At 56.1% G+C, this 112,799-nt stretch carries 120 protein-coding genes, 2 pseudogenes and 1 riboswitch (2 of these 123 running past the window's edge); of the genes and pseudogenes, 86 read left to right on the top strand and 36 right to left on the bottom strand.

The window, feature by feature from the left end; all coding sequences use genetic code 11:
* The 10 genes from folD to FFV09_RS01180 form a co-directional block, all read left to right on the top strand.
* On the top strand, nt 1-196 hold the 3' end of the coding sequence (folD, locus tag FFV09_RS01225) for a bifunctional methylenetetrahydrofolate dehydrogenase/methenyltetrahydrofolate cyclohydrolase FolD (RefSeq protein WP_141445987.1). Its footprint begins 665 nt before the window's first position; 196 of the gene's 861 nt are visible here — the last part of the coding sequence; the start codon falls outside the window, past its left edge; it ends in the stop codon at nt 194-196.
* Nucleotides 197-211: 15 nt separating this feature from the next.
* Nucleotides 212-1,573 carry an exodeoxyribonuclease VII large subunit gene (xseA, locus tag FFV09_RS01220; protein ID WP_141445986.1) on the top strand — a complete coding sequence of 454 codons (1,362 nt, stop codon included), beginning with the start codon at nt 212-214 and terminating at the stop codon, nt 1,571-1,573.
* Complete coding sequence (gene xseB / locus FFV09_RS01215; protein WP_281288465.1) at nt 1,563-1,859, top strand: exodeoxyribonuclease VII small subunit; 297 nt, start codon at nt 1,563-1,565, stop codon at nt 1,857-1,859. Before xseA ends, xseB begins: the two co-directional genes overlap by 11 nt.
* Nucleotides 1,860-1,885: 26 nt before the next feature.
* Entirely contained in the window at nt 1,886-2,761 is an 876-nt protein-coding gene (locus FFV09_RS01210; RefSeq protein ID WP_141450263.1) for a polyprenyl synthetase family protein, read from the top strand.
* A gap of 241 nt (nt 2,762-3,002) precedes the next feature.
* The gene (gene dxs, locus FFV09_RS01205) at nt 3,003-4,907 is read left to right on the top strand and encodes a 1-deoxy-D-xylulose-5-phosphate synthase (RefSeq protein WP_141445984.1); all 1,905 of its coding nucleotides are present in this window, start codon (nt 3,003-3,005) and stop codon (nt 4,905-4,907) included.
* Between the two features lie 54 nt (nt 4,908-4,961).
* Nucleotides 4,962-5,825 (top strand): TlyA family RNA methyltransferase, encoded by an 864-nt coding sequence (locus tag FFV09_RS01200; protein WP_141445983.1) that lies wholly within the window; start codon nt 4,962-4,964, stop codon nt 5,823-5,825.
* Nucleotides 5,826-5,880: 55 nt separating this feature from the next.
* Nucleotides 5,881-6,330, top strand: coding sequence for a transcriptional regulator AhrC/ArgR (ahrC, locus tag FFV09_RS01195; protein WP_141445982.1), 450 nt, complete (start codon nt 5,881-5,883; stop codon nt 6,328-6,330).
* Nucleotides 6,331-6,349: 19 nt separating this feature from the next.
* Complete coding sequence (recN, locus tag FFV09_RS01190) at nt 6,350-8,077, top strand: DNA repair protein RecN (RefSeq protein WP_141445981.1); 1,728 nt, start codon at nt 6,350-6,352, stop codon at nt 8,075-8,077.
* A gap of 354 nt (nt 8,078-8,431) precedes the next feature.
* Nucleotides 8,432-9,238, top strand: a complete 807-nt coding sequence (gene spo0A / locus FFV09_RS01185) for a sporulation transcription factor Spo0A (protein WP_141445980.1) — start codon at nt 8,432-8,434, stop codon at nt 9,236-9,238.
* A 404-nt stretch (nt 9,239-9,642) separates the two neighbouring features.
* Nucleotides 9,643-10,125 carry a hypothetical protein gene (locus tag FFV09_RS01180; protein ID WP_141445979.1) on the top strand — a complete coding sequence of 161 codons (483 nt, stop codon included), beginning with the start codon at nt 9,643-9,645 and terminating at the stop codon, nt 10,123-10,125.
* 174 nt (nt 10,126-10,299) lie between these two features.
* On the opposite strand, the gene FFV09_RS01175 is transcribed toward FFV09_RS01180, so the two are convergent.
* Together FFV09_RS01175 and FFV09_RS01170 are read right to left on the bottom strand one after the other, a co-directional pair.
* Nucleotides 10,300-10,863 (bottom strand): glutathione peroxidase, encoded by a 564-nt coding sequence (locus tag FFV09_RS01175; RefSeq protein WP_141445978.1) that lies wholly within the window; start codon nt 10,861-10,863, stop codon nt 10,300-10,302.
* A 169-nt stretch (nt 10,864-11,032) separates the two neighbouring features.
* Entirely contained in the window at nt 11,033-12,022 is a 990-nt protein-coding gene (locus FFV09_RS01170) for a copper amine oxidase N-terminal domain-containing protein (protein ID WP_141445977.1), read from the bottom strand.
* 256 nt (nt 12,023-12,278) lie between these two features.
* On the opposite strand from FFV09_RS01170, the gene FFV09_RS01165 reads away from it, so the two are divergent.
* The 4 genes from FFV09_RS01165 to FFV09_RS01150 all read left to right on the top strand — a co-directional run bounded on the left by FFV09_RS01165 (nt 12,279) and on the right by FFV09_RS01150 (nt 15,229).
* Nucleotides 12,279-12,527, top strand: a complete 249-nt coding sequence (locus FFV09_RS01165; protein WP_141445976.1) for a hypothetical protein — start codon at nt 12,279-12,281, stop codon at nt 12,525-12,527.
* A gap of 92 nt (nt 12,528-12,619) precedes the next feature.
* Complete coding sequence (locus FFV09_RS01160) at nt 12,620-13,261, top strand: SDR family oxidoreductase (protein ID WP_141445975.1); 642 nt, start codon at nt 12,620-12,622, stop codon at nt 13,259-13,261.
* A gap of 103 nt (nt 13,262-13,364) precedes the next feature.
* Complete coding sequence (locus FFV09_RS01155) at nt 13,365-14,441, top strand: GTP-binding protein (protein ID WP_141445974.1); 1,077 nt, start codon at nt 13,365-13,367, stop codon at nt 14,439-14,441.
* A 173-nt stretch (nt 14,442-14,614) separates the two neighbouring features.
* The gene (locus tag FFV09_RS01150; protein ID WP_141445973.1) at nt 14,615-15,229 is read left to right on the top strand and encodes a GNAT family N-acetyltransferase; all 615 of its coding nucleotides are present in this window, start codon (nt 14,615-14,617) and stop codon (nt 15,227-15,229) included.
* A 174-nt stretch (nt 15,230-15,403) separates the two neighbouring features.
* Here the strand turns inward: FFV09_RS01150 and FFV09_RS01145 are convergent, their stop codons facing one another.
* On the bottom strand, nt 15,404-17,374 hold the full coding sequence (locus FFV09_RS01145) for a copper amine oxidase N-terminal domain-containing protein (RefSeq protein ID WP_141445972.1): 1,971 nt from the start codon (nt 17,372-17,374) through the stop codon (nt 15,404-15,406).
* A 341-nt stretch (nt 17,375-17,715) separates the two neighbouring features.
* Between FFV09_RS01145 and FFV09_RS01140 the strand changes: the two genes are divergently transcribed.
* Together FFV09_RS01140 and FFV09_RS23615 are read left to right on the top strand one after the other, a co-directional pair.
* Nucleotides 17,716-18,636, top strand: coding sequence for a hypothetical protein (locus tag FFV09_RS01140; protein ID WP_141445971.1), 921 nt, complete (start codon nt 17,716-17,718; stop codon nt 18,634-18,636).
* A 176-nt stretch (nt 18,637-18,812) separates the two neighbouring features.
* On the top strand, nt 18,813-18,956 hold the full coding sequence (locus tag FFV09_RS23615) for a hypothetical protein (RefSeq protein ID WP_170314893.1): 144 nt from the start codon (nt 18,813-18,815) through the stop codon (nt 18,954-18,956).
* Nucleotides 18,957-19,148: 192 nt separating this feature from the next.
* On the opposite strand, the gene FFV09_RS01135 is transcribed toward FFV09_RS23615, so the two are convergent.
* The 10 genes from FFV09_RS01135 to FFV09_RS01090 all read right to left on the bottom strand — a co-directional run bounded on the left by FFV09_RS01135 (nt 19,149) and on the right by FFV09_RS01090 (nt 29,675).
* Entirely contained in the window at nt 19,149-20,735 is a 1,587-nt protein-coding gene (locus tag FFV09_RS01135) for a methyl-accepting chemotaxis protein (RefSeq protein ID WP_141445970.1), read from the bottom strand.
* Nucleotides 20,736-20,851: 116 nt separating this feature from the next.
* The gene (locus tag FFV09_RS01130) at nt 20,852-21,994 is read right to left on the bottom strand and encodes a DNA alkylation repair protein (RefSeq protein ID WP_141445969.1); all 1,143 of its coding nucleotides are present in this window, start codon (nt 21,992-21,994) and stop codon (nt 20,852-20,854) included.
* A gap of 107 nt (nt 21,995-22,101) precedes the next feature.
* Entirely contained in the window at nt 22,102-22,683 is a 582-nt protein-coding gene (cysC, locus tag FFV09_RS01125) for an adenylyl-sulfate kinase (RefSeq protein ID WP_342782079.1), read from the bottom strand.
* Entirely contained in the window at nt 22,680-23,570 is an 891-nt protein-coding gene (locus FFV09_RS01120; protein ID WP_141445968.1) for an STM4011 family radical SAM protein, read from the bottom strand. The genes cysC and FFV09_RS01120 overlap by 4 nt, the downstream gene beginning before the upstream one ends.
* On the bottom strand, nt 23,567-24,931 hold the full coding sequence (locus FFV09_RS01115) for an STM4012 family radical SAM protein (protein ID WP_141445967.1): 1,365 nt from the start codon (nt 24,929-24,931) through the stop codon (nt 23,567-23,569). The genes FFV09_RS01120 and FFV09_RS01115 overlap by 4 nt, the downstream gene beginning before the upstream one ends.
* 41 nt (nt 24,932-24,972) lie before the next feature.
* Nucleotides 24,973-25,749: an STM4013/SEN3800 family hydrolase gene (locus FFV09_RS01110; RefSeq protein WP_246098535.1), complete on the bottom strand. Its 777-nt coding sequence runs from the start codon at nt 25,747-25,749 to the stop codon at nt 24,973-24,975.
* A gap of 62 nt (nt 25,750-25,811) precedes the next feature.
* Nucleotides 25,812-27,146: an STM4014 family protein gene (locus tag FFV09_RS01105; protein WP_141445965.1), complete on the bottom strand. Its 1,335-nt coding sequence runs from the start codon at nt 27,144-27,146 to the stop codon at nt 25,812-25,814.
* Complete coding sequence (locus tag FFV09_RS01100; RefSeq protein WP_141445964.1) at nt 27,143-27,994, bottom strand: STM4015 family protein; 852 nt, start codon at nt 27,992-27,994, stop codon at nt 27,143-27,145. Before FFV09_RS01100 ends, FFV09_RS01105 begins: the two co-directional genes overlap by 4 nt.
* Before the next feature lie 176 nt (nt 27,995-28,170).
* The gene (locus FFV09_RS01095; protein WP_141445963.1) at nt 28,171-29,271 is read right to left on the bottom strand and encodes a DUF1648 domain-containing protein; all 1,101 of its coding nucleotides are present in this window, start codon (nt 29,269-29,271) and stop codon (nt 28,171-28,173) included.
* Nucleotides 29,268-29,675 (bottom strand): GntR family transcriptional regulator, encoded by a 408-nt coding sequence (locus tag FFV09_RS01090; RefSeq protein ID WP_141445962.1) that lies wholly within the window; start codon nt 29,673-29,675, stop codon nt 29,268-29,270. Before FFV09_RS01090 ends, FFV09_RS01095 begins: the two co-directional genes overlap by 4 nt.
* Before the next feature lie 187 nt (nt 29,676-29,862).
* On the opposite strand from FFV09_RS01090, the gene FFV09_RS01085 reads away from it, so the two are divergent.
* From FFV09_RS01085 to FFV09_RS01065, 5 genes are all read left to right on the top strand, one after another.
* The gene (locus FFV09_RS01085) at nt 29,863-30,075 is read left to right on the top strand and encodes a hypothetical protein (RefSeq protein WP_141445961.1); all 213 of its coding nucleotides are present in this window, start codon (nt 29,863-29,865) and stop codon (nt 30,073-30,075) included.
* A 76-nt stretch (nt 30,076-30,151) separates the two neighbouring features.
* The gene (gene lpdA / locus FFV09_RS01080; RefSeq protein ID WP_141445960.1) at nt 30,152-31,573 is read left to right on the top strand and encodes a dihydrolipoyl dehydrogenase; all 1,422 of its coding nucleotides are present in this window, start codon (nt 30,152-30,154) and stop codon (nt 31,571-31,573) included.
* 392 nt (nt 31,574-31,965) lie between these two features.
* Nucleotides 31,966-32,997, top strand: coding sequence for a thiamine pyrophosphate-dependent dehydrogenase E1 component subunit alpha (locus tag FFV09_RS01075; RefSeq protein WP_141445959.1), 1,032 nt, complete (start codon nt 31,966-31,968; stop codon nt 32,995-32,997).
* Nucleotide 32,998: 1 nt separating this feature from the next.
* Nucleotides 32,999-33,982 carry an alpha-ketoacid dehydrogenase subunit beta gene (locus FFV09_RS01070; protein ID WP_141445958.1) on the top strand — a complete coding sequence of 328 codons (984 nt, stop codon included), beginning with the start codon at nt 32,999-33,001 and terminating at the stop codon, nt 33,980-33,982.
* A gap of 27 nt (nt 33,983-34,009) precedes the next feature.
* Entirely contained in the window at nt 34,010-35,413 is a 1,404-nt protein-coding gene (locus tag FFV09_RS01065) for a dihydrolipoamide acetyltransferase family protein (RefSeq protein WP_141445957.1), read from the top strand.
* Nucleotides 35,414-35,646: 233 nt separating this feature from the next.
* Here FFV09_RS01065 and prli42 read toward each other — a convergent pair whose 3' ends face one another.
* Complete coding sequence (prli42, locus tag FFV09_RS01060) at nt 35,647-35,742, bottom strand: stressosome-associated protein Prli42 (RefSeq protein WP_141445956.1); 96 nt, start codon at nt 35,740-35,742, stop codon at nt 35,647-35,649.
* 202 nt (nt 35,743-35,944) lie between these two features.
* Here prli42 and FFV09_RS01055 point away from each other — a divergent pair, with 202 nt between their 5' ends.
* The 8 genes from FFV09_RS01055 to FFV09_RS01020 all read left to right on the top strand — a co-directional run bounded on the left by FFV09_RS01055 (nt 35,945) and on the right by FFV09_RS01020 (nt 43,682).
* Nucleotides 35,945-37,072 carry a M20/M25/M40 family metallo-hydrolase gene (locus FFV09_RS01055; protein ID WP_141445955.1) on the top strand — a complete coding sequence of 376 codons (1,128 nt, stop codon included), beginning with the start codon at nt 35,945-35,947 and terminating at the stop codon, nt 37,070-37,072.
* Between the two features lie 48 nt (nt 37,073-37,120).
* The gene (locus FFV09_RS01050) at nt 37,121-37,684 is read left to right on the top strand and encodes an NUDIX domain-containing protein (RefSeq protein WP_141445954.1); all 564 of its coding nucleotides are present in this window, start codon (nt 37,121-37,123) and stop codon (nt 37,682-37,684) included.
* 109 nt (nt 37,685-37,793) lie between these two features.
* Nucleotides 37,794-38,249 carry a ferric iron uptake transcriptional regulator gene (fur, locus tag FFV09_RS01045; RefSeq protein WP_141445953.1) on the top strand — a complete coding sequence of 152 codons (456 nt, stop codon included), beginning with the start codon at nt 37,794-37,796 and terminating at the stop codon, nt 38,247-38,249.
* Nucleotides 38,250-38,510: 261 nt separating this feature from the next.
* Nucleotides 38,511-39,395, top strand: a complete 885-nt coding sequence (gene xerD / locus FFV09_RS01040; protein WP_141445952.1) for a site-specific tyrosine recombinase XerD — start codon at nt 38,511-38,513, stop codon at nt 39,393-39,395.
* An 86-nt stretch (nt 39,396-39,481) separates the two neighbouring features.
* Nucleotides 39,482-40,312 (top strand): purine-nucleoside phosphorylase, encoded by an 831-nt coding sequence (locus FFV09_RS01035; protein WP_141445951.1) that lies wholly within the window; start codon nt 39,482-39,484, stop codon nt 40,310-40,312.
* Nucleotides 40,313-40,465: 153 nt separating this feature from the next.
* On the top strand, nt 40,466-41,800 hold the full coding sequence (gene lysA, locus FFV09_RS01030) for a diaminopimelate decarboxylase (RefSeq protein ID WP_141445950.1): 1,335 nt from the start codon (nt 40,466-40,468) through the stop codon (nt 41,798-41,800).
* 394 nt (nt 41,801-42,194) lie between these two features.
* A complete protein-coding gene (locus FFV09_RS01025) occupies nt 42,195-42,629 on the top strand; it encodes a peptidylprolyl isomerase (RefSeq protein WP_141450258.1) in 435 nt (144 codons plus the stop codon).
* A 135-nt stretch (nt 42,630-42,764) separates the two neighbouring features.
* Nucleotides 42,765-43,682 carry a hypothetical protein gene (locus FFV09_RS01020; protein ID WP_141445949.1) on the top strand — a complete coding sequence of 306 codons (918 nt, stop codon included), beginning with the start codon at nt 42,765-42,767 and terminating at the stop codon, nt 43,680-43,682.
* 42 nt (nt 43,683-43,724) lie between these two features.
* Here the strand turns inward: FFV09_RS01020 and FFV09_RS01015 are convergent, their stop codons facing one another.
* Complete coding sequence (locus FFV09_RS01015) at nt 43,725-44,117, bottom strand: hypothetical protein (RefSeq protein ID WP_141445948.1); 393 nt, start codon at nt 44,115-44,117, stop codon at nt 43,725-43,727.
* Nucleotides 44,118-44,395: 278 nt separating this feature from the next.
* On the opposite strand from FFV09_RS01015, the gene FFV09_RS01010 reads away from it, so the two are divergent.
* Nucleotides 44,396-45,052 carry a hypothetical protein gene (locus FFV09_RS01010; RefSeq protein ID WP_141445947.1) on the top strand — a complete coding sequence of 219 codons (657 nt, stop codon included), beginning with the start codon at nt 44,396-44,398 and terminating at the stop codon, nt 45,050-45,052.
* Nucleotides 45,039-46,178, top strand: a complete 1,140-nt coding sequence (locus FFV09_RS01005; RefSeq protein ID WP_141445946.1) for a helix-turn-helix domain-containing protein — start codon at nt 45,039-45,041, stop codon at nt 46,176-46,178. Before FFV09_RS01010 ends, FFV09_RS01005 begins: the two co-directional genes overlap by 14 nt.
* 108 nt (nt 46,179-46,286) lie before the next feature.
* Here FFV09_RS01005 and FFV09_RS01000 read toward each other — a convergent pair whose 3' ends face one another.
* From FFV09_RS01000 to FFV09_RS00940, 14 genes are all read right to left on the bottom strand, one after another.
* Complete coding sequence (locus tag FFV09_RS01000) at nt 46,287-46,565, bottom strand: hypothetical protein (protein WP_141445945.1); 279 nt, start codon at nt 46,563-46,565, stop codon at nt 46,287-46,289.
* Between the two features lie 35 nt (nt 46,566-46,600).
* Nucleotides 46,601-47,251 (bottom strand): peptidoglycan recognition protein family protein, encoded by a 651-nt coding sequence (locus FFV09_RS00995; protein WP_170314892.1) that lies wholly within the window; start codon nt 47,249-47,251, stop codon nt 46,601-46,603.
* A 63-nt stretch (nt 47,252-47,314) separates the two neighbouring features.
* Nucleotides 47,315-47,827, bottom strand: a complete 513-nt coding sequence (locus tag FFV09_RS00990) for a phage holin family protein (RefSeq protein ID WP_141445943.1) — start codon at nt 47,825-47,827, stop codon at nt 47,315-47,317.
* Nucleotides 47,828-47,848: 21 nt separating this feature from the next.
* Nucleotides 47,849-48,985, bottom strand: coding sequence for a S8 family peptidase (locus tag FFV09_RS00985; protein WP_141445942.1), 1,137 nt, complete (start codon nt 48,983-48,985; stop codon nt 47,849-47,851).
* A gap of 121 nt (nt 48,986-49,106) precedes the next feature.
* Nucleotides 49,107-49,247: an XkdX family protein gene (locus FFV09_RS00980; RefSeq protein ID WP_141445941.1), complete on the bottom strand. Its 141-nt coding sequence runs from the start codon at nt 49,245-49,247 to the stop codon at nt 49,107-49,109.
* Nucleotides 49,240-49,812, bottom strand: coding sequence for a hypothetical protein (locus FFV09_RS00975; protein WP_141445940.1), 573 nt, complete (start codon nt 49,810-49,812; stop codon nt 49,240-49,242). Before FFV09_RS00975 ends, FFV09_RS00980 begins: the two co-directional genes overlap by 8 nt.
* Nucleotides 49,813-49,829: 17 nt before the next feature.
* Nucleotides 49,830-50,921 (bottom strand): hypothetical protein, encoded by a 1,092-nt coding sequence (locus FFV09_RS00970; protein ID WP_141445939.1) that lies wholly within the window; start codon nt 50,919-50,921, stop codon nt 49,830-49,832.
* 723 nt (nt 50,922-51,644) lie between these two features.
* Nucleotides 51,645-52,331, bottom strand: a complete 687-nt coding sequence (locus FFV09_RS00965; RefSeq protein WP_141445938.1) for a hypothetical protein — start codon at nt 52,329-52,331, stop codon at nt 51,645-51,647.
* 432 nt (nt 52,332-52,763) lie between these two features.
* Complete coding sequence (locus FFV09_RS00960; RefSeq protein WP_141445937.1) at nt 52,764-53,183, bottom strand: hypothetical protein; 420 nt, start codon at nt 53,181-53,183, stop codon at nt 52,764-52,766.
* 120 nt (nt 53,184-53,303) lie between these two features.
* Entirely contained in the window at nt 53,304-53,855 is a 552-nt protein-coding gene (locus tag FFV09_RS00955) for a GNAT family N-acetyltransferase (RefSeq protein WP_141445936.1), read from the bottom strand.
* 5 nt (nt 53,856-53,860) lie between these two features.
* Nucleotides 53,861-54,013 carry a hypothetical protein gene (locus FFV09_RS23610; RefSeq protein WP_170314891.1) on the bottom strand — a complete coding sequence of 51 codons (153 nt, stop codon included), beginning with the start codon at nt 54,011-54,013 and terminating at the stop codon, nt 53,861-53,863.
* A 355-nt stretch (nt 54,014-54,368) separates the two neighbouring features.
* Nucleotides 54,369-55,136 (bottom strand): SIR2 family NAD-dependent protein deacylase, encoded by a 768-nt coding sequence (locus tag FFV09_RS00950; protein ID WP_141445935.1) that lies wholly within the window; start codon nt 55,134-55,136, stop codon nt 54,369-54,371.
* 323 nt (nt 55,137-55,459) lie between these two features.
* On the bottom strand, nt 55,460-55,831 hold the full coding sequence (locus FFV09_RS00945) for a hypothetical protein (RefSeq protein WP_141445934.1): 372 nt from the start codon (nt 55,829-55,831) through the stop codon (nt 55,460-55,462).
* The gene (locus tag FFV09_RS00940; RefSeq protein ID WP_141445933.1) at nt 55,800-56,153 is read right to left on the bottom strand and encodes a hypothetical protein; all 354 of its coding nucleotides are present in this window, start codon (nt 56,151-56,153) and stop codon (nt 55,800-55,802) included. Before FFV09_RS00940 ends, FFV09_RS00945 begins: the two co-directional genes overlap by 32 nt.
* A 275-nt stretch (nt 56,154-56,428) precedes the next feature.
* Between FFV09_RS00940 and FFV09_RS00935 the strand changes: the two genes are divergently transcribed.
* Nucleotides 56,429-57,205, top strand: coding sequence for a stalk domain-containing protein (locus tag FFV09_RS00935; protein WP_141445932.1), 777 nt, complete (start codon nt 56,429-56,431; stop codon nt 57,203-57,205).
* 494 nt (nt 57,206-57,699) lie between these two features.
* On the opposite strand, the gene FFV09_RS00930 is transcribed toward FFV09_RS00935, so the two are convergent.
* The 5 genes from FFV09_RS00930 to FFV09_RS24500 form a co-directional block, all read right to left on the bottom strand.
* Nucleotides 57,700-58,965: a phage tail spike protein gene (locus FFV09_RS00930; RefSeq protein WP_141445931.1), complete on the bottom strand. Its 1,266-nt coding sequence runs from the start codon at nt 58,963-58,965 to the stop codon at nt 57,700-57,702.
* A 79-nt stretch (nt 58,966-59,044) separates the two neighbouring features.
* Nucleotides 59,045-59,941, bottom strand: a complete 897-nt coding sequence (locus FFV09_RS00925; protein WP_141445930.1) for a phage tail spike protein — start codon at nt 59,939-59,941, stop codon at nt 59,045-59,047.
* A gap of 257 nt (nt 59,942-60,198) precedes the next feature.
* On the bottom strand, nt 60,199-61,209 hold the full coding sequence (locus FFV09_RS00920; RefSeq protein WP_141445929.1) for a type II TA system antitoxin MqsA family protein: 1,011 nt from the start codon (nt 61,207-61,209) through the stop codon (nt 60,199-60,201).
* Between the two features lie 80 nt (nt 61,210-61,289).
* Entirely contained in the window at nt 61,290-61,616 is a 327-nt protein-coding gene (locus tag FFV09_RS00915) for a type II toxin-antitoxin system MqsR family toxin (RefSeq protein WP_141445928.1), read from the bottom strand.
* Between the two features lie 135 nt (nt 61,617-61,751).
* Nucleotides 61,752-62,033, bottom strand: a complete 282-nt coding sequence (locus FFV09_RS24500) for a hypothetical protein (RefSeq protein ID WP_425472249.1) — start codon at nt 62,031-62,033, stop codon at nt 61,752-61,754.
* Between the two features lies 1 nt (nt 62,034).
* Between FFV09_RS24500 and FFV09_RS24035 the strand changes: the two are divergent.
* From FFV09_RS24035 to glpK, 13 genes and pseudogenes are all read left to right on the top strand, one after another.
* A pseudogene (locus tag FFV09_RS24035) lies at nt 62,035-62,394 on the top strand (recombinase zinc beta ribbon domain-containing protein); the annotation flags it as partial.
* A gap of 604 nt (nt 62,395-62,998) precedes the next feature.
* Nucleotides 62,999-63,262: pseudogene (locus tag FFV09_RS00905) on the top strand (peptidylprolyl isomerase); the annotation flags it as partial.
* Between the two features lie 197 nt (nt 63,263-63,459).
* Entirely contained in the window at nt 63,460-64,566 is a 1,107-nt protein-coding gene (locus FFV09_RS00900; protein WP_141445926.1) for a hypothetical protein, read from the top strand.
* A gap of 170 nt (nt 64,567-64,736) precedes the next feature.
* The gene (locus FFV09_RS00895) at nt 64,737-65,000 is read left to right on the top strand and encodes a hypothetical protein (protein WP_141445925.1); all 264 of its coding nucleotides are present in this window, start codon (nt 64,737-64,739) and stop codon (nt 64,998-65,000) included.
* A gap of 153 nt (nt 65,001-65,153) precedes the next feature.
* A riboswitch (FMN riboswitch) is annotated at nt 65,154-65,321 on the top strand.
* A 437-nt stretch (nt 65,322-65,758) separates the two neighbouring features.
* The gene (gene ribE, locus FFV09_RS00890; protein ID WP_141445924.1) at nt 65,759-66,424 is read left to right on the top strand and encodes a riboflavin synthase; all 666 of its coding nucleotides are present in this window, start codon (nt 65,759-65,761) and stop codon (nt 66,422-66,424) included.
* Nucleotides 66,425-66,473: 49 nt separating this feature from the next.
* Complete coding sequence (locus tag FFV09_RS00885) at nt 66,474-67,778, top strand: bifunctional 3,4-dihydroxy-2-butanone-4-phosphate synthase/GTP cyclohydrolase II (RefSeq protein ID WP_141445923.1); 1,305 nt, start codon at nt 66,474-66,476, stop codon at nt 67,776-67,778.
* A gap of 145 nt (nt 67,779-67,923) precedes the next feature.
* The gene (gene ribH / locus FFV09_RS00880) at nt 67,924-68,394 is read left to right on the top strand and encodes a 6,7-dimethyl-8-ribityllumazine synthase (protein ID WP_141445922.1); all 471 of its coding nucleotides are present in this window, start codon (nt 67,924-67,926) and stop codon (nt 68,392-68,394) included.
* A 31-nt stretch (nt 68,395-68,425) separates the two neighbouring features.
* Nucleotides 68,426-69,217, top strand: coding sequence for a segregation and condensation protein A (locus FFV09_RS00875; protein WP_141445921.1), 792 nt, complete (start codon nt 68,426-68,428; stop codon nt 69,215-69,217).
* A complete protein-coding gene (gene scpB / locus FFV09_RS00870) occupies nt 69,186-69,845 on the top strand; it encodes an SMC-Scp complex subunit ScpB (RefSeq protein ID WP_246098440.1) in 660 nt (219 codons plus the stop codon). Before FFV09_RS00875 ends, scpB begins: the two co-directional genes overlap by 32 nt.
* A 207-nt stretch (nt 69,846-70,052) precedes the next feature.
* On the top strand, nt 70,053-70,802 hold the full coding sequence (locus FFV09_RS00865; RefSeq protein ID WP_141445920.1) for a pseudouridine synthase: 750 nt from the start codon (nt 70,053-70,055) through the stop codon (nt 70,800-70,802).
* 39 nt (nt 70,803-70,841) lie between these two features.
* Nucleotides 70,842-71,558, top strand: a complete 717-nt coding sequence (locus FFV09_RS00860; RefSeq protein ID WP_141445919.1) for a response regulator transcription factor — start codon at nt 70,842-70,844, stop codon at nt 71,556-71,558.
* Nucleotide 71,559: 1 nt separating this feature from the next.
* Nucleotides 71,560-73,017, top strand: a complete 1,458-nt coding sequence (locus tag FFV09_RS00855; protein WP_141445918.1) for a HAMP domain-containing sensor histidine kinase — start codon at nt 71,560-71,562, stop codon at nt 73,015-73,017.
* A 110-nt stretch (nt 73,018-73,127) separates the two neighbouring features.
* The gene (glpK, locus tag FFV09_RS00850; RefSeq protein ID WP_141445917.1) at nt 73,128-74,630 is read left to right on the top strand and encodes a glycerol kinase GlpK; all 1,503 of its coding nucleotides are present in this window, start codon (nt 73,128-73,130) and stop codon (nt 74,628-74,630) included.
* 186 nt (nt 74,631-74,816) lie between these two features.
* On the opposite strand, the gene serA is transcribed toward glpK, so the two are convergent.
* Nucleotides 74,817-76,403: a phosphoglycerate dehydrogenase gene (gene serA, locus FFV09_RS00845; protein WP_141445916.1), complete on the bottom strand. Its 1,587-nt coding sequence runs from the start codon at nt 76,401-76,403 to the stop codon at nt 74,817-74,819.
* Nucleotides 76,404-77,232: 829 nt separating this feature from the next.
* Between serA and FFV09_RS00840 the strand changes: the two genes are divergently transcribed.
* From FFV09_RS00840 to FFV09_RS00835, 3 genes are read left to right on the top strand one after another with little or no spacing between them, the layout of a single operon-like run.
* Nucleotides 77,233-77,823, top strand: a complete 591-nt coding sequence (locus tag FFV09_RS00840) for a CPBP family intramembrane glutamic endopeptidase (RefSeq protein ID WP_141445915.1) — start codon at nt 77,233-77,235, stop codon at nt 77,821-77,823.
* Complete coding sequence (locus FFV09_RS23605) at nt 77,820-78,269, top strand: hypothetical protein (RefSeq protein WP_170314889.1); 450 nt, start codon at nt 77,820-77,822, stop codon at nt 78,267-78,269. The genes FFV09_RS00840 and FFV09_RS23605 overlap by 4 nt, the downstream gene beginning before the upstream one ends.
* The gene (locus tag FFV09_RS00835; protein ID WP_170314888.1) at nt 78,260-79,096 is read left to right on the top strand and encodes a metallophosphoesterase; all 837 of its coding nucleotides are present in this window, start codon (nt 78,260-78,262) and stop codon (nt 79,094-79,096) included. The genes FFV09_RS23605 and FFV09_RS00835 overlap by 10 nt, the downstream gene beginning before the upstream one ends.
* A 167-nt stretch (nt 79,097-79,263) precedes the next feature.
* Here the strand turns inward: FFV09_RS00835 and FFV09_RS00830 are convergent, their stop codons facing one another.
* Nucleotides 79,264-80,280 carry a polysaccharide deacetylase family protein gene (locus FFV09_RS00830; RefSeq protein WP_141445913.1) on the bottom strand — a complete coding sequence of 339 codons (1,017 nt, stop codon included), beginning with the start codon at nt 80,278-80,280 and terminating at the stop codon, nt 79,264-79,266.
* A gap of 456 nt (nt 80,281-80,736) precedes the next feature.
* On the opposite strand from FFV09_RS00830, the gene FFV09_RS00825 reads away from it, so the two are divergent.
* The 38 genes from FFV09_RS00825 to FFV09_RS00640 all read left to right on the top strand — a co-directional run.
* The gene (locus FFV09_RS00825) at nt 80,737-81,348 is read left to right on the top strand and encodes a genetic competence negative regulator (RefSeq protein WP_141445912.1); all 612 of its coding nucleotides are present in this window, start codon (nt 80,737-80,739) and stop codon (nt 81,346-81,348) included.
* 118 nt (nt 81,349-81,466) lie between these two features.
* Nucleotides 81,467-82,216: a glutamic-type intramembrane protease PrsW gene (gene prsW / locus FFV09_RS00820; protein ID WP_141445911.1), complete on the top strand. Its 750-nt coding sequence runs from the start codon at nt 81,467-81,469 to the stop codon at nt 82,214-82,216.
* A gap of 214 nt (nt 82,217-82,430) precedes the next feature.
* Nucleotides 82,431-83,108 carry a flagellar brake protein gene (locus tag FFV09_RS00815; protein ID WP_246098439.1) on the top strand — a complete coding sequence of 226 codons (678 nt, stop codon included), beginning with the start codon at nt 82,431-82,433 and terminating at the stop codon, nt 83,106-83,108.
* A 186-nt stretch (nt 83,109-83,294) separates the two neighbouring features.
* The gene (cmk, locus tag FFV09_RS00810; protein WP_150229714.1) at nt 83,295-83,999 is read left to right on the top strand and encodes a (d)CMP kinase; all 705 of its coding nucleotides are present in this window, start codon (nt 83,295-83,297) and stop codon (nt 83,997-83,999) included.
* Between the two features lie 86 nt (nt 84,000-84,085).
* Nucleotides 84,086-85,375 (top strand): 30S ribosomal protein S1, encoded by a 1,290-nt coding sequence (gene rpsA, locus FFV09_RS00805; protein WP_141445909.1) that lies wholly within the window; start codon nt 84,086-84,088, stop codon nt 85,373-85,375.
* A gap of 219 nt (nt 85,376-85,594) precedes the next feature.
* Nucleotides 85,595-86,917: a ribosome biogenesis GTPase Der gene (der, locus tag FFV09_RS00800; RefSeq protein WP_141445908.1), complete on the top strand. Its 1,323-nt coding sequence runs from the start codon at nt 85,595-85,597 to the stop codon at nt 86,915-86,917.
* A gap of 50 nt (nt 86,918-86,967) precedes the next feature.
* On the top strand, nt 86,968-87,606 hold the full coding sequence (plsY, locus tag FFV09_RS00795) for a glycerol-3-phosphate 1-O-acyltransferase PlsY (RefSeq protein ID WP_141445907.1): 639 nt from the start codon (nt 86,968-86,970) through the stop codon (nt 87,604-87,606).
* Nucleotides 87,599-88,639 (top strand): NAD(P)H-dependent glycerol-3-phosphate dehydrogenase, encoded by a 1,041-nt coding sequence (locus FFV09_RS00790; RefSeq protein ID WP_141445906.1) that lies wholly within the window; start codon nt 87,599-87,601, stop codon nt 88,637-88,639. The genes plsY and FFV09_RS00790 overlap by 8 nt, the downstream gene beginning before the upstream one ends.
* 76 nt (nt 88,640-88,715) lie before the next feature.
* The gene (locus FFV09_RS00785; protein ID WP_141445905.1) at nt 88,716-89,078 is read left to right on the top strand and encodes a 2Fe-2S iron-sulfur cluster-binding protein; all 363 of its coding nucleotides are present in this window, start codon (nt 88,716-88,718) and stop codon (nt 89,076-89,078) included.
* A gap of 237 nt (nt 89,079-89,315) precedes the next feature.
* A complete protein-coding gene (locus tag FFV09_RS00780) occupies nt 89,316-89,588 on the top strand; it encodes an HU family DNA-binding protein (protein WP_141445904.1) in 273 nt (90 codons plus the stop codon).
* A gap of 235 nt (nt 89,589-89,823) precedes the next feature.
* Nucleotides 89,824-90,066, top strand: coding sequence for a trp RNA-binding attenuation protein MtrB (gene mtrB, locus FFV09_RS00775; protein ID WP_141445903.1), 243 nt, complete (start codon nt 89,824-89,826; stop codon nt 90,064-90,066).
* Between the two features lie 95 nt (nt 90,067-90,161).
* Nucleotides 90,162-90,935: a heptaprenyl diphosphate synthase component 1 gene (locus tag FFV09_RS00770; RefSeq protein ID WP_141445902.1), complete on the top strand. Its 774-nt coding sequence runs from the start codon at nt 90,162-90,164 to the stop codon at nt 90,933-90,935.
* Nucleotides 90,935-91,651: a demethylmenaquinone methyltransferase gene (locus FFV09_RS00765; protein ID WP_170314887.1), complete on the top strand. Its 717-nt coding sequence runs from the start codon at nt 90,935-90,937 to the stop codon at nt 91,649-91,651. Before FFV09_RS00770 ends, FFV09_RS00765 begins: the two co-directional genes overlap by 1 nt.
* A gap of 1 nt (nt 91,652) precedes the next feature.
* Nucleotides 91,653-92,525, top strand: coding sequence for a UbiA-like polyprenyltransferase (locus FFV09_RS00760; RefSeq protein ID WP_141445901.1), 873 nt, complete (start codon nt 91,653-91,655; stop codon nt 92,523-92,525).
* Nucleotides 92,519-93,136 (top strand): UbiX family flavin prenyltransferase, encoded by a 618-nt coding sequence (locus FFV09_RS00755; RefSeq protein ID WP_141445900.1) that lies wholly within the window; start codon nt 92,519-92,521, stop codon nt 93,134-93,136. The genes FFV09_RS00760 and FFV09_RS00755 overlap by 7 nt, the downstream gene beginning before the upstream one ends.
* An 11-nt stretch (nt 93,137-93,147) precedes the next feature.
* Entirely contained in the window at nt 93,148-93,993 is an 846-nt protein-coding gene (locus FFV09_RS00750; RefSeq protein ID WP_425472337.1) for a menaquinone biosynthetic enzyme MqnA/MqnD family protein, read from the top strand.
* A complete protein-coding gene (locus tag FFV09_RS00745) occupies nt 93,990-94,964 on the top strand; it encodes a polyprenyl synthetase family protein (RefSeq protein WP_141445898.1) in 975 nt (324 codons plus the stop codon). Before FFV09_RS00750 ends, FFV09_RS00745 begins: the two co-directional genes overlap by 4 nt.
* 152 nt (nt 94,965-95,116) lie before the next feature.
* On the top strand, nt 95,117-95,560 hold the full coding sequence (gene ndk / locus FFV09_RS00740; protein WP_141445897.1) for a nucleoside-diphosphate kinase: 444 nt from the start codon (nt 95,117-95,119) through the stop codon (nt 95,558-95,560).
* Nucleotides 95,551-96,378, top strand: a complete 828-nt coding sequence (locus tag FFV09_RS00735) for a CheR family methyltransferase (RefSeq protein ID WP_141445896.1) — start codon at nt 95,551-95,553, stop codon at nt 96,376-96,378. The genes ndk and FFV09_RS00735 overlap by 10 nt, the downstream gene beginning before the upstream one ends.
* 204 nt (nt 96,379-96,582) lie before the next feature.
* On the top strand, nt 96,583-97,752 hold the full coding sequence (gene aroC, locus FFV09_RS00730; RefSeq protein ID WP_141445895.1) for a chorismate synthase: 1,170 nt from the start codon (nt 96,583-96,585) through the stop codon (nt 97,750-97,752).
* A 1-nt stretch (nt 97,753) separates the two neighbouring features.
* Complete coding sequence (gene aroB, locus FFV09_RS00725; protein WP_141445894.1) at nt 97,754-98,866, top strand: 3-dehydroquinate synthase; 1,113 nt, start codon at nt 97,754-97,756, stop codon at nt 98,864-98,866.
* Nucleotides 98,866-99,237, top strand: coding sequence for a chorismate mutase (aroH, locus tag FFV09_RS00720; protein WP_141450252.1), 372 nt, complete (start codon nt 98,866-98,868; stop codon nt 99,235-99,237). Before aroB ends, aroH begins: the two co-directional genes overlap by 1 nt.
* Nucleotides 99,238-99,729: 492 nt before the next feature.
* Nucleotides 99,730-100,815, top strand: coding sequence for an anthranilate phosphoribosyltransferase (gene trpD, locus FFV09_RS00715; protein ID WP_141445893.1), 1,086 nt, complete (start codon nt 99,730-99,732; stop codon nt 100,813-100,815).
* A complete protein-coding gene (gene trpC, locus FFV09_RS00710) occupies nt 100,805-101,671 on the top strand; it encodes an indole-3-glycerol phosphate synthase TrpC (RefSeq protein WP_141445892.1) in 867 nt (288 codons plus the stop codon). The genes trpD and trpC overlap by 11 nt, the downstream gene beginning before the upstream one ends.
* 80 nt (nt 101,672-101,751) lie before the next feature.
* Nucleotides 101,752-102,498 (top strand): phosphoribosylanthranilate isomerase, encoded by a 747-nt coding sequence (locus tag FFV09_RS00705; protein ID WP_141450250.1) that lies wholly within the window; start codon nt 101,752-101,754, stop codon nt 102,496-102,498.
* A complete protein-coding gene (gene trpB / locus FFV09_RS00700) occupies nt 102,498-103,706 on the top strand; it encodes a tryptophan synthase subunit beta (protein WP_141450248.1) in 1,209 nt (402 codons plus the stop codon). The genes FFV09_RS00705 and trpB overlap by 1 nt, the downstream gene beginning before the upstream one ends.
* Nucleotides 103,703-104,620, top strand: a complete 918-nt coding sequence (gene trpA / locus FFV09_RS00695) for a tryptophan synthase subunit alpha (protein WP_246098438.1) — start codon at nt 103,703-103,705, stop codon at nt 104,618-104,620. Before trpB ends, trpA begins: the two co-directional genes overlap by 4 nt.
* A gap of 163 nt (nt 104,621-104,783) precedes the next feature.
* Nucleotides 104,784-105,881, top strand: a complete 1,098-nt coding sequence (gene hisC / locus FFV09_RS00690; RefSeq protein WP_141445891.1) for a histidinol-phosphate transaminase — start codon at nt 104,784-104,786, stop codon at nt 105,879-105,881.
* A gap of 71 nt (nt 105,882-105,952) precedes the next feature.
* Nucleotides 105,953-107,041 carry a prephenate dehydrogenase gene (locus FFV09_RS00685; RefSeq protein ID WP_246098437.1) on the top strand — a complete coding sequence of 363 codons (1,089 nt, stop codon included), beginning with the start codon at nt 105,953-105,955 and terminating at the stop codon, nt 107,039-107,041.
* Between the two features lie 303 nt (nt 107,042-107,344).
* Nucleotides 107,345-107,692 carry a hypothetical protein gene (locus tag FFV09_RS00680; protein WP_141445889.1) on the top strand — a complete coding sequence of 116 codons (348 nt, stop codon included), beginning with the start codon at nt 107,345-107,347 and terminating at the stop codon, nt 107,690-107,692.
* Between the two features lie 233 nt (nt 107,693-107,925).
* Nucleotides 107,926-108,651 carry a DUF4274 domain-containing protein gene (locus FFV09_RS00675; RefSeq protein ID WP_141445888.1) on the top strand — a complete coding sequence of 242 codons (726 nt, stop codon included), beginning with the start codon at nt 107,926-107,928 and terminating at the stop codon, nt 108,649-108,651.
* The gene (locus FFV09_RS00670) at nt 108,648-109,100 is read left to right on the top strand and encodes a hypothetical protein (RefSeq protein ID WP_141445887.1); all 453 of its coding nucleotides are present in this window, start codon (nt 108,648-108,650) and stop codon (nt 109,098-109,100) included. Before FFV09_RS00675 ends, FFV09_RS00670 begins: the two co-directional genes overlap by 4 nt.
* A gap of 19 nt (nt 109,101-109,119) precedes the next feature.
* On the top strand, nt 109,120-109,743 hold the full coding sequence (locus tag FFV09_RS00665) for an immunity protein Imm33 domain-containing protein (RefSeq protein ID WP_141445886.1): 624 nt from the start codon (nt 109,120-109,122) through the stop codon (nt 109,741-109,743).
* A 175-nt stretch (nt 109,744-109,918) separates the two neighbouring features.
* On the top strand, nt 109,919-110,524 hold the full coding sequence (locus FFV09_RS00660) for an RNA polymerase sigma factor (RefSeq protein ID WP_141445885.1): 606 nt from the start codon (nt 109,919-109,921) through the stop codon (nt 110,522-110,524).
* On the top strand, nt 110,514-111,146 hold the full coding sequence (locus FFV09_RS00655; protein WP_141445884.1) for a hypothetical protein: 633 nt from the start codon (nt 110,514-110,516) through the stop codon (nt 111,144-111,146). Before FFV09_RS00660 ends, FFV09_RS00655 begins: the two co-directional genes overlap by 11 nt.
* A 51-nt stretch (nt 111,147-111,197) precedes the next feature.
* A complete protein-coding gene (locus FFV09_RS00650; protein WP_141445883.1) occupies nt 111,198-111,803 on the top strand; it encodes a histidine phosphatase family protein in 606 nt (201 codons plus the stop codon).
* A gap of 370 nt (nt 111,804-112,173) precedes the next feature.
* A complete protein-coding gene (locus FFV09_RS00645) occupies nt 112,174-112,392 on the top strand; it encodes an IDEAL domain-containing protein (RefSeq protein ID WP_141445882.1) in 219 nt (72 codons plus the stop codon).
* Between the two features lie 128 nt (nt 112,393-112,520).
* A protein-coding gene (locus FFV09_RS00640; protein WP_141445881.1) for a DUF1405 domain-containing protein crosses the window boundary here: on the top strand, nt 112,521-112,799 show its start. Its footprint extends 384 nt past the window's final position; the window shows 279 of its 663 coding nt (coding positions 1-279); it begins with the start codon at nt 112,521-112,523; its stop codon lies off the right edge, out of view.

Below are 112,799 nucleotides of genomic sequence, written 5' to 3'. Positions count from 1 at the left end.
GCCGGGCGCCGTCGTGATCGACGTGGGCATCAACCGTCTGGAGACCGGCAAGCTGGCCGGCGACGTGGACTTCGAATCGGCAAGTTCCGTATCGGGCCCGATTACGCCGGTACCGGGCGGGGTCGGTCCGATGACGATCACGATGCTGATGAAAAATACGCTGCTTGCCGCCAAGCGCGCGCACGGCTTGTCGTAAGCGGGAGGTTCCGGCATGGAGCAGCGCATACTGTCGATCCAGGAGCTGAACCGGTATATCCGCCAGAAGTTCGAAGCGGACCCGCTGCTGCCTGAAGTGTGGGTGCGCGGCGAGATTTCGAATTTTACGCATCATTCGAGCGGACATATGTATTTTACGCTAAAAGACGCCGGCAGCCGTGTGCGGGCGATCATGTTCGCTTCGCACAACAAGCGGCTGCCGTTTATTCCGCGCGAAGGCACGCGCGTCATCGCGCAGGGCAGCGTCTCGGTGTTCGAGCGCGACGGCCAATACCAGCTGTATCTGACCCAGATGCAGCCGGACGGCGTCGGCAGCCTCTATCTGGCCTACGAGCAGCTCAAGCAGAAGCTGGAGACCGAAGGACTGTTCGACGACAGCGGCAAGCGCCAAATTCCGGCGCTGCCCAAAGCGATCGGCGTCATCACCTCGCCGACGGGCGCGGCCGTGCGGGACATCCTGACGACGCTCGGCCGCCGGTTCCCCGGCGTGCCCGTCATGCTGTATCCGGCGCTGGTGCAGGGCAAGGAAGCCGCCGCGTCGATCGTGCGCGGGATCCGCATCCTGAACCGGCTCGGCGAAGCCGAAGTGCTGATCGTCGGCCGCGGCGGCGGATCGCTCGAAGAACTGTGGGCTTTTAACGAAGAGATCGTCGCCCGGGCGATCTACGATTCGGCCATTCCGGTCATCTCGGCCGTCGGGCACGAGACCGACTTCACGATCGCCGACTTTGTCGCCGATCTGCGGGCGGCGACGCCGACCGCCGCCGCGGAACTCGCGGTGCCGGATCGGCGCGCGCTGCAGCATCGCGTCGCCCAGCAGCAGGAGCGGCTGCGCGGCGCCCTGCTGCGCCGGGCCGCGCAGGAGCGCGAGCGTCTGGCGCGCCTGCAGCGCTCCGCCGTGCTGCGGCAGCCGCAGCGCGCCCTTCAGCCGCATGCGCAGCGGCTGGACGGGCTGACGCGGCGCCTCACGGCGCGGACCGAAGCCCGCTTCGCCTCGGGCCGGGACAAGCACGCGCGCCTGCACGGCAGGCTGTCGCGCTTCTATCCGGGCGCTCAGCTGCAGCTCGCTTCGCGCCAGCTCGGCGGGCTGGACGGCCGCCTGAACGCGGCCATGACCGCCGCCGTCAAGGACGGGCGCCAGCGGCTGCTGGGCAGCCTGCGCCAGCTCGACGCCCTGAGCCCGCTCAAGGTGATGGCGCGCGGCTACAGCCTCGTCTACGACGAAGCCGGGCAGAAGCTGATCAAATCGGTACGCGAGGTAGCCGAGGGCGACGGGATCGTCGTCCGGGTGAACGACGGAAGCCTCGAATGCCGGGTTATTCAAACGACGGAGGAGGACAATCGAAGTGGAGCCTAATGCCGAACATCACAATCCTGCGGGAGCGTCCGACGCAGCGACGGGCGCCGAACTGAATTTCGAACAAGCGATGGACCAGCTAGAGCGGATCGTCGCCGAGCTTGAACAGGGCGACGTACCGCTGGAGAAAGCGATCGACCTGTTTCAGCGGGGCATGCAGCTGTCGCAGCTGTGCGGCCAGAAGCTGGAGCAGGTGGAACGCAAAATCGAAACGATCGTGGAAGAAGACGGACAGCTTCGACGCCGGAACTTTGCGGGCGAAGCGGAAAGCGGGGACAACTTTTGAACAGCGTATTCGCGCTTGAACCGTATATGAGAGACGTGTCGTCCGAGCTGGAGAGCTATTTTGCCGAAGCGTTTCCGGCCGACTGGGACATGCCGCCCGCGCTGCTGGAATCGATGCGGTATTCGCTCGATGCCGGCGGCAAACGGCTGCGTCCCCTGCTCGTGGTAGCGGCGTGTGAAAGTCTCGGCGGCAGCCGGGCGGCGGCGATCCGCGTCGCGGCCGCCGTCGAGATGGTGCACACGTATTCGCTCGTGCACGACGACCTGCCGGCGATGGACGACGACGACCTGCGCCGCGGCAAGCCGACGAACCACAAAGTGTTCGGCGAAGCGATGGCGATCCTCGCCGGCGACGGCCTGCTGACGCATGCTTTTTATGTGGTGTCTTCGCTGGCCAGAGACGGCCTGCTGCCGGCCGAGGCGGCGATCGGGATCGTGTCCGATCTGGCGGAATACGCCGGACCGCGCGGCATGGTGGGCGGCCAGGTGGCCGACATGGAAGGCGAGCAGGGCACGACGGACCTTGCGCGGCTGGAGTATATCCATCTGCACAAGACGAGCGACCTGATCATGTTCTCGCTGCTTGCGGGCGGGCGCACGGCCGGAGCGACGCCGCTTCAACTCGACGCGCTGCGTACGTTCGGCCGCGGCATCGGGCTGGCGTTCCAGATTCAGGACGATATTCTGGATCTGGTCGGCGACGAGAGCAAGCTGGGCAAAAAAACGCAAAGCGACGTCAAAATGGAAAAAGTGACGTATCCGTTTTTCCTCGGCATCGACAAGTCGCGCGAAGAAGTGCGGCGCCTCAGCGAAGAGTCCAAAACGGCCGTGCTGGGAGCGGGTCTTGAGCGTACCGACATCCTGCTGGCTATCGCCGATTATTTGGTGGAACGGGACCGTTAAGAGGTCCCGGAGGAAGCGGACTCCGGTTTCGCTGCTCGCTTGCTTGGGTATTGAAGAACAGAAGAACGGACAGCGCCCGGCGCATAAGCCGATGCTTCAAATTGGCTTTGTTTGCCGAAAAACGATATAATACCGATACTACGCGTGCTCGAAAAACGCTTCGCGGCGTTCAGGCGAGCCCGCCTATACCTAATCGTGCGCGACCGAATTCAGGAAAATGAAGGAAAGCGGGGAATGACACATGCTCCTTCCACAAATCAACCAACCCGGCGATCTGAAGAAGCTGCCGTCCGAACAACTCGCGCCGCTGGCGCAGGAAATTCGCCAATTTTTAATCGAAAATCTCTCGGTGACCGGAGGCCATTTGGCTTCCAATTTGGGCGTGGTCGAGTTGACATTGGCTTTGCATTACTGCTACGAGAGTCCCAAAGACAAGTTTATTTTCGACGTGGGCCATCAGGCTTACGTGCACAAGATTTTGACGGGCCGGCAGGACCGGTTCGATACGCTGCGCAAGTACAAGGGCCTGTGCGGCTTCGTCAAGCGCGCCGAAAGCGAACACGACGTCTGGGAAGCGGGCCACAGCAGCACGTCGCTGTCCGCGGCGATGGGCATGGCGATGGCGCGCGACCTCAAGGGCGAGAGCAACAAAGTGGTCGCGGTGATCGGAGACGGCGCGCTGACCGGCGGTATGGCGTTCGAAGCGCTGAACCATATCGGCCATGAGAAAAAGAACCTGCTCGTCGTCCTCAACGACAACGAGATGTCGATCGCGCCGAACGTCGGCGCGATGCACAACTACCTGAGCCGCGTCCGCTCGGACCGCCATTATCTGCGCGCCAAAGACGACGTCGAATCGCTGATCAAGAAAATTCCGGCGATCGGCGGCAAGCTTGCGCGCACGGCGGAAAAAGTCAAAGACAGCCTCAAATATATGATGGTGCCGGGCGTTCTGTTCGAAGAGCTGGGCTTCAAATACATCGGTCCGATCGACGGACACGACCTGCCGACCCTGATGGAGACGTTCCGCCAGTCGGACAACGTCGACGGCCCGGTGCTTGTCCATATCGTGACGACCAAAGGCAAAGGCTACAAACCGGCGGAAGCCGATTCGCATAAATGGCACGGCATTTCGCCGTACAAGATCGAGTCCGGCAAGACGCTCAAGTCGGCCGGCAACCCGATGTATACCGAAGTGTTCGGCAGCACGCTGATCGAATTGGCCGAGCAGGACGAGCGGATCGTCGCCGTCACGCCGGCCATGCCGGGCGGTTCCGGACTGATGGAATTCGCGGCGAGATTCCCGAAACGGATGATCGACGTGGGCATCGCCGAGCAGCATGCCGCGACGCTGTGCGCCGCGATGGCGATGGAAGGCATGAAGCCGGTCTTCGCCGTCTATTCGACCTTCATGCAGCGTGCCTACGACCAGATCGTGCACGATATTTGCCGGCATAACGCCAACGTCATGTTCGCGATCGACCGGGCGGGCTTTGTCGGCGCGGACGGCGAGACGCATCAAGGCGTGTACGATATCGCCTTCCTGCGCCATATTCCGAACATGGTGCTCATGATGCCCAAAGACGAGAACGAACTGCGTCATATGATGAAAACGGCGCTGGATTACGACAAAGGGCCGATCGGCTTCCGTTATCCGCGGGTCAACGGCCTGGGCGTTCCGCTCGACCAACAGCTCAAGGCTATTCCGATCGGCAGCTGGGAAACGGTGCGCGAAGGCGACAACTGCGCGATTCTGGCCGTCGGACCGATGGTCCAGACCGCTTTGGCCGCCGCCGAACTGCTCAAGTCGTCGGGCATTCAGGCGAGTGTCGTCAATGCGCGCTTCCTGAAGCCGCTTGACGAGAAGATGCTGACCGATCTCGCCGATCGCGGCGTCAAGCTGCTCGTGATGGAAGAAGCTTCGCAGGCCGGCGGCCTGGGCAGCGCGGTGCTCGAATTTTACGCATCGCACGGCATCAGCCACGCCGAAGTGCGTATTCTGGGCGTGCCGGACTGCTTTATCGAGCACGGCAGCATCAAGGAACAGCAGCAGGAAGCCGGCCTGACGGCCGAGCATGCCGCCGATCTCGTGCGCGAGAGCGTAACGGGCAGCCGCCTCGCGCTCAAAAGCGGTCTTCCTTCCTAAAAGGAGCACCGTGCGCTGCGGCGTTCGTATTTTACACAGAAAGAGAGCCTGATTATGGCCGCGCAAAAAGACAAGATCGAAAAAGAACGTATCGACGTCCTGCTCGTCGAGCAGGCGTATTACGAAAGCCGGGAGAAAGCGAAGGCCGCCATTATGGCGGGCCTCGTTTTTGCCGATAACGAACGAATCGAGAAGCCGGGCATGAAAGTGTCGCGGGAAGCGGCGCTGCACGTCAAAGGCTCCGTACATCCGTACGTCAGCCGCGGCGGCCTCAAACTCGAAAAAGCGCTCAAAAATTTCGAAATCGGGATGCAGGACCGCGTGATGCTCGATATCGGGTCTTCGACCGGCGGCTTCACCGACTGCGCCCTGCAAAACGGGGCTTCTTACGTGTACGCGATCGACGTCGGCTACAACCAACTTGATTGGTCGCTGAGAAACGACGAACGCGTCTGCGTCATGGAACGGACGAATTTCCGCTATATGACGCCCGAAGAACTGACAGGACCCCGGCCGGATTTTGCGAGCATCGACGTCTCGTTTATTTCCCTGCGCCTCATTTTGCCTCCGCTGCTTCAACTGCTGAAACGTCCGGCCGAAGTGGCCGCGCTGATCAAGCCGCAGTTCGAAGCCGGACGCGACAAGGTGGGCAAGTCGGGCGTCGTCCGCGACCGCAAAGTGCATGAAGACGTATTGAACCAAGTGCTGACTTTTGCCAATGCTCTGGGCTTCGAGATCGGAGGCTTGACCTTCTCGCCGATTACCGGCGGCGAAGGCAACGTCGAATTTCTCGCTTATCTGAAGCTGCCGGAAGGAGAAACGGCTCCGCTCGGCGAAGAAGTCATTCGGGAGTTGGCGTCGAATACCGCGGCGGAAGCCGCCCGGACTTTTCACAGAAACTCATCCGCCGAACGGTGAGTTTCTTTGCGTTGAACGCGTTTATTCATATTTTGCATAACGAAGGGGGAGTCTTATGAAGGGACAACGGCATATCAAGATCCGGGAGATCATCTCCAGCCGCGACATCGAGACGCAGGACGAACTGGTTGCCGCGCTGCGGTCTTCGGGATTCCAGGTGACGCAGGCGACGGTATCTCGCGATATCAAGGAACTGCTGCTGATCAAGGTTCCGCTGGACGACGGCCGGTACAAATATTCGATGCCGACCGATCAGCGCTACAATCCGGTACAGAAGCTCAAGCGCGCGCTCGTGGACAATTTCGTCCATATCGATCACTCGGCCAACCTGGTCGTGATGAAATGTTTGCCGGGCACGGCCAACTCGATCGCGGCGCTGCTCGATAATATGGAGTGGTCGGAAATCATGGGTACGATCTCGGGCGACGACACGATCCTGCTGATCTGTCGCGAACCGGAGAACAGCCAGACGGTGATCGGCCAAATTATGGGATTCATTTCCTAAATTCTATTGAGGTGAGTGCATGCTAGTCGCATTGTCCATTCGCAATCTCGCCGTCGTCGAATCCGTCGACGTTCATTTTTATCAAGGATTTCACGTGCTGTCCGGGGAAACGGGAGCCGGCAAGTCGATCGTGATCGACGCGCTGGGCCTGATCTCCGGCGGCCGCGGGTCTTCGGACCTGATTCGGTACGGAGCCGACAAAGCGGAGATGGAAGCGCTGTTCGAGCTGCAGGGCGAGCATCCGGTGTGGAAAACGCTGGAACAGCTCGGCATTTCCGCGTCGCCGGAAGAACATCTGGTCATCCGGCGCGAAGTGACGGCACACGGAAAAAGCACGTCGCGTATCAACGGGCAGCTCGTCAATTTGACGATGCTGCGCGAAGTGGGCGAGCAGCTGATCAATATCCACGGCCAGCACGAGCACCAGTCGCTGCTGCGTCCGGAAAGCCATCTCGGCCTGCTGGATTCGTACGGAGGCGACACGATCGCGCCGGCGAAAGCGGCTTATCAGCAGGAGTATTCGGCTCTCGCCAAGCTGGAGCGCGAACTGCGCGAGCTGCGCGAGACGAGCCAGAAATCGCTGCAAATGCTCGACATGTACCGCTTCCAGCTGGAAGAGATTCAGGCGGCCAAGCTCAAAGTGGGCGAAGACGTGGAGCTGGCGGACGAACGTTCCAAGCTTGCGCACAGCGAGAAGCTGATGGAATCCGTTTCCGGCGGATACAACCTGCTGTACGGCGATCGGGGCATCGAAGCGATCGGCTCGGCGATCTCCAATCTGGAAGACGTCGAGAACTACGATCCCAAAGCGATGCAGCCGATTCTGGAGCAGCTGCGGAACGCTTTTTACCAACTGGAAGACGCGGCGTTCCAACTCCGGGATTACCGGGAGAATATCGAGTTCAACCCGGGACGCCTCGAAGAAGTCGAAGAACGGCTGAACCTCATCTCCGGACTGCGGCGCAAATACGGCGACAGCGTCGAACAGATTCTGGAGTATTACGACCGGATTCACCGCGAGACGGACATGCTGGAGAACAAGGACGAACGCATGGAGCTGCTGACGGCCAAGCGCGACAAGCAGCTGGAGAAGACGCTGCGGCTGGCCCGGGAACTGAGCGTGCTGCGCCGGGAATGTTCGCGCGATCTGGCCCGCCAGATCGAAGGCGAACTCAAAGATCTGCAAATGCAGCGAACGTCGATCGAAGTGAAGTTTGAGCCGATCCAGGACGCCCGCGGCTTCGAATTCGAAGGCCGGCGCGTGCGCCTGACCCGTCAGGGCGTCGACAACGCGGAGTTCCTCATCTCGCCGAACCCCGGCGAACCGCTGCGTCCGCTCGGCAAGATCGCGTCGGGCGGCGAGCTGTCGCGGATCATGCTGGCGCTCAAAAGCATTTTCGCCCGCCACGACAAAGTGCCGGTGCTCGTATTCGACGAAGTCGATACCGGCGTCAGCGGCCGCGCGGCCCAGTCGATCGCGGAGAAGCTCGTCAAGCTGTCCCGCGACTGTCAGGTGTTCTCGATTACCCACCTGCCGCAGGTGGCCTGCATGGCGGATCACCAGTACCTGATCGAGAAGCGCGTGGAAGGCGAGCGGACGATGACCAGAGTCGAATCGCTGAACGAAGAAGGACGCGTCACCGAACTTGCGCGGATGCTCGGCGGTGTCGAAATTACGGAGAAAACGCTGCACCACGCGCAGGAAATGTTGAAGCTTGCGGAAGCAAGCAAAAAAGGTCGCGTCTAAGTTATTCGGCGGGTTCGGCTTCCGGGCCGGACGCCGCTTTGTCCCAAAACCGTATGCACGTCCGAAACCGCGGAGCCGCAAGTTCCGCGCTTCGGATCCTGCAAAAAAGCGTTCAGGAAAAGAGAGTCCCGAAATCGGATTCGTTCTTCAGCGCTAATTTACGGTTTTGGGATTTTTTGTTTTAATTTGGCGCGTAACCCGATATACTGGGAGAGAGCGAAAATTTGCTGCCGTAGCAGGATTCTTTCGAACGGTGTCGAATTTTTTACGTGAGATCTGTTTAAAAAGACAGAAACGGTTCTGTGAATTACAGAGGATTCGGCTTTGCGGCCGGATGAGAAGGAGGAACAGGTTTTGCCAAACATCGAAGTTATGCTTGCGGACGATAATCGGGATTTCGTTCACATGCTCCAGGAACACATTTCCTCGCAGGAAGACATGACGGTAACCGGAGTCGCTTTTAACGGAGAAGAAGTGCTGGGGCTGCTGCGCGGCGCCGAACGGGCGCCCGATATTTTGATCCTGGACATCATTATGCCGCACCTGGACGGACTCGGCGTGCTGGAGAAGCTGCAGGGCATGAACCTGAATCCGCGTCCCAAAGTGATCATGCTGACGGCGTTCGGACAAGAGAACATTACGCAGCGCGCGGTCGAGCTGGGTGCCGCGTACTACATCCTGAAGCCGTTCGATATCGAAGTGCTGGTGAACCGGGTTCGCCAGATGCTGAACATCCCGTCTTCGCCGATCGCCCAAGCTTCGCCGGCACCCGCGCCGAAGCCGAGCATCGGATCGCTGTCCAAAGGCAAGACGCTTGATGCGAGCATCACGTCGATTATTAACGAGATCGGCATTCCCGTGCACGTACGCGGCTACAAGTACCTGCGCGAAGCGATCACGATGGTCTACCATAACATCGAAATCCTCGGCTCGATCACGAAGACGCTGTACCCTTCGATCGCCGAGAAATATGCCACGACCCCGTCCCGCGTGGAACGCGCCATCCGCCACGCGATCGAATTGGCCTGGGCCCGCGGTTCCGTGCAGAACATCAGCGAATTGTTCGGCTACACCGTCAGCATCAACAAATCCAAGCCGACCAACAGCGAATTTATCGCGATGATCGCGGACAAGCTGCGGATCGAGCATAAGGTGAGCTGAGCAGCGAAGTTAAGCTAGGCTTGCGATTACGTATACCGTTGTTTATCGGGTTTGTACAAATCCGGTGAAGGACGGTATTTTTGTTGGCTGACCGTTCAGACACAGGAGCAGAGGCAAACCCAGACCCAGGCGATCATCGTACTCGTGCTGCCTTTGTTAGGACGTGCGAAATCGCACTTATTTGAGCCTAATTCGCAAGCGATTTGCAAATAACTGCGCAGTGACTCTTATTTTAGGTGAAAAAGGCGTTTTGGGTGCAGCAATCCGGAAATAGCTGCTCTCACGCATTTATTCGGATCAGAATGGGCAAATGGAGGAAAATAAGTGTCGTGACGACGTTATTTGAGATACAGAGGAGACTATATACGTAAATTTGCATGCAGACGCCAAAAGGAGTGGGAACTTTGAAAGACAAAGTAAAAGGATTGACTGTTGGCATTTTGATCGGGACCATGCTTACCGGCTCGGCGGCTTTTGCCGCAAATACGCAAACGATTCAAGTCGCCGTGAAAAATATGCCGCTCTATTTTAACCTCGTCAAAAAAGACAGTGCGAAAACGCTGACCTACGAAGGAACGACGTATGTACCCGTTCGCGCGGTAAGTGCTGCAATCGGACAGGAAGTCTCTTTGAAGGACGGCGGCCTGTATATCGGCAAGCAGCCCAAACAAACTTCGATCACCCGAGCCGAAGCCGTTAAAAAGGTGAAAGCGAAATATGGATTCTATCATCCGTCCATTTATGTGGAAGTCGAGTATATAGAAGGCGACAATTATGTCGTCCACGCGTACCAAGTCGTTATGGATGACGAAGAAACAGGTCATACCGCAACCTACGGATGGTATTACGTGAATAAAACGACGGGTAAAATTAGTTCCATGTTTTAAAACGAACGGCAGCTCTTACATAGCAAAACCATGCTCGATCGCCATAAGGAATTTCCGCTCCGGTTCAGGCCGAAAACAGCGCGCCAGATTCCTATTCAAACACCAAAAGAGGAAGCCTTCTACAGGGCTTCCTCTTGTGCATTCCTTTTACCAACGGTCCAACCAAGTCCAACCCTAGCTTTTAGCCGCGTTGAGCACTTTCTCGATGTCGTCTTCCATGTCGATCGGGTCGGTCGTGGCTTCGTAACGTTCGATGACGCGGCCTTCGGGGTCGATCAGGAACTTGGTGAAATTCCATTTGATCGAATCGCCGGGCATGTATTCGGGGTGGCGTTCGTTGATCAGCGGGAGGAGGATTTTGGCTACCGAATGGAACGGATTGAAGCCTTTGAACGGCTTGGTTCCGGCCAGGTAGGCGAACAGCGGGTGGGCATTTTCGTCCCGGACGTCGACTTTTTCGAACATCGGGAACGAGACGCCGTATTTCAACGTGCAGAACGTATGGATCTGATCGTTCGTGTTCAGTTCCTGATCGGCGAATTGACCGCACGGGAAGCCGAGAATGACGAAGTCGCGTTCTTTGTAGCGATCGTACAGCTTTTGCAGGTCTTCGAATTGGAACGTGAATCCGCATCCGCTGGCCGTATTGACGATCAGCACGGTTTTGCCGCGAAAAGAGTCCAGAGAAATTTGCTGTCCGCTGATAGAAGTGGCGGAGAAATCGTAAATGCTGCTCAAACGGAACGCCCCTTAGCTTGAAGTATTTTGTCGAAAAATGGCGAGATTGCTCTCCTACTATATCATCTCAAGCGCAAGAAGAAGAGAGGATTTTTATGAAAAAAGAGAAGTTTTTCTATATTTTTTCGACCCGGCCATGAGATGTGCTTTTACCATTCAAAGCGTGCTTTTACCATTCGGCGGCAGAGACAAACTTCGACTCGGCGGACGTCACGTCGTAAAAGTCGGCGTATTTTCCGGCAAAATCATACATTCCGACGAACAGCGTACGGATCAGCACGAAGCTTCCGTCGTCCAGCTCCAGCAGTTCTTCTTCGTTAACGCCGTCAGGACGCTGTTCCAGCACCGGAGCCAGCGTCACGTGTACGTACAGTGCCTCCAGGTCGAACTGCCGGGAGAGGTCCGTCGCAAGTTCTCCGGTCAGGTCGTAGAGGACGCTGCCGTCGGCTCGGGTCTCCGCGTACAGACTGCCGCTCGCTTCATAATTGTCCAGCAAAATCGAGACGTGATAGTCGCCTTCGTCGCCGAGCTGCACGTCATAATCGACTTCGTAACCGGTATCCGGGGTATAGAGCGTGTCGTAATGGGTAATCAGATAGTCATGGATCGATTGTTCCGACAATTCGGGCGACCTATTCGGATCGGTGTTTGCCGCTTCGGCTTTTGTCAGATCGATCTCTGCCGAATCGGAAGCTGCCGAACCGCTGTTAGCGCCCGCCGCTGCGTCTCCGGGAGAAGGCGGCAGCGGCGCGCTCGTGATCGAGATGCGGCTGCCCGCGAAGTCCACGCGCGCACCGGTGGCTTCGCCCACGAACCGCAGCGGAACGAAAATATTGCCGTTGATCGCGGCCGGGGCCTGCTGCATCCGCACGGCGCTGCCGTTGACGTAAGCGACGCGGCTGCCGACCGTAAGGATCATTTTCGTGCCGCCGCGGGTGGCGGTTACCTGCTGTTTCTGCCCGTTCCACTGGAACGAAGCGCCGAGGCTGCGGAAGATCGGGGCGAACTGTACCATCGTGACGCTGCTTTGCACGACCGGATTCGTCCGAAAAGCAACGGCTTTGCCGTCGACCGACACCTGCATGACCGACTCGGCCTGTACGGACGATATCGACAGACCGTAGGCCAGCGCCGCTATCCAAACCGTTCTTTTTTTCACGGGAAACCGTCCTCTCTATCGTAAATGGATGTTTTTTTCGTCAAGTAAATGTACAGTGTTGCGCATGAGGTTCCGACTCTGCATTCCGTTTAAGTATAAGCGAGGAACCGGGAGCTGCATAGGAAAAGAGGCGGGCCCGGCGTCTTCGTCGCTCACTTGGCGCGGCTCCGATTTGGTTTCCGGGCAGCGGTTTGAGATAATGGAGAAGCGAGCCGGTTACGGCATCGCCGCAAAGCCGAAAGGGAGAGACACCGACATGAGAACGATCCATATCCGAATTTTATACGACAACGGCATTGAAAAAGACTACGCGTTCGACTCAAGCGAGGAACTGACGCCCGCCGAGATGGAGATCGCGATCCGGGAATTGAAAGAAGCGTACGTCATTCCCGCTTTCCGGGGCGAGAACACGGAGAGCGTAGGCTGCCTCACGTTCGAGAGCGAAGGCCGGGACATCAGTATCAATCTGGCCAAAGTGGCGGAAGTTGCGTTCAGCATCCGTTAAGAAGCGAAGAAGCGAAGAAGTGGCGGCAAGCCATACCCATTTGACTCTATAGCCTATCCCCAAAAAAGAGCATATCCAAGGAGGAACACGACATGAACGTATTGGTAATCGGAGCGAACGGACAAATCGGAGGCCGACTGGTCAAGCTGCTGAAGCAGGAAGGCAAACATCAAGTCAAAGCGCTGGTGCGCAAGCCCGAGCAGGCGGAGGAACTTAAGGCTGCAGGCATCGAGCCGGTGCTGGGCAATCTGGAAGACCGGGTCGAGGCTTTGGCCGAAGCCATGCAAGGCTGCGACGCGATCGTATTCGCGGCGGGTTCGGGCGGTTCGACCGGCCTCGACAAGACGCTGCTGATCGATCTCGACGGCGCCGTCAAGACGATGGAAGCGGCGGAACAAGCGGGCGTCAAACGGTACGTGATCGTCAGCGCCATGCAGGCCCATAACCGCGAGAACTGGTCCGAAGAGATCAAGCCTTATTACGCGGCGAAACATTATGCGGACCGGATGCTGGAATCGACGGGACTGCAGTACACGATCGTGCGCCCGGGCGGGCTGACGAACGATCCGGGCACCGGACGCATATCGGCGGCTGAGAATCTGGAGCCGGGTTCGATTTCGCGCGACGACGTGGCGGCCGTGATCGCGGCGCTGCTGGAAGACCCGAACGCGTATCGGCGCGGCTTCGATCTCGTGGCCGGCGATACGCCGATTCACGAAGCGTTCGGCGGGTAACGGAAAGCGGCGGAACGTTCGTTTCAGCGGCGAAACTTTCCGGTTAACGTTATCGTATAAGCGAAAAAGGATTCGATTCGCAGACGGAAAGGGCGGTTGACAGATGAAGATGGGCGGAACGGGCAGTTATACCGAACACCAGAAAAACGAAATGAAGCGCCAGATTCGCGAAGCCGCCGACACGGCGTTCGATCAGGAGATGGCGGCGATCAACGCGCAGCTCAAGCAGCAGATCCTGATCGCGATGATCGGGGACGTCAATGCCGGCAAATCGTCGACGATCAACCGGATCGTGGGCGAAGAAGTGGCCGGCGTCGGCGCGGAGCCGGGCGAGACGACGGCGATTCATCCGCATCCGTACAAAGACAAAATCTTTTTTATCGATACGCCGGGCCTGAATGACGTCAATACGGAAAATTCGGCGACGACGCTGGATTATTTCCGCAAAACGGACGTGGTGCTCTTTTTCCTCAATGCGGCGGGCACGGTCTTCTCGGAGAGCGAGCAGCGTTCGTTCCGGATCGTGGAAAAAGCGAACCCGAACATTCTGATCGTGCTCAACAAGATCGATGCGGCGGACGAAGTGGATCGGCTGGTTGCGCGGGTACGCCATGAAACGGGGCATAAATACGATGTCATTCCGATCTCTTCGCGCACAGGCGAGAATATCGACAATCTGCGAGACGCCATCCTGGATTTGTTAAAAAAAAACAATAAGGACATTCTGTTCGCCCATACGATCAAAGCGAAGTCTTCGACCGCCAACAAATGGATCATCGGCGCGGCTACGTCGGCGGGAGCGATCGGGGCGGTGCCGCTGCCGGGCGCGGACATCGTGCCGATCACGGCGCTCCAGATCGGGCTGCTGACGCGTCTGGCGGCGCTGTACGAACGGCCGATCAGCCGCGAGGCGGCCAAAGAGATCGTCATCACGGCGATCGTCGGCAACCTCGGACGGACGCTGTTCGGGCAAATCGTCAAAATGTTCCCGGGTGCGGGGACGGTGGCGGCGGCCGGCGTTGCCAGTTCGGTAACGCTCGCGCTGGGGTATTCCGTCAAATACGCGTACGAGCGCGGCATCGACGTGACGCCCGATACGGTATCGAAGCTGTACCGCAATTTCCGCGACCGCAAAAACAAAGGCAAGAAGCTGCCGGGCGAAGGCGATACCGCCGAATAAACGGCGGCCGATCGCATTCGAACGGAGAAGAAAGCCCCGCGGCTGCGGGGCTTTTTCGCGGCCGTGGATCATCTCCCGCGTTGAAGCCCGGGCAGGCAGTAAGCTTTGGGATGAAGCTTTGGTATAATGAAGAAACGCGCAAGCGTGCGAACAAGCGAAACGGAGGAACAAGCATGCAGACCGAACGTTTGGAACTCAGACCTTTCACGCCGGAAGAAGCGGGGGAGCTGCTGGAACTTAGGCGATCCAATGAAAAGTTTCTGGAGCCGCTGGAGCCGATCCGCTCGGACGGTTATTTGACGCTGGCCGGACAGCAGACGGAGATCATGCAGAGCGAGCAGGGACGAACCCGCGATCAGGCTTACGTGTACGCGATCCGGCTGCGCGGCAGCGGACAGCTGCTCGGGCGCGCGGCGCTGACCGGCATCGTGCGCGGACCGTTCCAGAACGCGAATCTGGGCTATTTTCTCGACGAAAACCATAACGGGCAGGGCTATATGACGGAAGCGGTGCTGGCGGTGCTGGAACTTGCGTTCGTCAAGCACCGGCTGCACCGCGTCCAGGCCGGGGTCATGCCCCGGAACGCCAAGTCCCGGCGCGTGCTCGAAAAAGCCGGTTTCCGTCAGGAAGGCGTGGCCGAGCGTTACTTGAAGATCAACGGCGAGTGGGAAGACCATGTGCTGTTTGCGATCACGGTCGAAGAGTGGGAGCGGCGTCAAGCGTTGTCGCAGCAGACGCAGCCAAGTTCGGAACACCGTCCAAGCGCGGAAGATACGCGGACGCTGTAACGCGGACGGCTGAAGCGGCGGCGTAAACAACGGTGGCGCAAACAGCGGCGGAACCGGGAAAAGAAACCGGAAAAAAGACCGCAAAAAGACCGCAGCCACGACGAAAAAGGCGGACCGCCAGATGCGGACCGCCTTTTTCGCAGCTTGATGCCAAAATGCAGTAGAGAACCCGGCTTACAGCACGCCGAGCACGGTGCCTTTGACGAAAGCGACCGCCTGCCACGTGAGTCCGCCTCTCATATAGACCCACACTTCGATCGGCCCTTTCGGGCTGCTCTGCGTGGCGACTTCGGTCGGTTCGCCCCACGACAGCAGCACATGCTGCTTGTTCATGCCGCTGGACACGTAATGGCCGCGGATTTGATTCCATACTTTGCTGCTGCCGCCGTAACGGGCTTTCGGATCGAACGGGAAAAACTCGTTCGGATCGCCGAGCAGTTCCAGCACGCCCGAAGCGTACATCGAAGACGACGCGAACTGGCTGCCGGCGGCGTTTTTGAACACGATCGTGTACAGACGGCCGGAAGAACCTTCCTTCGTTTTGATATCGGCGACGGTCAGTTTGCTGAAGCGTACGCCGGCTCCGCTGTACGTATTGATCCAGTACGATTTGCCGAGCTGCTGGGCGAGACTGCCGAGCTGCTGCTTTTTTCTGAGCAGAGCCGTTTGCTTGGATTCGACCTGCAGCGAAGCCGGACCGAACGCGAGAATCGCCTGCTGCAGCTTGGCGTCCCATTGAACGGCGGCGCCCGGAACGATGGTCGGCAGGAAGCTGGCCGGGAAGACGGCCTGACCGTCGAGCGTCTGGACTTTGCCTTTGAGCGCTACGGCTTTGCCGTTGACGGAAGCGGTGGAGCTGCCGGTATTCAGTTGGATCTTCGTATCGCCGTATTGGATGTTCCAACTGCCGCCGGCGTTCGACACGGTCGCGCCGAGCGCGGTGAAGACGGAGCGGACAGGCAGATAGGAACTGCCGCCGATCAGGCCGGCTCCGGTGAGCGGAGTGTCCGATTTGACGATCAGCGTCGTTTTGGCGGAGATGCCGTTCGACGTGAACGTGACGGATGCGGCGCCGAGTCCGTTCGCTTTGAGACTGCCGTCTTTTTGCAGCGCGGCGATCTTCGGATCGGATACGTTCAATTCGCCGGCGGCGGGCAGGCGCTTGAGCTTCGTCCCGTCGGAAAATTTCTCTTCGACGGTGACCCGGACCGGATCGCCTTTGGCGGCCGAAGGGCGGGAGAGGGTCAAGACGGCCGATTGCAGCCGCGCCGGAGCCAGCGGCGTCCATTTGCCTTCGGCGTACAGCCCGGACTTTCCGCCGCTCAGGCGAACGAACAAGCCGCCTTCGGCTTTGCTCACGGATACGGCGCCTTTGACGGAAGGAATCGCTTCTTCGAAGCCGGCACTGCCGTATTCGTACTGCCACAGGCTGCCGTCCGACTTCGCGACGTACAGGTCGCTGCTCGTCTCGTGTTTGACCCAGGCGATCGAGACGGCGCCGGTCGTCAGCGTCTCGGGTTCGTCGCCGGTCTCGGCGTCGATCTTCGTCACCGTGCCGTCCGAACCGAGGGCCATCACATAGCCGCTGGACGACTGGATATCGGTCGTGCCCGGCAAATCGGCGAGCTTTTTAAGTTTGTTCGCCGCGTAGTCCGGGCGGTAACGCCAGATTTCCCCGCTGCCGGTCAGCAGCGCGAAGCCGGCCGAATGGGCGGAAATCTTGACGGCTTTGGGCAGACCTGCGCCGGCGTACCCGACCACTTCGCCGGATTTGGCCAGCATCACGTCTTCCGACACCTGGGCGATCGGCGGCAGTCCGCTCAGCCGCTCCGGGCCTTCGGTCACGCCGAAATTGCGCCACTGGTACACTTTGCCGTCCGCGGTCCAGGCGTACCGTTCGTCCGTCTGCGAATCCCGCGTCAAGCCGACGAAAGGCGAAGGCTCCTGCACTTTGCCGATCGTGCGTCCTTCGGCCCGAAGCGAGCCGTCGTCCAGCACGTAATTGCGCGCGTCCAGTCCGCTCGACATCGTCGGCTCTGTCGACTGCGCGTAAGCGCTCGTGCCCCACAGCTGCGGCGCCGGGAAGGCGGCTCCCAGCATAATGCCCGCGGCCAGCGCGGTTTTGATCATGAAGTTCCCGTTCATTTTACGTAAAGACCCCTTGTCTTTTTCAAGTAACGTTCCCGCGGTCGGCCGTTTTGTCGGCGCTGTCGGCGTCTGTCCGAACAGGGCCGGGGATGTTCCGCTGTACGTATTCGACGGCACGCGCCGACATTCCTTTTTTACCCAGTTATAAAAAAAGCGGGCAGGGCGGGGCCAACAAAACGGCAGCAGGTTGAAACGGCGACCTCGAACCCGGTAAAATGAAAGGGATGTCCGACCTATAAGAACGTTAAGCAGCCAAAAGAACACACGATGAAAACGAACAGGGAACCTTCTGCCCGACGATCGAAGCGGAGCGGAAGGTACGGAAGGAGACAGGTCCGATGACGCAGGATGAAAAGCGTTCCGGCCGGGAAGCCGATATGGCCGAAACGACGGTCGGCGGACCCGAAGACTGGCGGCCGGCCTCGCTGAGGCAGGCGCCCGAGCATGCCGGCTCTGTCCGCGACGAGACGCTCGGCTACATGCACGAGCTGATCGCGATCGCGCGCGACTACGCCGAACCGGAAGAAGATTTTTATGCCGGCGCGCTGCTGAAGCGTATTGCCAATTCGCTGTCGGCGGCCGTGCTGCTGCGCGAAGGCGGCTTGGTCGTCGAAGCGCCGGTGCAGATCCGGGTGGCGTTCGAGCATTCGGCCCGATTGTTTCAATATTTGGCGGCTCCCGAAACGATCGATCCCGACGCCGCCCAGGAAGTCATGGGCAGCAATCTGGGCGTCATGAAATACGCGTACGAACAAATTTCGTTCGAGTTGACCGACGTGTACGGATTTTTGAACATTTTCACGCATCCGGACCGGGCTTCGCTCGAATGGACGAGCCGGGTCAGCTCGGATTCGGTCGATCTGGCGGACATGCTGGCGCTGTACGGGGTCGGAGGCATCTTCCTGATCTTGTCCCACACATTCCCCGAGGACGAGCGGCTGGGCGAAGAACGGATGCAGCAGCAGGCGGAGCGTATCGCTTCGCGCATTCTGGGCGTGCTGTCGGACTTCGACATGCTGAAGAACACCGGCGATCCGCATCGCCTGCTGGAGACGTTCCTGCAGGAAAACGGACGGGTATTCGGCAAAGACAAATATAACGAGCATCTTAAAAAGTTCATGCTGTTCGCTTCCGAACATCCCGAGAACACGATGGAGCTGTATCTGAAACGGGAAATGGAACTCGAACAGCGGCGGCTCAAACGCAGCGAAGCGAAGCAAAAAGACAAACGGAACCGGCCCAAACGAAAAAAGAAATAAAGGGATATTATGGAATTCGTCTTCGCAGCCGATAAAGAAAAAGGCGGTCGCTCCCGAGCTTCGAGAAACGTATCCGGAAGCCGCTGCCCCCGAATCCGAACATAGATTCAACGTTTGGAAAACGGTGTAATGAATACTTGGATACGTCATATCAGAAAGAAGTAAGGTGAGGAAGAATGATGCCAAACAATCAGATGAGTCCGCAGTTTTCCGACGTGCTGGAAGAAGTCAATTTCATCCTGTACGGGTCCACGTCCGGCAAGCCTGAACCGCAGAGCGAAGCCGAACGGGAAGAACGCGCGGAAGCCTCGACGCGATAAATCGCTATCGCCTTCGGGCCGAATTTCATACATGCCAACGCACACAAAAGCGCCTCCGATAGCCGGAGGCGCTTTTGTGTGTGTACAGATAGTATCAGCGTCGGTGAAGCATCCGGATCAAGGTTGATCCAGATGCGGCGGAAGCGTTGACACAGCCCGATGCGAACTCAATCGAAGCTTATCCCTACTTCCTTAAATCGCGGAACGCGGGGCCGGCAGATCGTCGCCGACAGGGCGCGCAGGCTGCCCGAGCGACAGGTCCATGCCCACGACGCCGATCCGCTCGCCCCGGTCATCGAGAATGGCGGCGGACATCGTCAGGCACGGGCGCTTCGTAATCGCCGATACATAGACCGGCGAGACGTAGACTTCGCCGCGCATCGCGTGCTGCCACCATTCGCGGCTCTTCGCGTTGAGCAGCCCGGCCTGCGGCTTGGAGAAGATGAACGAGCCGTCCGCCCGGTTCGACCAGACCGCTTCGATCGACGGGGTCTGCGCCATACAGCCGGAGAGCAGCGCTGCGTGCGGGCTTTCTTCCGCAGGCAGCGAAGCGGCTTGGCGCGCGGCCGTCTCAAGCACGCGGCGCACCTGTTCCACATCGGCGCCGCCGGACTTGTCGTCGTGCTCGATCCGGAATGCTCCGACGATGTCGGACAGTTCGGCCGAAGCTTCATTCATCTCGGAGCCGATCCGCGCCAGCTTGACGATCTGGCTGCGCTGCTGCCCGACATGCGAGAACAGCTGCTCCATAGACTGCGTCGTCTGGCCGGTCAGCCCGGCCGCTTCGCCCAGCGCTTCCACGCCGCGCGCCATCCGTTCGCGCTGGATGCCGCTCAAGCGGTCGGTCTCGCGCGCCGATTGGAGCACGCCGCCGAGGCTGACGTTCAGCCGCTCCATCTGAAGCTGCATCTGCCGCATCTCGCCGCTGCCGGCTTCGACCGCCCGGCGGCTCGTCTCCATCGCTTCGGTCGCATGGTTCACGCCGGCCACGATCGAACCGAGCGTCGAGGCGGACCGCCCGACGGCTTCGCCGCTCTGCGCGGCCAGCTTGCGGATCTCCTGGGCGACTACGGCGAAGCCCCGGCCTTCCTCGCCGGCGCGTGCCGCTTCGATTGAAGCGTTCAGCGCAAGCAGGGACGTCTGTTCGACGACGCCCCGGATAAAGACGTTGATCTGTTCGATATCCGCCATATGCCCGGTCAACTCGCCGATCCGTTCGCCGATCGTGCCGCTCTGCTGCCGGATATCGTCCATCGCCCGGTCCGCGGAGAGCAGCGCGCCGGACAATTCGCCTGCCGCCGAACCGGCGCGGAGGCTATCTTGCGCCATCGCGGCCGCGCTCTCGGCCATCCGCTCCGACGTGCGGGCGGCTTCTTCCAGCAGTGCCGCCGCTTCCGACGTCCGCGCCGCGGCTTCGGTGCTGCGCGTGCCGAGCTCGCGCTCGGCGCGTTCGGAATGTTCGGTCACGGACGTCAGCGTATCGACCGACGTGCGCACTTCTTCCACGACGGCCAGCAGCCGATCCGAGACGACCTGCGATTCGAACAAGACGTTTTGCAGTTTGCCGGATTCGTCGCCAGACGACAGCGAAGCGGCAGGTCTTGCGAGCTTGCGCTTGTCCCGAAGCGACAGAAACAGCAGGAAGCCGATCGAGAGCAAGGCTGCGACAAGCAGTATCGTCTGCACAGCGCCGCGCGGAGAAAACGCCCAGAGTGCAGCCGCAGCCGCAGCTCCGGGCAGGGAACTTAAAATCATTGGAATCCGGTTGATTTGCATCATCAGCACGCCCTTCTCGCCCAAAAGATATGTGATATTTGTTCACATTATACGAGAAGGAACGATAGTTAACAACCATTTTTGTGCGAAAAACATGAAAAATACGGATATTGAATAGATCAAACGTTCAAAATATTCGTTGAATCGTGCGAAGCCGGCAGGAGTGTCAGAGAATCTTCCGCGTATTCGATGCCGTTGACCAGCAGCACAATACGATGCAGACCCGGATAATGGCGCCGCGTCGTCAGATCGGCGAAGCGTTGGGTTTTAACGAACGCGAAGCGTTCGCCGCTTTGCAGCGTCCGGTCGCTCAGCAGAAATAATTTGCGCGACGTACGGCCGGACGCTTTGACGTAATCGATGCCGTATTCGAGCCGCACGCGAAGCGGTGCGCCTGCGCGCGCCCGAAGCTCGACCCGCAGTTCGGCCGACTCGCCGATCCGGATCGAACCGGGAGAGACGGCGAGGGAAGCGGCCGACAGAAGCGGCGCCTGCTCCGGCGAGGCCGCCGCGGCGTAGCCGAACAGTTGAAGCACGCCCGGATCGGCGGCGCGCAGCAGCCCGCGGCAGCCCCGGCGGACGATCCAATCGGTCAGCGGATCACGGCCGTACCAGCGCAGCGCGGTTTCTTTGACCGCTTCGGGATGGTCTTTGGCAATATCGTTGAGATTGTTGGCGACGCTTTTGCGGACGTAGAGAGACGGATCGGCCCGGAGCCTCTCCAGCAGTTCCAGCACGGGCGCCGGATCGCGCTTGAATATCGGCAGCGCTTGTCCCCACGGCAGACGGGGGCGGCAGCCTTCGCTCGCCAGGCGGCGCACATGCTCATTGTCGCTGCTTGCCCACACATGCATGCGCCGCATCGTCCGTTCCGGCTCCCGCAGCAGAAACGGACGGATCGCAAACTCGGACGAAGAACCGGACGTGAACCGTTCCAGCGCGTTCAGCGCAAGTTCGTAATCGGCGTCCGCGCTGCCGTACACTTCAACGAAATCGGGCAAAAACAAATACGGAAAGCCTGTGCATGCTTCGTCGACGCGGTACAAAACGTCCAGCGCCGCGGCAAAAGGCTGAGGCAGCGCAAGGCCCAGTTGTTCCGAGATGCGCCGCATCCGGGCTTTCAATTCCAGTTCGTCCCAGCCGCGGGCCAGCACGGCGTCGACGAACCGACGTTCGTCGAAAGGGGGATACGCCGTTTGCAGTCGGGCGGCGAATTGGCGCAAAAAAGATTCGGTATAGATCAATTTGAGCGGTTCGGGCATGGCAAGTTCCTCCTGGGGCACGCCTGAGGCGGCCATGAATGAGTAGATAAGGGCACAGATTCTCTTTTGTAAAATAACACGAAAAACCGGACAGCAGCCTGTCCGGTTCAATCGAATAACGCAAGCAGCCGCTGCACGTTCTGTTCCAGCGTATAGAGATCCGTCCGCAGCGTCAGTTCGGGATTTGCCGGCGGCTCGTACGGATCGGACACGCCGGTGAACGCTGCGATCTCGCCGCGACGGGCCAGCGCGTACAGCCCTTTCACGTCCCGCCGTTCGCACTCGGCCAGCGGGCAGTCCACATACACTTCCGTAAAAAGCGGCAGCGTGCTCCGCGCATACTGCCGCATCTCCGCGTACGGGCTGATCAGCGACACGATCGCGGTCACGCCGTGCTTGCCCAGCAGGCCGGCCACGTACACGGCCCGCCGTACATTCTCCATCCGGTCTTCGCGGCTGAAGCCGAGACCGCCGCCGATCTGTCTGCGCAGCTCGTCGCCGTCGAGCACTTCGGCCGGAACGTTCCGGCTGCGCAGCGCTTCGGCCAGCGCCAAAGCTGTCGTCGTTTTGCCCGAGCTGGGCAGGCCGGTGAGCCAGATCGTGCGTGCCGCTCCGGAAGAGGTCATAGACAAGCTTTCGCCGGCAGCGGCAGGCGCCGCAGCATGACGCTGAAGTTTCTGCTCCGTCATCGTACACCTCCGTATCCGGCAAACGCCCGGCGTTCCGGCAGGCTGCGCCGTTCCAGCAGGCCGTCTCCGTACGCACTTTCCAGTTCAAGCTCCGGCATATGGACATAGCCGATATAACAGCCGCACGTCTTCATGCCGCAGGGCCGGGTTCGCGACAATCTGTCCAGGCCGTCGCGGTACAGATGCCCGATCACGCGGCGGTCGCTGTAGCAGCGCTTGACGAGGCCGGCGCCCTGCACGAAGAAGACCGATTCGCCGGTTCGGCACGCTCGGCCGAGACTGTCGTAATCCGGCAGATTGAGTTCGAACAGCGGATCGACGTCTCGCATCCGCTCGATGTCGCGGTCGGCGTAGTAGTCTTTGCGGTCTTTGAACGCGTTGACCCACAGGTAGACGTCTTCGGGCAGCGCGCGGCGAAGCGACTCGATGCGGTCGAAAGCGCTGCGCACGCCGACGCTGCCGACGCTGAACTTGACGCCCCGGCGATGCAGGTCGAAGCAGCGGGCGAGAAACCGTTCTTCGCTCGTCTCGCCGGGATGATACGTAGTCCAGAATGCGGCCGTGTCGCGGTTCAGCTCTTCCGTCCAGTCGAGAGAGGCGGACAGGTTCGTCTGAATGGCGACCTTCTCGACGTGCGGCATGCGGGACAACTGCACCATCGCTTCGCGGTACCAGCGGTGGATCAACCCTTCGCCGTAAGGATTGAAGAAGACGGACAGACGGTGGCCGAGCCGTTCCTGGTCGGCGATCCATGCCGTGAAGCGCCGGACTTGAAGGCGGTCCCGGGCAAGCGTCTCGGCGCTGTCCGTGTTTTTGCTGAACGGGCAGTACGGACAGGAATAGTTGCAGGACGACAGCGAGCCGCGAAAATACAAAGTCGCTCTCATGGCAGCACGAACCCGGCCATTCGCCGGCGAACCGGCTCCGAGATCAGCCAGTCGCCGATCGCGTCGGAATAGCCGAGACCTTCCCGGCCCATACGCAGGACGCCGGCTTCGATCTTGGCGAGCCCGGACTGCGTCAGCAGATTCAGATGCGGCAGGTCTTCGAACGCGGATGTGCCGAACCGCTCCCCGTAGGCGGCGAGGTCCAGCCCTTCGCGGTGCAGCAGCCCTTTGAGCGCGAAGCGCCGGCGGCGTTCGTCCGCGTCCAGCTCGAAGCCGTAATCGGCGTGGTCATGCCGCTCCGCGGCGACGTAATCGGCGATGATGCTCGACGTCGCCTGCCGGCTCACGCCGTAGCGCGAGGCGTAGTGCACGCTGCGCGTGTACGAACGGGCGCCGCAGCCAAGGCCCATCATGCCTTCTTCCTGGCAGCCGTAGTCCAGCAGACTTTTGGACGGATCATGGCCGACCGTACCTTTGCGCGCGAAGCGGCGCATGGAGAACTGCTCGTAGCCGCGTTGTTCCAGCCGTTCGCAGGCCGCCGTATACAACTCCATGCGCGGGTCTGCCGGACCGGACGCCGGCATGTCTTCCGGCTTGAGGATCGTATGCTCGCGCGTGTAGAGCGGATAGATAAAAATTTCGCCCGGTTCGTACGCCAGCGCCTGATCGAGCGAATACAGCCAGGTCTCCCGGGTCTGTCCGGGCAGGCCGTAGATCAGGTCTAGATTGAGCAGCGGAAAATCGAACTGTCCGAGCACGTCCAGCGCCCGCCGCACTTCGTCGGGCTTTTGCGGCCGGTAGATGGCGGCGGCTTCCGCTTCGATAAAGCTCTGGATACCCATGCTGACTCGGTCGACGCCGCGCTCTTTGAGCACGCCGAGGCGCTGGGCATCGATCGTCTCCGGCGACGTCTCTACCGAGATCGACGCTTCCGCCGGGTTGAGGCCCATGATGTTCTCGGCGATATCGAACAGCCGCGTCAGCTGGTCGGCGCGCAGCAGGGTGGGCGTGCCGCCGCCGATCGCGAAGCGGGCGAACGGCCGGGAAGCGAAGCCCGCCCACTGCCGCGCCTGGCGTTCGAGCGCGTCGACATAGCGCTTATGTACGTCCTCGCGCTTGTCGGGCAGCGTGAACAGATTGCAGAAGCCGCAGCGGGCTCCGCAAAACGGGATATGCATATAGAGGAAAAAATGGTCCGTCGGTTCGTCCTGCCAAAGTTCGGACAGCGGCTTCGGCCGGTCGAACGGACGATAAGCGGTTTTGTGCGGATACGAATACAGGTACGAGCGATACGGAGCGGCGGCCAGTTCCCGCGTCCAGGCTTGGACGCGCTCGGCATTGTAAAAGTCCGTGTCGGTCATGGCGAATCCCCTCCTCGGGTGAGTTATCGGTTAGGCTGGCATTAGAGCATGAATTCCCGGTAAGGCACGTTCCATACGGTCTCGTGCGCCAGGCGATGGCCTTCGTAGCCGTCTTCGCCGTACGCGGTGCCGTGATCGGAGAAAGCCATGCAGAACGCCGGGTTGTTCCGGCGGCGCACCGCGTCGAACAGCCGTCCCAGTTCGGCATCGGCGTAACGCAGCGCGGCGCGCTGGCTGTCGACCGAATCGCGCCGGGCGCCGGGCAGGAAAATATGGTTCGGCCCGTGCATCGCCGAGACGTTGACGAACAGGAAGAACCGTTCGTCCGTCGGAATTTCGTCCAGCAGTTTCAGCGCGTGGTCCACCTGATGTTTCGTGGACTGCGGATTCGTCACGCCGAAGTTCATCCGCCAGAAGCTGCGCTGGAAATAACCGGGCAGCACGCGGGCGAGCGGCACTTTTTTCGTGAAAAAGATGACGCCGCCGATACACAGCGTCCGGTAGCCTTCCGCCGCAAGCCCCGAGACGAGGTCCGGCGTGTCGAACAGCCACGTATGCGGATGCGTCTTCAGGCCGGTGTTGCGGGAATGGAACAGCCGGACATGCGAAGCTTTGTCCGGATCGGCGGGCGTCGGCAGAAATCCGCCGAAGAAAGCGTGATGCGCCGCGTACGTGAAGCTGCCGGGCGAATGCCGTTTCTCCCATGAACCGCTGCCGCACAGATTGGGGCAGTTGGCTTCTTCCAGCACGGCGGCGTCGTAACGCAGCGTGTCGAGCGTAATCATTAACAGGTCGTGCGTGCCGACGACTTCGTTCATATTGACGGAACGCCGGGAAGCGGAGTCCCGGGCAGCGCGGTCGACGGTATGGCGATCGTGATTCATCGAAATTCTCCTCTCGGCGCGGCGCCGCTTGCCGTCTCAGCCCGCCGGTGCCACAGCTGCATCTGCCAGGCGTACGGATCGAGCCCGTCGACCTCGACGCGGCGCAGCAGGTCGCCGAACGGGTTGACGTCGGCGATATACGGACGGCCGGTATTGCGGTCGGTCAGCACGTCGATGCCGGCCGAAGCCGAGCCGGGAAAAGCGCGCAGCGCCGCGAGCGCTTCGCTGCGCGCCGCTGCCAGCGCGTGATCCGGCAGTCCGGACGCGCCGGTTGACAGCCGGCGGCTGCGCAGATGCAGATTGGTCATCGGCGACTCTCCTACGCGCACGACCGAATGCCCCGCTTCGCCGAAAGCGACAAGCTGCCGCAGGTCGAGCGGCCGGCCTTCCAGCGAAGCTTTGGGAATCCAGCGCTCCGCGTGGACGCCGTGGCCGCATAAATAGTCGATCAGCGTCCGGATCCGCTCCGGATCGGTCAGCGTGCGAACCCGCTTGGAGTTGTAAAACACGCCGGGACGCTGGATATACACTTCGGCGTCCAGCGTGGTTGTCGCCCGCTGCGCGCCGGTGCGCGGATTGATCTGGTACGCGATCACGCCCGACGCGGCGGAACCGAACGCAAGCTTGAGGAATACCCGGTGCATGCGCCGGTCCAGCATGAGCTGGCGCACCGCTTCGCAGCCGGTCAGAAGTTCGGGCTGCGCCAGCAATTCGGGCACCGAGACGCCGGCGCCGGCCAGCTTGCGGTGGCACGCCCGCTTGTCGAACATGACGGCGATCTCCGCCGGATCGTTCCAGAACGACGCCGTCGGCCAGGCGTCGGCCGCTTCCCGGCGCAGGCGCGCCAGCAGCCGGCAGAAGCCGCGGAACCACTGCGACGGGTGCATCAGCCGCACGGGACGTTCCGCGAGCGCCAGCGCCTGCGCTTCCGGCATCCGGTACGGATCGCGGCGTTCGCGCAGCGGCAGCAGGTCGTCGCCGTCGTCGCGCTCGGGCGAGCCGAGCGCGATCAGCGCGCGTTCGACGCCGAAATGCTCGCCCGGCGCGTCCAGCCGGATCAGCGGCACGGTTCCCGCCGGCAGCCCCGCCCGGGCGGCCGCTTCGCCGAGCGGCATGCCCGAGAGCAGCCGATCGTACGCAACGACGATCGGCGCCGGCAGCCCGAGCGAGCGCAGGCCCGCCTGCAGGCCTTCGGTACGTTCGCCGTCGGCATGGGCGATCAGCAGCAGCGGGGCAGAGCGCGGATGGGGCAGCCGGAAGTCCCATCCGGCAGCGGCAGCGGCGCCCAATCCTGCGCCCACGCCGCCCGAATGCACAGTCCGTTCCTTCATTCCGTCAACGACGGATACCGGTATTCTTCGCCTTCGTACTTCTCCGTCTCCTGGCGATCGCTGACGTCGGCGTTCGGCAGCTGCGCCGCAGCGGTACTCGTCATGGCCTCGGACATGAAATGGTAATGCAGGTCAAGCGCGGGCAGGCGGCGGACTTTGTCGCTGGCGAGCAGCGCTTCCGCGCCGACGTCGCTCAGCGTGCCTTCGGACAGGTCGAGCGTCTCCAGCGTGTCCAGCAGTTCGGACTGCGCCAGAGCGGCGGCGATCTCGTCCTGAATCTCGCTGTCTTTAAGGCCGAGGTAGACCAGATTCGGGAACAGTCCCGGCTTGGCGACGGCCAGCACCTGTTCGAGCGATGCGTCGAAGCCGTAGTTTTCTACACCCAGATACAGTTCGAGCTTGCGCAGGGCGGGCAGTTCGGCTTCAGCGATCGAAGACAGGACCCTGGCCGGCAGGCCGCCGCAGACGATAATCAGTTCTTCCAGCTTCGCGTGCCGGATCGGGCCCAACGCAAGATCCGTGCTGCCCTTGACGGTCAGCGACCGCAGTTCCGGAAAAGCCGCGAACAGCGGACTGAGGTCCGACTGCATGATCCACGACACTTCGCATTCCTCGGAATCCATATCGCCGATATACAGGCTGCGCAGCTGCGGAAAACGGTCTTTCAACCGCACGAGCGCTTCGACGACCGGCTGCGACGAATTTTCGTACGTGCCGCCCCAGTCGCCGATCACGAGCTTCGTCAGCTGCGCCGCTTCCGGCGTGTCTGCCAATTGTTCCAAAAGAGTGTCCATCGTCTGTCCGGCTTCGTAATCGTCGTACCCGATGCTTAACTTCGTTTCCGTCATGCCGATCCCTCCCGAAGGTATGTAATAGAGAACTTGGATCCAACCTAACATCGGGAAGAGGCGTGCGTCAAGTTAAAAAATAGGAACTTGTGTTCTCTTTTCGAAGATGCCTCGTCCGGTGCCGCGCATGAAAAAGCCGTCCGTCCCCATACGGGGAACGAACGGCTTGCGCAGGATTAACGGCTCGCCCACATCGCCGCCGCGACCGCGGCAAGCGGAAGCAGCACGGAAGCGGACATGACGAGCCAACTGAGCGGACGGGCAAAGTTGAACGTCCAGCCGAGACCGACCCTTTTTTCGACCATGAAGGCGGGGTCCTGCGGGTTGTAGTAGAACGCGCCGCCGCGCCAGTAGCGGTCTTCGCCGTGATGCCGGTTGGCGCCGACTTCGAGCAGGCCGCGCCGATGCACATAGAAGAAGAAAGCGGCCGGCAGCGCAATAAGCAGCAGCGCGAAGATCAGCGCATACCCGGCCGACAGCGTACCGCGGAAATCGTACGTGCTGCGTGCCTGAATCCAGCCGAGCAGAAGCACGACGGCCAGCGACAGGAAAAAGAGCACGTAGGCGTTGGCGCCGCGGAACCGATTCTGCTTGCGCAGCGAACCGGCGGGATCCGACGGATCGAGGTTCTGGCGCGTGCGTCCGATCGAGAGATGGAGGCCGACGAACAGCGCGGTCATAAGCGCCTGCAGCAGATTCAGGGCGAAGACGCTGACGAGCGATTTGGCCGCGTATTGGTCCGGAATGCCGGCGGCATTGAAATGCGTCGGAATCTGCTGCGGAATAGACTCCCAATAGACGGCAGCCAGCACGGCGCAGCCGATCAGAATGACGGCGTGCAGCAGATAGGCCCAGGTCGGGATGCCGGTGGAAGGACGCTCCGCTCCCGTTCCGATATAGGCGGTCCGTCTGGACGAATCGGGAGCAAGCCAGTTCCGCTGCGATTTGAGCTCCAGTGCCCGGCGGCGCGAGAACGTCCAGGCTCCGGCCGCGGCGAGCGCCTGGGGCACCAGCAGCGCGGCCAGCGTCCAGCCTTCGGCGCCGCCGGACAGTCGGTGCGCGGCGAACGCCAACAGCAGGCCGAGCAGGGCGCCGCACAAGCCGAGGGAGAGAAAAGTGCGGCGGATCCGCCGCACCTGCGGCAGGCCGCGTTCGGCGGGCGGCACGTAGACGCCGAGCAGCATGGCGTTCGTCAGAAACGGCAGGCCGAGCAGACACAGCAGCCAGATCAGGTCGATCACGGCGATAACGAGGACAAAAGCAAGTTCGGCATTCATAGGGAAGAGCCTCCTTCGGGCGGGGGATTTTGGATACTGCGGTAGAGCGTCTGCATAAGCTCGGTCAACTCTTGTTCGTTCAGGCCGCGGGCCGAAGCTTCGGCCGCCAGCGGACGCAGGTCCCGCCTCAGGCGGGCGAGAAACGCTTCGTCGGCGGCGGGAAGCGGACCGGGCTGGACGATGACGCCTTTTTTGCGGTGGATCTCCAGAAAGCCTTCCTGCTTGAGCGTCTGGTACGCTTTGTTGACCGTATGCAGGTTGATGCCGAGATCGGCGGCCAGCGCGCGGACGGACGGAAGCGGCTGTCCGGCCGCAAGCTTGCCCGAGGCGATCCCTTCGATCAGTTGGTCGGCAAGCTGTTTGTAGATCGGCACTTCGGATTGCAGATCGAGTTCGACGAACATGTGAGCCCTCCTTTGTCTACTTGTTATATTTATAGTATAACAGATAGAACTAACCGTCAACGCCTTTTGTTTCGAATCGTGCGGCAGACCGGAGCGGGCGGGCCGCTGGAGAAAAATGCGCAAACTCATGGTATGCTAGAAAAGACGGGCCGGCTGGCTCGAAGCGGGAAACGGAAGGATGAACGAGATGAGCGAACAAAAGGCGGACGACGAAACGCGTTTGAACCGTTTACGCGAGCGCGGCGTGCTGGAATCCGGTGAAGCGGAATGGATCGAAGATCTGCTGCATCGCCTGGAAGAAGCCGAAGCGCGAAGCCTGAGGCTGCGCGAAGCTCTATTGAAAGCGAACGGGCACAAGCCGACGATGTCGACCAAACTGCGCGACGCGCTGTACGAATAAGCAAACGGAACCCGAATCAACCCATAAGCAGCAGGAACCGGAATCAACCAACCCCATGACGGAGGGATACAACCTAATGACCATTACATGCGATGTCGCCGTGCTCGGCGGCGGAACAGGCGGATATGTGGCCGCGATCCGCGCGGCGCAGCTCGGCAAGGAAGTCGTAATTATCGAACGCAGCAAGCTGGGCGGCACCTGCCTGCACCGCGGCTGCATCCCGACCAAGTCGCTGCTGCGCAGCGCGGAAGTCTTCTCGCTGTTGAACCAGGCCGAAGCGTACGGCATCGAAAGCGCCGGAGGACGGCTCGTTTTCCCCAAAGTCCAGGCGCGCAAGCGCGAGATCGTGGACAAGCTGCACCAGGGCGTCCAATATCTGATGCGCAAAAACAAAATCCGCGTCGTTGAAGGCAGCGGGCGGATCATCGGTCCTTCGATCTTCTCGCCGCGCAGCGGCGCGGTGGCGGTAGAGCTGCCGGACGGCGAAATGGAGACGGTCGTCTCCGACCATCTCGTGATCGCCACCGGTTCGCGTCCGCGCGTCATTCCGGGCCTCGAACCGGACGGCGTCTTCATTCTGAGCAGCGACGAAGCGGTCGACCTGGAGAAGCTGCCGGCTTCGATCCTGATCGTCGGCGGCGGCGTGATCGGCGTGGAATGGGCTTCGATGCTGCGCGATTTCGGGGTCGAAGTGACGCTCGTCGAGATGGCGCAGCAGATTCTGCCGGGCGAAGACGAAGAAGCGGCCCGCGAGCTTTCGCGATTGCTGCAAAAACGCGGCGTGAACATTCTGACCGGCGTCGAACTGCGTCCCGACACGTACACGTCCGGCGAAGGCGGCGTATCGATCTCGGCGGCGCATCAAGGACAAGACCTTACGTTTGAAGCTTCGCAGATGTTCGTCTCGATCGGACGGACGGCCAACGTCGAAGACATCGGCCTGGAAAATACCGATATTCGCGTCGAAAAAGGCAGTATCGCGGTCAATGCGCATTTCCAGACCGGCGAATCGCATATTTATGCCGTGGGCGACTGTATCGGCGGACTGCAGCTGGCGCATGCCGCCAGCCACGAAGGGCTGGCCGCGGTGAACCATCTGGCCGGCCAGCCGGGGCATCGCTACGATCCGCTGTTCGTGCCGAGATGCGTGTACACGCATCCGCAGATCGGCAGCGTCGGCATGACGGAGAGCCGGGCGCGCGAGCTTGGCCGCAGCGTGAAATCGGCCAAAGTGCCGTTCTCCGCGATCGCCAAAGCGCTGATCGAAGGCCATTCCGACGGCTTCGCCAAAGTCGTCGTCGATACGCAGACGAACGACCTGGTCGGCGTGCAGATCATCGGGCCGCACGCGACCGAACTGATTGCCGAAGCGTCGCTTGCGGCCGTGCTGGACGCGACGCCGTGGGAAGTCGGCAATGCGGTGCACGCGCATCCGACGCTGTCCGAAGCGCTCGGCGAAGCGATGCTCGCGATCGACGGCAGCGCGATCCATATCTGATCGGCCTGCCGGGCCCGGCGGATATTCCACTCGCTTCGCTCCGCACCTGCTGCCGGCGCCGAAGCGGGTTTTCGTCGTCTGTGCTCCGCAGCGGCAGAAGCCGTCTTCGCACCCCAAGAAGGGCGCACGCGCCGATACGTTTCGACGACATCGCCGCCGCGAGGCTTGCGGGGCTGCGGTAAAGCGCCGCTTTTCTTTTTTACGGGAAAAGGATTATAATAGGTTCGAGTTCGGAATTAGTACCTGGTTTTAAGACGTCGTGTTAGAAAACGCGAAAAAGCCGTTACGGAGCACCCAGCGTGCCGAACGGGTAATAAAGACCGGGGAAGGCCCCGAAGCAAGCCGGTCGATACGGCCGAACATCGTTTACGACTTTTAAGGAGGTTCAATCCATGAACCAAAAAGCAACGGCCGCTCCGCATCAGCTCCACCGCGAAGTCGGTCTGGACGACAATCGCGCCGTCGATATGTATAAATGCATGCTGCTTGCCCGCAAGTTCGACGAACGCTGCCATCTGCTGCAGCGGGCGGGCAAGATCAATTTCCACGTTTCCGGCATCGGCCAGGAGACGGCGCAGGTCGCCGCGGCGTTCGCGCTCGATACCGGCAAAGACTACTTCCTGCCGTATTACCGCGATTACGGCTTTATGCTCGGCGTCGGCATGACGACGCGCGAGCTGATGCTGTCGGCGTTCGCCAAAGCGGAAGATCCGAACAGCGGCGGCCGCCAGATGCCGGGCCATTTCGGCAGCAAACGTCTGCGCGTCCTGACCGGATCGAGTCCGGTTACGACCCAGGTTCCGCACGCGGTCGGCGCGGCGCTCGCTTCCAAAATGCGCGGCGAAGGCGCCGTCTCGTTCGTGACGTTCGGCGAAGGGTCGAGCAACCAGGGCGATTTCCACGAAGGCGCGAACTTTGCCGGCGTGCAGAAGCTGCCCGTGATCATGATGTGCGAGAACAACCAGTACGCGATCTCGGTGCCGATTGCCAAACAGTTGGCCGGCAAAGTCAGCGACCGGGCGCTCGGCTACGGTTTTCCGGGACTGCGGGTGGACGGCAACGACGCGCTGGAGATGTTCCGTGCGGTCAACGAAGCGCGGCAGCGCGGCGTAAGCGGCGAAGGCCCGACGCTGATCGAAGCGATGATGTACCGCCTGTCCCCGCACTCCACCTCCGACAACGATCTGGCTTACCGGACGAAGGAAGAAGTGGACGCGAACTGGGAAAAAGACGGTCTGCCGCGCTACAAGCAGTATCTGGTCGAAGCCGGACTGTGGAGCGAAGAGCAGGAAGAAGAGTATGTCAAAGAAATCGCCCAGGAGCTGAAAGAAGCGACGGAATACGCGGACAAAGCGCCGTATCCGCGCGCGGAAGACACGCTGCTGCACGTATACGCGGGCGACGGAGACGGAGGAGACAACTGATATGCCGATGATGGAATATATCGACGCGATTCGCCTGGCGATGAAGGAAGAGATGGAGAAAGACCCGTCCGTATTCGTGCTCGGCGAAGACGTGGGCGTCAAAGGCGGCGTCTTCACGACGACCAAAGGGCTGCAGGACCAATTCGGCGAAGACCGCGTGATCGACACGCCGCTTGCGGAATCCGCTATTGCCGGCGTGGCGATCGGCGCGGCCATGGTCGGCATGAAGCCGATCGCCGAAATGCAGTATTCCGACTTCATGCTGCCGGCCACCAACCAGATCATCAGCGAAGCGGCCAAGATCCGCTATCGCTCCAATAACGACTGGGACTGCCCGATCGTCGTGCGCGCGCCGATCGGCGGCGGCATTTTCGGCGGTCTGTACCATTCGCAGTGCCCGGAGTCGATCTTTTTCGGCACGCCGGGCCTGAAGATCATCGCGCCGTATTCGGCGTACGATGCCAAAGGGCTGCTCAAAGCGGCGATCCGCGATCCCGATCCGGTGCTCTTTTTCGAGAACAAAAAGTGCTACAAACTGATCAAGGAAGACGTGCCGGACGACGATTATATCGTACCGATCGGCAAAGCGAACCTGCTGCGCGAAGGCGACGATATCACGGTCATCAGCTACAGCCTTCCGCTGCACTTCGCCATGCAGGCGGCCGCGGAACTGGAGCAGGAAGGCATCACGAGCCATATTCTCGACCTGCGCACGATCCAGCCGCTTGACCGCGAAGCGATCATCGAAGCGGTGCGCCGCACCGGCAAAGTGCTGATCGTGCACGAAGACAACAAGACCGGAGGCGTGGGCGCCGAAGTGGCCGCCATCATCGCCGAGGAATGTCTGTACGACCTGGACGCGCCGATACGCCGCCTGTGCGGACCGGACGCGCCGGCCATGCCGATCAATCCGCCGCAGGAGAAGTTCTTCATGCTCAGCAAAGACAAGCTGCTGCAAGCGATGCGGGAACTGGCTCTTTACTAGTCTTGTACCTATAGAGGAGTGAACGCAATGAGTACAACGAATACGACGCAAAAAGACATCGCGATGCCCCAGCTCGCCGAATCGCTCGTCTCCGCGACGATCGCCAAATGGCTGAAACGTCCGGGCGACACGGTCGATCTGTACGAGCCGATCTGCGAAGTCATTACCGATAAAGTCAACGCCGAGATCCCGTCGACGGAAGAAGGCGTGATGGGCGAGCTGCTTGCCGCCGAAGGCCAGGAGATCGCCGTCGGCGAGATCATCTGCCGCATCGTGACCGCCGGCGCGGCTCCGGTCGAAGCCGCCGCCCCGGCCCCGCAGGCCGCGGCTCCGAGCCCGGCTGCGCGTCCGGGCGATACGGCCGCGCCGCAGGCCGCGTCCGCCGGCGAAGCGGGCAGCATGCGCGCCCGCTTCTCGCCGGCCGTACAGGCGCTTGCCGCGCAGCACGGCCTCGATCCGGCCGTCATCCCCGGCACGGGCATGGGCGGCCGGGTCACGCGCAAAGACGTGCTCCAATACGTGGAGCACGGCGGCGCGTCCCAAGCGGCCGCATCGGCCGCTCCCGCGGCGCCGTCCGCGCCGCAGCCCGCCGCGGCCTCATTCGCCGCACCGCAGCCGCCGATGTTCGCTTCGTCGTCGATGACGTCGCAGAACGAAGTCCGGCATTCCGGCCTGCATCTCAGCGAGAATCCGAAGCTGCCGAAGATCGAGATCGAAGAAGGCGGCCGCGGCGCCAACGAGACGTACATCGACATTACGCCGATCCGCAACACGATCGCGACCCGCATGCGCCAGAGCGTATCGGAGATTCCGCACGGCTGGATGATGATCGAAGTCGACATGACCAATCTGGTCAAACTGCGCAACAAGCACAAAGACGAGTTCAAGCGCAGCGAAGGCGTCAACCTGACGTACCCGGCATTCGTCATCAAAGCGGTCGTCAACGCGATCAAGGACTACCCGATCATGAACTCTGTCTGGGCGGTCGACAAAATCATCGTCAAGCGCGATATCAACATCTCGCTTGCCGTCGGCACGGAAGATTCGGTCCTGACTCCGGTCATCAAAAAAGCCGATCAGAAAAACATCGCGGGTCTCGCGATGGAAATCGACGACCTGGCCCGCCGCACGCGCGAGCGTACGCTGAAGATCGACGATATGCAGGGCGGCACGTTCACCGTGAACAACACGGGTTCGTTCGGCTCGATCCTGTCGCAGCCGATCATCAACTATCCGCAGGCCGCGCAGCTGACGTTCGAATCGATCGTCAAGCGTCCGGTCGTAATCAACGACATGGTCGGCGTCCGTTCGATGGCGAACTTCTGCCTGTCGCTGGATCACCGGATTCTCGACGGCCTGATCTGCGGACGGTTCCTGCAGCGCGTCAAAGAAAATCTGGAAAGCTACTCGCCGGATACGAAGCTGTATTAAGTTTCGCTGCACGCTTCGGCGCTTCAGCGTTTGAGGTGTTCGGCATTTGACGTGTTCGATCCTGTTTCTCGGATCGTGTTCCGACACGGAAGCGTGCGTTTGGACAACCGGTTTTTTTCGACAAAAAAGCTTCGGCCCGCGCGGGGTTCCGCGCGCAGCCGAAGCTTTTTTGGTTCGTCGAATGTTCGGAAGTGTCCGAACGGCGCCGTGTCTTGCGACGTTTCGCCTGTTTTTTATACGAAAACCTGAAGCAGTCCGAGAAAGACCGAACCGACCATGGCGATAATCATGAGCCAGATAAAAATTTTGAACCATTTTTTGTTCTGCATGAAGCCGTCAAACCCCTTTTCGTCCATGAATGGGAGCCTACGCGCCGCCGCTTTTTCGCCGCGCCGTCTCTCCTTTTTTGGTTTTTTATACGTTTACTAGTAAGATAGAAGCAGAAGGGGCGGGTTGCCGTCGAGCCGGGCTGCCGCGCAAACCGCTCATGATATTCATTTTAACTTATCGGGAAAGCGGAGGGAAGTTTATATGATCGATACACAACGATTGGTGCACGAATTTCTGGAATTGGTGCAAATCGATAGCGAGACCCGCAGCGAACGGCTGATCGCCGACGTGCTGACGAACAAGTTCAAGCTGCACGGTCTGGAAGTCGTCGAAGACGATTCGGCGTCGCGCTCGGGACACGGGGCGGGCAATCTGATTGCGCGGCTGCCGGCGACCGAAGGCGTGGACGCGCCGAAGCTGTTTTTCACCTGCCATATGGACACGGTCATGCCGGGACTCGGCATCAAGCCGGTCATCGGCGAAGACGGCTGGATTCGCAGTTCGGGCGACACGATTCTCGGCGCCGACGACAAAGCCGGCGTCGCGGCGCTGCTCGAATTGATCCGCGTGCTGCGCGAACAGGAAATTCCGCACGGCCAGATCCAGTTCGTCATTACGGCGGGCGAAGAATCCGGGCTGATGGGCGCGCGCGCGATGGATGCGTCCCTGCTGGACGCCGAACTCGGTTTTGCGGTCGATTCGAACGGCGAAGTGGGCGAGATCGCGGTATCGGCGCCGACCCAGGCCAAGATTACGATGGAAGTCCACGGCAAAGCCGCGCACGCCGGCGTCAACCCGGAAGACGGGATCAGCGCGATCCAGGTCGCCGGCAAAGCGATCGCCCGCATGAAGCTTGGGCGGATCGACAAGGATACGACGGCGAATATCGGCAGCTTCTCCGGCAGCGGCGCGACCAACGTCGTGATCGACTACGCGAAGCTTGAAGCCGAAGCGCGCAGCGTCGTGCAGGAGAAGGTCGATGCGCAGATCGCTTCGATGAAGGAAGCGCTGGAATCCGCCTGCGCGGAATTCGGGGCTACGGCGGGATTCGAGAGCCGGATCGTCTATCCGTCGTTCAACCACGCGGACGATTCCGAAGTGGTGCAGCTTGCGAAAAAAGCGGCGGCGCAGCTCGGGCTCAGCGGCCGGACGTTCCAGTCGGGCGGCGGCAGCGACGCGAACGTGTTCAACGGGTTCGGCGTGCCGACGGTCAATCTGTCGGTTGGCTACGAACATATCCATACGACTTCCGAACGGATCAAAGTCGAAGATCTGGGCAAGCTGGCCGGATTCATCGTCGAGATCGTGCGTCAATCGGTACGGGCTTAACACGGCTTGAAGACTTAACCATCCAACAGACGAGAGGCGGAATGCAGCATGGAACCGGGCAAAGAAAAATTGTGGGAAACAACGGTCGGCAGCGAACCGATTTTTGACGGCAAGATCATCAAGGTCCAGATCGACACGGTCGAACTGTCCGACGGCACGCAGGCCAAGCGCGAGATCGTCAAGCATCCGGGCGCGGTCGCCGTGCTTGCGATCCGGGGCGGCAAGCTGCTCGTCGTCGAGCAGTTCCGCCAGCCGCTTGGCCGCACGGAGATCGAGATTCCGGCGGGCAAGCTCGAACCGGGCGAAGATCCGCGCGAAGCGGCCGCGCGCGAGCTTGAAGAAGAGACCGGCTACCGCGCGCCCGAGCTGCTGCACCTGTCTTCCTTCTATACGTCGCCGGGCTTTGCGGACGAGATCATTCATTTCTATGCCGCCGAGAACCTGACCGAAGGCACGCTGCATCCCGACGAAGACGAGTTTCTGGAATTGACCGAGATTACGCTTGAAGAAGCGTTCGGGCATATCCGGGCGGGCCGGATCAGCGACGCCAAGACGCTTATGGCCGTGTACGCGTGGCAGATCCGGACGCTGACGGGAAACTGGCCGGTCTGAGCGCCTGAAACGTTTGACTTTGAAGCCGGGTAACTTCTATAATAGGGAACGTGAGTTTGACTGGAGAACGGCCGGCAAGAACGGGCATGCTCCGAGGGGGAGGAGAAGCATGGAAGCGCGGATCGACAATATCAAGCAGCAGCTGCAGTCCAAAGGATACAAATTGACGCCCCAGCGGGAAGCCACCGTTCGCGTGTTGCTGGAGAACGAAGAAGACCATCTGAGCGCGGAAGACGTGTTCATGCTGGTCAAGGAAAAGGCGCCGGAGATCGGTCTTGCGACCGTGTACCGCACGCTCGAACTGCTCAGCGAGATGCATGTGGTGGAGAAGCTGAACTTCGGCGACGGGGTATCCCGTTACGACCTGAGAGGCGAATCGAACAAGCATCACCACCATCATCTGATCTGCGTACAGTGCGGCAGCATGGACGAGATTCGCGAAGACTGGCTGCTTCCGCTCGAAGAGCGTCTGGAAAAAGAATTCCGGTTTACCGTTTTGGATCACAGGCTCGACTTTCAGGGAATCTGCCACCGCTGCAAAGCCAAGGAAGAAGACCAGGCTTAAGCGGTAGGCGGACAAGTTTTGTGCACGTGCCCGGGAAGATCGGCGAGCGGGCGCTGCACCCGTTCGGGCGACAGGGTCGCGCGTGCGCCGCAGCGGGCTCCGGAAGATCGAAATCGATCTTCCGGGGTTTTTTTGCGACGAATTTTTTGCCTTTTAAAGGAGTTCCGTACAAGCCGTGGAATCTTTAACAAACGGGATTCGGCAGCCCGCCCAAAAGGGCAGCAAGCGGCTTTCCTGAGGAAGTTTGGAGGAGGTCCATCAGTGAATACGCATTTGGACGCGTTTATAACGTATATGGCGGAGGAAAAACGACGCTCCGCGAGCACGCTCGAATCGTATCGCCGCGATCTGGCACAGTTCCTCGAATTCGCGGGCGGGCGCAGCTTGACAGCCGTGGACGAAGTTCGCAAATCGCATATCGCCGCTTATTTGAACGAGATGAAGCGTTCCGGCAAAGCGCCGTCCACCGTGATCCGCGCTTCCGTTTCGATCCGGTCTTTTTTCCATTACCTGATTCGGCAGTCGCTGATCGTCCACGACCCGTCGATGGATCTCGAGACGCCCAAGCCGGAGAAAAGACTGCCGATCGTGCTGACGGTAGGCGAAGTGGAACGGCTGCTCGACGCGCCGGACCGGGCGAACGCGCAGGGCGTCCGCGACAAAGCGATGCTGGAAGTGCTGTACGCGACCGGCATCCGGGTGTCGGAGCTGATCGCGCTGAACGTCGGCGATATCGATCTGGAACTTAAATTTCTGCGCTGCGGCGCGGCAGGCAAAGAGCGGATCGTGCCGATCGGGCGCATGACGGCTGCTGCGGTGACGGCTTACATGGGCGCCATGCGCGGCCAGCTGCTCAAGCGCGAAGACGAAGCAGCGCTGTTCCTGAACCAGCTCGGCACACGGCTGACGCGGCAGGGATTCTGGAAAATTATTAAAAAATACGCGGCGGCGGCAGAGATCGAGACGGACATTACGCCGCATACGCTGCGCCATTCTTTTGCCGCGCATCTGCTGGAGAACGGCGCCGATCTGCGTTCGGTCCAGGAGATGCTCGGCCATTCGGATATTTCGACGACGCAGATCTATACGCACGTCATGAAGCGCAACATGAAGGAAGTGTACGAACTGCATCATCCCCGCGCCTAGGCCGGAAGACTCAAACCTGTAACACACATGCCACACACTCAAATAAGAACCCTACTCAAATATGAATCAAACGGAGCGTGCACCTTATGACAACTTTCACTACCCATGCAGCAAGCATTCAGGAAGCGGCGGACTATATCCGCTCCAAGACGGAGCTGCAGCCGGAAATCGGACTGATTCTCGGTTCGGGTCTCGGCATTCTCGCCAACCTGATCGAAAATCCCGTCTCGATTCCTTACGAAGACATCCCGCATTTTCCCGTCTCGACGGTCGAAGGCCACGAAGGCGAACTGCTGCTGGGCACGATTCAGGGCCGTCCGGTCATTATGATGAAAGGCCGCTTCCATATGTATGAAGGCTACGGCCCGGAAGTAACGGCTTTCCCTGTACGCGTCATGAAGAACCTCGGCGTAACCGGACTGCTCGTCACGAACGCGGCCGGCGGGGTGAACACGTCGTTCACGCCGGGCGACCTCATGCTGCTGTCGGACCATCTCAACCTGACCGGCAAAAGCCCGCTGATCGGACCGAACGATTCGGCGCTCGGCGTCCGCTTCCCGGACATGTCCGAAGCGTACAGCCGCAGACTGCGCGCCGCCGCCCACGACGCCGCAGGCAAGCAGGGCTTCGCGTTCAAGGAAGGCGTATACGCCGGCCTGCTCGGACCTTCCTACGAGACGCCGGCCGAGATCCGCATGCTGCGTACGCTCGGAGCGGACGCGGTCGGCATGTCCACCGTATCCGAGACGATCGTGGCGCGCCACGCGGGCCTCGAAGTGCTGGGCATTTCCTGTATCACGAATATGGCCGCCGGCATTTTGGACCAGCCGCTGTCGCATGACGAAGTGATGGAGACCGCGGATCTGGTCAAAGAAAAGTTCCTCGGCCTCGTGCTGGCCATCATTCCGAATATGTAACGTCGCCCGTCAGGTGACAAAAACACAAATCTCCTGCGCTTTAGTCCATTCAGCGCGTATTCGAGGGTCTGCTATACTGGGTACAAATCCCGGGGCGGGCCCTCTTTCGTTAACGCTGGAGCGGCCGGGCCGGAACACATCGGAGGAATTGACATGTATCTGCACGGAAGTAGCAAGATCAATGCCGCAGGGCATTTGGAAATCGGGGGCTGCGACGTCGTCGAATTGAAGCAGACGTACGGCACGCCGCTGTACATTATGGACGAAGAACTGATCCGCCGCCGCGCGCGCGAATACCGCCAGGCGTTCGAAGCTTCGGGCCTGACGTTCCAGGTCGCCTACGCGAGCAAAGCGTTCAGCACGCTCGCCATGTGCCGCATCGCGGACGAAGAAGGGATGTCGCTCGACGTCGTGTCCGACGGCGAACTGTACACCGCGCTCAAAGCCGGCTTCCCGGCGCACCGCATCCATTTCCACGGCAACAACAAGACGCCGGACGAAATCGAAATGGCGCTGGACGCCAAGATCGGCTGCTTCGTGGCGGACAACTTCATCGAACTGCAAATGCTGCAGGCGATCGCGTCCGACCGCGGCGAGAAAGTGAACGTACTGCTGCGCGTGACGCCGGGCGTCGAAGCGCACACGCACGAATACATTTCGACCGGCCAGACGGATTCGAAGTTCGGCTTCGATATCCAGAACGGCACGGCGATCGAAGCGGTCCGCACGGCGGCGCAGCTTCCGAACCTGGAACTGCTTGGCCTGCACTCGCATATCGGCTCGCAAATTTTCGAGACCGACGGTTTCGAGATGGCGGTCGAGCGCGTCGCCGGCTTTGCCCGCAGCGTCAAAGAACAGCTGAACGTCGAGTTCAAGGTTGTCAACCTGGGCGGCGGCTTCGGTATCCGCTATACGGAAGGCGACACGCCGCTTGCCGTGGCCGAGTATGTCAAAGCGATCACCGACGGCGTGAAAAAGCACTTCGAAGGCATTGCCGCGCAGCTGCCCGAAATCTGGGTCGAGCCGGGCCGCAGCATCGTCGGCGACGCCGGCACGACGCTGTACACGGTAGGCACGAGCAAAGACATCCCGGGCGTGCGCAAATACGTCGCTGTCGACGGCGGCATGACCGACAACCCGCGTCCGGCGCTGTACGAATCCAAGTACGAAGCGATGCTGGCCAACCGGGCCGGCGACGCCAACGAAGAGACCGTCTCGATCGCCGGCAAATGCTGCGAGAGCGGCGACATGCTGATCTGGGACGTTGAACTGCCGAAGCCGAATACCGGCGACCTGCTGGCCGTAGCCTGCACCGGCGCGTACAACTACGCAATGGCGAGCAACTACAACCGCATCCGCCGTCCGGCCGTCGTCTTCGTCAAGAACGGCGCGAGCGACCTCGTCGTCCGCCGCGAGAGCCTCGACAACATTACCGGCAACGACGTCATTCCGGCGCGTCTGGAGAAACAGGGCGCGCAGGTCAAGTAAAACGCAAGCAATAACGGGAAGATTACGGGAAGGGGCAGCTTGCGCTGCCTCTTTTTGTTCGGTTCGGCGGCCGTTGAAGCAGACAGGCGAGAGCGATCCGCGATTTTTGCGCTTTGCGTCAGGTTGGCGAATCGGGCTGCGGGTACGGAAGCAAGCGGCAAATCCGGCGTTTACGTTGACAAAAAAGCAGCGTGGCCGGGCAAATTTCGTTTTTCGCTCCGTTACATTGCTTTTTAAGCAGCGTACGTTCCCCTTTTTTTAAGTATCCCGCGTTTCGGGTTTTGCTTTGTCCGCTTTTTTCGGGTACACTGGTTAAGGTTGCCGAGGCGCCTTGCGAGGCGGAGTTCGGCCGGATGATACAGACCTCTACAGAAAATTAAGGGAGATGACCATGATGAAAAAAGGATATATCGAGCTTGAAAACGGCGGCAACGTCGAGATCGAATTTTTGCCGGAAGAAGCACCGAACACAGTAGCAAACTTCGAGAAACTGGCAAACTCCGGTTTTTATAACGGCCTGTCTTTCCACCGCGTCATTCCGGGCTTCGTCGCTCAGGGCGGCTGCCCGAACGGCACCGGCACAGGCGGCCCAGGCTGGCAGATCGACTGCGAGACTTCGACGAATGTAACGAAGCATGCCAAAGGCGTTCTGTCGATGGCGCATGCGGGCAAGAACACCGGCGGAAGCCAGTTCTTCGTCTGCTACGGCCCACAGCCGCACCTCGACGGCGTACACACCGTTTTCGGCAAAGTAACCAAAGGCATGGAATTGATCGATGCCGTTAAGCCGGGCGACAAGATGAAAGAAGTCAAAGTCGTAACGGAATAGTAGATAAAAACCTTGAAGGATAAATTCCTTTGAGGTTTTTTCTTTGTCTAAAAACGTAAAAATAATTTGTTTATACTTATATGTAATTATAGTATTGTAAAGTATGTCAATACCATATAAGAGAAGAGGGATTGTGTGTCAGTATCGAAGTGGTTTATAGCATTGTTGGCGTTATCCATTTGCTTAACAACGGCTTGTTCTAGCACGGAAGCAACCAACGAAGTTTCGTCCAAGCCCGATAAAAAGATAGAGACCGAACAGGAATGGAGTAATGATTCTGTTCAAGCGGTGAAAATTGCCGACACAGAAAGCGTATCTGAAGTAGAGGACTTAAAAGAAAAAGCTTACCCAGAACCTTATCTTAAAGCAATAGAAAAGATGAATGCCGGAGATATAGAAATGGCTTTAAGCTATTTAGATATGACTCTCGAAGATTTTGAACAAAAAGACGTGCAACTAAAAGCTAGAACTTTAAAAAATTATCTTCTTTCTGTAAAGCTTTCAGGATATGGCTCAACGCTGCTCATGTATCTAAAAGGAGCAGATCAATACAAGGAAGGAGCATTTGCTGATACAGAGGGGCTGGACGAAGCAATAAGAGTAATGGACGATGCTCAAGAAAGAATAGACAAGGAGTCTAAGCAGCTTAAAACAGAATCGGAAGCTGTATTAGAGATGTTTCAGGGACAACGCTCTGAGCCAATTTCTGACGAAGAAATCAAGGTATCGTCTGATTATATAACAGGAAGAGGCCTATCTTTCTTTGAATCTGTAGGGTATCCATTGCCCACCCAATCAGAAATAGATACAGCGGTGAGCGAAGCGACTCATAATTACTACAAGGCTACAGTTGATAGTTTGTTCAAAGATGGGGAAATTGATTATGCTGAATACTTTTATGCTGTAGGTTTTGCGCTTATGTATAGCGGAAACTACGATGAGAGCGCTAAGAATAATTTGCAAAAGGTTATAGATCTCACTGAGGACGATAAATATAGCGAAACTCGGTTGAATGCTAAAGGGTTTTTAGAGAATATAGAAGAACGAAAATGAAAAAAATAGGCATACCCAAGTTAATTAAGGGTATGCCTATTTTTAAATTCTGTTTTCGATCTTCAATGCTTCATTTACAATAATTTCAATCAATTTTTGCTCTGATTTGCTTGGTTTTACGCCGAAATTAGCTAGTATTTCATCGATATATCTTAATGAAATTATCCTTTTATCGACATCGCTTTTTACATGATTTACAGTAGAAACAAAGTCTACAATAAGATCTGCAACATCCAGCACGAAATTGCTCTTTGTGCGATCCAATCCTCTAACCTCAACCACCTGAATGACCAACTTTAGAAACTCCAACAACTTCTCGACACCATCGGTCAGTTTGTCGATATTGATATTTTTCTTCTTAGCTACGACAAGCATAACAGAAAGTACGGTCACAACAGTTACTACGCATAAAGCAATTACTAAATTCTGATCCAAGTAAATGTCTCCTTATTATCGTTTTAGACAAAAATAAAAAGAGACGATTAATTTCGTCTCTAAGCTGCTCGTAAGTCTTGCTTTTACAGTTTATCGATTTTAGAAAAATCGGAAACGAGGACTTAAAATAGCGTGATAATTTTACTGAGTATCGCTTAAATAGAAGGGGATACGAACTTTTTAATAGCAAAAGCCTATGTTAAAAGTTATTTTGGTTGCAAAAAAACTGATTTTAGAGTACATTAGTTGCAAAGATAAGAATAAGAGGGGGTTTTGAAATGATTCTGTTTAGCGATGCCCAAAAAATAATCGATCAACAAATTCCTGCATCGGTTAGAGCACAGATGAGTACGGTCGTAAGGCAAGGTTACATATTAGCTTCCGAAACCATGAAGAATGCCATAATGCTCGAGTGGGAGTTAGGACGCCAGTACGAGGGTGTTTTGCGTAATTTGGCTATCGCTTTTCTTCTTCATCAAAAAAGCAAAGCGGAACAGCTTCCATTCGAAACTTCCATTGAAAGTACTAAGAACAAGAGCTATAAGTACATCGTTCTTTCTACTGCACAAACCAAGTTGACCTGTAGTCAAGTTTCAAACAAGCATGCAATTGCAAGACCAGCATACTTTAGAGATAAACTTCAAACCATAAACAATCAGGCGTCTGCTTACTTTTCTGATATTGATGGGCTAGAGCCACCAGAACAAGCAGAACAGCACTACTTGTTGCTCACTTATAGCAAAGGAGGGAATATGCCGAGTTTTATAAATATTGGATTCCCTCATCTTTGGCATGAAAGAATCGATCTGTTAAGCGAGATTCATGTAGTTGGGCAACCAACTATAGAAGAAGAAAAAGAAGAGGTTATCAAGGGTGATAACCTAATCAACTTTAGGCAGTTTGCAGAAGAGGTGGAGGGCAGTGGAGGAGGCTAACCGTTTTTCTAGGTTTGTTCCTGAGCGTCTTGTTGAGGCTAGAGAAGCTAGAGGATATACGTTGACGGAATTAGCGGGGGTGGCTGGGGTATCTCACCAAGCCATCTCCAAGTATGAAAATAAAAAGTCGGTTCCAGGATACGATATTCTAGAAAAGATAGCCGAGACGCTAAAAGTTCCTGTGACTTACTTTTACAAGCCAATCATTTCTAATGAGACGGGTGTCACGTTTTTTAGGAGCGCTGCTTTAGCGACTTCAAAATCAAAGAAGATTCATTTGCATAAGATTTCTTGGATAAAAGAGATCTATAAATATTTAGAAAAGTTTTTCATTTTTCCGGAAATCAATGTTCCCCGTTTGATTGATAGAGAGACATATATACCGACTCCATTTGTAACTATTGATCAAATGGCTAGTGAAGTACGAAGATCTTGGAATCTTGGGAATGGTCCTATAAGCAACATGACTTTGCTATTGGAAAAGGCGGGCATTGTTGTAGCAAGATCACCTTTTGAAAATTATAAAATTGATGCTTGTTCTAAATGGGGTACGGGAGAAAGACCTGTGATATTACTCAGCGACGATAAAACAGCGGCAAGATCACGTTTTGATATTGCTCATGAACTAGGCCATCTCGTTTTACATTCAAAAATAAAACAAAGTGAATTCAATTTAAAAGCTAATTACAAATTAATTGAGAGTGAAGCTAATCGCTTTGCAAGTGCATTTCTTTTGCCTAGCTCTAGCTTTGGTTCGGAAATTATTTCAAATTCTCTTGAACACCTTGTCGCTTTAAAGAGAAGGTGGAAGGTATCAATTCAAGCCCTAGCATATAGAGCTCACTCAATTGGTTATTTCGAAGAACATCAACACATTTATCTACGGAGAAAATTAGCTAAGAATAATCAGTTAACCAGAGAACCTTTGGACGATGTTCTGGAATTTGAAGAACCAATATTATTGCAACAAGCAATAAAAGCACTGGTTGAACACAATGTAAAAACAAAAGCAGACATTACAAGCGAACTAAGCTTGCCGAGAGAAGAAATTGAAGTACTAGCAGGACTAGAACCAGGATATCTGTCTTCAGAAAGTGCAAAGATAATTCCTCTTGTATTTAAATAAATATAAGTAAGTATTTGGTTTTAAAAAATCGATTAAAGTACTTATATGTAAAAAAAGTGACTTTTACAAGTATACAAACTTGATCAAGTCACTTTTTTTACATATTTTTTACTTTTTATCTGCTTTAGCTCGCTCGATACGATCGGCCACTACAAGCATACGATAAAAATCTACGCTGCCACCATTCGGAGTATCGAGAACAACCTTATCTCCATCGTATTTCATAGTCTTAAACTTATAGACGGCATCTTTGGCCCAATCTGGGACAGTGACCGATTGCTTATGCGTAACGGACTTCAAGGATTTCTGGAGTTCAGCGATTACAGTTGCTTGGTCGGCTACAGTTTGCTTCAGAGTCTCAAATGCTTCAATTTGTTCTTTAGTCATTTCTTCATCATCCTTTGGTTTTGTAGGAATTGGGGCTATTGGCAGAGGAGCAGGATTAGAGGGCGTAGGGATAGAATGCCTTTCAGTCGATTCAGTTCAGCTTGGATTTGAGGAAGGAAGTTTTTCTTGGCAGCGGCAAGACTGTGACCGTCTCCCCACCATTTATCTCCTGGACAAGTCTTAGCAGAGCGCTTTATGTCATAATCGCCAATGTATGTGCCATCGGCAGTCCACCAACAGTGATAAGTAATATGCTTAGCATTCACAGACAGCTTTAGTTTTTCTGCAAGACAGGCATAGAGATGAATAATGGTCTTCTTTTGTTCGGCAGAAAGAGTGTCTCCGCCACTATTGAAGTTGCCAATATTTTCGATACAAAGACCGTTAGCGTTATCCCCTTTGATTCCAGCAGGAGCCTTATTAAAGGGTCGTTTGATCGAGTAGCCAATTTTACCATCGGGGAACGTAGTGAGTTGTTGTGCAATATCATCGAATCCTCGTTTTAGATGAGAAGTCCGCATACCTTCAAGCATTTGAAAGTGATTACTGCCTTTAAAGTTGTCGTAGCTAGGTTCCCAGGTATGGTGAACTTGTAGACTATCAATAACCCGAGTGATGCTTTGTTTTTTAAGCCAATCTCTAAATTCATCCCGTTCTAACACAATAAAGTTACCTTTTTGAATCAATGTATGTCCTCCTAACAAAGTAAAGCCAAGCATCATTAGATACTTGGCAATGTGAGCTATGTATTATTCAGCTTTCTTTTCAACCGTTTGTGTCTGTTCGACTTTCACAGTCTCGATAGTGGTACTCTGCACTTCCTTGATCACTTCGTTCTCTCCGCTTTTTTCTTGTAAGATGGTAATCATCTTGCGGAAGACGGGAGGGAGCTTCAAGCCTAGACGACCATAGTTCTCAATAATACTAACGGCTTCATTAGAGAGCCAGAAAAAGATTGTACCGTTCATTACGATATTTAATCCAAGAGCCAAGTCGATTCGATGTCCGAGAAGAACCATCAGCATCATGAGTCCTTTTTTCAGCAACCCCCAAAATCCAACTGAGCTTTTTAAGCCTTTCCCAGTCTTGATGCTAGCGAACATCCCGCTTAAATAATCAACAGCGAAAAACAAAAGTAAAATTTCCAAGAGTCCGCTCCAACCTCCGAATGCATAAGATGTAATTGAGCCAAAGACTCCTGATAAAGCGTAGAGAGTTGAGTAATCTCTATTTGCTAAAAGTTTAGTAGGTAAATCATTCAAGATAGCTCCTCCAAGTCAAAGTTATTCGTCTACCTGTGCCTGTAAGGCTTGCACAATATAGATCTTAATCAAAGCCTCCCTGATCAATTCTCCCTTAACGGTTTTACCAGCAACCGCATAGGTACGCCAGTAATCAGGTGTATTGAACATTCCCTTATTCTTCAACCAAAGTAATGCATCTTCGAAATGGACAGAAGAAACCTTAACCTTGTTGACGGGCCGTTTACTTGCGTTAATAAACTTCAGTGCTCCGTAACCTTGCAATGTTTTTGGGACGTCTAAACTCACGGTACAGGAATCAATAAGTTCGTCGTATAACTCTTTGGGCGTCGCTTTTCTTCCGAAGGCTTGGTCTAGTTTGTTTGTAATCAACGCCATAGCACCCGAAACGTGAGGAGCAGCCATCGAAGTTCCTGACAGTTTGAGGTATCCATGATCGATGTGCCAAGTGGAGACAATATTCTCACCCGGAGCAATCAGATCAATCTGGTTATTGGAGTTACTAAACGTAGAGACCTGACCCCACATATTGTATGATCCGACAGCGACCACTTCGGGATAGTAGGCGGGGTATCCGATTTCGTCTGTGTTAGCCTCTCCGTCGCCAACGTTCCCTGAAGCCGCAACGACCACAATGCCCTCTGCCTCCATCTGCTTAATGACATCGTGAATAGTGGAGAAGGACAGCTTGCTTGCGCTCGACATATTCACGATGCGTACACGTTCTCCTTTGGGTCCACGCCAAGCCAGCGCATATTTGAGAGCCTGCAACATCCAGGTTAGGACGCCGTTGCCTGTGGAGTCGAGCGTTTTTAGGATGAGAAGCTTAACATTTGGAGAGACGCCAACAAGGCCTTGTCCGTCTTTCTTTGCGGCAATCGTTCCCGCAACGTGCGTACCATGAAAGTTGTTGTCGGAGTAGTTATTGGGGTCGTTATTGTAATCCGTTGTAAAGTTACGTCCACCGATAATCTGTCCGTTCAAGTCGGGATGAGTCATGGAGCAGCCTGTATCGAGAATCGCGACGACGACGTCTTCGCCTTGATAACCCTGTTTCCACATTTCATTGGCCCAAATATCTTTTACGCCTTCGGGAAGTGTATCTAAGGTAACCGTTGATTGAGCGATTACTTCGTGATTGACCAGTTTAAATTCCATAAGTCACTCCTTGATCCGAGATAGAAAACAAAAAGAAAGAGAGCCTTTAGACTCCCCTTCACGTGCTAGATAAGATGTTATTAGAGATTCTTAAGTAAATCAAAATCGACAAGAGGAAGACCTATTCGTACTTTTGTCCGACGATTTTCTCGTACTCTTCGGGCGTAATGACGCCAAAACTCACGTACTGTCTAAGCTGAGGTTCGCGCGCCCATTTGCATTTGTAATAATAGCTCAAACGATCAAAATCACTCTCAAACATTCTTATCTACTCCTTCAGGCTGTGTGTTTTTATCAGACTCTAGTGACATGAGACGCAGTTCGAAACCAACTAGGCTTGCTCCCAATGCCTGATTTTGTGCCTGCATCGTCATCATTTGAATTTCTTTTTCTACGATTTGAGCACCAAGAGCTTCGTTTTGTTGACGAAGTTCTAAAGCCTCCAGTTCTCGTTGTACAAGCGAAAATCCAATCCGATCCAACTCGGTCGGATCGGATTCGGGTGACTTCGTTAACACTTTGATTTCTTCTAAGGTTAGACCTTCAGACCAGTACCCCGTAGGATTCTGAAGATTTGATTCTTTGTGATGTTTCCAGCGTTCTAAATCAAATCGGGGTTTATAGAGACCCGGTGGAACAGAAATACCAACTAGATAGCCCATTACATTACTGCCTTCTCCTTCTTCTTCCAAGGATGACTCATCGAATATGAGATTAGCCGAAAGAATAGGGTGGTGGGCTATGGGACTAACTCCAGAAAATTCGTCTTCGACAATCTCGTCTTCGACATATAAACCCTCCAGATTAACTCGTGCAACGACCTTCAAATTAACTCCTCCTTTTCTTATTGTTCGGCTTGGAACGTCATTTGTATGGATAACCAGTTGATTCCATCGTCTTGCTGAGACACAATACTGCCGTCTGCATAGATGTCAGCTCGACCTGAAGTACCTCCATAAAGGGCAGGGAAAATCAATGTACTTGAAGGTCTATAACCTTTAGGCAGCTTACAAACGGTTGCCTGAGTGCCATTACGTATCAATCCGCGCACAATGACCTGCCCTAAAGCATTTTTAAAATAGACGAGATTGGAGAATCCATCGTTATATTGAATCCATCCGTTTAAGAGCGTTGGAGTGATCCATGCCGGGGTATCTTTCTCGGCTTTTTTCGCTTCCAATACGGAAACCCTTGCTGCGGTATCTCCGGCATTGCGGATCAGATCGACAAGCTGAGCTTTTTCAGATTCAGACAACGAATCTGTGAATGAGGCTATAGGTGATTTGTCCAAGCGCAAATAGGTAAATGTGTAAACAGCCGTTTCGTCGTAATTGCTGTCTTCAATGCGTACTTTCTCATTTCCATAGGCATTGGCTGTGCTGATCACCCAAGAAGGATCACCCTTTCCCATTGCAGCAGCCGTTGCCGTTCGTAGAATCGGAGCGGCTTCGCGCAGGATAATTCCTGATCCAACTTCAATCACGTTATCGCCTTCAGTCAAGACTAACTGCCCTTCGCTCGCAATGAGCTCAACTGTAGGAGACGCCAACTTATAATGTAAGTTATAAGGCGTCCAATCACCGGATATGTCGGTTGGTAATACAGATCGTGCAGAGTTATTCACCCACGATCCGATGGAACCCACCGTCATTTTCGTCCCTTGACTCGCATTAACCCAGCGGCGGACCCATCCTTTTGTTCCGCTACCGTTATAAGGGACTGGCGCAGATCCCCACGATTCCTGCGTTGTCATTACCCACCCATTAAAATAGGCTCTCATCTCATCTGCTGAAGGTGAATAATTAGGTCCCCAACCAGAATCAATATTAGCGACACCCATTTCGAGTAGATTCCTTGAAGAATCGACAACAAATTTGTCTGCTCCATAGTCAACAACAGAGCCTACAGCGAGCAGCGTTCCATTAAACTTAGTCATTGTAGGACCTGTAGACATTCCAGCAAAGGCTGTAGCATATACTTTTTTATAAGCGGTGAATTATTGGGAAGCCGTATAGGCCCACTCTATGGAGCCATCCAGAATAAATTTACGCCACTTCGCTAGCTTGAAATACTGTCCGTTACGCTCGAATACCGTATCGGGTTCAGTACCTCCAGTCGGGTTTGCATGCAATTCCGTTTGCAAAGCCATCATCGATTTTTGTTGTGGTTTAAACATCGCCGCTTGCGCTCAAGGCATCATGATAGGGTTAGTAAAAGACAGACTATTCGTCGTCCACACATTAGAACCCATATAATTGGACAAATAAATACGAATATGCGCAAATTCTTTTGTGTTAAAAGTGAGCGTTTGGATAAGCTGAGGTGTAACCAACGTAGTGAGTCCTGTCGTAGATGTATCCGTGATCGAAATGTATCCATTTGTCATGATCGAAATTGTATAATTTGTATTTTTGGACACATCTATCTCAACATACATCCCAGTCGTCGCGCTGTTTGTGCCTTGTGCTACGAACTTATAAGAATTCGATGAATCCAAAGTCAAATTGCCACCCTCTAGGAGTCGAACCCATTCATAGAATGGTGGTAGCAAATTCCCTGCTGTTGAAATCGCATACGGACCCTCAACTCCGACAATCCCCGTACGTCCCTGCCCATTGATCTCCGTTTTACCGGATAGCCCCGACAAACGGAAGCGAGACTACTTGGTCGCCTTCACGACTTGCAGTCCCGCAGCCAGCGCAACGTCTACATCTTTCTCTAAATCTAAACGATCCGTAATCTCTTTCGCTTTCGCATCAACCTTGGCTTGAGAACCTTCAATAGTCTCCAGGTTCGTCGGTTTTTCTAGGATCGAACTCCATGTAACCGAAGCTGTCGATTGAAGCAGCAGAACCCAGTTCGCTGTATTCGTCGGCACGATTCCGGTCGATTGAACGATACTTTGATAAACGCCATTTTTATAGACGACAATGTTCAGCGGCTTATAGGTGGTAGTAGCGCTATACGTTCCTTTATTGACTAAGGATGTTCCACGTTCAAGAGCCATATCACCTTGAGTCTTAGCATGATCGCCCTGCGTTTGAGCAAATGCAGCTTTTGCATCGGCCAAAGCAGCTTTGATATCGGCATTCCCCGCCGCTGTATTCGCTGTAGCTGTTGCTGTATTTGCGTTGTCACGAGCTGTGTCTGCTAAAGAAGCTGCCGTATTCGCATTAGAAATAGCCGCAGCGACGCTCAGCATAAGTGCCCAGTTAGCGTTAGTAGATAGTCCTTTATTCAATGTTCCATCTGCAATACACATATACGTATTTTGGTTGACTACATCCGAAACAACATCACCAAAGTTATATGTGACCGAAGAAGAGTAAATGCCTTGCCACATCATGTTGGTGACTTTTTTCCAGTACGAGGTGTTCGTTGGCAGGTTTCCGGTCGAGTTAGTCGTACACATACGTTGTGCCATTGTAATACACGATATTTCTTACCGCATAGGCGGTTCCACTTGCGTAATTCCCTTTATGAACGAGCGAATCAGCAACGGCCTTTGCTTCCTTGGCATTCGTGTCGGCCAAGAGGGCTTTGGTGTCCGCGTTGGTCGCTGCTGTATGTGCTGTAGATGCCGCTGTATTTGCGCTCGTCGTGGCCGCCCCGGCAGCCGTAGTCGCACTTTTGGCTGCATCACCTTGACCTTTGGCATAATCGGCTTGCGTTTTCGCTTCCTTGGCGTTCGTATCCGCTAGTGTAGCTTTGGTATTGGCGTTTGTTGCGGCCGTGTTAGCTGCGCCCGTAGCTTCATCTGATTGATGTACCAGTTCAGCTAATCTCTCGATACTATCAAATGCAACACTACCTGCATTGATAATATCTTGTAACGTCTTAACGTCTTAACGACTTCTCCATTGTTTTCTTGCGTCCAAACTCGTGATGCTGCAACGTAGTGATTACCACGACCCTTATAAGTCGATGTCATGGATTGATTTTCTCGTGAAGCATGGAAAGAAACGATACTTTCGTTGTAATCTACTCGATATTCGTTTTCTTTTAATGGGTTCTTGTTCGTTTGAGGCAATTCGAACATGCCTGAGATACGGACTTTAGTTGAAGAGGCGGGGATTTCGTTGAGCTGAATCTGTCCGTTTACAACTGTTTTTGTCTCTGTAATGTCGATATAGGGATCGTCGCTCGTACCTTTACGATACTTGGTTAGTGTACTTTTTTGATAGTCGAATGACGACATAAATAGCCTCCTTGAAATGTTGATGGATAGGGAAGAAAACGACAAAAAAGCCGCTCAAAGGAGCGACTGATAAATACTAGTTAAAGAGAGAAGCAATATTTGAAGTTGAGGAAAGAGCTTTTAAATAGAAGAAGATTGTCTAATTGGAAGCCGTTCTATCTTAAAAGCCATTCTAAGTGTAGTCAAATCATCATCTTCATCATCAATCGCAAAGAATCCAAATTTCTTATAGAAGGCTAAGGTTTTTGGTGATTTTATTGCTTCCACAAAAATGAAGTTGCAACCAATCTCCTCTACCAGCTTGTAAGCTAACGCTATAATTTCTAGCATTATTGTAGTACCATATCCTTGGTTTTCGTACTTTTTATCTACTCCTAAAAACAATAAATGAAGTACAGGGAAATGTGTTTTTAATTTGGGAAGACTTTCGTTCCAACGGAGATGATGAATCATAGATTTATCAACACGCATTGAACTAACCTGCAAACTAGAAAACCCAACCAATGCGCCACGTTCGTCGCAATACAGTTGGGTTACAACCGAATTATGTTTTTGGTGATTAAGTGCAGATTCTGAATCTGTTAAATATTCCGTCACAACTTCTTCATTACATACAAACGTAGCGACTTGTGGGAAATTTTCGTCGGATAGTTGTTCAGTTATTAGTGTCATTGGTGCTATTTTCTGCGCTGTACTGGAGTTCGTTCAGAAAGCATCTTCAAAATTCGCTCCGTGTGCGGATTTTTTTCAGTTGCAAATTTCATGAAACGTTCGAGTTGTTCCTGCGTTGTAAATTTTGCTTCAGGTTGCTTAATTGACGGTGCTGCCATATTTGCTCCTCCTTCATGATTACTCATCTTTTGCTTTAAAAGAACAAGCATACTCAGCGTCATTTATCTCAGGACTATTATCTTGAATAAGAATCCTGAGAATTCAGGCTCGTAAGTGGAGTAATCTATAGTCTTAGATTAACACAGCGGTGTACAATAATAAACATTTCTATACAAATGGTTACAAAATTTGTTCTGAGAAGATGCTGTACAAATATGTATGCTCACAATGAAGGTATAGAGTTGATTCGTATTGTTTTGGAATATCGTGAAACAAAAATAAGTATCCAGGATCGATGATAAAGATTTTAAATCTTCCAAGGATACTAATTATGTTCATGTGCCATGAATTCTCTCAGGTCTTTTGAAGGCTTCGATCAATTTCTTGTAGAGAGAGGAGTGCTTCCCATTCCGAAATCTTTACACTAGCTAAGTGATCTAACTCGGTCTCGCCTTTATTGATGATAACAATTTTTCCATTATTGCTAGACACCGTTTGCCTAGGCAGCAAATTTGCGGGATATATCGAACAAGAAGAGCCGATGATAATACAAAGTTCAGCTTCCATATGTGCTTTTGAAGCCTGCTTAAATGTTTTTTGAGGAAGTTCTTCGCCAAACAGAACTACGTTTGGTCGCAAGATTCCATTGCACATCTCATCAATTTCAAGAGATGGCTGCTGACAGCGCCCGTATCCCTTCAGAAATCGAGAAGCAGGAAGAAGACGATTACAGTGTTGACAGCGAACCTCCATATTTCCATGAAGCTCAATAACATTCTTAGATCCTGCTTGTTGATGGTAGTCATCAATATTTTGAGTTACAACTTTATTGATAAGACCGTCTTGTTGCCATTTTGCTAAAATTCTATGTGCTCCGTTAGGTTCATGCGTAATGAACTCTCGATAACGATCTGCATAAAAACTAAATAGAGATTTAGGGTCTTCATACACAAGTTTGACATGAGAAACTTTTAAAGGATCATGGTTATGCCATAAACCATCACTCGAACGAAAGTCAGGAATGCCACTCGCAGTAGAAACACCGGCTCCTGTGAAGATGACTGTGGAACGTGAGTGCTGGATGAGCTCGACGACTTTTTCGATCTTTTTGATAGTTTGCATTGAGATTCCTCCAGACTGCTATTCTATTTAACTGCGATGAAGATTGTAGGTGCTGGTTCTCTATTACAGTTGACGCAACAAGGAGTAGAAAGTAGTTGAAGCTTGTAACACTATAGTTCTTCTATATTCTAATTATAACTCGATCTACAATGCTAGTCTCAGGCTTGAAAAGATAATTGAGTTAGAAATATCTTTGTTGGAGTCTTGATGTATTTGATTATCTGAGAAGCTGTTTTTAGATAAAACGAGGATATGATAAAACTTCTTGTCATACAAGAAAAGAGAAGAGAGAGCATAAAAAAAGCCACTCTATATTGAGTGACTCATACTACATGAATAGCTTCTTTTAGCTTACTCATAATTGCGGCATATTCATCAGGAGTAGCTGTCTGAGGGATTTTGAATAGCAATTGATCCCGACTTATAGTGTAGAGTTTATTGGTTCTTATAGTTGTCGGTTTCTTTAACGTAACTGTAATATCAAATCCTCCGCGACCTGGTGAAGTGGTGCAGCTACAAACTACAACATCTAATCTGTCTGAGTCTACGACTACAAATACAGGAGCTTGTCTTTCAGGTTGCCCGATTGCAGCGTATTTAGCGAAGAAGAACTCTCCATGTTTTGCATCGCGACGCTGTGCTTCTAGTTTTCTTTTTGCCGCTTCAGCTTTCCTCGTAGAGTCGTTTGAGCTCATCCTCATACCAACCTTTAAAGTATTCTGCATCCTCAGTCATATCGCTTGCATCGGATTCAGTTATTGTAATTGGAACTACATGTTTTAGACCAAGTAGATCTTCAATTTTTTCAATTTCTGTTTGTGATTTGACTGAATGACGACGAGCTTGCGAGAGGACAGAGCCTGCTAGAGAAGCCGTAGATCTTACTTGACCCGATGCTTTTGTACTAGAGCGATGATTCAAAGCTTTACTTGCTTTTGCGCTTAGAGCCGATCCTGCTTTCTTTTTTACCATCGTGCCTGATTTTGTGCGAACTATTATAATTGATTCATCTGTCATACATTTCACTCCTCACTGCCTCAGCTTTATGACTCAGGCCACTACTACTGCATCGGTAGAACTACTTGCATCAGTGGAAGTAGTTCTTAACAGTATTGTATCACGATCACGTGATTTCAAACAGAGAGATGGGAATAAGAGGGGTGAGGCGATAATTATATATGGTGGTATTAGATTTGAGAATTATTGAACACCCCATAATCCGCATGGAATCCTCCTCCATTTTTTGCTATGATTGAATACGAACCAAGCAATCAAGAAGAAGGGGATTTACCATGAAGAAGACAGGGAAAATTGCATATGTACTATCTGGTGTCGTACTAGGAGTAGCAATCACATCTACAGCACCAACGTTAGCTGCCACTGTGTCAACGATTACCGCTAAGCTGCACGGAGACGTTAAGGTTGTTGTAGACGGTAAAACAGTAGGGGCAAAGCCGATAAACTATGACAATCAAAAGTATCTACCTGTAGGGGATATCGGTAGAGCGTTGGGTGCTAGCGTGAAGTTTGATAAGGTGAAGAACAGTATCGTGGTAACAGGGAAAGATGCAGGGGAGGATACGGCTAGTGGAGCAGGGACGGGGAGTAGCGGGACAGCGGATGCGGGGGGAGCTGTGAGTAGCCTTGATCCTGTGGCTGATAACTCTAATTTGAAAGCTGTTTACGCAAAAGGTGAACAAATTAACTTTGCGAATTCTACTTTTAAGGTAGTGTCGATATTCGAAACAATTCCTTGGAATGATCAAGTAGATCGGACAACTATAGAGGTAGAAGTGAGCATTGATAAAATGCAGGATTCTTTTCCATTGAGGCATATAGACTTTATTGAAGGCGTGCAAACAATAGCTGGAGCGAAAGTAGATTGGACTGGAATAACGTCTAACATCAAGGCATTGCCGTATAACCAACCAGTGAAAGATAGAATCGTTCTCTACACGCCAATCAGTGATACTTCGATTCAACTAAAAGTAACAGATCCAACACAGCGCTTTAATGCTAACTCTAAACGAACCGCCAATGCGCCGACTGTCCTTGTGAACATTAAGTAAATTCTTAAGCACCTACGAATGTTCTCATGTACAAGCTAGCATTAATTCGACCTAGAGTGTCTGACGTTATATCGATGGTGTGCCAGCCAGGAATTGAAATATGTTGTGTAATATTTACATTGTTTGTTCCGTAATGAGGAACACCGTGCTGAACACCATCGATTATAATTCGCATTGCGCTAGCTGTACTGCTGCTAACGTAGATGCCGTGCTCTATTTCGTGAGAATGTTCAGGCATAGAAATTCGATGAGCATGTGCAGGTATATCTACCGTATGCTCGTGAACTGGCATATCAATATCATGAAAATGATCAGGTATAGATACAGAGTGATAATGTGCTCCTGAAGTAGACCAAGTTCTAGGAATGCCATCTATATCTTTAAAAACAAGGCCATCTCGCCAACCGTGATTATGTCCACCTGTCGCCGTATAAGTGGCTTCAGTCTCAGCGCGGCCAGACTGCCGTACGGGCTTAGTAGTGCTTAGATTGATTCTAGTATGATGCAGCTGTCGCAACTTTTTGTGGCTCAGTCTGCGTAGTATTTAAATCAATCTGGGTACTGGCAGCACCGCGTCCATAAGATCTAAAAGCCTCTGCGCTAAAATTCAGCTGAACTTCCTGTACACTAAGCACAGACGGTGAGATATAGAACTTCAATCTCAACGCGTTACTAGCATCGACGTTATCTACAAGCTGAATCGTATCTGTCTGCAAAATCCCGTTTTCATCAAGTACGACATTCCCTTTTTTGCTGACAATCTTTAATCCGTATTTACCTGCTTCGTACTGTCCAAGCTGCACACGCACTTTCCCCGTATTGTCCTTAACCGTCAGCAAGTCGCCCTCGATTGTGAAGCTGCCGTCATCATCTGTAATGGAGAGTTTATTGCCTAGTAGGATTTTTCCCACTAATTCGTCTGCAAAAACCCCTTCCGGTGTTACGGCCGTCTTCCACGTGTTGCCTCCATCGTTCGTCAACGCCAATTGTCCATGCTGGAGAATCAGCATTTTCAAAGGATCTTTTGGGTCTTTGATGATAACCCCACGTCTACTGATCTCTACATCTTCGTTAACGCCAGCGTTGATACTCCGCTTCACGGCATCCCAAGTATTATTCAGCAATAACGTATTCTCATCGCTTGTCGCTTTAGCTTCATTCCATTTTACTGAGTTCGAGCTAACGGTGTTGGATGTACTGATATTCTTTAAATGGTCCTTAAAGAATCGTTCTTCGTCGGTCAGTAAGTCTTTAGCGTTTGAAACTGTGATATCGATAGAAAGAGCTTCATAATCAAAAACAATATCTGTAACATTCGCTGTTGTATCAATCCCAAGGTCTTCGTGTTTAATCGTAACAATATCGCCGCACGACAACTTACCTACGTTGTGTTGCTCTGTCATAATTTCGTAGAAATTTACAATAGACAGTTGCGCAACAATCTTAGGCTCTCTAATCTTATCGAACTGCTTCTTTCCTTCTTCAAGCAAATCTTGAGGTTTGGTGAAGTTATCGTCGCTAAACTCTTTCGTGAATATAAAGTTTGTATGGAGCACTTCTAGTTGGTCGGCAGAGAGACTGTTTTCAATCTTTAATGTATTGCCGATTGCAACCATAGATTGCTCAACAACGCTAATCTGAACCTTTAATCCTGAAATCTCTTGCGTTTTACTATCTACTTGAGACTGCTTTTCGGCCTTCTGATTAATCAGTCCCGTGTTAGGATTACCTGTTTTGTCCGTAGCATTGTACGTCGCCAAATTATCTTCGATGATGGTAAGTTCATTTTTGAAGGTGCTGAGTTCGTTGTTTTTAGTATTCAGTTGTGCATAGAGCCCATTAAGCTGATCGAGAAGAGAAGAGAAGAGAAGAGAAGAGAAGAGAAGAGAGGAGAGGAGAGGAGAAGGTCGGTGTATTGCTTTGAACTAGTTTTTTATACCGATTGAGCGCGATACACAAATCGTCTTCCATGTAGTAGCTGTGCCGGATCACATTGCCTTGAACATCTTGTTCAAATGGATACATGAAATAGGAGAAGTCTTCAATGTAGTTAGATCCGGTAGGATTCACAGCTTGAATCGACATGCCATCTTTGCCAAACAGCTTCAAACGAGTACACATCTCGTCGAGATTCAATTCCTGTTGAACGCTCTTCATGAGCTTACCCATCTTTGTTTTAAACCCTTTGTTCAAGCCATATAATTCAGGGTCGTAGAAATTGATGGTGCGATTAACGGTGTCCCAGATGATCAATGCGGTAAAGGTTTCGGCAATCTGATTCATACCTGCTAAGATCGAACCACTGAATTCGAATGAGCGGTACTTGAGGTCGAATTGAGCATCAACATAGCCAAGTCTCCAACCAGTATTCTGAAGAAGGTCATTCCCAATCTGAGATAAGGAATAGGAGATAGCGTTGTAATCCTTAACCGATTGATTAGAAAGCTGATAACCTAATCCATAACAACTGATTGTAACGTAGTCCGAATCGTCCATCACTTTATTTTTCTTATAAACCACATAATATTCGGTTTCTTCTCCATGCTCAAATCGAATCAAGAATCGTTCTTTGACCATATCAATATGCTCGTTTTTGACACGTCTCATATTCAAATGCTTAGTAACGAATAGGGGAAGGGTGAGTTCTAGTTCATTAATGTTGCCCCGTGAAACGGTTCGTTTTACTTTGTAAGCTTCAGATAGACGAGCAATAGTCGTTCTTTTTTTGTCCAACATACACAAGTACAGTTTAGGGCGTCCAAGCGGTTGTTTATATTCTCCGATAAAATGTATAAGCTCCTTTAATAGTGGGTTTAGAATGCGATATAGATCAAGAACGGCATAGAAAAAAGCCACCTACATCAGGTGACTTAAGATAGATCTATGGTTTTTAAATTACAAACACATGTCTCTAAACAAAAACCTAGAATTGTTTGTGTGTAACTCCAATAGCAAAATACATGATTTTTAAAGTCTTCTTTTCTTTAACTTCTTTACTTAACAAACTCATGTAATTCTTCAGCATATATATAACTTATTGTTTGCTTTTCTTCTGTGTCTGACCATCCTTTCTCATTATGTGCATAGTCACTAATTTTTATAGAACCGTATTCTCTAAAAAAGTCTGCCACTTCTGCTAAAGTGTTTAATTCTTCTTCTGAAAATACTGTTGAATCAAAAGGTTCAGAAGCTCTAACTTTCATCATAATCCAACCATCATCATTTGTGAGTTCATCTATTTCGATAGCATTCATAAGTTGTAAATGAGCTAATGCCACATCATGATCTTTTGGCACTGGACCATATGGATACTTTACATAAGTTGTTCCTGTTATAGATATGGTTTGCCGTTTGAAAAACAGAAAATCACTGTACCACATTAATTTCATAAGCTTTGTTTTTAGAACACCATTAGACGTAAAGTATAAGATCATATTGATGAATTTGTCTAAAGAAAAATCATTATAGCCAGTCAACTCGGTCCCTTCTCCATGCATATAAATAGATTCGATTATTTGTTCATCAGTCTGAAATGATTGTTTAGGAATCGACCATGCCTGAAGTGATTTTTCGACCATTTGAAGTTCTCTAGGTGTTAAAAGATTTTTGTTGGTATTAAGCAATTCCAATATAGCATGTGGATGATCTTTAAGTCGCTTATATATCTCCAAGTGAGTCGCTTGCGGTAAACTCCCTGACTCGTATCTAGAAACACTCGCAGAGCCGATATTCAATAGTTTAGCAAAAGGTCTAATACCCAAATTAAATTGTTTCCTTACATTTTTGATTTCGAGTGATGTCATACCATATTGCTCAGAGTAAATTTGTACTACTTTAGCCATTGTTTCATTTTCTAACTCTTCTACATCAATCAAAGAATTGCAGTTATTGCAGAAAGCAACTCTCCTTTCAACACCTATTTTTTGGCCTCTAAAGTTAAATACGTGAGATTCGTTTTTGATAGTGTAATTATGCTGTGTACCACAAATTTCGCAATAGTTCATTCACATTTCGCCCCCCAGCGGTAACTCAAAATTATATGAAGATAGGAGACGAGGGTTTAACGCCTCGTCTACCTATGTACTTAAGGCTTAGTAGTATACCCTTCAGGATGAAAAGAAATACACATACACAGATTTTGATCGATGCTCAACTTAATGTATGCAGATACACCGTTTATTTCTTTTCTAAAAAAAAAGACAAGGTTGTTGGAGCCATTATGATCAAGCTCAGGTGGTTTGTACTGATCGCTAGGCACTAATCGCAAAATCTCTCGCCAAGCTAAGCTTCTGTGTACAATTCCTAAATCTAAAAGTGCTTGAGCCGTATCATAGTCTCTTCTTTGAGAAAAATAAGTTTTTTTATTGGCTATGAGCTTTTTTGCCTGGCGTAGAAATTCTTCTGTTGTCATTTTATGATAACCCCTCCCTTATCTAAATGATACACTGAAAGTGAACTTTGTGCAATCATTTGATAACACTTAAAGGTTTTCGAAATTGTTTATAAAAGGCGGTAACCCTGTGGCTTTAACCTAGTGATAGTTCAACTAGCATTGGTCAAAGACACACTGGTATTTCCAAACGACGTTACAGTTACCCACGATTCTTACAAAGTTATCGCCTGGAACCAAACTGGGGTACTCTCCAGACACATCATCGAAATGATAGATGAGAGGGATGTTCGATGTTACTTCTTCGTTCAGGCAATCGACGGTTACTTTTTCACCGTTCACGAGGTTAGAAAGCTTAAATGAGTTTCCACTTACACCTGAATAATTCACAATTTCAATCGACCCATTCCCGACCTTTTCGATCTCTAGTGTAGGCAAGATGCTCAGAAATCCAATCTTAAAGGGCTACCAAAGGTACAATTATATAAACGATGACAAGCATCTTACGTGGAAGGATCTTAAGCTTCAGCCATTCAATCCTGACTATAAAATACTAGAAGAAGAGGACTTTGACAGAGTGCAAGAGATTATAGATAGCAGAAGTAATAAAAATAACAAACAAGAAATAAACACACCTACTAAATCCAAGCTGCTTCTATCTGGAATAGTGAAGTGCGGTTATTGTGGTGGGAATTTGTCGGTTGATCATAGTATAACAACAAATAAGAGAAAAGACGGGACGATACAAAAGTCAAAAGTAATGCGCTACGTTTGTAAACGGGCAAGGCATTTAGGTAATCGAGAAGATCATGCATGCCTTCAATTCGGAGCGAAGAAATATGAAAAGGAAGCGGAGATAGTTGTAAAGGACTTTATTTCCAAAGCCAACAAGGAGGATTTTGTAGAAGTGCTAGATAAATTTCAAAAAGAAAATGTTGTGCAAAAGGATTCTCATCTAGCAAAACTAAAAAAAGAAATTCAAGGAGACTATCAAGAATTATCAGCAATAAAGGGGCTGATCATTAAGGTAGAACTGGGGCAGAGCAAACTCAGTTTTGATACAGTAGAATCCATGTTGCTAGAACAAGAAATAAAAATTGCAGAGAAAGGCAAGCTAATAGAATCTTTAGAACGGGAAACTCAAAAAGAAAAAACTAAGATGAATGAGTATCAAGAAGTTCTAGAGGAGTTTGATGGATGGTTGGAGAAATACGACGAGGCGGAATTGGATACGAAGAAGATGATGCTTTCTAGAGTTATTCGAAAAATTAGTTTTAAAAAAGATGAAATTGATTTAGAGCTGGTGCTACCTATCGGTAATACCACTCCACCAGAAGACCAGAATAGGGTCGGAATGACAGAGGATAAAGCAAAAATTACAGATTTAGCGGTGCATAACATACCCAATTCCCACCGGCACAGGCGGCCCGGGCTGGCAGATCGACTGCGAGACTTCGACGAATGTAACGAAGCATGCCAAAGGCGTTCTGTCGATGGCGCATGCGGGCAAGAACACCGGCGGAAGCCAGTTCTTCGTCTGCTACGGCCCACAGCCGCACCTCGACGGCGTACACACCGTTTTCGGTAAAGTAACCAAAGGCATGGAATTGATCGATGCCGTTAAGCCGGGCGACAAGATGAAAGAAGTCAAAGTCGTAACGGAATAGTATCGTAACGTAATAGTAAATGAACCCACCCAACAGCGATCGGAGGCTTAGGCCTTCTGATCGCTGTTTTTTTGTCGTTTACAATAAAGCCTGCATTACGCTAGATCACTGATTTCAAAAATAAAGAATTTATACAAAATATGTAGTATAGTTAGTTAGGTCAAAACTCATTATAAATAGAAATAGGGGCGGGTCAGATGAAAGTTGTTTCGAAATTTTTGTGTTTGATTTTGATTTTATCGTTCGGATTGGGATTTCCAATGAAGTCCGTAAGCGCTGCTTCAGATCCTTTGAACAATGCGTATTATCTTCAAGAGTTAGGCGTTTTTGTAGATAACCAAATCGTAATCTCCACGCAAAAAACCTATCTTGCCGAAAATGGTAAGGTTTATGTGCCGATCAAAACGATAAGCCGGCTAAAAGGAGTAACGTTGGAAGGTGGCAAAGATTTGACGGTCAGGTCCTCCAAAGGCACTTTCCCGATCAATAAATCAAACTCGATTGCTTACAAAAATACCCGTTATGTCACACTCGAGAAATTTATAGCCGTGACGGGTATTTCCGGACGCTACGAGCCGCAGTTGAGTTCAGTGTTTTTTTGGAAGGATTACAATTCTTATCAAAACACGCTCGACAAAATCAACAGCGCCAAAAAAGTGCATAGTGAGATTCGATGGTATATGGGCGCAAAAGTATACCTATATGAAAAAGGCCAATCCGGTTGGGTAACCGGCATTTCTTCATGGGGAAGCGAAATGACCGAGTTTACGATTCAGACGGTTGATGGAAAAGTGATCGAAAAAACCGTCTATGGATATGATCCTGATACTTTTTGTACCTATTCTGAATATGAATCGATTAAAGGCGCTTTTAAAAATATAACGGTATGGGCGGATAAACATGCGCTGCCTCGATCCAATCCCCTTTATCATACAGAAAAAATTAAAATATTAAATCTGGGTGTCAACAAAGGAGACGCAGTTATCCAAGCGAGAAGAGCAGATGGATCAGTTGTATCTTTCCGGGTTCCTTTGGGCAGTTTTCCCGGTGGAGTTATCGCAACTCATTTTTATGTAACAGACCCTAAACGAATGTATCCGGCCTGGAAAGCCAAAGCGTGGGAATTGATCGCAGGGCAAAAAATTTCCAAAGGCATGACCAAAGATATGGTGCTGATGTCATGGGGTTCTCCGGACGATACCAGCAGTTACAGCGGTACGTATATCTCGACCGATACCTGGACTTACGGGGATACATATTTGTATTTTACGAATGGCATTCTAGATTCCTGGATGGATCTTTAACGTGGAAAAAGGCATTCCCGCATTTACTCGGGAGTGCCTTTTTTGAACAACGTTTTTCCGATAAAAAAGCCGCTTCCCCTCAAAATTAACTGTTTTCGCTGAGCATGGTGTATAGTTAAAGCACTTGAATTTTCGCTGCCGCGAACGATAATCGAAAAGGAGTTTTTGATATGCACCGCTTTTTCCAAGTCGGCTACGCCATATTTTTCGTCCTTATTTTGCTGATGCTGCTCGTTTTGCCCTGGCCCAACGGCACGGCCATGTATCCGTTTCTGATCCTGGTCATCTGCGCGTGGGGATTTTGGTATTCGGGCAAAAAGCACAAACGCAAGCCCGATCCCAAAGCGCTTCCGAACGCAAGACCGTATGCCGGTTCGAAAGGAAACGCCAAATCGAACGCCAAGTCCAAGCCGAATTCCAAATCGCGACGGTAGCATACCGATCTTCCGACATCGCGCATGTCGCAGAACTCCGAAAGCTTGTCAGGCCGCGGCCGATAAGCTTTTTTTGGCGTAATTTGCATTTCTTTTCCCGCCATGCTACCATCATAATCAATACCGTATTCCGGTCAGTTGCCGGGTACGCATATACTCTTTCGGGGCGGGGCGAAATTCCCCACCGGCGGTGACGGCGCGCGATTCTTAGGGATCGCCGGCCGAAGTCCGTGACCCGAGCCGTTTGTATGACGCAGCGGCCCGGTTGACCTGGTGCGATTCCGGGACCGACAGTTACAGTCTGGATGGGAGAAAGAGAAAACGAACCGTCGTATTTGCCTTGCATACGGTTCGGGAACGACGGGCGCAGCCCGGCTGTTTTCGAATCCGGCATGGAAACGCGGCACCTCATGTTCGCGCATGAACCGAACGGGCCGATCCGACTTTTTTGTCGCAGGCGCCCGTTGGTTCGTGGTCTGCGCATGCGGGCTGCCGCGTTTGGAATTCGGGCGAATGCAAACGGCAGGATGAAGCCTGTTTGGGCGTACCCTGTTTGTTTGCGTACCGAATTTTCGGCAAATGCAGGATCTTTCGATTTTCAATCCCAAGCCCCGTCCCCGGATCTTTTTGCCGGGTGCGGGGCTTTTTGCATGTGCCATAGCGGCATGTACCGAAAAAGAGCGCCCTGGAGCGGTATGAAGATGTAGAAGATTCAAGAAGATTCAAGCGGAAAAAGAGAAGTCAAGGAGGATCTGCGCATGTTTACCGGACTGATCGAAGAAGTAGGCAGCCTGCGGCGCGCCGAGCGGCGCGGAGAAGCGATGGTATTGACTCTCGGCGCCAAAAAAGTGCTGGAGCACGTCGCGATCGGAGACAGCATCGCCGTGAACGGCGTCTGCCTGACCGTCACGAGCTACGGCAAAGATTCGTTCACCGTCGATGTGATGCCGCAGACGTACCGCAGCAGCAATCTGAGCACGCTCGGCAGCGGCAGCCCGGTCAATCTGGAGCGGGCACTGGCGGCCAACGGACGCTTCGGCGGACATATCGTGCAGGGGCATGTCGACGGAACCGCTTCGATCGTGTCGGTCGAGCAGGACCAGAATGCCGTCGTATTCACGCTGAAAGCGGACGATCCGCATCTGATGCGCTACGTCATCGGCAAAGGCTCGATCGCGATCGACGGCATCAGCCTGACCGTAATCCATGCGGAGGACGGATATTTCGGCGTCTCGATCATCCCGCACACGCTGGGCGAGACGGCGCTGAGCCGCAAAAAGGCAGGCAGTTCCGTTAACGTCGAATGCGATATTTTGGGCAAATACGTTGAACATCTGCTCGGCGTCGGGCAAAAAGAGAAAGCGGGAGCGAAGACGTTCTCCGCAATCGACGAAAGCTTCCTGTCGCGGCACGGATACTCCTGAACACCCTGCACGGCCGAGAGCTTGAACGAAAGACGGAGGAGGAGACAACATGGACGAACGATTTGCTTTCGACGAGATCGACGACGCGCTGGCGGATCTGAAATCCGGCAAAATCGTGCTGGTCGTCGATGACGAAGACCGCGAGAACGAAGGCGATTTTATCGCGCTGGCCGACCGGGTAACGCCCGAAGTCATCAACTTCATGATTACGGAAGGACGCGGGCTCGTGTGCCTGCCGATTACGCGCGAACGCGCGGCGCTGCTGGAACTCGATCCGATGACGACGCGCAACACGGACTTTCACGGGACGGCGTTCACGGTGTCGGTCGACCATATGGAGACGACGACCGGCATTTCGGCGCATGAGCGCGCCGTGACGGCCCGGGCGATCGCGCGGCTTGAGACGGCGGCCGACGACTTCCGGCGTCCGGGGCATATGTTCCCGCTGATTGCCAAAGACGGCGGCGTGCTGCGGAGGGCCGGCCATACGGAAGCGGCGGTCGATCTGGCCCGCTTGAGCGGGGCGGAGCCGGCGGGCGTCATCTGCGAAGTGATCAAGGAAGACGGGACGATGGCCCGGCTGCCCGACCTGGTCGATCTGGCGAAGAAATGGAACATGAAGCTGATCAGCATCAAGGATCTGATCCAGTACCGCAGCGAACGCGAGCAGCTGGTCCGGCGCGAAGTGGAAGTCAGGCTGCCGACGGAGTTCGGCGAATTCCGCGCCGTCGCCTACAGCAACAAGATCGACGACAAGGAACATATCGCGCTCGTCAAAGGGCAGATCGATCCCGATTCCCCGGTGCTCGTCCGCGTGCATTCCGAATGCCTGACCGGCGACGTGTTCCATTCGCAGCGCTGCGACTGCGGACCGCAGTTCGACGCCGCGATGCGCCGGATCGAAGCCGAAGGCTCCGGCGTGCTGCTGTATATGCGTCAGGAAGGCCGCGGCATCGGGCTGATCAACAAGCTCAAAGCGTACAAGCTGCAGGAAGAAGGACTGGATACGGTCGATGCGAACCGCGCGCTCGGCTTCGCGGCCGACCTGCGCGAATACGGCATCGGCGCCCAGATTCTGAGCGATCTCGGCGTCAAGCGTATTCGCCTGCTGACGAACAATCCGCGCAAGATCAAAGGGCTGCAGGGACACGGGCTCGGCATCGTGGAGAGGGTGCCGATCCAGATGGCGGAGAACGCCGACAATGTCGGCTACCTCCATACGAAGCAAAGCAAGTTGGGACATCTGACCAACTTCGGCCTGAACGGCCCGGGCGCGCACACGGCGCCCGGCGAGCTTGAAGCGCTGGAGCAGAACGAGACGCCGATCCCGCCGGAAAACGGGGCAAGGCTGTAAAGACCGGACGTTTCGCGCTGGCCCGGCTGTGCGGCCGGAGCGCGATAATGGCACGATTGCGGCATGGTTAATGAGGAAATTTGTAAAACGAAGGCTACAAACCGGTCAATCTGGTATACAATAGACAAAGGATGGTTGATGACAAATGGCAAATGTATATGAAGGACACTTGGTTTCGCAGGGATACAAATTCGGGATCGTCGTCGGCAGATTCAACGAGTTCATTACGGCGAAGCTGCTGTCGGGCGCGCTCGACGCGTTGAAGCGTCACGGCGCGGAAGACGACGACGTGGACGTAGCCTGGGTTCCGGGCGCGTTCGAGATTCCGCTGATCGCGCAAAAAATGGCGGAGAGCGGCAAGTACGACGCGGTTATTACGCTCGGCACGGTGATCCGCGGATCGACGACGCATTACGATTATGTCTGCAACGAAGTGGCGAAAGGCGTGTCCGCGATCAATTTGAAAACGGGCGTTCCGACGATCTTCGGCCTCGTCACCACCGAAAATATCGAACAGGCGATCGAGCGTGCGGGTACGAAAGCCGGCAACAAAGGCTGGGATTCGGCGCTTGCGGCGCTTGAAATGGCCAGCCTGAGCCGTCAATTCAAAGGCTGACCGTTCGCAATACAGGCGGAGGGGAAACGGCTTGACTGTACTTTACAAACTGGAATCGTTCGAAGGTCCGCTCGACCTGCTGCTGCACCTGATCGACAAGTCGGAGATCGATATTCAACAGATCTCTATCAGCATGATCACGGAACAGTATATGGGCTACCTGCGCAGCATGCAGGAGCTGGAGCTGGAAGTGACGAGCGAATTCCTCGTGATGGCGGCAACGCTGCTCGCGATCAAGAGCAAACTGCTGCTTCCCAAACCTCCGGTGATGGATATGGACGAATATGATTTCTACGAAGAGGAAGAACCCGATCCGAGGGAAGACCTGATTCGCCGGTTGACCGAATATCGGAAGTATAAGAGCATTGCGGGTCTGCTGCACGAGAAAGAGCACGAGCGGGGCCGCATCTATATTCGCGAGCCCGACGATCTGGCTCCGTTCCTGCCCGCGGAAGACGACAATCCGCTGGAAGGGCTGCATATGTCCGATCTTGTATCGGCGCTGCAGCGCGCACTGCTGCGGGCCGACCGCAAACCGACGGTTGCCCGTATCCGCCGCGACGAGATTTCGGTCCGGGATCGGATGCGGGAATTGGAAGGGGCGCTTCGCGGAGCGGGACCGGGCGGCAGAATCTTGTTTTCGAGCGTGTTGAACGAACGGATGTACAGACAGGAGATCGTCGTAACGTTCCTCGCCGTACTCGAACTGATGAAGATGAAGCAGGTGAGCTGCTATCAGGATCGGCTGTTCGACGACATCGTAATGGAGTGGAGAGGGGAAACGGCGTCAAATGGATTTGCAGACGTTGAAGTCGATTATTGAAGGCCTCCTGTTTTTGGCGGGGGATGAAGGCTTGACCGTGCGGCAGATAGCCGAGATCACGGAGAACAAACCGGGCGAAGCCCAAAAAGCGGTCGAGAGTCTCCAGCGCGATCTGCGCAAGTCGGGGCGGGGCGTGCGGGTGACGAAGCTTGCCGGCGCGTACCATCTGGCGACGCTGCCGGAACATTCGGAATATTTCGAACGGCTGGCTTATTCGCCGTCGCGCGCGACGCTGTCGCAGGCGGCGCTGGAGACGCTGGCGATCGTCGCTTACCGTCAGCCGATCACGCGGATCGAGATCGAAGAGATCCGCGGGGTCAAGTCCGAACGGGCGATCCATACGCTGACGAACAAAAATCTGATCGTCGAGACCGGGCGAGCCGACGCGATCGGACGTCCGATCCTGTACGGGACGACCAAAGGCTTCCTCGACCACTTCGGGCTTGGCGGACTGGAAGAGCTGCCGGACGCTTCGGCGTTCGAAGCGATGATCGCTTCGGAAGACGAAGAACGGCTGCTGTTCGGCGGTCCCGCCGAATCGGCGCAGGCCGAAGCCGAACAAGAAGAGCCGCCTGGCCCGCTGCGGGCGGACGGTTCGGAGCGGGAGCCGGAAGAAGAAGGCGGGTAACGGCCGCCTGCCGCGACGTTGTCTTGGGCCCTTCCCGCATCAGGGAAAGGGCCCTGTTTTCGCTGCTTGCCGGGCAGTATGCCGTAGGCGGATGGTTCCGGGGTGCGAGTGTCTTCGCAAGGCGGACAAGCGCCGCAAAAACGTATGGTTGAACTTGTGGTTTCTGAACTCTATAGGTATGATGAAAGATGAGGTGACTGGATGACTATGGAACGATTACAGAAAATTTTGGCCCAGGCGGGCGTGGCTTCGAGACGAAAATGCGAGGAGCTCATCCTGGCGGGCAAGGTCGAGGTGAACGGCGAAGTCGTAACGACGCTTGGCACAAAAGCCGACCCGAACGTTGACGAGATCACGGTCAGCGGCCGGGCGATCAAAGCGCAGCAGAAGCTGTATCTGATGTTCAACAAGCCCAAAGGCGTCATTACGAGCGCGACCGATCCCGAAGGCCGCAAGGTCGTAACCGATTACATCAAAGGGATCAAGGAACGCGTCTATCCGGTAGGCCGTCTGGACTACGATTCGGAAGGGCTGCTGCTGCTGACGAACGACGGCGATCTGGCCCAGAAGCTGACGCACCCGAGCCATCACGTGCCGAAGACCTACCTGGCTACGGTAGAAGGCATTCCGCACGGCGATTCGCTCGAGAAACTGAGACGGGGCATTCAGCTGGAAGACGGCATGACCGCTCCGGCGCAGCTTGAATATTACGACGTGGACCAGCAGAAAAAGCAGGCGACGATCCGCATCACGATCTACGAAGGCAAGAACCGTCAGGTTCGGCGCATGTTCGACGCGATCTCGCACCCGGTCAAACGCCTCAAGCGGATCTCGATGGGCAATCTGTTTTTGCAGAACCTCAAGCGCGGCCTGCATCGCCCGCTGACGGCAAGCGAAATCAACGAGCTGAAGCAGCTTTCGGAAATTAAGCACGAGAGAGAAACGCCGGACAAGTAACTTTTCCGCGCATACCGTTGACGAAAGGATTGTTGCATCGTGGCTGATCAAAAAGAGCGAATTCTCGTAGTGGACGACGAAGAAAGAATCCGGCGTTTGCTTCGCATGTATTTGGAAAAAGAAGGCTATGAGATCGAAGAAGCGGAGGACGGCGAGAGCGCTCTGCAAAAAGCGACGGAAGGCGATTACACGCTGGTCATTCTCGACGTGATGCTGCCCGGCATCGACGGCGTGGAAGTGTGCGCGCGTCTGCGCCAGGTCAAATCGACGCCCGTGCTGATGCTGACCGCCAAAGGCGAGGAAGTCAACCGGGTGCAGGGCTTCGAAGTCGGCGCCGACGATTACGTCGTCAAGCCGTTCAGCCCGCGCGAAGTGATTTACCGGGTCAAAGCGATTCTGCGCCGTTCTTCGGCGACCGCCTATCTGACCAAAGAAAGCGGAACGAGCAACAACATCGTATTCCCGCACCTGACGATCGAGCACGATGCGCACCGCGTGCTGGCCGGAGGGCACGAAGTGGGACTGACTCCCAAAGAGTACGAACTGCTGCATTATCTGGCCGTGTCGCCGGACAAGGTCTTCTCCCGGGAAGAACTGCTCAAGGACGTGTGGAACTACGAATTTTTCGGCGATCTGCGCACGGTCGACACCCACGTCAAACGGCTGCGCGAAAAGCTGAACAAAGTGTCGCCCGATTCGGCTTCCATGATTACGACCGTCTGGGGCGTCGGCTACAAACTCGAGGTTCCGAAGTAAGATGATCGGGTGGAGAGAAAGAGTCGGCAAACTGTGGCAGACGCTGGTCGGCAAGCTGTGGCTGACGATCATTGCGCTCGTCGCGTGCGTGCTGCTGACTCTGGGCTTTTTCCTGCTGCCTTACGTCGATATCGCCTTCGCCAACTCGGCGGCCGTCAAGCGGATGCTCATCTACGTGGGCGTGATCGGCTTTTCCATGACGACCGTCTTTGCGTTGTTTCTGCTCAAAAAGATCACGCAGCCGATGCGCCAGCTGATCGACGCGGCGGATTCGATCCGTCAGGGCGATTACGGCACGCGCGTCCATCTGGATGCCCACGACGAGATCGGGGAGCTGGCCAGCACGTTCAACCTGATGGCGGCCCGGCTGGAGGAGAATATTCGCGACCTGAATATCGAAAAAGAACAGTTGGCCGGCGTGCTGCGCAGCATGAGCGACGTCGTGATGACGTTCGACCGCGAAGGCACGGTGCAGTTGACCAATCCGGCCGGCGACCGTCTGCTGGAAGACTGGAAAGCGATCAGTTGGCGCGACGACCAAACGGAATCGTCCGCGGCCGCGCGCTCCACGATTCCCGAACCGCTGTATCCGCTGTTCGAGCAGGTGCGCACGACGCTTGAAGACCGCAGCGCCAACGTGCTCGTTCGCCAGAGCGTCTGGGCCGTCAACATGGCGCCGCTGTTTCTGGACAACGAAGTACGCGGCGTCGTGGCCGTCCTGCGCGACGTGACCCAGGCGGTGAACATGGAGAAAATGCGCAAAGATTTCGTCGCGAACGTGTCGCACGAAATTCGTACGCCGCTGTCCATGATGCAGGGATACAGCGAAGCGCTGCTCGACGGCTTCGCCGACTCGCCGGAAGAGCAGAGCGAACTGCTGCACGTCATCCATGACGAATCGCTGCGAATGGGACGGTTGGTCAAAGACCTGCTGGATCTGGCGCGGATGGAAGCCGGGCATACCGATATGACGCGAACCCGCGTCGAGATCGGCGAACTCGTCGAACGGGTATACCGGAAGTTTGCCGTGCGCGCCAAAGAAGGCGATCTGGATTTCCGGCTGGAACGGGCCGAAGGCGAGCTGGTGCTCGAACAGGCCGACGAAGACCGGTTGGAGCAGGTCGTGACCAATCTGCTCGATAACGCGTTCCGGCATACGCCGTCCGGGCGCGGCGTGCTGATCGCGGTCAAGCCGACGGTCGCCGACCGGGAAGCGATGACGATCTACGTGGCGGACGAAGGACACGGCATTCCGGCCGAAGACGTGCCGTACATTTTCGACCGCTTCTACAAAGCCGACAAAGCGCGGACGAGAGCTTCTTCCGGCGGGACGGGGCTTGGTCTTGCGATCGTCAAAAACATCGTGGACGCGCACGGAGGAAGCATTCAGGTCGAAAGCGTTCTCGGCGAAGGCACCAAATTTCGCGTCATCCTGCCGAAAAACGGCAAAAGTGGTTGATTGCGTTCCCGACAAGAGGCGCAAAAAGGTATGAATCCTAACGTGTCCGGAGTCTCCGGCACGTTATTCTTCAATTAAAAAAGGGAAAGCGATTGAAAGGAGGAGCCACGATGAGCGGTACCTATATTTTGGCGTTGGATCAGGGGACGACGAGTTCCCGGGCGATTTTGTTCGACGGGGAAGCGCGTCCGATCGCTTCCGGGCAGCGGACGTTCGAGCAGCATTTCCCGGTACCGGGACAGGTCGAACACGATCCGGAAGCGATTTGGGACAGCCAGCTGGAAGCGGCGCGCGAAGCGATTGCCGTGTCGGGCGTCGAAGCGAAGCATATTGCGGCGATCGGGATCACGAATCAGCGCGAGACGACGCTCGTCTGGGAACGCGCAAGCGGCCGTCCGATCGGCCCGGCTATCGTCTGGCAGGATCGCCGGACGGCGCCCCTGTGCGAAGAACTCAAAAAGCGCGGTCTGGAAGACTATATCCGGCAGACGACCGGACTTGTGGTCGATGCGTACTTCTCGGCGACCAAGATCGCCTGGATGCTCGACCATATTCCGGGAGCGAGGCAGCGGGCGGAAGCGGGGGAACTGCTGGCCGGCACGGTCGATACGTGGCTGATCTGGAAATTGACCGGCGGAAAATCGCATGTGACGGACGTAACGAATGCGTCGCGCACGATGCTGTTCGATATCGGCCGCCTGGATTGGGATCAGCGTCTGCTGCAGGAACTGAACATTCCCGTTTCAATGCTGCCGCAGGTGCTGATGTCCGGGGCGGACTTCGGCGTAACGCTGCCTCAATGGTTCGGGGGCGCCGAGATTCCGATCGCTTCCGTGCTCGGCGATCAGCAGGCCGCCTTGTTCGGGCATGCGTGCGTGGAAGCCGGACATGCCAAAAACACGTACGGAACCGGCTGCTTCATTCTGCTCAACACGGGCAGCGAGCGGGTGGAATCGACGCACGGCCTGTTATCGACCATCGCATGGGGCTGGAGAGACGAACTGCATTACGCGCTCGAAGGCAGCGTGTTCGTGGCCGGAGCGGCCGTGGAATGGCTGCGCGACGGGCTGAACCTGATCGAAGATCCGGCGGAGTCCGAAGCGCTGGCGGCCGGCGTGCCGGACTCGGGCGGCGTCGTCATCGTGCCGGCGTTTACCGGGCTGGGCGCCCCGTACTGGGACATGTACGCGAGGGGCGCGATCTTCGGGTTGACGCGGGGGACGCGTCCGGGGCATATCGCCCGGGCGACGCTGGAGTCGCTTGCGCTTCAGACGCGGGACGTGACCCAGGCGATGGAAAAAGATTCGGGCATTCCGCTGCGCGAACTGCGCGTCGACGGTGGGGCGGTCCGCAACAATATCCTGATGCAGTACCAGGCGGACGTGCTGGGACTGGAAGTCGTCCGCACCGAGCAGTCGGAGACGACGGCGCTCGGCGCCGCCATGCTGGCCGGCTTGCAGTGCGGCATCTGGGACCGCAGCCAGTTCCGTTCGTTCAACCCGCCCGGTGCCCATTTTCGCCCGAAGATGGACGCGAAAAAGCGGGAAAGCATCTACAGACGCTGGCAAAACGCGATCGAGCGCACGCGCGGTTGGGAAGAAGAGGAAGACTGAGCGTTCGTCCAGGCGCAAGCCAGAACGTTTCAGACCGAAAGACCGAAAAGCAGCCCCCGCCGGATTCGGCAGGGGCTGCTTTTTGTAATCGGATAAGTAAGTTTTCGTTGAAGGAATATTTCGTCCGACGCTCCAAGCCCGCATCCCGTTCGGGAGAGGAGGGCAGGAGGCGTCGGACGCGGAAGATTAGAGGGAGATCTCCTGAGCCGAGTTGATCGCTTCCAGACCGACGAGTTCGGTCAGCACGTTCTTCGGCACTTCTTTGTCGACGCTCAGCAGCATGACCGCTTCGCCGCCGACCACTTTGCGTCCGACCTGCATCGTCGCGATATTGACTTCGTTGCGGCCGAGCAGCGTACCGACGTTGCCGATGATGCCCGGTTGGTCATTGTGCGAGATGAGGATCTGATGGTTGTCCGGTGCCGAGTCGATCGGGAATTCGTTAACCTGCACGATCCGTTCGCCGTAGCCGTACAGCAGCGTGCCCGCGACGGAACGTTCCGCGTTGGTCTGCTCGACGAGCGTGACCGTGATCAGGTTCGTGAAGCCTTTGGTGGCGGACGAGCTGCTCACCTGCACGTTCAGGTCGCGGATCTTGGTCAGGTGCAGCGAGTTGACGATATTGACTTCGCTGCCCAGGTGGCGCGACAGCACGCCTTTGACGATATAACGCGTCAGCGGCTGCGTATCGACTTCCGACAGCTCGCCGGCATATTCGATCACGATCGATTTGACCGGTTCGGCCGTCAGCTGCGAAGCGAAGCTGCCGAGCTTTTCGCCGAGAGAGAAGTAGGGCTGAAGTTTGTTCATGACGCTGCTTGCGACCGGAGGCATGTTCACGGCGTTCTTGAACGGCTCGTCGCGCAAAATGTGCAGCACCTGCTCGGAGACGTCGATCGCCACGTTTTCCTGCGCTTCGACGGTCGACGCGCCCAGGTGAGGCGTCACGATGACTTTCGGATTGTGCAGGAACGGGTGGTCCGGCGCCGGCGGCTCGTGTTCGAACACGTCGAACGCGGCTCCCGCCACGATGCCTTCGTCAAGCGCTGCCACGAGAGCGGCTTCGTCCACGACTCCGCCGCGGGCACAGTTGATGATGCGCATGCCTTTTTTCATGACGGCGAACTGGGCGGTGGAGATCATATGCTTCGTTTCCGGCGTCAGCGGCGTATGCACCGTGATGAAGTCGGCGTTTTTGACGATATCGTCGACGCTGGACAGCTTCACGCCAAGCTTCTCCGCGCGCTCTTCGGTCAGGAACGGATCGTATCCGAGAATGTCCATGCCGAACGCTTTGGCGCGCTTGGCCACTTCGCTGCCGATCCGGCCCATGCCGAGCACGCCGAGCTTTTTGTTGCGCAGTTCGACGCCGAGGAACTTGCGATCCCATTGGCCGCTGATCGTTTTGGCGTACGCCTGCGGAATATGCCGCGCCAGAGCCATCATCATGGCAAAAGCGTGCTCGCACGTCGTGATCGTGTTGCCGTCCGGCGCGTTGATGACGATGATGCCGCGTCCGGTAGCGGCAGGCAGGTCGATGTTATCGACGCCCACGCCCGCCCGGCCGACCACTTTGAGGCGGGAACCCGCCTTCATGATGCCCTCGGTCACCTTGGTCTGGCTGCGCACGAGCAGTGCGTCGTAATCGCCGATAATCTCGATCAGTTCGGCCTCGGACAGACCCGTTTTTTTGTCCACCTGTACGTCGGCCGCTTCCACCAGCTGTTGAATGCCCAGATCGCTGATCGGGTCGGATACCAATACTTTAAACATCGTCTTATTTCCTCCCTTATTCGGTTCGCTGTACGCTGCAAGTCAAATATGTTCCAGAACGGCGCCGCGGCTGCGGGTCGTCCGAAAAACCGGTGAATCGGTGAAACTTGCTTGTCTGCAATGACGGAAAGACGCGTTGATGGAGCAGAGGGAAATCCTGAATCGAATAGGCGGCGCGTCCAAAACGTTCCCGCAAAAAAGACTCCCGTCCTCATACCGCTGGCGCGGTAAAGGGACGAGAGTCTCGCGGTGCCACCCTAATTCGCCGGGCCCTTGCGGGCTTCGGCCTTAGCGGGTCGGAGAAACCGACCCTTCACGGTAACGGCGTGACACCGGCTGCGCCTACTCCGCGGCATGCGGGGTCGGACAGACGCTCGGGAGCGCTCGGGACGGGAACGCATAACCGGTTCGCACCTTCCACCGGCTCTCTGATATGCGTACTCCCACCGTTCTCCTTCAAAGCGTTTCGCTCAAGTTGAATTTTTCATACTTTAACACAAGGTTACACAGAGTGTCAACGCATAAAATAAATTCGGGTTTAATAAAGCGACAAACGCATATTTTGCCACGATAGCGAAAAAACCGGGCTTATTTCCGATCAATCCGATAAATTGGCAGGAAATGCGTACGTCTTTTCCGAACAATCTTATAAACGGTCACATACGCTTCCCGTACCGCGAAAACCGATGAAAAGAAAGCAGAAAACTTGATTACAGAGTCTCTTTTCGTTATCATTTGATTAGCATTCCGCTTTTCGAAAAGCAGTGACAACGGGATATGGGCGGGCGGAACTCAGGTTTTGGTCCATGTCCCCGAAGGAACCAAACCCATGACGAATAAAAAAGGAAACAAAATTCGGCGCAAAGCCGTACAATTAACGGACCGGCTGCTTTTGATCAATCTCTATCTGACGCAGGGACTGACGCTGCTGATCGGTACGGTCTGGATTCTGCTTCAAGGACGCAATCCGCTGGACCTGCTGACGCTGCCGGGCGACCCGCGCTTCCTGTATTGGGGAGCCGGCCTTGCGGTCGCCTTGTTCGCGGTCGATCTGCTGATGACGCGCTGGGGCCGCGAAGAAGACCTGGACGACGGCGGGATCAACGCGATGCTGTTTCGCAAACGTCCGCTGTGGCATATTTTCGTCATCGCGGCCGTCGTATCGGTGTGCGAAGAACTGTTGTTCCGGGGAGCGATCCAGTATCATCTGGGTCCTTACTGGACCAGTATCCTGTTCGCGCTGATCCATATCCGGTACTTGAAGCATTGGCTGCCGACGGCGTGGGTGTTTGCCAGCAGCTACGGGCTCGGTTGGATCTACGTGCAATCGGGTACGCTGTGGGCGCCGATCGTTTGTCATTTCTTGATCGATTTTATCTCGGGCATCATGATCAAACGGAGGGAACAGAAGGAACAATGAGCGAACGTTTAAGCCGCATGGATCGGCATCCGAGTACGAGGAAGAAGCGCCGTAAGCGCCCGACGTTCAAGCAGGAATGGCAAAGCAATCATATGAAGCTGACCGATACGACCGTCATGCGGCTGTCCGACCTGGACGATCGGGCGGCGCTTGCGGAATCGATCGAGCCGCCGCCGTCGGTCGAACCTGCCGCCCAGGCCGCGCCGACGAGAGCGGAGCGGATCAAGAACGCGGGGGCCGCCGCACCGGCGCCTGCCGCGCCGCTTCAAGAAGCGGAAGAAGATCCCGACGCGGAACTTCCTCCGCGCAGCGTGATGTATCCGTCAAGCCGGATCAGGCTGACCAAATGGTTCTACGAAACGCTGTTATTGCTGTTCTTGATACTGCTCGGGACGCTGCTATGGTGGGGCACCCAGATGACAGGAGTGAAATTGCCATGGCAATAAAATGGGGTTGGAAACAAGCGCTCGCCGCCGCGGCAGGTGCCGCGGCCGGTCTGGGCGTGCATATGGTCAAGGAAGCGATGGCGTTTCGGGTGCTGCACGAAGACGTGCATATCCCGGGACTGCCGGCCGCATTCGACGGATACCGGGTCTATTTCATCTCCGATATCCACCGCCGGCTGCTGCCCGAAGCGGAAGTGGCCGCTCTGGAAGGCAAAGCGGACATCGTGTGGATCGGCGGCGACCTGACCGACCGGGGCGTGCCGGAAGAGCGCACGCTCGCCAATATGCGCATGCTGCGCAAGATCGGACCGTCTTATGCCGTCTACGGCAATCACGACTACGAAGCCTACATGCCGAATATGGAGAAGCTGGATACGCTGCTGGAAGCGTCCGGCGTCAAGCCGCTCGGCAGCAAGAACGTGCCGCTGCACCGGGGCGGCAGTACGATCTGGCTCGCGGGGATCGACGATCTGGGACCCGCGGGCCTGTGGCGGGGCGATCCGCGTATCCGCCGCGAAGACTGCGTGCTCGTGCTGATGCACGATCCCAAATGGGTCGTGGCGCTGCGGCGCACGTCGGCCAACTACGCATTTGCCGGACATACGCACGGCGGGCAGATCAGCCTGCCGCTCGTGGGACCGGCCGCGTCCAAGCCGTTCTACAAAACGTATCTCGACGGCACGCATTTTATCGAATCCGAAGACGGCGGCACGACCGGGCTGCGGATCAGCCGCGGCATCGGCACCAGCCATTTTCCGCTGCGGCTCGGTTCGCCGGCGGAGACGCATCTGCTGACGCTGCGCAGCGCGCCGCCGCTGCAAGGCTGACGTCCTCGGCGAAGATCGCAGCCGCGAGCGTCCATGCCGCGCACACCAAAAAGGCCATCCCCCGGGGGATGGCCTTTTTTGAACCGTTCCGTCTTAGGAACCCTGCGAATGCCGGCTGCGGACAGCCTTCCGACAGGGGAAGTCCGTCATGCGCCGCCGCCAGTCGATCAAGGCTGTTTCGTCGTATCGATGCTGCGCGGATCGACGAAGCTGTAGCCTTTGGCTTCAAGCTTCGTGAGCAGCTCGTCGAGCGCTTCGACGGTCCACGGCAGTTCGTGCATCAGAATGTTGCTGCCGGAGTGGAGCTGGTCGAACACGTTGTCGATAACGGCCTGCGAATCGTCCTGGTTGACCCAGTCAAGCGATCCGACGGACCAAGTCATGGACAGCATGCCGTTGTCTTTGGCTACTTTTTCGGTGTAATCGTTGCCTGCGCCGTTCGGCGGGCGGAAAAACGTCGGCGACTTGCCGATCGTTTCTTTGACGATCGCCTGCGTGTCTTCCAGCTGCTTTTTGATTTCGGCATCGCTTTCCTTGCGCAGGATGATGTGATCGTAGCTGTGGTTGCCGACGATGCCGCCGCGTTCGTCAATGAGCTTCAGCAGGTCCGGATTCGCTTTGACCCGGTAGCCGTTCACGAAAAAGATCGCTTTGGCATTATGCTTGTCGAGCGTGTCGAACATGCTGTTGATCATTTTGGCTTCTTTCGGACCGTCGTCGAACGTCAGCAGCACGATCTTCTTCGGAGCGCCGCTGCCTTCGTTCGGAACGATGTCGTAGTTCGCGTTCATATGGTACTCGAGCGCGACTTCTTCGGCAGCTGCCGCGTTATCCGCGTCCGGCGTGTCCGTTTGTTCGCCGGCTGCCGTGCCCGGAGCCGCGGCGTCGCCGCCTGCCGTGCCCGGAGCCGCGGCGTCGCCGCCTGCCGGTGCGTCTGTTTCGGTGCCCGCTGCCGGAGCGGTCTCTTCGGGAGCCGCGGTGTCCGGGGTCTGCGTACCTTCGGCCGTATCCGGGGTTTGCTGCGCCGGAGCCGTCTGCGCGCTTTCCGCAGGCTTTCCGGCATCCGTCGTCTGTGTTTCCGTCGTCTGGGCGGAACCGTTCGGTTCAGCCTCTTCGGCGGCGTTCCCGCAGGCTCCGAGCACGAGGCCCGCAGCCAGCCAGAACAGGGCCGTTTTTTTCCACATCTGTTATCCATCTCGCTTTCTTTGCATGTTCTTTGGTGCCTCTGCGCCTGGCCTGCCGGCTGTCGCCCGGTGTTCGCGCGAACGCCGGCATCCGCCAGGCACATGCGTTTCATAGCTATTCGGTACAGCTTATGTAACTTTTAAAGCTTAGCATAATCGACTGCGCAGTTGCGGCACATAACGGGATTGTAACCTTTTCATACCAACCTGAAACGTTTCATGAATTTTGATATCCGGACGTGCATTTGGCGAAAAGAAGTGATAACATAAATATGTGGTTATATATAAATATCAAATAAACCGCTCCGTGCGTCGACCGGGTGCGATTTGTCGTTCGAGAGGCTATTCCCTTCGTGGCAGCAGGCCAGCAATGAAGCCGGTATGCCGAACGTTCGACGCGGTCGATGCGCAAGGAAGACCCTTTCCAAAAATCGACTCCTAAAGGAGGGTCCTGTCGTGAAAATTGAACGATTAGGCCAGGATAAAATTCGTATCTTCCTTACGTCCGACGATCTCAACGAACGCGGCATTCAGCGGGAAGATATGTGGCAGGAGATTCCGCGAGTCCACGAACTGTTCACCGAAATGATGGATCAGGCCTACACCGAGCTCGGCTTCGACGCGACCGGCCCTCTGGCCGTTGAAGTGTTTGCGCTTCCCGCGCAGGGCATGGTCGTCGTCGTGACGAAAGGCAAGTATGATCCGCTTCATTCGGACACGGGAGACGAGGAAATGCCGGATGAAGTTTACGAAATGGAAGTGACTATGGAGGCAAGCGATACGATCGTTTACTCCTTCCACGATATCGAGCCCCTGATCGAAGCGGCCCACGTGCTGCGCGATCGGGTAACCGAAACAGGATCGCTGTACCATTATAAGAACGCGTGGTTCCTGCATTTTTCGGCGGAGGAGCTCGACGATTCGCTGCATAACCCTTTGATCGCCGTGCTTGCCGAGTTCGGCAGCTCGTCGCCGGTCACGACCGCCGTGCTTCAGGAGTACGGCAAGACCGTGATGGCGGAACGGGCGGTCGCCCAGATCTGCACGCACTTCGACCGCCGGGCTTGACGCCCGGGAGAAACGCCGCCGTCCCGAGCGATCGGGGCGGCCGTTTCCGTTTGTACGGCTTGCACGGCGTGGACAGATCCGGAATTTCGTCGCGGACGAGGCGGGAAAGGGGAACAATTTGCTAGCGTTGACGGTGTTTGTCGCGGCGATTACGCCGGGAGTCGCTTTGCTGTTTTATTTCTATCTAAAAGACAAGTATGACGCCGAGCCGCTGCATATGGTTGCGCGGATGTTTGTGCTCGGCTTTTTGGTCGTGCTGCCGATCATGGTCGTCCAGCAGGGACTGCTGCGGGCATTCGGCGACAATCCGTACCTGTTCGCTTTCGGCATCTCGGCCGGCGTGGAAGAGATGTTCAAATGGTTCGTGCTGTTTCACTTCATATACAACCATACCGAGTTCGACGAACCGTACGACGGCATTTTGTACGCGGTGGCCGTATCGCTCGGATTCGCTACGCTTGAGAACATCATGTACGCGTTCACGCTCAAAGCTTCGTTCGGCGCGCTGCTGCTGCGCGGCCTGCTGCCGGTATCCGGGCATGCGATGTTCGGCGTCGTCATGGGATACTATATGGGCCGCGCCAAATTTGCCAGCGCGTCTCAGCGCAAAAAGTTTCTGGTCTTGTCGCTGCTCATGCCGCTTGTGTGGCACGGCATCTACGATATGATCCTGAATCTGTCCGGCCATTACTGGATCTGGTACATCGTGCCGTTCATGGTGCTGATGTGGTACGGGGGCATGGACAAAGTCGGCAAAGCCAACAACCGTTCCCCGTTCCGCTTCCTGAAAAAGGACGACTCGCTGCCGGTCTCTCCGCCCGAACGCACGCCGAAGCCGTCCGCCGTTTCCGACAAAAAGGAAGCCTGATCCAAGGGAACGCCGGTCCAAAGGATTCCAATCCAAGGGACACGGGTCCGAAAGGCCCTGTTTTCCAACCGCATACCTGATCGCACGCAAAGGCAAAGCCCGTATCCCGGGTTTTGCCTTTGTTTTTTGGGGAATTGGGCTTACAAGCCTATGTCCGCATGCTATACTGATGAAGCCGAAGGCAGGCTCCTACCCAGCGCGGAAGAGCAAGGCCTTGACGAGCACGTACAAAAGGCGGGCGATCAAAAAAATGTATCCGAAAACCAACGATATGCTGTTTATGCAGCCCGTATCCATGGAAGCCAAACCCGAAAACGAACATCGATCGAGAATTTCCGAAATCGAGGAGAATTCGCTGCTGACCGAACTCCCGCTTCGTGCCGGACGAATGAGCCGGCTTCGCCTGGGCGAAGAACTGTCGGTCTACCATATGACGGAAGACGGAGTGAAGTATTACTTCACGTCGCACGTGCTGGGCTATCAGGACGATTCCATTCCGCTCATGCGGATCAGCAAGCCGCTGCCGGAAGACATTTCCAAAGTGCAGCGGAGACATTACCTGCGCGTTCCGGCCAAGGTCGAAATCGCCGTGCAGGCGCCGCAGTTCCATTTTACCGCCGTGACTTCGGACCTGAGCGGGGGCGGACTGTCGTTCGTCGATGCGGGCGCTTACCCGATCGAGACGGAGCAGGAAGTGGACGGCTGGATCCTGCTGGCCTACAAAAGCGGCAGCGTCGACCACGTTCCGTTCGGCGGCGAAGTGCTGCGCGTCAAAGAACCGGGCACGGGGCGCAACACGGTCAGCGTCCGGTTCACGCGTATCGCCGACACCGAGCGGCAAAAAGTAATCCGGTACTGTTTCGAGCGCCAGCTCGATTTCCGCAACCGCTAACGCGCGGGGCGCGCCGAACGTTCGGTTTGTCGGCGCGCCGCGGCTTTTTTTCTTTTCGTGTGCGGACGTTTTGCAAATTGGCGTGCCTTATGCTATAATTTTATTGTCGCAGGCACAGCCTGTTTTTTTATTGATTGAGAAGCCTGCCCACTAATGGGGGCGGCGGTTTTGAGGAGGAGTGCCCCTTTGTCCAGCTTGAACGGGGAACGGGAGTTCAGAATCAATATCGCAATCGACGGACCTGCGGGAGCGGGAAAGAGCACGGTTGCGCGCAAGGTGGCCAAAGCGCTCTCCTATGTCTATGTGGATACCGGTGCCATGTACCGGGCCGTCACATGGGACATGCTGAATCTCGGCATAGAAGCGGAGAACGAGCAGGAGGTTCTGGCACGCATGGAATCCCTCGAGATCGAGCTGATACCGGGAGAAGACGGCCAGCGCGTGAGACTTTCCGGGCAGGACGTGACGGACGACATTCGTTCGCTCGCCGTGACCCGTACCGTTTCCCGATATGCGCAAATCGAGGGGCTGCGGGCGGAATTGTCTTCCGCCCAGCGGCAAATGGCTTTACGCAAAGGCGTCGTGATGGACGGACGCGATATCGGAACGACCGTGCTCCCCGACGCGGAGGTCAAGATTTTCATGACCGCGACCGTCGAGGAACGCGCCCGGCGCAGATTCCGGGAACTGCCGGAATCCGGCGAATCCATTACGCTTGAACAGCTTGAACGCGAGATTGCGGACCGGGACGAACTCGACCGCAATCGCGAAGTGTCTCCGCTCGTGTGTGCGGAAGATGCGACGGTGCTCGATACGACGCGGATGACCATCGAAGAGGTGTCGGACGCGATCGTGCGCCTGGCCGAACGCCAGCTGACCCGACAGGGCTAGAACGGCGTCGGCCGAAGAAGTTTGTTTTGAACTCTGCGCACCGCGGGTTTAAATATGAGGGTTTTGAATCGAGGAGGGTATTTAACATGTCGGAAGAAACAAGAAACCAAAATGAAGAAGCAGTAAACCAGGAAGTAAACGAAGAAACGGCTACGCAGGATCAGCTGGAGCAGGTCGTCAGCGTCAAAAAAGGCGACACCGTTACCGGTACAATCGTGAAATTGGACGATGACCAAGCGTACGTCAGCATCGGTTATAAATACGACGGCGTAATCACGACCAGCGAGCTTGAAGAAGGCGCTGAAATCGGCCAAGAAGTCGTTGCCAAAGTTGTTAGCCTGAACGACAACAAAGAGCAAATGGTTCTGTCGAAAAAAGCGATTCAAGGCGCAAAAGCATGGGAAGAACTCGACGCGAAATCCGCGAGCAAAGAGATCTTCGAAGTTAAAATCACGGACGTCGTAAAAGGCGGAATCGTGACGGACGTAAGCGGCGTTCGCGCTTTCATCCCGGCTTCGATGGTTGAGCGTCATTTCGTCGAAGACTTCAGCGATTACAAAGGCCGCACCATCCGTGTTCGCGTCAAAGAACTGGATCGCGAAAACAACAAAGTAATCCTGTCCGCCAAAGACGTTCTTGAAGAAGAGTTCGAAGCCAACAAGCACAAAGTGATGGCCGATCTCAAAGAAGGACAAATCATCGAAGGCAAAGTGCAGCGTCTGACGCAGTTCGGCGCATTTGTCGACGTAGGCGGCGTGGACGGACTCGTTCACGTGTCCGAAATGGCTTGGCATCACGTAGCCAAACCTTCCGACGCGGTATCCGAAGGCGAGAGCGTCAAAGTCAAAGTGCTCAAAGTCGATCCGGAAAAAGGCAAGATCAGCCTGAGCATCAAAGCGGCAACTCCGGGTCCTTGGGAAACGGCTTCCGAGAAGTTCAGCCAAGGCGAAATCATCAGCGGCGAAGTAAAACGTCTCGTGCCTTTCGGCGCATTCGTAGAAATCGCTCCTGGCGTAGAAGGCCTGGTTCACATCTCGCAAATCTCCCACAAGCATATCGGAACGCCTCAGGAAGTGCTGGAAGAAGGACAAACGGTTCAAGTGAAAGTTCTGGACGTAAACCCTTCCGAAAAACGCATCAGCCTGAGCATCAAAGAAACCGAAGAAGCTCCTGCTGGCGAAGCGCGCAGCGAGAGACCGGAAAGATCCGACAGACCGGAAAGATCGGGATCGAGCAGAGGCCGCGATAAAGGCCCGCGCGTCGACAAAATCGACAACCCTAACGTTTCCCTGAGCAACCAAGGCATGAACGTTTCGCTCGGCGAACGTTTCGACCTGGCTGCCCTGAAAGAAAAACTGGGTCAATCCGAAGAATAATGGCAGCACAAGCATAGCTACGAGCAAACGGCGGACCCGCTGCGGGTTCGCCGTTTGTGCAATATAAAGATAAATCGGCTGCAAAGACGGCTGTCATCCCAATCTTTATATGCCGAATATGCCGACGGGAAACGGGGGCCGATCCGAATGGATCGGTTTGGCCGTTTCTTGTCGTGTAACGGGAAATTTCAGCTGCGGCTGACAAGGAGGAATGTTCAAATGGCAAGAGCGGTAGTCGCGATCGTAGGACGCCCGAATGTGGGCAAATCGACGATCTTCAATCGAATCATCGGCGACCGTCTGTCCATCGTCGAAGATAAACCGGGCGTCACGCGCGACCGGATTTACGGAGTCGGCGAATGGAACGGCAGGTCGTTCAGCATTATCGACACGGGAGGGATCGAGCTCAACGACGAGCAAATCCTGAAATCGATCAAGGCTCAAGCGGAGCTTGCGATCGAGGAAGCGGACGTGATCGTCCTCATGTGCGATGCCAAAGCGGGACTGACGCAGTCGGACTCGGAAGTGGCGGAGATGCTGTACCGGTCGAAAAAACCGATCATTTTGGCGGTCAACAAAGTCGACAACATGACCCGGATGGACGACACGTACGAATTTTACAATCTGGGCCTCGGCGATCCGATCGGCGTATCGGGCGCGCACGGCAGCGGCGTAGGCGATCTGCTCGACGTTATCGTGGAGAAACTGCCGGATACGACGGACGAAGAGTACGACGAAGACGTGATTCGCGTCGCGTTGATCGGACGTCCGAACGTCGGCAAATCTTCGCTCGTGAACGCTCTGCTCGGCGAGCAGCGCGTTATCGTCAGCGACGTGGCCGGTACGACGCGCGACGCGATCGATACCGAATTCGAACGCGACGGTCAGCGGTACGTGCTGATCGATACCGCCGGCATGCGCAAACGCGGTAAAGTGTACGAAAACCTTGAGAAATACAGCGTGATGCGCGCTATGCGCGCGATCGAACGCGCAGACGTGGTCGCCGTCGTCATCAACGGCGAAGAAGGCATCATCGAGCAGGACAAACATATCGCCGGCTATGCGATCGAAGCGGGCAAAGCTTCGGTATTCGTCGTCAACAAATGGGACGTGGTCGAAAAAGACGACAAAACGATGCAGCATTTCGAGAACAGTATCCGCAATCATTTCCTGTTCATGACGTATGCGCCGGTCGTTTTCCTGTCCGCATTGACCGGCCAACGGGTACAAAAGCTGCTCCCGGTCGTGAACCGCGCCGCCGAACAACATTCCCGCCGGATCGCGACCGGTCTGCTGAACGACGTTATCTCCGATGCGGTCGCAATCAATCCGCCGCCTACGGACAAAGGACGCCGCATGCGGATCAACTACGCGACTCAGGTCGCAGTCAAGCCTCCGACGATCGTCGTGTTCGTCAACGCGCCGGAGCTGATGCACTTCTCTTACGAACGCTATCTGGAGAACAAAATCCGGGCCGCTTTCGATTTCGAAGGCACCCCGATCCGGATCTTTACCCGACGCAAATCGGAAGATAAAGATTAAGCCAAGCATTAGAGAACGCACAAGTTCAGCTGCGCGAAGGAGAGCGAATAATGATAGAATCGGTAATCGCAATCGCAGCCGCTTATTTACTCGGCTCGGTCAGCTTTAGCGTATTATTTGCAAAACTGCTCAAAGGAATCGATATCCGCAATCACGGCAGCGGCAATGCGGGCGCGACCAACACGCTGCGCGTGCTCGGCAAAGGCCCGGCCATTCTCGTGCTGGTGCTCGATATTTGCAAAGGCATTCTCGCCGTATGGCTCGGCCGCTGGATCGCGCCGGACTACGACTGGACGCCGGCTCTGGCCGGACTTGCAGCCGTCGTCGGGCATAACTGGCCGCTGTACTTCCATTTCAAAGGCGGCAAAGGGATCGCGACGACGATCGGCATGCTGGCGACGCTCTGCTTTTTGCCGGCGCTGTTTGCCGGCATTATCGCGATCGCGACCATCGTGCTGACACGCTACGTCTCGCTCGGTTCGCTGCTGTTCGTCACGCTGACGCCGGTCTTTCTCGTCGTCTACGACGCCGCGGGCTGGCACGATTACGGCATGCCGGTGTTGATCGTCAGCCTTGTCATTTGGGCTCTCGCCGTCTGGCGCCACCGGGGCAACCTGGTGAAGCTCAAAAACGGAACGGAGAACAAGCTGGGCTCGAAGTCCGGCGGGAAGGAGCGCAGCCTTGGCTAAAAAAGTGTGCGTATTGGTAGCCGGCAGCTGGGGTACGGCTCTGGCGATGGTATTGGCCGATAACGGCCATGACGTGAGACTGTGGGCGCGAAGCGAAGAGCATGTGCAGGAGATTAACGAGACGCGCGAGAACTCGCGGTTTCTGCCGGGCGTCAAGCTTCCGGACGGTCTTCGCGCGACAAGCGACATGCAGGACGCACTAAGCGAAGCCGAGGCGGTCATCATCGCTTCGCCTTCCAAAGCGATGCGCGAAGTAGCGCGCGCGCTCAAGCCGTTCTGGAATGAAGACATGCTGTGCGTGCATGCGACCAAAGGTATGGAGACCGGCACGCTGAAGCGGATGTCGACGATCATCGCCGAAGAACTCGGCTGTGAGGAATCGAAGATCGGTGTCATCTGCGGACCGAGCCACGCCGAAGAAGTGGCCCGGCGGCGTCCGACGACGATCGTTGTCGCTTCGGCCAACGAAGGCGAAGCCCAGCGGGCGCAAAATCTGCTGATGAACGCTTATTTCCGCGTCTACACGAACCGGGACGTACTCGGGGCAGAACTTGCGGGCGCGTTCAAGAACATTATCGCGCTCGGCGCGGGCATGTCCGACGGCCTCGAATACGGAGACAACGCCAAAGCGGCGCTGCTGACGCGCGGCCTGGCCGAGATTACGCGGATCGGCACCGAGATGGGCGCCAATCCGTTGACCTTTTCCGGACTGGCCGGCGTCGGCGACCTCGTCGTTACGGCGACGAGCAAGCACAGCCGGAACTGGCGTGCCGGCTACATGATCGGGCAGGGCAAGCCGCTGCAGGAAGTGCTCGACTCGATGGGCATGGTCGTGGAAGGCATCCGGACGACGGAAGCCGCCCATTTCATTTCGCAAAAGTACAAAGTTCAAATGCCGATCGCGGAGCAGCTGTACCGGGTGCTGTTTGAAGACCTGGACCCGAAAACGGCAGTTGAAGCGCTGATGGGCCGGGGACCGAAGACCGAGATGGAGATGATTTCGCAGGAAACGTGGGAGCAGTGGCATACGTAAAAGCGCAAACCGGCACAGCTTGAAGCGGATCGCCGGCTCCCGATGATCGACAGCGATTGCGAGAGGAGGCGAACCGATGCCGACAGATCGACATACCGTATCGTTTAATCCCGACGGCAAAAGCGTCACCGTCAAAGCGGGAACGACGCTGCTGACCGCCGCGCGCGCGGCCGGCGTGCGTATTCCCGTACGCTGCGAAGGCAAAATGGGCTGCCTCATGTGCAAAGTGACGCTGGAGCCGCCGCAAGCCGGCGTTCTGCCGCCCGCCGAAGGCGAACGCCGCAAGCTCGGCGGAAGTCTCGACGCAGGCACTCGGCTGGCCTGCCAGGCGAAAGTGTGCGGAGACGTCTCCGTCACGACGCCCGAAGATCCACTGAAGCGGGCGGTGCGCCTTCAGTTGGAGCGGCAAAACCAAGCAGACGACGATTTTTGGCGGTAACCCCCAAGATCGGACGGGCCCCAATCTATTGCTTCATCCATGAAAAGCTTGAAATTATAAGGCCGGTGTATTACTATATGGATGTTGCCTACAGAACGCAAGTTCTGGCAGTTTGAGAATTCCGGCCTTATCTACCGCGTGTTACGCTTGGTTAGCAGGTAATCGGAAAGACCAAATACGCCTTTTGGCGGGCACTCGGACGAGTGCTGGGTATGATTGTAACGGGAGGTGAAACGCATGAACAAATCTGACCTGATCAGCCACGTTGCAGAAGCATCGGAGCTTGGCAAGAAAGAAGCAACCAAAGCGGTTGACTCCGTTTTCGAAGCCATCGCGACCGCTCTGCAAAACGGCGAGAAAGTACAGCTCGTCGGATTCGGAAACTTCGAGATTCGCGAACGTTCCGCCCGTAAAGGACGTAACCCGCAAACCGGCGAAGAGATCGAAATCCCGGCAAGCAAGATTCCTGCTTTCAAACCGGGCAAAGCCCTGAAAGACGGAATTAAATAAAATCTACATAATCCCTAGGGGTTGAAGATTTTGCATCGCTTCGGATCGTGCGAAGCGATGGGGAAGAAGCCGTGAATGCATATTCACGGCCTTTTTCTTTTTGTGCGCAAGCGGATAGACGGCCGAACACAGGGCGGACGGTCCGAGGTGTTGACAATACGGCTCGGCATTTGCCATCATGAATAGCATGCATCGAATGATTCAATCGAAGATTCAGCGGGAAGGAGCAGCGATTATGGAACATCCAAAAGGTACGGAAAATTCGGAAAAAGCCGACTATATCGTGATCAAAGCTCACGAGAACGGCGTCCATGTTATCGGGCTGACGCGCGGTCAGGATACGCGTTTTCATCACACGGAAAAGCTCGACAAAGGCGAAGTGCTGATCGCGCAGTTCACCGATCACACGTCGGCGATCAAGGTGCGCGGCAAAGCGACCGTGTTCACCAAACACGGCAATATCGACGCCGAAACGTGAGCGTTTGCGTTAGTTGTTTGAAAAAGCTTATGCTATAATAGAAAAGATTGTGACAAAAATAGCGTTGAACGTTGTAAAAAGTCGGAGGCCTATAGATGAAACCCTACTGCGTACCGGAAAAGACCGAAAAATACACCGGATATGACATGATCCGGAATCATACGGAGATTCCGGCGCTGCCGGATGCGCGGCTTCGGCTGCTGCACGCTTTTCTTGAAGCTTCCGATTCGGCGGACAAGACCGAGGTCTACGGCATGGTCACGGGACTGCTGCAGATCGGCCTCGATATCCACGACCGGGTCGCGCCGGGAGACGACAGCGAAGAAGAACAGGCGATGCGCTCCAGGCAGCTCAAAGTGCTGGCGGGCGATTATTACAGCAGCCGCTTCTACCAACTGCTGGCCGCGGCAGGCGAAGTGGACATGGTCGCCGAGCTGAGCCGGGCGATTGCGGACGTGAACCGCCGCAAAATGGAGCTGTATCTGCGCATGCAGGGAACTTCCGCGCCGGAACTGCGCGAATATGTGGAAGAGGCGGCCGCGATCAAGGCACGCCTGTTCGTCGGCTTCGACGTTTCGCTGCGCGGCCCGCTGCTGCCGGATTGGCAGAGCCTGCTGAAGCTCGTCGCCCTGTGCGAAGCGGCGGTCGAAGAGCTGGAAGCCGCGACGCACGGCGAGGCGCTGCATTACGGCATGCACCCGGTCGGCGAAGCGGAGGCCGACGAATTGAAGCAAATGCTGCTTGGGTTCGCGGATCGGCTCGAAGCGGGCATCGCGGCGCTGCCGGCGGAAGTGAACCGCGAGGTGCTGGGCGCCTTGGCGTACGGATTCCGCGGCGCGGCCGAAATGAAAGGCAAGGTGAACCGATAATGGCGAATTCGCCCAAACCGAAAGAAGAGTTCGTCCATGACGTCTTTCAGCAGATTGCGCCGAAATATGACCGGATGAACGATATTTTGAGCTTCAACCGCCACAAAGCATGGCGCAAGTTTGCCATGCGCAAAATGGCCGTCTCCCCAGGCGACAGCGCCGTCGACCTGTGCTGCGGCACGTGCGACTGGACGATCAGCCTGGCCGAAGCAAGCGGCAGCGGTCCGGTCAAAGGGCTCGATTTCAGTCCGGCGATGCTGGACGTGGGCCGGGGCAAGATCGCGCGCAATACGCACGGCGGACAGATCGAGCTGTTCCAGGGCAACGCGATGGAACTGCCGTTTGCCGACAATTCGTTCGATTACGCGACGATCGGATTCGGCCTGCGCAACGTGCCCGATCCGGTGCGCGTGCTGAACGAAATGCGCCGCGTCGTCAAGCCGGGCGGCATGGTCGTCTGCCTGGAATTGTCCAAGCCGACGAGCCAGCCGTTCAAAGGGCTGTACTATTTTTATTTCGAACGGATGCTGCCGAAGATGGGCAAGCTGTTCGCAAAAAGCTACGAGCAGTACAAGTGGCTCCCGGATTCGTTGAAACTGTTCCCGGGCCGCGAAGAATTGGCGAATATTTTCCGTGAAGTGGGTCTCAAAGACGTGGAAGCTTACGCGCTGACCGGCGGAATCGCCGCGCTGCACATCGGAATTAAGGAGAAATAAAATGTTCGGGAAAATCCGTGTCTTTTTGGAAATGATCAAGATTGAACATACGTTATTCGCGCTTCCCTTCGCGTTCATGGGGATGCTGCTCGGCTCGGTCGTCATTAACGGGCATCTGCCTTCGTGGGGACAGGCCGGCTGGATTTTGCTGGCCATGATCGGGGCGCGCAGCGCCGCGATGGGCATGAACCGTCTGATCGACCGTTACATCGACGCCAAAAACCCGCGCACCGAAAAGCGGGCCATTCCTGCGGGACTTCTCAAAACGCGCGAAGTGGCGATTTTTGTCGTCGTGTTCCTGGGTCTTTTCCTGTGGGCGACGTTCGAACTGTCGCGCTTCGCGCTGACGCTGTTCCCGATCGCCCTCGTGCTGCTGATCGCCTATTCGTACACGAAGCGCTTCACGTGGCTCTGCCACGTCGTGCTCGGCGCGACGATCGCGCTTGCACCGCTCGGCGGTTGGGCGGCCGTGACCGACAGCTTCAGCTGGTCGTCGCTCGTCTTCTATATCGCGATCGCGTTCTGGACAGCCGGATTTGACGTGATCTATGCGTGCGACGATATCGAATTCGACCGGCGGGAAGGCATTTATTCCATCCCGAGCCGGTTCGGCCTGCACAAAGCGCTCAAGATCGCCCAGGGCTTCCACGCCGTGACGGCGCTCGGACTGATTGCGCTTGCGTTTATTACGCCGCTCGGCTGGTGGTATGTGGCCGGCGTCGTCATTGCGTGCTCGATCTTGTTCTATCAGCACCGCATCGTGAAGCCGAACGATCTTCGGCGCGTGCAGACCGCCTTTTTCACGATGAACAGCTGGCTCAGCAGTATTGTTTTCGTATTCACTCTGATCGATTTGGTGGTGAAGTTTTGGTAAACGAACTCGCGGGCGCCGGCAGGCACTGGGTCGTCGGAATCACCGGTGCCAGCGGCAGCGTTTACGGCATCCGGCTGACCGAAGAACTGCTGGATCTCGGTTTTACCGTGCATCTGGTCGTCTCGAACGCCGGCTGGCGCGTATTTAAGGAAGAAATGGATTTCGACGCGTCGAAACGCGAGCAGGAACTGGAGCACCGTTTCGGCGGCCGCGCCGGACGGCTGGTGTATCATCCGGTGGCGGATATCGGAGCTTCGATCGCCAGCGGTTCGTTCCGGGCCGAAGGGATGATCGTTATGCCGTGTTCGATGGGGACGCTGTCTTCGATCGCGCACGGTTCGTCCGACAACCTGATGACGCGGGCGGCGGACGTCATGCTCAAGGAAGGGCGTCCGCTCGTGCTCGTGCCGAGGGAAACGCCGCTGCATGCCATCCATTTGGAGAACATGCTGAAGCTTGCGCGCCTGGGCGTCAAAATGGTGCCGGCGATGCCGGCTTTTTACCATCGTCCCCGCACGCTCGAAGAAATCGTCGATTTTCTGGTCGGCAAAGTGCTGGACAGTGTTGGAATCGATCACAATCTGTTTAAAAGATGGGGGGAGGAAACGTGAAGGAGAGCGGCATGCTGCGCCTGGGGCGCATCCTCTACACCAACGTTTGGCCGGTCTACCATTACTTCGACGACTCGGCGCTGAGTTTTCCGGCGACGACCCGGACGGAGCTTCCGGCCGTGCTGAACCGCCTGCTGCTCGAAGGGGAGCTGGACATGAGCCCGGTCTCTTCTTTTGCCTACGGCATGGCGACGGACCGTTTTCTGCTGCTCCCGGATTTGTCGGTGAGCGCGGACGGGCCGGTGCGCTCGATCCTGTGTTTTTCCAAAAAGCCGTTCGCCGAAGCGGTGCACGGACGAATCGCGCTGACGAACACGTCCGCGACTTCCGTCAATCTGCTGAAGATCGTCGCGGAAAAAGCGTACGGCGCCAAGCCGGAGTACGTCACCTGCGAACCGAATCTCGAAGAGATGCTGGAACATGCCGACGTCGCGCTGCTGATCGGCGACCACGCGATTCGGGCCGATTGGGACAACGCCGGCTACACGGTGACCGATCTCGGCGCGGAATGGAAAAACTGGACCGGCAAAAGTATGACTTTCGCGGTCTGGACCGTCTCCAAAGCGGCGGCCGGGCGCAATCCGGAACGTATCGGCGAACTGGCCGACGCTTTGGCCGACAGCAAGCGCCGGAGCCTGGCCGACGTGCGGCCGGTCGCGGAAAAAGCGCAGGCCGAACTCGGCGGGGAACTGGCTTACTGGCAGGGATATTTCGAAAATTTGCGTTACGACTTGACCCGGGAACGGCTGGAAGGTCTCGACCTTTACTTCCGTTACGCCCGGGAGATGGGACTGCTGCCGCAGGAAGCGCATATTGAAATTTGGACCGACAATACGCGGATACGGGTGAACGAATGAAACGAATGGAAATCTTCGGAACGTTAAAAAAAGATATGGACGCCGTGGAACGCTCGCTCTACGCCTGCATCGAAGTGGAGAACGAAGCGCTCGGGGAAGCGGCCATGCATCTGCTGAAAGCGGGCGGCAAGCGCCTGCGTCCGGCGTTCGTGCTGCTGAGCGGCAAGTTCGGCACGTATGAGCTGGATCGGTTGAAGCTGGTCGCCGTCCCGCTGGAACTTATCCATATGGCTTCGCTCGTGCACGACGACGTGATCGACAACGCGCAGACGCGCCGCGGCCAACTGACGGTCAAAGCGAAATGGGACAACCGGATCGCGATGTATACGGGCGATTATATTTACGCCAAGGCGCTGGAGATGGTCGCGGGACTGGAAGATCCGCGGATTCACCGGATTCTCGCCAAAGCGATGGTCGAGATGTCGATCGGCGAAATGGAACAGATCCGGGACTTTTTCAATTCGGGTCAGAGCATCCGCCGGTACCTGCTGCGCATTCGCCGCAAAACGGCGCTGCTGATCGCGGTCAGCTGCCAACTGGGCGCTCTTGCCGCCGGCGCTTCGACGGAAGTCGCGCGCGAGCTGTACAATTACGGCTATAACGTCGGCATGGCGTTCCAGATCCGGGACGATCTGCTCGATCTGTGCGGAACGGAGAAGCAGATCGGCAAGCCGCCGGGCAGCGATATCCGCCAGGGCAACATCACCATTCCGGTGCTGTACGCGCTGCAGGAAGACCGGCTGCGCGATCCGCTGCTGGGCGAGATCGGCCGGATTCACGAAGCGAACGGCCGCACGGACGTGAACGCCGCCGTGGCCATGATTACCGGCAGCGAAGGCATCGCGCGCGCCGAGGAACTGGCCGACCGCTATACGCAAAAAGCGCTGCAGGCGCTCGACCGGCTGCCCGATATCCGGGCGCGCCGCCATCTGCGCGATATCGCGCATTTTGTGTCGAGACGCACGTATTGAACCATTTTCATACCGGCACGGCGAAGGGAGATTCCGACGAATCTCCCTTTTTTCGCAGGCTCAGGCAGGAATTTGGGTGTAAAACGTTTAACTCTATAAAAAGCAAGCGTCTCAGCCGATAATAAATCATATGCCGAAAGTGGGAGATTGCGATGGAACGCACTTTTTTGATGGTCAAACCCGATGGAGTACAACGCGGACTGGTCGGACGGATCGTAAGCCGATTCGAAGACAAAGGATTCAAGCTGGTGGCGGGGAAATTCATGCACATATCCGAGGAACAGGCCAAGCGTCATTACGCCGAGCACGAAGGCAAGCCGTTTTTCGGAAAATTGGTTGAATTCATCACGTCCGGTCCGGTGTTCGCAATGGTATGGGAAGGCGACGACGTAATCGCGCTGGCCCGGATCGCCATGGGCAAGACCCAAGTCACGGAAGCGCTGCCGGGCACGATTCGCGGGGATTTTGCGGCGCATACGCCGTTTAACCTGATTCACGGATCGGACGGTCCTGACAGCGCCAAGCGCGAGATCGCCAATTTCTTCACAGAAGCGGAACAGCTCGATTATGACAAGGCGGTGGCGCGATGGATCTGATCAGAAGCGGAGCGGGGCGCGAAGAAGTATCTGCCCCGGGAAGCGACCCGGACTACAGCGGGTTTATCAAAAGCATAAATGCAAGCACGGGAATCGACCTGTCCCAATACAAGGAAGCGCAGATGAAACGTCGCCTGACGACGCTGCGCACCAAGCACGGCTACAGCACGTTCGCCCAGTTTTTCGAAGCGATGAAAAAGGACAAAAACCTGTTCTTCGAATTCCTCGACCGGATGACGATCAACGTGTCGGAATTTTGGCGCAACCCGAACCGTTGGGAAGTGCTGCGCGACACGATCATTCCGGAACTGCGCGCAGGCGGCAAAAAAGGGCTCAAAGTATGGAGCGCGGCCTGCTCGACCGGCGAAGAACCGTATACGCTGGCGATGATTCTCGACGGGCACGGCATTCTCGGCGATTCCAAGCTGAACGCGGCCGATCTCGACGAAGGCGCACTGGCCAAAGCCAAGCAGGGCCAATATCTGGAACGCTCGCTGAAGGACGTTCCTCCCAAAGTGGCGGAAAAGTATTTCAAAGCGGAAGGCCTCATGTACAAAGTCGACGACAAGCTCAAGCGGGCGGTCAATTTCCACAAAGCGAACCTGCTGACGGACAAGTTCGACGACGGTTACGACCTGATCGTCTGCCGAAACGTCATGATCTACTTTACGGAAGAAGCCAAAGCGACGCTGTACCACAAATTTGCGTCCAGTCTGCGCAAAGGCGGCGTATTGTTCGTAGGCAGCACCGAGCAGATCTTCTCGCCGGGGCAGTACGGACTTGAACCGTGCGACACGTTTTTCTACAAAAAAATCTAACCGTTCCCCGTGTTCCGGGGTTCGCCCGAAGTCGCTTCGTTCCCGCCCAACCGCGGAACGGAGCGGCTTTTTCGGCTTGAACGGACAGGAGTCTGACGCAAAAGGTAAAGGTCTTGGACAAGTAGCGGGCAGATGTTATAATGGGCGAAGACATTTAAGGATTTTAGCCGTTTACAGTTTAAAAGTTTAAAGGGGGAACGCATCATGAGTTTACGTTACTTGACCGCCGGGGAGACCCACGGACCGCAGCTGACCGCGATCGTCGAGGGGATGCCGAGCAATCTGCGGATTGATTTCGAGGCTTTGAACTTCCAACTGCTGCGCAGACAAAAAGGATACGGCCGAGGCCGCCGCATGCAAATCGAGCAGGATCAGGCGGACATCGTAGGCGGCGTTCGCCACGGACAAACGACAGGCGCGCCGATCGCGCTGGTCGTCGTCAACAACGACTGGAAGCATTGGACGAAGATCATGAACGTCGAACCGATGGAAGGCACCGACGAAGAGAAGCGCCGGGTCCACCGTCCGCGTCCGGGTCATGCCGACCTCAACGGCGGACTCAAATACGATCTCAAAGACCTGCGCAACGTGCTGGAACGTTCCAGCGCCCGCGAAACGGCCGTTCGCGTCGCCGTCGGCGCGCTGGCCCGCCAGCTGCTCGAAGTGTTCGGCATCCGCATCGGCGGACAGGTGCTGCGGATCGGCGAGATCGTCGCTCCGGCCAACAACCTGCCGCTCGACGAATTGGTCGCCCGCACCGAAGCGTCTTCGGTCCGCGTCGCGGACGAAGAAACCGAGAAGAAGATGGAAGCGTATATCGACCTGATCAAAAAAGAAGGCGATTCGGTCGGCGGGGTCGTCGAATGTATCGTCGAAGGGCTCCCAATCGGTCTCGGCAGCTACGTGCAGTACGACCGCAAGCTCGACGCGCGCATCGCGCAGGCCGTCATGTCCATCAACGCGTTCAAAGGCGTCGAGATCGGCATCGGCTTCGAAGCCGGCGAACTGCGCGGCTCGCAGGTGCACGACGAGATCCTGCACAGCGAAGAGACGGGCTACACGCGCGCTTCGAACCGCCTCGGCGGCTTCGAAGGCGGCATCACGAACGGCATGCCGATCGTCGTCCGCGGCGTCATGAAGCCGATTCCGACGCTGTACAAGCCGCTGCGCAGCGTGGACATCGATACGAAAGAGCCGTTCAATGCCCAGGTGGAGCGTTCCGATGCCTGCGCCGTGCCGGCCGCGAGCGTCGTCATGGAGAGCGTGGTCGCCTGGGAAGTCGCCAAAGCGTTCCTCGAAAAATTCGGCGGGGATTCGATGGAGGAAATCAAAGCGAACTACGACAACTACAAACGTCAGCTGGAGAATTACTGATATGGCGGAGACGCCGAAGACGCTGACGGTAGAGCTTGGCGAACGTTCGTATCCGATCGTGATCGGGGAAGGACTGCTCGCGAACGCGGCGGAGTATTTGCGCCTGGCCGGCGTGCCGGACAAAAGCCCGCTGCTGATCGTGACCGACGATAACGCGGGGCCGCTGTATCTCGCCAAGTTGACAGAGGCGCTGACGGCGGGCGGTTACCGCGCCCTCAGCGCGGTCGTGCCGCACGGCGAACCGTCCAAGTCGCTTGACGTCTACAACGACCTGATTACGCGCGCCATCGAAGAAGGGCTGGACCGCTCCTCGGCGATACTGGCGCTCGGAGGCGGCGTCATCGGCGATCTGGCCGGATTCGTGGCCGGCACGTACATGCGCGGCATCCGCTTCGTGCAGGTGCCGACGACCATTTTGGCGCACGACAGCAGCGTGGGCGGCAAAGTGGCGGTCAATCATCCGCTTGCCAAAAATATGATCGGCGTGTTCCACCAGCCGGAGCTCGTGCTCTACGACGTGGAGACGCTCAAAAGCCTGCCTCCGCGCGAAGTACGCGCGGGCTTGGCGGAAATGGTCAAGCACGGGCTGATCTGGGACAAAGCATTCGCCGAATGGTGCCGGGCCAATGCCGGACGCCTGCTGGCGCTCGATTCCGAAGCGCTGGCGTACGGTCTGGAGCAAGGCTGCGCGATCAAAGCGCGGATCGTATCGCGCGACGAGCGGGAGAACGATCTGCGGGCGATCCTGAACCTGGGGCATACGCTCGGCCACGCGATCGAAGCGGTCGCGGGATACGGCCGCTTCCTGCACGGCGAAGCGATCTCGATCGGCATGGCCGCGGCGGCGCTGATCGGCGAAGAACGCGGCGCCGCGGGGCTGCACGCCGAGACGGTATCGATGCTGGAAGCGCTGGAACTGCCGGTTACGCTGCCGGCCGATATCGGGACCGAAGCGCTGATGGACGCCATGCAGCGGGACAAAAAGTTCAGGGAAGGCCGGATGATCTTCATCGTGCCTCTGGCGGTCGGACGCGTCGAGATTGCGAGCGACGTCGACGCCGATACGGTGCGAAGCGTCATCGAGCGCCTCAAAAGGAGTGGAGAACCATCGTGATCTATAACCGCGGCATTCGCGGAGCGACAACGGTCGAACATAACGACAGGGAAGAGATTTACGCGGCGACGCAGGAACTGGTCGCGGAGATGACCGCCCAGAACGGCATACAGCCCGAGACGGTCAGCAATATCTGGATCACGGTGACGCATGATTTGGATGCCGCTTTTCCCGCGGTTGCCGTACGCCGCCAATCCGGCTGGGATTTCGTGCCGCTCATGTGCGCGCTGGAGATTCCGGTCGAAGGCAGCCTGCCGCGCTGCATCCGCTTGATGATTCAGGTGAATACGGAAAAAGGGCAGCGCGAGATCAACCACGTGTACCAGCGGGGCGCAACGGTGCTGCGGCCGGATCTGGCCCGCCGTTCGTAGATTTCCGGCAAGCCGGATGCCGGCGCGCTTGCTATCCGCTTGGCGATCCGGTATAGTAGGGAACAAAGTTAAGGATTCACGCTGCCGCGCCGGGAACAGGAGTGTTCGCGGGCGGAAGCGGGGAATCGTGAGGCCCGTAGGGGCCGAGGCGGTACAGACCGCCAGACAGAGCAGAGTCAGGCTGAGCAGAGTTTACGTATGGAACGAAGGATTCGAGGCGGAAGCGCCACGGTTTTTTTTACCATACATCGACGAATGCACCCTATCGGGCATCGGACCTTTTTCGGCGATCTTTGAACAGATCGCCGAAAAAGGCCGAATACCGAAGACCTCTGCTGCGAAGCGGGGGTCTTTTTTATAACCTCCGCCCCGCCGATCCCGTTCTCCCGCCGCGCGGCGGGAATCGGACGGCTCTCGCGGCAGCAGGAACGGTGTCCCGAAGGAGCGGCCTCGAGGCGCTCGAACCCATTCGACCTCGAAGGAGAGATAGTCATGCCTACTTCCCGTACATCCGAACCAACCGATAACCTCTATCCGATTCAACCGAGCCTGAGCGCCAAAGAAGCGCTTGCGCTCGCTTCCGAAGGGTCTTCGCTGACCCGGGAGCAGGCCCGGCACGCGATGGAAAGCATTATGACCGGCGCGGCGACGCCGGCGCAGATCGGCGGCCTGCTGCTGGCACTGCGCATGAAAGGCGAGACGACCGAAGAAATTACCGGCTTCGCCGAAGCGATGCGCAGCTTCTCCGGCACCGTCGGCACGTCCCGCGAGCATCTGCTCGATACGTGCGGCACCGGCGGCTCCGGCATCCACAAGTTCAACATCTCGACCGCGTCCGCCCTGATCGCCGCGTCCGCGTCTGTCCGGGTCGCCAAGCACGGCAACCGTTCGGCCAGCGGCCGGGCCGGCAGCGCCGACGTGCTGGAAGCGCTCGGCGTCAATATCGGCCTCAGCGGCAGCCAGGCCGCGGAATGCCTGGACCGGATCGGCATCTGCTTCCTGTTCGCGCAGACGTACCATCCGTCGATGAAGCACGCGGCGGGACCTCGCCGCGAACTGGGCGTCCGCACGGTATTCAATCTGCTGGGCCCGCTGACCAACCCGGCCGGCGCCGATCGGCAGCTGCTCGGCCTGTACGACGCCGGCCGCACCGAGCAGATCGCCCGCGTGCTCGGCAATCTGGGCGCGCGGCGCGCGATGGTCGTCGCGGGACTCGACGGGCTGGACGAGATCAGCGTCTCCGGTCCGACCCGGGTGTCGGAACTTGAGGACGGCCTCGTCCGCACGTACGAGATCACTCCGGAACAACTCGGCTTGTCGCGCTATCCGCTCGAAGACATCCTCGGCGGAGACGCCGCGGACAACGCGCGGATCATTCGCGGCGTGTTGTCCGGCGAACGCGGCGCGCGGCGCGATATCGTGCTGGCGAACGCGGGCGCGTGCATCTATACGGCCGGAGAAGCGGCCGATCTGGCGGAAGGCGTGCGCATGGCCGCGCAGATCGTGGACTCGGGCCAGGCGCTGGACAAATTGGAGCAGCTTATACGGATAACGGAGGAATGCGGATATGTATCTTGATCGAATCGTGGAGACCAAACGCCGGGAAGTCCGGCTTCTCAAGGAAACGCTGAATATGGCGGAAGCGGAGCGGCGCATCGCCGCCATGCCGCCTACGCTCGGCTTCGAAGCGGCGCTGCGCAGCCCGAAGCGCCAAGGGATGGCGCTGATCGCGGAAGTGAAAAAAGCGTCCCCGTCCAAAGGACTGATCCGGGCAGACTTCGATCCGGTACGGCTGGCGCAAGCGTACGAAGCGGCGGGCGCCGATTGTTTGTCGGTGCTGACCGACAACGAGTATTTTCAGGGCAGCGCGGATTATTTGACCGCGATTCGCGCGGCGGTCAAGCTGCCTTTGCTGCGCAAAGACTTCGTGATCGACGAGTCGCAGATCTACGAAGCGCGCCTGATCGGCGCCGACGCGGTGCTGCTGATCGCGGCCATTTTGCCGGTCGCGCGCCTGCGGGAATTGAAGGCGGCGGCGGAATCGCTCGGCCTCGATACGCTGATCGAAGTGCATAACGCGGACGAACTCGACGCGGTGCTTCAGGTAACGGACCGCGGTCTGATCGGGGTAAACAACCGGAATCTGCACACGTTCGAGACGAGTCTGGACGTCACGGCGGAGCTTGCGCCGCGCATGCCGAAGCGGGCGCTGCTTATTAGCGAAAGCGCGATTCGGACAAAAGAAGACGTCGCTTACGTCGGTTCGGGCGGAGCTAGCGGCGTGCTGATCGGCGAGACGTTTATGCGCCGCGCGGACGTCGGCGAAGCGGTGGCGGAAGTGATGGGGCCGGTATCCGGCGCCCCGGCGTCCGCGGCTGCGGGAGAGTCGGCCGATACCGGTGCCGGCGCTGCCGATTCGGAGGCTTCGAGATGAAGGCCGAACGGGACGGACGGCTTTCGGACGCGGCGTTGAGCGGCGGCGAGGCAGCCGAAGGACAGGCGAAGACAGGGACCATGAAGACAGGGATCACGAAGAGAGTGCCTGCGATCAAAATATGCGGCATTCGGACGCCGGAAGCGCTGCTGGCGGCGGCGGAACTCGGGGTCGATTATATCGGCCTCGTGTTCGCGCCAAGCCGGCGGCAGGTCGACGGCGTCCAAGCGGCCGCGTTGATCGGCGAACTGGACGCCTGGGCCAAAAGCGCTTTGATTGAAGCCAATGAAGCCACCGAAGCCAAGGATGAGGCCAAGCGGCCGAAAGTCGCCGGGGTGTTCGTGAATCCGACGCTCGACGAATTGAAAGCGACGCTGTCCGCGGCTCCGCTGGACGTGATCCAGCTGCACGGGCAGGAGAGCCCGGGCTTTTGTCGGGAAGTGCGCGAACGGTTTAACACCGAAGTGTTCAAATCGATCTCGATCGGCGGCGAAGATACCGGCGAGAGCCATGCGGAGCGCGCGGAGAGAATGTCCGAAGCGTACCGGGGCGCGGTCGATGCGCTGCTGCTCGATACGCATGATCCGCTGTATGGCGGCGGGTCGGGGCGCACATTCAACTGGGAGATCATCCCGCTGTACCGTCAAGCGGCAGAAGCGTGCGGACTCCAACTGTTCGTGGCCGGCGGCTTGACGGAGAGCAATGCGGGGGAATTGGTGCGAAATTACGCGCCGGACGGCATCGACGTCTCAAGCGGCGTCGAGACCGACGGGCATAAAGATATACGCAAAATGACTTTATTCGTAGAGAGGGCGGTTTTATCATGATCGGACAAGTACCGGACGCAAAAGGACGCTACGGCGAATTCGGGGGACGCTTCGTTCCCGAGACGCTGATGAACGCGCTGATCGAACTTGAAGAATCTTATTTGAAGTTTTCGGCGGACGAAGAGTTTAACGCGGAATTGAACGACCTGCTCAAGCAGTATTCCGGACGCGAGACGCCGCTGTATTACGCGAAACGCCTGACCGAACATTTCGGCGGCGCCAAAGTGTACCTGAAGCGCGAAGACCTCAACCATACCGGAGCGCACAAAATCAACAACGCGCTCGGCCAGGGACTGCTTGCCGTACGCATGGGCAAGAAGAAAGTTATCGCCGAGACGGGCGCCGGCCAGCACGGCGTGGCGACCGCGACCGTAGCGGCACTGCTTGGCCTCGAATGCAAAGTGTTCATGGGCGAAGAAGACATGCACCGCCAACAGCTTAACGTGTTCCGCATGCGCCTGCTCGGCGCCGAAGTGGTGCCGGTCGTATCGGGCACGAAGACGCTCAAGGACGCGGGCAACGAAGCGCTGCGCTACTGGGTCAGCCATGTCCAGGATACGTTCTATATCCTCGGCTCGGCCGTGGGGCCGCATCCGTATCCGCTGATCGTGCGCAACTTCCAGCGCGTTATCGGCGACGAGACGCGCCGCCAGATTCTGGAGACCGAAGGACGCCTGCCGGACACGATCGTCGCGGCGGTCGGCGGCGGCAGCAACGCGATCGGCATGTTCTATCCGTTCGTCGGCGACGCGGACGTCGAATTCATCGGCGTCGAAGCGGCCGGCAAAGGCATCGATACGCCGCTGCACGCGGCTACCATGAGCCTCGGCACCAAAGGCGTGTTCCAAGGCTCCATGAGCTATCTGCTGCAGGACGAATACGGCCAGGTACAGCCGGCGCATTCGATCTCGGCCGGTCTGGATTATCCGGGCGTCGGTCCCGAACACTCGTATCTCAAAGACGTCGGCCGGGCCAAATACGTGCCGATTACCGACGAAGAAGCCATTACGGCGCTCAAGCTGCTCTGCCGCACCGAAGGCATCATTCCGGCGCTGGAATCGGCGCATGCCGTCGCGCATGCCGCCAAGATCGCACCGGAAATGGGCGCGGACCGCATTCTGGTCATCTGCCTGTCGGGACGCGGAGACAAAGACGTCGAATCGATCATGGCGTACGAGAACGAGAACGAAGGAGGGCATGCCCAATGAAGACGAACGCCTCTACGTCCCGTCTGACGATGATGAGCCATTCCGCCGAAAGCGGGCTGGCCGCCGGAGCTGCGCAAGAAGGCGAACGTTTGCCCGCTTTCGAAGCTCCGAACCGGATCGAAGAAACGTTCCGCCGGCTTGGCGAAACGGGAGGCACCGCGCTGATCCCGTTTCTGACGGTCGGCGATCCCGATCTCGACACGACGCTGGACATTATCGAGCAGATGGAAAAAGCCGGCGCCGACGTGCTGGAACTCGGCGTGCCTTACTCCGATCCGCTTGCGGACGGCCCGGTCATCCAGCGCGCTTCCGCGCGGGCGCTTGAGCAGCTTATTACGGTGCGCACCTGTCTGGACGTGGCGCGCAAAGCGCGAGAGCGCGGCGTGCAGATGCCTTTCGTCCTGTTCACGTACTACAATCCGATCCTGCAGACCGGATTGGACCTCTTTTTCGAAGAAGCGTCCCGCAACGGCATCAGCGGCCTGATCATTCCCGACCTGCCTTACGAAGAGTCGGAAGACATGCTGCGGCGCGCCGATCGGGTGAACATCGCCCTCATTCCGCTGGTCGCTCCGACCTCGAGCGAGCGGATCGACAAAATTTTGCGCAGCGGCCGGGGCTTTGTCTACTGCGTGTCGTCGCTCGGGGTGACCGGCGAACGGGCTTCGTTCCATGACGGCGTCGATGCTTTTATCCGCGACGTGAAATCGCGGACCGACCTGCCTGTCGCTGTCGGCTTCGGCATCTCCGGGCGCGATCAGGTAGAGCGCTTCGCGGAACTGTGCGACGGCGTTGTCGTGGGCAGCGCGATCGTGCGCACGATCGAGACTTTGATTCCCGATCTGATGAATGCCGACAAGCGCGAAGATGCGCTCTTGCAAATTCGCGAATTTGTGGCAGAATTAAAAGTATAAACGCTTTGCCCCCAGCGGGCGTACAAGGCGGGCGCGGCGGTTCGTCCGCCGTGCCTCGCCTGTATCGCGCCGCCGCGGGACAAGCCTTAACTTTTTGAGCGTGTACGCAGCCCGACACTGTCGCGCTGCAACACGCCAAATCAGGAAAGTAGGGAAATCATCCATGCAGCCCAAAGCCCATATTGTCGATCTTCCGGTCTATCAGCCAGGCAAACCGATCGAAGAAGTTCAAAAAGAATACGGACTCAGCGAAGTCGTGAAGCTGGCTTCGAACGAAAATCCGTACGGATTTTCCCCGCGCGTCAAAGCCGCGATCGAAAGCGAACTGACCAAGTTCAATCTGTATCCGGACGGCGGGGCGGTCGAACTGACGGCAGCCGTGGCCGAGCATCTGTCCGTCCAGGCCGACCAGGTCATTTTCGGCTGCGGGTCGGACGAGATCATCGCCCTGATCGCGCGCGCGTTCCTGTCGGAAGGCGACGAGAACATTATGGCCGACGCCACTTTTTCCGTATACAAAAGCAATGCCGATATCGAAAAAGCGACCAGCATCGAAGTGCCGCTCAAGAACGGCACGCACGATCTCGAAGCGATGCTCGCGGCGGTGACGGACCGGACGCAGATCGTCTGGATCTGCAATCCGAACAACCCGACCGGCACGATTGTCAGCGAAACCGAATTGAAAAGCTTCCTGGACCGCGTTCCGTCTTCCGTGATGGTCGTGCTCGACGAAGCTTATTTCGAATACGTGACCGACAGCGCCTACCCGGACGGCACGAAACTGCTGGCCGATTACGGCAACGTGGTCGTACTGCGCACTTTTTCCAAAATTTACGGGCTTGCCGCGCTGCGGATCGGTTACGGCGTAGGCCAGGCTTCGGTCATCCGCTCTATCAATCAGGTGCGCGAACCGTTCAACACGACGCGTATCGCCCAGGCTGCGGCCAAAGCGGCGCTTGCCGACCGGGAGTTCGTGGAGTCGTGCCGCATTAAGAACACCGAAGGCATCTCGTTCCTGCAGGGCGAGTTCGATCGTCTGGGCCTGTCTTATTTCCCGGCCAACGGCAACTTCATCATGGTCGATACGCAGAGGTCGGCGGCGGACCTGTTCCAACGCATGCTGCGCAAAGGCGTCATCGCGCGTGCCGGGTTCAAGCTGTATCCGACGTACATGCGGGTGACGGTCGGTTCTCCGCGAGAGAACGAGATCTTTATCCGGACGTTCGAAGAAGCGCTGAATGAACAGGGAGCGGCCGTCTAGTCCAAGTGGCCCAAGTCCGCGCCCGACAACAACCCGAACGCAACGAACCCTATGAAGCGAGGCTGACCTCTATGAAAATTGCTGTGATCGGCGTCGGACTGATCGGCGGCTCGCTGGCTCTGTGCTTCCGCGGGAAGCCGGGCCTTGAGCTTGTCGGCTATTCCAACCGGCAAGATCTGGCCGATCTGAGCGTGGAACTCGGAGTCGTCGATTCCGCGACCCTGTCGCTGGAAGAAGCGGTCCAAGACGCCGACTTTATTTTTCTCTCCACGCCCGTCGGGCTGCTGGAGACATATCTGGAACAAGTTCATGCCCTGCCGCTCAAAAAAGGCTGCATCGTCACCGACGTGGGCAGCACCAAAGATTCGATCGCCGCAAAAGCGAGACAGCTGGATTGGGAGGACGCCTGCTTTATCGGCGGCCACCCAATGGCCGGCTCGGAACGCTCGGGCGTGCAGGCCGCGACTTCGCTGCTGTTCGAGAACGCGTATTACGTGCTGACGCCGGAACCGGGTACCGATCCGGCGCGCATCGCGGCGCTGACCGAACTGCTGAGCCATACGCGCGCCAAAGTAATCTGCCTGGAACCGGGTCAGCACGACGAGATCGTCGGTGCGATCAGCCATCTGCCGCATATTATCGCCGTGGCGCTCGTCAATCAGATCAGCGGCTATCACGACAGCAATCCGCTGTACCGGACGCTCGCGGCGGGCGGTTTCCGCGATATTACCCGGATCGCTTCCAGCGACCCCGTCGTCTGGCGCGACATTTTGCTGAACAACCGCTTCAACCTGTTAAAGCTTTTACGCGACTGGAATGTGCAGGTGGAAAGTTTTATCGACCAGTTGGAGCGCGAAGACGGCGAAGGCATCTCGGCCCGGTTCCGCGACGCCGGCGATTTCCGCGACGAACTGCCGGAGCGCCGCAAAGGCGCGATCGCCAAAACGTACGATCTGTATCTCGACGTCCCCGATCACCCGGGCATTATTGGCCGCATCACGACCGAGCTCGGTTCGCAGGGCGTCAACTTGAGCAACCTGCAGATCATCGAGAGCCGGGAAGACGTGCCGGGTCTTATGCGGCTGTCTTTCCGCGACGAAATCCAGATGGAACGGGCACGGAAAGTGCTGACCGGCCTGGAATTCGACGTGTACGCTTGACAGATCAATCAAATCCCAAAGCCTGTCGGCCGCTGCCGGCAGGCTTTTTATACGCGTAATCAAGTTTGCAGCAAAAAAGGAAAAGAAAGCGTTGACAATTTGGAAGCGTATACATATAATAAACGTACAGTATGGTTTCTCTCCACTCCTATAACTTAGTGTACTCGACGTAGTACACGGGCCGCTCACAGTGAGCGGCCTTTTTTTGTTCACATTTAAGGGGTGTCCTCCTGTGCCGACAGGTCGCTTGCCGGGTAATGAATCAGCAGTCGCAAGTCGCGGCATAGTCAGGGGGAAAAGAAAATGGCGGAAGCGAAGCCGACGCTCCAACCGCTGCGCATACCGGCAGGTTGGACGATCGACGTGAACGAGCTGTACGAACCGGATTTTTCGGCCGAGCCGGTCGACGGAGGATACGGATCGATTCTGTTCAACGCGCTGCACCGGGAGCGGGGCCATGAGCTGTACGTGCGGCGGGGTCCGCAGGGCGATCCGGCGGGAAGCGTCCTGCTTCAGCGCTACCTGCTCAAGTTCGAACCGCAGGGCAGCGGCGTGCTGGCCGGGTATTTGGTCGACGAACTGCGTCTGCGCGAAGGGGCGCCGCTGATCGAACGGCTGGAGACGCATATGCGCCTGCCGAGCTGGACGTGAACAGTCGGCGGCGAAGCACAAAGGCGGGAGCTTCCGGGTTCGGACGGAGCTGCCGCCTGTTTGTGTTGGAAACGGGCGAAAATGGGCCCCGAACCGTCCGCGCATCCTCTGTGAACCCCGTAAAATCGCCGCAAAGCGCGCCAATCCGCGATTTCGACTTGAACTGAACGCCTACGCATAGGATACTGTAGGATAAGGACTTACCGAGAACGAAGCTGTAAAGGAGCCAGAACATGACCAATTGGGCGGAGATCGCGAGAACCAAAAACGTGCATGCCGTACGCACGGCGGCCGGCGAGCTGGACGTGAACGAGAGAGACGAGCGCGGCCGCACGCCGCTGATGCTGTTTATGACGTACAAGCTGCCGCCGGACGCGGTGGAGATTTTGCTGGAGCGGGGAGCGGAGCTTGAGATCGAAGACAAGCTGGGCGAAACGGCGCTGCTCAAAGCGATCAAGTTTCACCAGTCGGGAGCGGTCAAGCTGCTGCTCAAGTACGGAGCCCGGCTCGATTCGCCGCGGGGCATCCGCTCGACGCCGTGGAACGCGGCCGTGGCGCGCGGAGATCGGGCGCTGGCGGACCTGCTGATGGATACGCAGGGGGCGGTAAGGCTCACGCTCATGCCGGACGAGCAGCAGGCGCTGGACCGGATGCTGGGCGAGGAAGATCCGCGCAGGCTGCTGCAGGCGATCGCGGAGAGCGATTCTCCCGTGCTGCTGCATGCTTTCGTGAACGGCTATAACTGGGACGACGGACCGGAGCCGATGCTGGCCGCGATCGACAATCCGGCCTGCGCCGAAATTACGCTGCTCGACATGTACGATCTGGCGGACGGGGATTACTGGCTGGATCTGCGCAAGGAAGATTACGCGGACGACGAAGAGAAGGCCGCTTTCCGCAAGCTGGCCGAACGTCTGCGCGCCCGGCTGGAAGCGGCGATGCCGGAGGAACGTTCATGAACCGGGAACAGGCGATCGAACGTCTGAAGCAGCACGCGTTTGTCTACGGGGAAAACGATCCGGAAGGCGAAGCGGCGGCGGCCGACGGGTTCCTCGGCATGCTGCGTCCGTTTCGCGGCACGCTGAACGAAGATCATTTTCACGAGCTGATGCGCATTCTCGACGTGCTGGCGGACGACCTGGAGCGGGAATCGCTGGACCGCAGCGTCGTGTCCGCGTTCTGGAGCCTGTGCCAGTACGCAAGAGCCTGGGCGATCGAGCCGGACGGCATGCTGCGCAGCAACGGGCTGATCTCCGACGAACAGCTGCAGCGGATGGCGCAGTGGATCGATATGCTGTCTTACGCGGTCATGGTGCTGCTCGAAGGCGGCGGCCGCGAAGACGCTTTTTGGACTTACAACGAATATCGGAACGAACAACGGCGAATCGCCGATAGCCATCAAGCGTAAATAGTTAAGGAGGCTTACGATGCAGATCATCCGAACCCGAACGATCGGCTCGCGCGTCTTTTCCGTCAAATGCGACAAAGCGCTTGAAGCGCAGGGCGAATTTTTGCTCGATTTGTTCGCGGACACCGAATCCAAAGCGGGCTTTCTTCAAGACGGCATGAAAATCCAGGTCGGCTGGAGCATCCTGTTCGTGCACCAGCAGGATGAGTCGAACGTGACTATCCTCGCGCCGGATTACGCGTCCAATCCGTTCGAGCGCACGACCGACGATCTGACCGAGACGCTGACCGTGCAGCTGGAACAAAATTACGTACTGAAGCTGACCGGAGCCGAAGGCGAAGCGACTCTGTTCCAGGACACGCTGATCTCGTCGGAGCAGGGACTGGACGCGGAGCGGGTCTATCTGGAGCGTACGGAGAACCGGAGTGACGGCGTGTCCGGCTGGTACCTCGGCCCCGCGGAAGGCGGACAGGTCGACGCGGGCGAACTGCGGCGCTATTACGTCTTCCAGCTGCTGAGCCGGCGCCCCGGCGCGCTCAAGACGCTCGCGCTGCCCAAAGGGTACGTCGCCGTCCTGAATGGCGAAGACGTGGAAGCGGTGCTCGACGCGGAAGACCGGAATGTATGGCCGAGCGGTAAATAAGGACGAAAAACGGGTAATCCATAAACAAAGAGAGAAAATTCGCCATTTGATGCAACCTTATCGCGAGCCCGTGCGTCTATGAATCGATTACTCGGATTTTTTGTAAAATACGGGCCATATGATAAAATAGGCTGTAGATTTTTTTGCGGCGAGCTAGAGAGGGGCGCGTTATTCGATGGAAGATTCCCAGTTGATTCGGGAAATTAAAGCGGGGAATGTCGAACTGTACTCGGTTCTCATGAGGCGCTACCAGCGCAAAATCCTGGCGTTTACGTATTATATGTTAAAGGGCGCGGGTCTCGGCCATCTGGCCGAAGACGTCAGTTCCGAAACTTTTTATAAAGCATTCAAGAGTTTGCAATCGTTCCGGGAAGTGGAAGCTTCTTTCTCGACCTGGCTGTACACGATCGCAAGAAACACCGCTTTGAGCGAACTTCGCCGCAACCGGGCGACGAATGTGCCGCTCGAAGACGGGGAGCTGGTCACCGATTCTTCGACCGACGCGGCTCCCGAACAAGCGCTGCTGCGCAGCGAGCAGGTCGGCATGGTGCGGACGGCGATCGACAATCTGCCGGAGAAACAGCGCGCGGCGCTGATTCTGCGCGAATACGACCAGATGGATTATCAGGAAATCGCCCGCATTTTGGGCCAAAGCATCAGTTCGGTCAAATCGCTGCTGTTCCGTGCCCGGCTCAGTATCAAAACCCAGCTGGAACCGTATTATTACGGGCCGGTATACGAAGAAGAGATGTACAAGGGGATGAGACCCAATGAAGGGTAGAGAAGAAGGCGGACACCGGACAGGTACGCGCTGGAATCCGAATGCCGGGCGCAAAGCCGGCCTTCCGGGCGATCCGAAAGAGAATCCGGCCCGGCCGGAAGACCGTCCGGCCGAAGCGTTCGATCTCGACGATTTCCCCGATTTGGACGAGCTGCTGCGCGAAGCGGGCACGGACATGCCCGACGTGGACGCGGAGCGCATGAATCTGGGCGTGATGGACCGGATCTACGAAGAGTCCCCGTGGCTGCTGCCGGGCGAAGCGAAGACGTACGCGTCGCAGCACCGGTTTCGCAGCCGGGCGGCCGTCTGGGTCGCCGCGCTGCTCGCCGTTTTTCTCGTCAGCTTTATCTATTTGGCCGGTTGGGGTATTCCCGACCGGGAACAAAGCGCCACGCGCGGCGTACCGGCCGGCGTGATCGTGCAGCCGCTTACGGTCGATTCGGGCGTATCCGAAACGTCGGAAGCCGCGGCGCAGACACGTCCGGCGGCCGATCGGGGCATCGTCGAACCGTTGGTGGCGCAGATCGGGCCGACGCATCCGCAGTATTGGATGTTCCTGTCGCTGACCGGCATGGCGCTCGCGCTGCTGTCGCTCACCCGCATCGCGACGATGCGCAAGTAAGTAAGGCGCAAGCGCGCGCAAGCAGCATGAAGAAAGGTTGTGGAGACGTTCATGCGTATCGGATTGATCAGACACGGACTTACGGATTGGAACGCGGCGGGCCGCATTCAGGGGCGAAGCGATATTCCGCTGAACGACGAGGGCCGCAGGCAGGCCGCCAAGCTGGCCGAACGCCTGGCCGAAGACGAGTATGCGTGGGACTTCGTCGTCTCAAGCGGCCTGCTGCGTGCGCAGGAGACGGCGGAGATCATTGCGGGCCGGCTGAACCTGCCGCTGCTTGAAGCCGATCCGCGGCTTGCGGAGCGCGGCTTCGGCCAGGTGGAAGGCATGACGCAGGCCGAACGCGAGGCACGCTTCGGGGCCGACTGGAATCTGCAGGACGTCGGGCAGGAGAAGCTGGAAGCGCTCGAAGAGCGCGCGCTGGCTTTTATCGCCGACCTGGACGTCAAGTACCCGGACGGCAGCGTGCTCGTCGTGACGCACGGCGGGCTGCTCGCGCAGGTGTACGCGGCGCTGTACAAAGGGCGCTATACCGACCGGATCGGCAATTTGTCGCTGACGGTGCTGGAGAAGCAGGGCAACCTGTGGGAGCCGCTTCTGTACAACTGCACCCGGCACCTGTCGGAAGAGCCGGTAAGCGATACGCGCCGGCCTTGATTGTTCCCTGTCATGCGTGGCACGTCACGTTACGGAACAGCACTGAATTTGCATTCCAAGCTCCGCTTCGGCTTTTTGCCGAGGCGGAGCTTTTTTTGGATCGGCGGCGACTTGTAAGTCTGCCGGTTAAATAAACAAGCAGAATTTTTCCGTTTTCTGGTGCATGTCTTGGATTTATGGTTATAACAAGAGAAAGGAGTCGGCTTCTTGGTTCCCGTCGCTTTGGGGATGCCAAAATTGAAGACGCTCACAGTTTTATTTCGAACAACAATGATGCAGGGGTACGCGGGGGAAATCCCGACTCCGACAGAAGTCGTGGAAGCCGTAACGATTGCCGGTGACGATACGAGAAACTCGGGAGGTGCGTCCTTTGGACAAGATGAAAGCCGCTTACGAAGTGATGTTGGGTCTGGCCGCCGAGATGGTATGGGACGAAGCGCTGCGCAAACGGCGCTGCGAGATGCTGCAGCAGGAGATCGACGCCGCACTCGCAAACGGGGACGAATTGGCTTTCCTGGCTCTGACCAGCGAATTGAACACATTGGAGAACGGGATCCTGCCGGTTGAATCCTCGCGCTTGCCAACTTAAAGAAGTCACAGTTAAAATAGAACAGGGTTCACCCAAAGCCCGACCGCCGATGCGGTCGGGCTTTTTGTGAAGGCGCGGCTTCGGCATCACGCCGAAGCCGCCTCATCTTTTTATTCGGGAGGAAAATCATGTCGCTTTCGTTTTTGTGGAGCCGGGCCCTGCTGACCGACCGCCGCATTCTGTGGCTGTTGTTCGTCAGCAACCTGATCGGAACGGTGTACGGGTATATCTGGTACGGCGACCAGTTGGCCAACGTCTGGCGCACGCAGCCGGCGTGGCAGATCGTGTTCGTGCCGGACAGCCCGACGGGAAGCCTGTTCTTTACGCTTGCCCTGCTCGGCCTGCTGTTTCCGCCGGCGTCGCGCTTCATGCGCGGAGTGGTGCGGCTGATCGAAGCGCTGGCGGTC

Origin of the sequence: Saccharibacillus brassicae, assembly GCF_006542275.1 — a bacterium.
GTDB lineage: Bacteria > Bacillota > Bacilli > Paenibacillales > Paenibacillaceae > Saccharibacillus > Saccharibacillus brassicae.
The sequence above is the reverse complement of the archived record's forward strand: the minus strand, read 5'-3'. Positions and strand labels throughout refer to the sequence as shown.

What these genes read in the sequence shown, in the direction of transcription:
- FFV09_RS00920 (WP_141445929.1), bottom strand. Translation starts at nt 61,209, where the DNA reads ATGAACTATTGCGAAATTTGTGGTACACAGCATAATTACACTATCAAA.
- FFV09_RS01115 (WP_141445967.1), bottom strand. Translation starts at nt 24,931, where the DNA reads ATGACCGACACGGACTTTTACAATGCCGAGCGCGTCCAAGCCTGGACG.
- FFV09_RS01135 (WP_141445970.1), bottom strand. Translation starts at nt 20,735, where the DNA reads ATGATGCAAATCAACCGGATTCCAATGATTTTAAGTTCCCTGCCCGGA.
- FFV09_RS00985 (WP_141445942.1), bottom strand. Translation starts at nt 48,985, where the DNA reads ATGGAATTTAAACTGGTCAATCACGAAGTAATCGCTCAATCAACGGTT.
- lysA (WP_141445950.1), top strand. Translation starts at nt 40,466, where the DNA reads ATGTATCTGCACGGAAGTAGCAAGATCAATGCCGCAGGGCATTTGGAA.
- FFV09_RS01050 (WP_141445954.1), top strand. Translation starts at nt 37,121, where the DNA reads ATGGAACCGGGCAAAGAAAAATTGTGGGAAACAACGGTCGGCAGCGAA.
- FFV09_RS00895 (WP_141445925.1), top strand. Translation starts at nt 64,737, where the DNA reads ATGCACCGCTTTTTCCAAGTCGGCTACGCCATATTTTTCGTCCTTATT.
- FFV09_RS00950 (WP_141445935.1), bottom strand. Translation starts at nt 55,136, where the DNA reads ATGCAAACTATCAAAAAGATCGAAAAAGTCGTCGAGCTCATCCAGCAC.
- FFV09_RS01120 (WP_141445968.1), bottom strand. Translation starts at nt 23,570, where the DNA reads ATGAGAGCGACTTTGTATTTTCGCGGCTCGCTGTCGTCCTGCAACTAT.
- FFV09_RS01025 (WP_141450258.1), top strand. Translation starts at nt 42,195, where the DNA reads ATGAAAAAAGGATATATCGAGCTTGAAAACGGCGGCAACGTCGAGATC.
- FFV09_RS00865 (WP_141445920.1), top strand. Translation starts at nt 70,053, where the DNA reads ATGGAACGATTACAGAAAATTTTGGCCCAGGCGGGCGTGGCTTCGAGA.
- FFV09_RS00945 (WP_141445934.1), bottom strand. Translation starts at nt 55,831, where the DNA reads ATGAGCTCAAACGACTCTACGAGGAAAGCTGAAGCGGCAAAAAGAAAA.
- der (WP_141445908.1), top strand. Translation starts at nt 85,595, where the DNA reads ATGGCAAGAGCGGTAGTCGCGATCGTAGGACGCCCGAATGTGGGCAAA.
- ribE (WP_141445924.1), top strand. Translation starts at nt 65,759, where the DNA reads ATGTTTACCGGACTGATCGAAGAAGTAGGCAGCCTGCGGCGCGCCGAG.
- recN (WP_141445981.1), top strand. Translation starts at nt 6,350, where the DNA reads ATGCTAGTCGCATTGTCCATTCGCAATCTCGCCGTCGTCGAATCCGTC.
- glpK (WP_141445917.1), top strand. Translation starts at nt 73,128, where the DNA reads ATGAGCGGTACCTATATTTTGGCGTTGGATCAGGGGACGACGAGTTCC.
- FFV09_RS01010 (WP_141445947.1), top strand. Translation starts at nt 44,396, where the DNA reads ATGATTCTGTTTAGCGATGCCCAAAAAATAATCGATCAACAAATTCCT.
- FFV09_RS00780 (WP_141445904.1), top strand. Translation starts at nt 89,316, where the DNA reads ATGAACAAATCTGACCTGATCAGCCACGTTGCAGAAGCATCGGAGCTT.
- FFV09_RS00925 (WP_141445930.1), bottom strand. Translation starts at nt 59,941, where the DNA reads ATGTTGGACAAAAAAAGAACGACTATTGCTCGTCTATCTGAAGCTTAC.
- aroC (WP_141445895.1), top strand. Translation starts at nt 96,583, where the DNA reads ATGAGTTTACGTTACTTGACCGCCGGGGAGACCCACGGACCGCAGCTG.
- FFV09_RS00885 (WP_141445923.1), top strand. Translation starts at nt 66,474, where the DNA reads ATGGACGAACGATTTGCTTTCGACGAGATCGACGACGCGCTGGCGGAT.
- FFV09_RS01155 (WP_141445974.1), top strand. Translation starts at nt 13,365, where the DNA reads ATGAAGATGGGCGGAACGGGCAGTTATACCGAACACCAGAAAAACGAA.
- FFV09_RS00750 (WP_425472337.1), top strand. Translation starts at nt 93,148, where the DNA reads ATGCTGCGCCTGGGGCGCATCCTCTACACCAACGTTTGGCCGGTCTAC.
- FFV09_RS01140 (WP_141445971.1), top strand. Translation starts at nt 17,716, where the DNA reads ATGACGCAGGATGAAAAGCGTTCCGGCCGGGAAGCCGATATGGCCGAA.
- FFV09_RS00660 (WP_141445885.1), top strand. Translation starts at nt 109,919, where the DNA reads ATGGAAGATTCCCAGTTGATTCGGGAAATTAAAGCGGGGAATGTCGAA.
- FFV09_RS01085 (WP_141445961.1), top strand. Translation starts at nt 29,863, where the DNA reads ATGAGCGAACAAAAGGCGGACGACGAAACGCGTTTGAACCGTTTACGC.
- hisC (WP_141445891.1), top strand. Translation starts at nt 104,784, where the DNA reads ATGCAGCCCAAAGCCCATATTGTCGATCTTCCGGTCTATCAGCCAGGC.
- FFV09_RS01105 (WP_141445965.1), bottom strand. Translation starts at nt 27,146, where the DNA reads ATGAAGGAACGGACTGTGCATTCGGGCGGCGTGGGCGCAGGATTGGGC.
- FFV09_RS00765 (WP_170314887.1), top strand. Translation starts at nt 90,935, where the DNA reads ATGGCGAATTCGCCCAAACCGAAAGAAGAGTTCGTCCATGACGTCTTT.
- FFV09_RS00785 (WP_141445905.1), top strand. Translation starts at nt 88,716, where the DNA reads ATGCCGACAGATCGACATACCGTATCGTTTAATCCCGACGGCAAAAGC.
- FFV09_RS00915 (WP_141445928.1), bottom strand. Translation starts at nt 61,616, where the DNA reads ATGACAACAGAAGAATTTCTACGCCAGGCAAAAAAGCTCATAGCCAAT.
- cysC (WP_342782079.1), bottom strand. Translation starts at nt 22,683, where the DNA reads ATGACGGAGCAGAAACTTCAGCGTCATGCTGCGGCGCCTGCCGCTGCC.
- ndk (WP_141445897.1), top strand. Translation starts at nt 95,117, where the DNA reads ATGGAACGCACTTTTTTGATGGTCAAACCCGATGGAGTACAACGCGGA.
- serA (WP_141445916.1), bottom strand. Translation starts at nt 76,403, where the DNA reads ATGTTTAAAGTATTGGTATCCGACCCGATCAGCGATCTGGGCATTCAA.
- FFV09_RS01165 (WP_141445976.1), top strand. Translation starts at nt 12,279, where the DNA reads ATGAGAACGATCCATATCCGAATTTTATACGACAACGGCATTGAAAAA.
- FFV09_RS00970 (WP_141445939.1), bottom strand. Translation starts at nt 50,921, where the DNA reads ATGACTAAGTTTAATGGAACGCTGCTCGCTGTAGGCTCTGTTGTTGAC.
- FFV09_RS23605 (WP_170314889.1), top strand. Translation starts at nt 77,820, where the DNA reads ATGAGCGAACGTTTAAGCCGCATGGATCGGCATCCGAGTACGAGGAAG.
- FFV09_RS00935 (WP_141445932.1), top strand. Translation starts at nt 56,429, where the DNA reads ATGAAGAAGACAGGGAAAATTGCATATGTACTATCTGGTGTCGTACTA.
- ribH (WP_141445922.1), top strand. Translation starts at nt 67,924, where the DNA reads ATGGCAAATGTATATGAAGGACACTTGGTTTCGCAGGGATACAAATTC.
- FFV09_RS01145 (WP_141445972.1), bottom strand. Translation starts at nt 17,374, where the DNA reads ATGAACGGGAACTTCATGATCAAAACCGCGCTGGCCGCGGGCATTATG.
- FFV09_RS01130 (WP_141445969.1), bottom strand. Translation starts at nt 21,994, where the DNA reads ATGCCCGAACCGCTCAAATTGATCTATACCGAATCTTTTTTGCGCCAA.
- FFV09_RS00965 (WP_141445938.1), bottom strand. Translation starts at nt 52,331, where the DNA reads ATGATGTGGCAAGGCATTTACTCTTCTTCGGTCACATATAACTTTGGT.
- FFV09_RS00955 (WP_141445936.1), bottom strand. Translation starts at nt 53,855, where the DNA reads ATGACACTAATAACTGAACAACTATCCGACGAAAATTTCCCACAAGTC.
- FFV09_RS00675 (WP_141445888.1), top strand. Translation starts at nt 107,926, where the DNA reads ATGACCAATTGGGCGGAGATCGCGAGAACCAAAAACGTGCATGCCGTA.
- FFV09_RS00760 (WP_141445901.1), top strand. Translation starts at nt 91,653, where the DNA reads ATGTTCGGGAAAATCCGTGTCTTTTTGGAAATGATCAAGATTGAACAT.
- FFV09_RS00900 (WP_141445926.1), top strand. Translation starts at nt 63,460, where the DNA reads ATGAAAGTTGTTTCGAAATTTTTGTGTTTGATTTTGATTTTATCGTTC.
- FFV09_RS00855 (WP_141445918.1), top strand. Translation starts at nt 71,560, where the DNA reads ATGATCGGGTGGAGAGAAAGAGTCGGCAAACTGTGGCAGACGCTGGTC.
- FFV09_RS23615 (WP_170314893.1), top strand. Translation starts at nt 18,813, where the DNA reads ATGATGCCAAACAATCAGATGAGTCCGCAGTTTTCCGACGTGCTGGAA.
- FFV09_RS00835 (WP_170314888.1), top strand. Translation starts at nt 78,260, where the DNA reads ATGGCAATAAAATGGGGTTGGAAACAAGCGCTCGCCGCCGCGGCAGGT.
- xseA (WP_141445986.1), top strand. Translation starts at nt 212, where the DNA reads ATGGAGCAGCGCATACTGTCGATCCAGGAGCTGAACCGGTATATCCGC.
- FFV09_RS00705 (WP_141450250.1), top strand. Translation starts at nt 101,752, where the DNA reads ATGAAGACAGGGATCACGAAGAGAGTGCCTGCGATCAAAATATGCGGC.
- FFV09_RS01150 (WP_141445973.1), top strand. Translation starts at nt 14,615, where the DNA reads ATGCAGACCGAACGTTTGGAACTCAGACCTTTCACGCCGGAAGAAGCG.
- trpC (WP_141445892.1), top strand. Translation starts at nt 100,805, where the DNA reads ATGTATCTTGATCGAATCGTGGAGACCAAACGCCGGGAAGTCCGGCTT.
- FFV09_RS00830 (WP_141445913.1), bottom strand. Translation starts at nt 80,280, where the DNA reads ATGTGGAAAAAAACGGCCCTGTTCTGGCTGGCTGCGGGCCTCGTGCTC.
- fur (WP_141445953.1), top strand. Translation starts at nt 37,794, where the DNA reads ATGGAAGCGCGGATCGACAATATCAAGCAGCAGCTGCAGTCCAAAGGA.
- FFV09_RS00650 (WP_141445883.1), top strand. Translation starts at nt 111,198, where the DNA reads ATGCGTATCGGATTGATCAGACACGGACTTACGGATTGGAACGCGGCG.
- FFV09_RS01035 (WP_141445951.1), top strand. Translation starts at nt 39,482, where the DNA reads ATGACAACTTTCACTACCCATGCAGCAAGCATTCAGGAAGCGGCGGAC.
- FFV09_RS01070 (WP_141445958.1), top strand. Translation starts at nt 32,999, where the DNA reads ATGCCGATGATGGAATATATCGACGCGATTCGCCTGGCGATGAAGGAA.
- scpB (WP_246098440.1), top strand. Translation starts at nt 69,186, where the DNA reads ATGGATTTGCAGACGTTGAAGTCGATTATTGAAGGCCTCCTGTTTTTG.
- FFV09_RS00745 (WP_141445898.1), top strand. Translation starts at nt 93,990, where the DNA reads ATGAAACGAATGGAAATCTTCGGAACGTTAAAAAAAGATATGGACGCC.
- FFV09_RS00735 (WP_141445896.1), top strand. Translation starts at nt 95,551, where the DNA reads ATGGATCTGATCAGAAGCGGAGCGGGGCGCGAAGAAGTATCTGCCCCG.
- FFV09_RS01100 (WP_141445964.1), bottom strand. Translation starts at nt 27,994, where the DNA reads ATGACGGAAACGAAGTTAAGCATCGGGTACGACGATTACGAAGCCGGA.
- dxs (WP_141445984.1), top strand. Translation starts at nt 3,003, where the DNA reads ATGCTCCTTCCACAAATCAACCAACCCGGCGATCTGAAGAAGCTGCCG.
- prli42 (WP_141445956.1), bottom strand. Translation starts at nt 35,742, where the DNA reads ATGCAGAACAAAAAATGGTTCAAAATTTTTATCTGGCTCATGATTATC.
- FFV09_RS00940 (WP_141445933.1), bottom strand. Translation starts at nt 56,153, where the DNA reads ATGACAGATGAATCAATTATAATAGTTCGCACAAAATCAGGCACGATG.
- FFV09_RS00655 (WP_141445884.1), top strand. Translation starts at nt 110,514, where the DNA reads ATGAAGGGTAGAGAAGAAGGCGGACACCGGACAGGTACGCGCTGGAAT.
- FFV09_RS00960 (WP_141445937.1), bottom strand. Translation starts at nt 53,183, where the DNA reads ATGTCGTCATTCGACTATCAAAAAAGTACACTAACCAAGTATCGTAAA.
- FFV09_RS01110 (WP_246098535.1), bottom strand. Translation starts at nt 25,749, where the DNA reads ATGAACGAAGTCGTCGGCACGCACGACCTGTTAATGATTACGCTCGAC.
- FFV09_RS01000 (WP_141445945.1), bottom strand. Translation starts at nt 46,565, where the DNA reads ATGACTAAAGAACAAATTGAAGCATTTGAGACTCTGAAGCAAACTGTA.
- FFV09_RS00670 (WP_141445887.1), top strand. Translation starts at nt 108,648, where the DNA reads ATGAACCGGGAACAGGCGATCGAACGTCTGAAGCAGCACGCGTTTGTC.
- aroB (WP_141445894.1), top strand. Translation starts at nt 97,754, where the DNA reads ATGGCGGAGACGCCGAAGACGCTGACGGTAGAGCTTGGCGAACGTTCG.
- FFV09_RS01065 (WP_141445957.1), top strand. Translation starts at nt 34,010, where the DNA reads ATGAGTACAACGAATACGACGCAAAAAGACATCGCGATGCCCCAGCTC.
- FFV09_RS01075 (WP_141445959.1), top strand. Translation starts at nt 31,966, where the DNA reads ATGAACCAAAAAGCAACGGCCGCTCCGCATCAGCTCCACCGCGAAGTC.
- FFV09_RS01160 (WP_141445975.1), top strand. Translation starts at nt 12,620, where the DNA reads ATGAACGTATTGGTAATCGGAGCGAACGGACAAATCGGAGGCCGACTG.
- mtrB (WP_141445903.1), top strand. Translation starts at nt 89,824, where the DNA reads ATGGAACATCCAAAAGGTACGGAAAATTCGGAAAAAGCCGACTATATC.
- FFV09_RS00680 (WP_141445889.1), top strand. Translation starts at nt 107,345, where the DNA reads ATGGCGGAAGCGAAGCCGACGCTCCAACCGCTGCGCATACCGGCAGGT.
- FFV09_RS01200 (WP_141445983.1), top strand. Translation starts at nt 4,962, where the DNA reads ATGGCCGCGCAAAAAGACAAGATCGAAAAAGAACGTATCGACGTCCTG.
- FFV09_RS01090 (WP_141445962.1), bottom strand. Translation starts at nt 29,675, where the DNA reads ATGTTCGTCGAACTCGATCTGCAATCCGAAGTGCCGATCTACAAACAG.
- ahrC (WP_141445982.1), top strand. Translation starts at nt 5,881, where the DNA reads ATGAAGGGACAACGGCATATCAAGATCCGGGAGATCATCTCCAGCCGC.
- FFV09_RS00685 (WP_246098437.1), top strand. Translation starts at nt 105,953, where the DNA reads ATGAAAATTGCTGTGATCGGCGTCGGACTGATCGGCGGCTCGCTGGCT.
- FFV09_RS00665 (WP_141445886.1), top strand. Translation starts at nt 109,120, where the DNA reads ATGCAGATCATCCGAACCCGAACGATCGGCTCGCGCGTCTTTTCCGTC.
- FFV09_RS00980 (WP_141445941.1), bottom strand. Translation starts at nt 49,247, where the DNA reads ATGTTTGAGAGTGATTTTGATCGTTTGAGCTATTATTACAAATGCAAA.
- trpA (WP_246098438.1), top strand. Translation starts at nt 103,703, where the DNA reads ATGAAGACGAACGCCTCTACGTCCCGTCTGACGATGATGAGCCATTCC.
- FFV09_RS01055 (WP_141445955.1), top strand. Translation starts at nt 35,945, where the DNA reads ATGATCGATACACAACGATTGGTGCACGAATTTCTGGAATTGGTGCAA.
- rpsA (WP_141445909.1), top strand. Translation starts at nt 84,086, where the DNA reads ATGTCGGAAGAAACAAGAAACCAAAATGAAGAAGCAGTAAACCAGGAA.
- lpdA (WP_141445960.1), top strand. Translation starts at nt 30,152, where the DNA reads ATGACCATTACATGCGATGTCGCCGTGCTCGGCGGCGGAACAGGCGGA.
- plsY (WP_141445907.1), top strand. Translation starts at nt 86,968, where the DNA reads ATGATAGAATCGGTAATCGCAATCGCAGCCGCTTATTTACTCGGCTCG.
- FFV09_RS23610 (WP_170314891.1), bottom strand. Translation starts at nt 54,013, where the DNA reads ATGGCAGCACCGTCAATTAAGCAACCTGAAGCAAAATTTACAACGCAG.
- FFV09_RS01095 (WP_141445963.1), bottom strand. Translation starts at nt 29,271, where the DNA reads ATGAATGCCGAACTTGCTTTTGTCCTCGTTATCGCCGTGATCGACCTG.
- FFV09_RS01210 (WP_141450263.1), top strand. Translation starts at nt 1,886, where the DNA reads ATGAGAGACGTGTCGTCCGAGCTGGAGAGCTATTTTGCCGAAGCGTTT.
- FFV09_RS00840 (WP_141445915.1), top strand. Translation starts at nt 77,233, where the DNA reads ATGACGAATAAAAAAGGAAACAAAATTCGGCGCAAAGCCGTACAATTA.
- FFV09_RS00770 (WP_141445902.1), top strand. Translation starts at nt 90,162, where the DNA reads ATGAAACCCTACTGCGTACCGGAAAAGACCGAAAAATACACCGGATAT.
- trpD (WP_141445893.1), top strand. Translation starts at nt 99,730, where the DNA reads ATGCCTACTTCCCGTACATCCGAACCAACCGATAACCTCTATCCGATT.